Annotated in this window: 97 protein-coding genes and 2 tRNA genes (2 of these 99 running past the window's edge); 53 read left to right on the top strand and 46 right to left on the bottom strand. The window is 60.3% G+C overall.

The window, feature by feature from the left end; all coding sequences use genetic code 11:
* Positions 1-899, bottom strand: the 5' portion of a protein-coding gene (locus C1725_RS18670) for an extracellular solute-binding protein (RefSeq protein ID WP_102413182.1). The gene continues 397 nt to the left of window position 1, outside the view; 899 of the gene's 1296 nt are visible here — the first part of the coding sequence; it begins with the start codon at positions 897-899; its stop codon lies off the left edge, out of view.
* 126 nt (positions 900-1025) lie between these two features.
* Between C1725_RS18670 and C1725_RS18665 the strand changes: the two genes are divergently transcribed.
* From C1725_RS18665 to C1725_RS18645, 5 genes are all read left to right on the top strand, one after another.
* Positions 1026-2000 carry an alpha/beta hydrolase gene (locus C1725_RS18665; protein WP_346026858.1) on the top strand — a complete coding sequence of 325 codons (975 nt, stop codon included), beginning with the start codon at positions 1026-1028 and terminating at the stop codon, positions 1998-2000.
* Between the two features lie 245 nt (positions 2001-2245).
* A complete protein-coding gene (locus C1725_RS18660; RefSeq protein ID WP_346026857.1) occupies positions 2246-2758 on the top strand; it encodes an RNA polymerase sigma factor in 513 nt (170 codons plus the stop codon).
* Positions 2755-3720, top strand: a complete 966-nt coding sequence (locus C1725_RS18655) for a type 2 periplasmic-binding domain-containing protein (RefSeq protein WP_102413179.1) — start codon at positions 2755-2757, stop codon at positions 3718-3720. The genes C1725_RS18660 and C1725_RS18655 overlap by 4 nt, the downstream gene beginning before the upstream one ends.
* A 73-nt stretch (positions 3721-3793) precedes the next feature.
* Positions 3794-5638 carry a polysaccharide deacetylase family protein gene (locus C1725_RS18650; RefSeq protein WP_102413178.1) on the top strand — a complete coding sequence of 615 codons (1845 nt, stop codon included), beginning with the start codon at positions 3794-3796 and terminating at the stop codon, positions 5636-5638.
* A 106-nt stretch (positions 5639-5744) separates the two neighbouring features.
* Positions 5745-7640: a diguanylate cyclase gene (locus tag C1725_RS18645; protein ID WP_102413177.1), complete on the top strand. Its 1896-nt coding sequence runs from the start codon at positions 5745-5747 to the stop codon at positions 7638-7640.
* A 43-nt stretch (positions 7641-7683) separates the two neighbouring features.
* Here C1725_RS18645 and C1725_RS18640 read toward each other — a convergent pair whose 3' ends face one another.
* The 3 genes from C1725_RS18640 to C1725_RS18630 are packed head-to-tail and all read right to left on the bottom strand — an operon-like array spanning position 7684 to position 9990.
* The gene (locus C1725_RS18640) at positions 7684-8481 is read right to left on the bottom strand and encodes an ABC transporter permease subunit (RefSeq protein ID WP_102413176.1); all 798 of its coding nucleotides are present in this window, start codon (positions 8479-8481) and stop codon (positions 7684-7686) included.
* Positions 8478-9374: an ATP-binding cassette domain-containing protein gene (locus C1725_RS18635; protein WP_102413175.1), complete on the bottom strand. Its 897-nt coding sequence runs from the start codon at positions 9372-9374 to the stop codon at positions 8478-8480. The genes C1725_RS18640 and C1725_RS18635 overlap by 4 nt, the downstream gene beginning before the upstream one ends.
* Positions 9361-9990, bottom strand: a complete 630-nt coding sequence (locus tag C1725_RS18630; RefSeq protein ID WP_102413174.1) for a TetR family transcriptional regulator — start codon at positions 9988-9990, stop codon at positions 9361-9363. Before C1725_RS18630 ends, C1725_RS18635 begins: the two co-directional genes overlap by 14 nt.
* Positions 9991-10374: 384 nt before the next feature.
* Between C1725_RS18630 and tsaA the strand changes: the two genes are divergently transcribed.
* The 3 genes from tsaA to C1725_RS18615 all read left to right on the top strand — a co-directional run bounded on the left by tsaA (position 10375) and on the right by C1725_RS18615 (position 13288).
* Positions 10375-11064 (top strand): tRNA (N6-threonylcarbamoyladenosine(37)-N6)-methyltransferase TrmO, encoded by a 690-nt coding sequence (tsaA, locus tag C1725_RS18625; RefSeq protein ID WP_102413173.1) that lies wholly within the window; start codon positions 10375-10377, stop codon positions 11062-11064.
* Positions 11065-11239: 175 nt separating this feature from the next.
* Positions 11240-12637, top strand: a complete 1398-nt coding sequence (locus C1725_RS18620; protein WP_346026856.1) for a hypothetical protein — start codon at positions 11240-11242, stop codon at positions 12635-12637.
* A gap of 24 nt (positions 12638-12661) precedes the next feature.
* Positions 12662-13288 carry a carbohydrate-binding family 9-like protein gene (locus tag C1725_RS18615; RefSeq protein ID WP_346026855.1) on the top strand — a complete coding sequence of 209 codons (627 nt, stop codon included), beginning with the start codon at positions 12662-12664 and terminating at the stop codon, positions 13286-13288.
* Positions 13289-13835: 547 nt separating this feature from the next.
* Here the strand turns inward: C1725_RS18615 and C1725_RS18610 are convergent.
* Together C1725_RS18610 and C1725_RS19580 are read right to left on the bottom strand one after the other, a co-directional pair.
* The gene (locus C1725_RS18610; RefSeq protein ID WP_102413170.1) at positions 13836-14939 is read right to left on the bottom strand and encodes a DNA alkylation repair protein; all 1104 of its coding nucleotides are present in this window, start codon (positions 14937-14939) and stop codon (positions 13836-13838) included.
* A 141-nt stretch (positions 14940-15080) separates the two neighbouring features.
* The gene (locus tag C1725_RS19580) at positions 15081-15290 is read right to left on the bottom strand and encodes a hypothetical protein (RefSeq protein ID WP_346026854.1); all 210 of its coding nucleotides are present in this window, start codon (positions 15288-15290) and stop codon (positions 15081-15083) included.
* Between the two features lie 41 nt (positions 15291-15331).
* Here C1725_RS19580 and C1725_RS18605 point away from each other — a divergent pair, with 41 nt between their 5' ends.
* Positions 15332-16552, top strand: coding sequence for an SH3 domain-containing protein (locus C1725_RS18605; protein WP_346026853.1), 1221 nt, complete (start codon positions 15332-15334; stop codon positions 16550-16552).
* Between the two features lie 60 nt (positions 16553-16612).
* On the opposite strand, the gene C1725_RS18600 is transcribed toward C1725_RS18605, so the two are convergent.
* Entirely contained in the window at positions 16613-18226 is a 1614-nt protein-coding gene (locus C1725_RS18600; RefSeq protein ID WP_102413168.1) for a 5'-nucleotidase C-terminal domain-containing protein, read from the bottom strand.
* Between the two features lie 228 nt (positions 18227-18454).
* Between C1725_RS18600 and C1725_RS18595 the strand changes: the two genes are divergently transcribed.
* The 8 genes from C1725_RS18595 (at position 18455) to C1725_RS18560 (ending at position 30440) form a co-directional block, all read left to right on the top strand.
* Positions 18455-20125, top strand: a complete 1671-nt coding sequence (locus C1725_RS18595; RefSeq protein ID WP_102413167.1) for a leucine-rich repeat protein — start codon at positions 18455-18457, stop codon at positions 20123-20125.
* Between the two features lie 184 nt (positions 20126-20309).
* Positions 20310-22091, top strand: coding sequence for a beta-L-arabinofuranosidase domain-containing protein (locus C1725_RS18590; RefSeq protein WP_102413166.1), 1782 nt, complete (start codon positions 20310-20312; stop codon positions 22089-22091).
* A gap of 31 nt (positions 22092-22122) precedes the next feature.
* Positions 22123-23628: a response regulator gene (locus C1725_RS18585; protein ID WP_102413165.1), complete on the top strand. Its 1506-nt coding sequence runs from the start codon at positions 22123-22125 to the stop codon at positions 23626-23628.
* A complete protein-coding gene (locus tag C1725_RS18580) occupies positions 23625-25466 on the top strand; it encodes a histidine kinase (RefSeq protein ID WP_102413164.1) in 1842 nt (613 codons plus the stop codon). Before C1725_RS18585 ends, C1725_RS18580 begins: the two co-directional genes overlap by 4 nt.
* 217 nt (positions 25467-25683) lie before the next feature.
* On the top strand, positions 25684-27033 hold the full coding sequence (locus C1725_RS18575) for an extracellular solute-binding protein (protein WP_102413163.1): 1350 nt from the start codon (positions 25684-25686) through the stop codon (positions 27031-27033).
* Between the two features lie 168 nt (positions 27034-27201).
* On the top strand, positions 27202-28551 hold the full coding sequence (locus C1725_RS18570) for an ABC transporter substrate-binding protein (protein WP_346026852.1): 1350 nt from the start codon (positions 27202-27204) through the stop codon (positions 28549-28551).
* 125 nt (positions 28552-28676) lie between these two features.
* The gene (locus C1725_RS18565; protein ID WP_102413161.1) at positions 28677-29594 is read left to right on the top strand and encodes an ABC transporter permease subunit; all 918 of its coding nucleotides are present in this window, start codon (positions 28677-28679) and stop codon (positions 29592-29594) included.
* 3 nt (positions 29595-29597) lie between these two features.
* Positions 29598-30440 carry an ABC transporter permease subunit gene (locus C1725_RS18560; protein WP_102413160.1) on the top strand — a complete coding sequence of 281 codons (843 nt, stop codon included), beginning with the start codon at positions 29598-29600 and terminating at the stop codon, positions 30438-30440.
* Between the two features lie 51 nt (positions 30441-30491).
* On the opposite strand, the gene C1725_RS18555 is transcribed toward C1725_RS18560, so the two are convergent.
* Together C1725_RS18555 and C1725_RS18550 are read right to left on the bottom strand one after the other, a co-directional pair.
* The gene (locus tag C1725_RS18555) at positions 30492-31340 is read right to left on the bottom strand and encodes a glycyl-radical enzyme activating protein (RefSeq protein ID WP_102413159.1); all 849 of its coding nucleotides are present in this window, start codon (positions 31338-31340) and stop codon (positions 30492-30494) included.
* Positions 31341-31350: 10 nt separating this feature from the next.
* Complete coding sequence (locus C1725_RS18550) at positions 31351-33372, bottom strand: pyruvate formate lyase family protein (protein WP_102413158.1); 2022 nt, start codon at positions 33370-33372, stop codon at positions 31351-31353.
* A gap of 143 nt (positions 33373-33515) precedes the next feature.
* Between C1725_RS18550 and C1725_RS18545 the strand changes: the two genes are divergently transcribed.
* Positions 33516-34301 (top strand): helix-turn-helix domain-containing protein, encoded by a 786-nt coding sequence (locus C1725_RS18545; protein ID WP_102413157.1) that lies wholly within the window; start codon positions 33516-33518, stop codon positions 34299-34301.
* Positions 34302-34359: 58 nt separating this feature from the next.
* Here the strand turns inward: C1725_RS18545 and C1725_RS18540 are convergent, their stop codons facing one another.
* Together C1725_RS18540 and C1725_RS18535 are read right to left on the bottom strand one after the other, a co-directional pair.
* The gene (locus tag C1725_RS18540) at positions 34360-35694 is read right to left on the bottom strand and encodes a metallopeptidase TldD-related protein (RefSeq protein WP_102413156.1); all 1335 of its coding nucleotides are present in this window, start codon (positions 35692-35694) and stop codon (positions 34360-34362) included.
* Positions 35695-35736: 42 nt separating this feature from the next.
* The gene (locus C1725_RS18535) at positions 35737-37125 is read right to left on the bottom strand and encodes a metallopeptidase TldD-related protein (RefSeq protein WP_102413155.1); all 1389 of its coding nucleotides are present in this window, start codon (positions 37123-37125) and stop codon (positions 35737-35739) included.
* A 176-nt stretch (positions 37126-37301) separates the two neighbouring features.
* Between C1725_RS18535 and C1725_RS18530 the strand changes: the two genes are divergently transcribed.
* The 6 genes from C1725_RS18530 (at position 37302) to C1725_RS18505 (ending at position 42605) form a co-directional block, all read left to right on the top strand.
* Positions 37302-37796, top strand: coding sequence for a hypothetical protein (locus tag C1725_RS18530; protein ID WP_102413154.1), 495 nt, complete (start codon positions 37302-37304; stop codon positions 37794-37796).
* Between the two features lie 102 nt (positions 37797-37898).
* Positions 37899-38675 carry an AAA family ATPase gene (locus C1725_RS18525; RefSeq protein WP_102413153.1) on the top strand — a complete coding sequence of 259 codons (777 nt, stop codon included), beginning with the start codon at positions 37899-37901 and terminating at the stop codon, positions 38673-38675.
* Positions 38672-39523 carry a ParB/RepB/Spo0J family partition protein gene (locus C1725_RS18520; RefSeq protein WP_102413152.1) on the top strand — a complete coding sequence of 284 codons (852 nt, stop codon included), beginning with the start codon at positions 38672-38674 and terminating at the stop codon, positions 39521-39523. The genes C1725_RS18525 and C1725_RS18520 overlap by 4 nt, the downstream gene beginning before the upstream one ends.
* Entirely contained in the window at positions 39520-41148 is a 1629-nt protein-coding gene (locus tag C1725_RS18515) for a CotH kinase family protein (protein WP_102413151.1), read from the top strand. The genes C1725_RS18520 and C1725_RS18515 overlap by 4 nt, the downstream gene beginning before the upstream one ends.
* Before the next feature lie 32 nt (positions 41149-41180).
* Positions 41181-41888 carry a VTC domain-containing protein gene (locus tag C1725_RS18510; protein ID WP_102413150.1) on the top strand — a complete coding sequence of 236 codons (708 nt, stop codon included), beginning with the start codon at positions 41181-41183 and terminating at the stop codon, positions 41886-41888.
* 51 nt (positions 41889-41939) lie between these two features.
* A complete protein-coding gene (locus C1725_RS18505; protein ID WP_102413149.1) occupies positions 41940-42605 on the top strand; it encodes a DUF4956 domain-containing protein in 666 nt (221 codons plus the stop codon).
* Between the two features lie 50 nt (positions 42606-42655).
* On the opposite strand, the gene C1725_RS18500 is transcribed toward C1725_RS18505, so the two are convergent.
* Both C1725_RS18500 and C1725_RS18495 read right to left on the bottom strand, forming a co-directional pair.
* A complete protein-coding gene (locus C1725_RS18500) occupies positions 42656-44125 on the bottom strand; it encodes a response regulator (RefSeq protein WP_102413148.1) in 1470 nt (489 codons plus the stop codon).
* Positions 44122-45936, bottom strand: a complete 1815-nt coding sequence (locus C1725_RS18495; RefSeq protein WP_102413147.1) for a histidine kinase — start codon at positions 45934-45936, stop codon at positions 44122-44124. The genes C1725_RS18500 and C1725_RS18495 overlap by 4 nt, the downstream gene beginning before the upstream one ends.
* A 219-nt stretch (positions 45937-46155) precedes the next feature.
* Here C1725_RS18495 and C1725_RS18490 point away from each other — a divergent pair, with 219 nt between their 5' ends.
* From C1725_RS18490 to C1725_RS18475, 4 genes are all read left to right on the top strand, one after another.
* The gene (locus C1725_RS18490) at positions 46156-47769 is read left to right on the top strand and encodes an extracellular solute-binding protein (RefSeq protein WP_346026851.1); all 1614 of its coding nucleotides are present in this window, start codon (positions 46156-46158) and stop codon (positions 47767-47769) included.
* Between the two features lie 108 nt (positions 47770-47877).
* The gene (locus C1725_RS18485) at positions 47878-48807 is read left to right on the top strand and encodes an ABC transporter permease subunit (RefSeq protein WP_102413145.1); all 930 of its coding nucleotides are present in this window, start codon (positions 47878-47880) and stop codon (positions 48805-48807) included.
* Positions 48808-48821: 14 nt separating this feature from the next.
* Positions 48822-49709: an ABC transporter permease subunit gene (locus C1725_RS18480; protein ID WP_102413144.1), complete on the top strand. Its 888-nt coding sequence runs from the start codon at positions 48822-48824 to the stop codon at positions 49707-49709.
* 34 nt (positions 49710-49743) lie between these two features.
* Positions 49744-50877, top strand: a complete 1134-nt coding sequence (locus tag C1725_RS18475; RefSeq protein ID WP_346026850.1) for an enolase C-terminal domain-like protein — start codon at positions 49744-49746, stop codon at positions 50875-50877.
* A 98-nt stretch (positions 50878-50975) separates the two neighbouring features.
* Here the strand turns inward: C1725_RS18475 and C1725_RS18470 are convergent, their stop codons facing one another.
* The 14 genes from C1725_RS18470 to C1725_RS18405 form a co-directional block, all read right to left on the bottom strand.
* Positions 50976-52649 carry a hypothetical protein gene (locus tag C1725_RS18470; protein WP_102413142.1) on the bottom strand — a complete coding sequence of 558 codons (1674 nt, stop codon included), beginning with the start codon at positions 52647-52649 and terminating at the stop codon, positions 50976-50978.
* Between the two features lie 290 nt (positions 52650-52939).
* A complete protein-coding gene (locus C1725_RS18465; protein WP_346026849.1) occupies positions 52940-53944 on the bottom strand; it encodes a Gfo/Idh/MocA family protein in 1005 nt (334 codons plus the stop codon).
* 13 nt (positions 53945-53957) lie between these two features.
* A complete protein-coding gene (locus tag C1725_RS18460; protein WP_102413141.1) occupies positions 53958-54947 on the bottom strand; it encodes a Gfo/Idh/MocA family oxidoreductase in 990 nt (329 codons plus the stop codon).
* A 1-nt stretch (position 54948) separates the two neighbouring features.
* A complete protein-coding gene (locus C1725_RS18455) occupies positions 54949-55758 on the bottom strand; it encodes a PHP domain-containing protein (protein ID WP_346026848.1) in 810 nt (269 codons plus the stop codon).
* Positions 55759-55772: 14 nt separating this feature from the next.
* Positions 55773-56615, bottom strand: coding sequence for an ABC transporter permease subunit (locus C1725_RS18450; protein WP_102413139.1), 843 nt, complete (start codon positions 56613-56615; stop codon positions 55773-55775).
* 18 nt (positions 56616-56633) lie between these two features.
* Positions 56634-57530, bottom strand: coding sequence for an ABC transporter permease subunit (locus C1725_RS18445; protein ID WP_102413138.1), 897 nt, complete (start codon positions 57528-57530; stop codon positions 56634-56636).
* 339 nt (positions 57531-57869) lie between these two features.
* Positions 57870-59108, bottom strand: coding sequence for an extracellular solute-binding protein (locus C1725_RS18440; protein WP_102413137.1), 1239 nt, complete (start codon positions 59106-59108; stop codon positions 57870-57872).
* A 68-nt stretch (positions 59109-59176) separates the two neighbouring features.
* Positions 59177-60367 carry an ROK family protein gene (locus C1725_RS18435; RefSeq protein ID WP_102413136.1) on the bottom strand — a complete coding sequence of 397 codons (1191 nt, stop codon included), beginning with the start codon at positions 60365-60367 and terminating at the stop codon, positions 59177-59179.
* Positions 60368-60395: 28 nt separating this feature from the next.
* Positions 60396-61610: an alkaline phosphatase family protein gene (locus C1725_RS18430; protein WP_102413135.1), complete on the bottom strand. Its 1215-nt coding sequence runs from the start codon at positions 61608-61610 to the stop codon at positions 60396-60398.
* A 210-nt stretch (positions 61611-61820) separates the two neighbouring features.
* Positions 61821-63170, bottom strand: coding sequence for an amidohydrolase family protein (locus C1725_RS18425; protein ID WP_346026847.1), 1350 nt, complete (start codon positions 63168-63170; stop codon positions 61821-61823).
* A 152-nt stretch (positions 63171-63322) separates the two neighbouring features.
* A complete protein-coding gene (locus C1725_RS18420) occupies positions 63323-64366 on the bottom strand; it encodes an extracellular solute-binding protein (protein ID WP_102413134.1) in 1044 nt (347 codons plus the stop codon).
* Positions 64367-64392: 26 nt separating this feature from the next.
* A complete protein-coding gene (locus C1725_RS18415) occupies positions 64393-65211 on the bottom strand; it encodes an ABC transporter permease (RefSeq protein ID WP_346026846.1) in 819 nt (272 codons plus the stop codon).
* A complete protein-coding gene (locus tag C1725_RS18410; protein WP_102413133.1) occupies positions 65212-66069 on the bottom strand; it encodes an ABC transporter permease subunit in 858 nt (285 codons plus the stop codon).
* A complete protein-coding gene (locus tag C1725_RS18405; protein ID WP_102413132.1) occupies positions 66056-67147 on the bottom strand; it encodes a polyamine ABC transporter ATP-binding protein in 1092 nt (363 codons plus the stop codon). The genes C1725_RS18410 and C1725_RS18405 overlap by 14 nt, the downstream gene beginning before the upstream one ends.
* A 267-nt stretch (positions 67148-67414) precedes the next feature.
* Here C1725_RS18405 and C1725_RS18400 point away from each other — a divergent pair, with 267 nt between their 5' ends.
* From C1725_RS18400 to abc-f, 8 genes are all read left to right on the top strand, one after another.
* On the top strand, positions 67415-68530 hold the full coding sequence (locus C1725_RS18400) for a hypothetical protein (RefSeq protein WP_102413131.1): 1116 nt from the start codon (positions 67415-67417) through the stop codon (positions 68528-68530).
* Between the two features lie 85 nt (positions 68531-68615).
* Positions 68616-69524: a UDP-N-acetylmuramate dehydrogenase gene (murB, locus tag C1725_RS18395; protein WP_102413130.1), complete on the top strand. Its 909-nt coding sequence runs from the start codon at positions 68616-68618 to the stop codon at positions 69522-69524.
* Positions 69525-69531: 7 nt separating this feature from the next.
* A complete protein-coding gene (gene rapZ, locus C1725_RS18390) occupies positions 69532-70422 on the top strand; it encodes an RNase adapter RapZ (protein ID WP_102413129.1) in 891 nt (296 codons plus the stop codon).
* Between the two features lie 38 nt (positions 70423-70460).
* Complete coding sequence (gene whiA / locus C1725_RS18385) at positions 70461-71429, top strand: DNA-binding protein WhiA (RefSeq protein ID WP_102413128.1); 969 nt, start codon at positions 70461-70463, stop codon at positions 71427-71429.
* Positions 71426-71692, top strand: a complete 267-nt coding sequence (locus C1725_RS18380) for an HPr family phosphocarrier protein (protein ID WP_102413127.1) — start codon at positions 71426-71428, stop codon at positions 71690-71692. Before whiA ends, C1725_RS18380 begins: the two co-directional genes overlap by 4 nt.
* A 41-nt stretch (positions 71693-71733) precedes the next feature.
* Positions 71734-72357: a pentapeptide repeat-containing protein gene (locus tag C1725_RS18375; protein ID WP_102413126.1), complete on the top strand. Its 624-nt coding sequence runs from the start codon at positions 71734-71736 to the stop codon at positions 72355-72357.
* A gap of 403 nt (positions 72358-72760) precedes the next feature.
* A complete protein-coding gene (proS, locus tag C1725_RS18370; RefSeq protein WP_102413125.1) occupies positions 72761-74203 on the top strand; it encodes a proline--tRNA ligase in 1443 nt (480 codons plus the stop codon).
* Positions 74204-74538: 335 nt separating this feature from the next.
* The gene (gene abc-f, locus C1725_RS18365; RefSeq protein ID WP_102413124.1) at positions 74539-75999 is read left to right on the top strand and encodes a ribosomal protection-like ABC-F family protein; all 1461 of its coding nucleotides are present in this window, start codon (positions 74539-74541) and stop codon (positions 75997-75999) included.
* Between the two features lie 278 nt (positions 76000-76277).
* Here the strand turns inward: abc-f and C1725_RS18360 are convergent, their stop codons facing one another.
* Positions 76278-78590: a helix-turn-helix domain-containing protein gene (locus C1725_RS18360; protein WP_346026845.1), complete on the bottom strand. Its 2313-nt coding sequence runs from the start codon at positions 78588-78590 to the stop codon at positions 76278-76280.
* 361 nt (positions 78591-78951) lie between these two features.
* On the opposite strand from C1725_RS18360, the gene C1725_RS18355 reads away from it, so the two are divergent.
* The 6 genes from C1725_RS18355 (at position 78952) to C1725_RS18330 (ending at position 84427) form a co-directional block, all read left to right on the top strand.
* Positions 78952-79899: an ABC transporter permease gene (locus tag C1725_RS18355; protein WP_346026844.1), complete on the top strand. Its 948-nt coding sequence runs from the start codon at positions 78952-78954 to the stop codon at positions 79897-79899.
* 13 nt (positions 79900-79912) lie between these two features.
* On the top strand, positions 79913-80827 hold the full coding sequence (locus C1725_RS18350) for an ABC transporter permease subunit (RefSeq protein ID WP_102413122.1): 915 nt from the start codon (positions 79913-79915) through the stop codon (positions 80825-80827).
* A gap of 87 nt (positions 80828-80914) precedes the next feature.
* Positions 80915-82366: a type 2 periplasmic-binding domain-containing protein gene (locus C1725_RS18345; RefSeq protein ID WP_102413121.1), complete on the top strand. Its 1452-nt coding sequence runs from the start codon at positions 80915-80917 to the stop codon at positions 82364-82366.
* Positions 82367-82401: 35 nt separating this feature from the next.
* Positions 82402-83463 (top strand): ADP-ribosylglycohydrolase family protein, encoded by a 1062-nt coding sequence (locus tag C1725_RS18340; protein WP_102413120.1) that lies wholly within the window; start codon positions 82402-82404, stop codon positions 83461-83463.
* 70 nt (positions 83464-83533) lie between these two features.
* Complete coding sequence (locus C1725_RS18335) at positions 83534-83962, top strand: PPC domain-containing DNA-binding protein (RefSeq protein WP_346026843.1); 429 nt, start codon at positions 83534-83536, stop codon at positions 83960-83962.
* 15 nt (positions 83963-83977) lie between these two features.
* Positions 83978-84427: an RpiB/LacA/LacB family sugar-phosphate isomerase gene (locus C1725_RS18330; RefSeq protein WP_102413118.1), complete on the top strand. Its 450-nt coding sequence runs from the start codon at positions 83978-83980 to the stop codon at positions 84425-84427.
* Positions 84428-84439: 12 nt separating this feature from the next.
* On the opposite strand, the gene C1725_RS19575 is transcribed toward C1725_RS18330, so the two are convergent.
* The 3 genes from C1725_RS19575 to C1725_RS18315 form a co-directional block, all read right to left on the bottom strand.
* Entirely contained in the window at positions 84440-84682 is a 243-nt protein-coding gene (locus C1725_RS19575; RefSeq protein WP_346026842.1) for a hypothetical protein, read from the bottom strand.
* A 115-nt stretch (positions 84683-84797) separates the two neighbouring features.
* Positions 84798-85457, bottom strand: coding sequence for an NUDIX hydrolase (locus tag C1725_RS18320; RefSeq protein ID WP_346026841.1), 660 nt, complete (start codon positions 85455-85457; stop codon positions 84798-84800).
* Positions 85445-86419, bottom strand: coding sequence for a DHH family phosphoesterase (locus C1725_RS18315; protein ID WP_346026840.1), 975 nt, complete (start codon positions 86417-86419; stop codon positions 85445-85447). Before C1725_RS18315 ends, C1725_RS18320 begins: the two co-directional genes overlap by 13 nt.
* 60 nt (positions 86420-86479) lie before the next feature.
* Here C1725_RS18315 and C1725_RS19570 point away from each other — a divergent pair, with 60 nt between their 5' ends.
* A complete protein-coding gene (locus C1725_RS19570; RefSeq protein WP_346026839.1) occupies positions 86480-86647 on the top strand; it encodes a hypothetical protein in 168 nt (55 codons plus the stop codon).
* A 265-nt stretch (positions 86648-86912) separates the two neighbouring features.
* Here C1725_RS19570 and C1725_RS18310 read toward each other — a convergent pair.
* Positions 86913-86988: transfer RNA gene (locus C1725_RS18310), tRNA-Ala, on the bottom strand.
* Between the two features lie 155 nt (positions 86989-87143).
* Between C1725_RS18310 and C1725_RS18305 the strand changes: the two genes are divergently transcribed.
* Complete coding sequence (locus C1725_RS18305; protein WP_102413116.1) at positions 87144-88082, top strand: HD domain-containing protein; 939 nt, start codon at positions 87144-87146, stop codon at positions 88080-88082.
* A 41-nt stretch (positions 88083-88123) separates the two neighbouring features.
* Here the strand turns inward: C1725_RS18305 and C1725_RS18300 are convergent, their stop codons facing one another.
* The 5 genes from C1725_RS18300 to C1725_RS18280 form a co-directional block, all read right to left on the bottom strand.
* Positions 88124-89227: a glycoside hydrolase family 172 protein gene (locus tag C1725_RS18300; RefSeq protein ID WP_346026838.1), complete on the bottom strand. Its 1104-nt coding sequence runs from the start codon at positions 89225-89227 to the stop codon at positions 88124-88126.
* Positions 89228-89232: 5 nt separating this feature from the next.
* Positions 89233-90393, bottom strand: a complete 1161-nt coding sequence (locus C1725_RS18295; RefSeq protein WP_102413114.1) for a DUF2961 domain-containing protein — start codon at positions 90391-90393, stop codon at positions 89233-89235.
* A 5-nt stretch (positions 90394-90398) separates the two neighbouring features.
* Positions 90399-91256, bottom strand: coding sequence for an ABC transporter permease subunit (locus C1725_RS18290; protein ID WP_102413113.1), 858 nt, complete (start codon positions 91254-91256; stop codon positions 90399-90401).
* A gap of 1 nt (position 91257) precedes the next feature.
* Entirely contained in the window at positions 91258-92175 is a 918-nt protein-coding gene (locus C1725_RS18285; protein WP_346026837.1) for a carbohydrate ABC transporter permease, read from the bottom strand.
* A gap of 112 nt (positions 92176-92287) precedes the next feature.
* Entirely contained in the window at positions 92288-93556 is a 1269-nt protein-coding gene (locus tag C1725_RS18280) for an extracellular solute-binding protein (RefSeq protein ID WP_102413112.1), read from the bottom strand.
* Positions 93557-93938: 382 nt separating this feature from the next.
* On the opposite strand from C1725_RS18280, the gene C1725_RS18275 reads away from it, so the two are divergent.
* A complete protein-coding gene (locus C1725_RS18275) occupies positions 93939-94985 on the top strand; it encodes a substrate-binding domain-containing protein (RefSeq protein ID WP_102413111.1) in 1047 nt (348 codons plus the stop codon).
* A 126-nt stretch (positions 94986-95111) separates the two neighbouring features.
* Here the strand turns inward: C1725_RS18275 and C1725_RS18270 are convergent, their stop codons facing one another.
* On the bottom strand, positions 95112-96422 hold the full coding sequence (locus C1725_RS18270; RefSeq protein WP_102413110.1) for a DUF3048 C-terminal domain-containing protein: 1311 nt from the start codon (positions 96420-96422) through the stop codon (positions 95112-95114).
* Positions 96423-96845: 423 nt separating this feature from the next.
* On the opposite strand from C1725_RS18270, the gene C1725_RS18265 reads away from it, so the two are divergent.
* Entirely contained in the window at positions 96846-98042 is a 1197-nt protein-coding gene (locus C1725_RS18265; protein ID WP_346026908.1) for a pyridoxal phosphate-dependent aminotransferase, read from the top strand.
* Positions 98043-98183: 141 nt separating this feature from the next.
* Here C1725_RS18265 and C1725_RS19565 read toward each other — a convergent pair whose 3' ends face one another.
* Positions 98184-99236, bottom strand: a complete 1053-nt coding sequence (locus tag C1725_RS19565) for a hypothetical protein (protein WP_346026836.1) — start codon at positions 99234-99236, stop codon at positions 98184-98186.
* Positions 99237-99268: 32 nt separating this feature from the next.
* Positions 99269-100051 carry a hypothetical protein gene (locus tag C1725_RS19560; RefSeq protein ID WP_346026835.1) on the bottom strand — a complete coding sequence of 261 codons (783 nt, stop codon included), beginning with the start codon at positions 100049-100051 and terminating at the stop codon, positions 99269-99271.
* A gap of 250 nt (positions 100052-100301) precedes the next feature.
* Between C1725_RS19560 and C1725_RS18255 the strand changes: the two genes are divergently transcribed.
* From C1725_RS18255 to C1725_RS18240, 4 genes are all read left to right on the top strand, one after another.
* Positions 100302-100721 carry a Cdc6/Cdc18 family protein gene (locus C1725_RS18255; RefSeq protein WP_102413108.1) on the top strand — a complete coding sequence of 140 codons (420 nt, stop codon included), beginning with the start codon at positions 100302-100304 and terminating at the stop codon, positions 100719-100721.
* Between the two features lie 117 nt (positions 100722-100838).
* Complete coding sequence (gene thrC / locus C1725_RS18250) at positions 100839-102350, top strand: threonine synthase (protein ID WP_102413107.1); 1512 nt, start codon at positions 100839-100841, stop codon at positions 102348-102350.
* Positions 102351-102401: 51 nt separating this feature from the next.
* Positions 102402-103385, top strand: a complete 984-nt coding sequence (locus C1725_RS18245; protein WP_102413106.1) for a lysylphosphatidylglycerol synthase domain-containing protein — start codon at positions 102402-102404, stop codon at positions 103383-103385.
* A gap of 100 nt (positions 103386-103485) precedes the next feature.
* Positions 103486-104880 (top strand): hypothetical protein, encoded by a 1395-nt coding sequence (locus C1725_RS18240; RefSeq protein ID WP_102413105.1) that lies wholly within the window; start codon positions 103486-103488, stop codon positions 104878-104880.
* A gap of 56 nt (positions 104881-104936) precedes the next feature.
* Here the strand turns inward: C1725_RS18240 and C1725_RS18235 are convergent, their stop codons facing one another.
* Together C1725_RS18235 and C1725_RS18230 are read right to left on the bottom strand one after the other, a co-directional pair.
* Positions 104937-106862 carry a polysaccharide biosynthesis protein gene (locus C1725_RS18235; protein ID WP_102413104.1) on the bottom strand — a complete coding sequence of 642 codons (1926 nt, stop codon included), beginning with the start codon at positions 106860-106862 and terminating at the stop codon, positions 104937-104939.
* 3 nt (positions 106863-106865) lie between these two features.
* Entirely contained in the window at positions 106866-107393 is a 528-nt protein-coding gene (locus tag C1725_RS18230) for a prolyl-tRNA synthetase associated domain-containing protein (RefSeq protein WP_346026834.1), read from the bottom strand.
* A 243-nt stretch (positions 107394-107636) separates the two neighbouring features.
* Between C1725_RS18230 and C1725_RS18225 the strand changes: the two genes are divergently transcribed.
* The 3 genes from C1725_RS18225 to C1725_RS18215 all read left to right on the top strand — a co-directional run bounded on the left by C1725_RS18225 (position 107637) and on the right by C1725_RS18215 (position 109916).
* Positions 107637-108575, top strand: coding sequence for a DDE-type integrase/transposase/recombinase (locus C1725_RS18225; protein WP_102413103.1), 939 nt, complete (start codon positions 107637-107639; stop codon positions 108573-108575).
* A gap of 95 nt (positions 108576-108670) precedes the next feature.
* The gene (locus C1725_RS18220; RefSeq protein WP_102413102.1) at positions 108671-109744 is read left to right on the top strand and encodes an ATP-dependent 6-phosphofructokinase; all 1074 of its coding nucleotides are present in this window, start codon (positions 108671-108673) and stop codon (positions 109742-109744) included.
* Between the two features lie 95 nt (positions 109745-109839).
* Positions 109840-109916 (top strand) — tRNA-Arg (locus C1725_RS18215).
* A gap of 92 nt (positions 109917-110008) precedes the next feature.
* Here C1725_RS18215 and C1725_RS19555 read toward each other — a convergent pair.
* The 4 genes from C1725_RS19555 to C1725_RS18200 all read right to left on the bottom strand — a co-directional run.
* On the bottom strand, positions 110009-110140 hold the full coding sequence (locus C1725_RS19555; protein ID WP_346026833.1) for a hypothetical protein: 132 nt from the start codon (positions 110138-110140) through the stop codon (positions 110009-110011).
* Between the two features lie 25 nt (positions 110141-110165).
* Complete coding sequence (locus tag C1725_RS18210; RefSeq protein ID WP_102413101.1) at positions 110166-112634, bottom strand: glycoside hydrolase family 3 N-terminal domain-containing protein; 2469 nt, start codon at positions 112632-112634, stop codon at positions 110166-110168.
* Between the two features lie 584 nt (positions 112635-113218).
* Positions 113219-114283 (bottom strand): ABC transporter ATP-binding protein, encoded by a 1065-nt coding sequence (locus C1725_RS18205; protein WP_346026832.1) that lies wholly within the window; start codon positions 114281-114283, stop codon positions 113219-113221.
* A gap of 96 nt (positions 114284-114379) precedes the next feature.
* Positions 114380-115343: the 3' portion of a glycoside hydrolase family 3 N-terminal domain-containing protein gene (locus C1725_RS18200; protein ID WP_102413099.1), read on the bottom strand. The gene runs 926 nt beyond the window's last position; the window shows 964 of its 1890 coding nt (coding positions 927-1890); the start codon falls outside the window, past its right edge — the gene reads right to left on this strand; it ends in the stop codon at positions 114380-114382.

Below are 115343 nucleotides of genomic sequence, written 5' to 3'. Positions count from 1 at the left end.
TCCGGGCACGCGGGCAGCACCGCCACGTCCCACTTGCCGTGCATGGAGGGATAGTCCTCCATCTTCGAGCGGAGCCCCCAGCTTCCTTCGAAGTACATCGCCGCTTCGCCCGAGAAGAAGGAGGTCGACGGCTCCGTCTCGGCAAAGTAGGTCTGGTCCGGGCACCAGTCGGTGTCCTGGAGGCCCACGTAGAAGGCGATGGCTTTCTTGGTGGCGGGCTGCGTATAGCCCGCCGTCTTCTTGTCGGGGGAAAGGATGTAGCCGCCCGCCTGATAGACGTAGGACCAGTAGCCTAAGTGCTCGTCGTTGTTGGCGAGGTAGCCGTACTTGCCCGTCGCGTCGTGAATCGCCTGCGAGGCGCTGACGAGGTCGTTCCAGGTCCAGCCCTCGTCCGGATAGGAGACGCCCGCCGCGTCGAAGAGCTCGCGGCTGTAAATCAGGCAGATCGTGTCCTTGTCCTTGGGCACGCCATAGATCTTGCCGTCCGAGCCGCGCGCGTTTTGCAGCAGGCCCTCCGGAAAGTGCTTTTCGTAAAAGCCCGTCTCCTCATCCACGTACAGGTCGGTCAGGTCCGCGAGGATGCCGCCGTCCGCGTACTTGAGGATCTCGTCCGTGTGCATCCAGAAGATGTCCGGGAGCGAACCACCGGTCGCGGCGGCCTCGAGCTTCGTCCAGTATTCCGCCCAGCTGGTGACCTGCACGTCGATCTGCACGTTGGGGTTCTTCTGCGTGTAGGCAGCGGCCATGGCCTCCATCGCGGACTTCTGCGTGTTGTCCCAGATCTGGAACGTCAGCTTCGTCTGCCCTGCATTCCCCGCGTTGTTGGAGGCGCAGCCGGTAACCACCCAGCAAAGCGCGAGCGCAAAAAGGGCGCATGCCGCCCGTTTGACCGTCTTCATCTTCGTATCCTCCTCGCTTTTGTCGAAGACAGTTTTCCAAGGCGCGCGGGATTGTATGCATTGACAACGCGCGGGGAAGAGAATATAATGATTCGGTTTGAAATTCAAAATAGTGGAGGCAACGATATGAAGCGAAAGAGCAGGCGCATTTTGACGGGCGCGGCGGCGCTGGCGGCGGCGCTGATCGCCGCGCTTTTCTTCGTGGGTAATTACTTTGTGAATTACGCGCTCTCCCCGGCAGGCGACGGCGGCAACAGAGAGGCGGCGCTGGAGGTCGCGCCCGCACCGGGCAGCGTAGAGGAGACGATCGCGCGGAACGACGCTTCGCAGGAGGCGCTTACAGATGCGTGGCTCGCGCAGGCACCGTCGGAGCGCGTGCAGGTGACGAGCGAGGACGGCCTCACGCTCGTGGGCACGCTGTACCCGCAGGAGGGGCACCGCTACGCGATCCTTACGCACGGCTACAGGGGCGGTTGGGAGGGCATGCTGCCCTACGCGCAGCGCTACGCCGCCGCGGGCTACCAGCCGCTTCTTCCCAGCATGCGCGCGCACGGCGAGAGCGAGGGCGACTTCATCGGCATGGGCTGGCCGGACAGGCGGGACGTGCTGCGCTGGATCGACCTGATCCTCGCGCGCGATCCGCAGGCGCAGATCGTGCTGCACGGCGTTTCGATGGGTGCGGCGACGGTCATGATGACCTCGGGCGAGCAGCTGCCGGGGAACGTGCGCGCGATCGTGGAGGACTGCGGCTACACCTCGGTGTGGGACATTTTTGCCTCCGAGCTCAAGGTGCGTTTTTCGCTTCCGACCTTCCCGGCGCTGGACGCTGCGAACCTCGTCGCGCGCATGCGCGCGGGATACGACTTTAAGGAAGCGTCCGCGCTCCGCCAGGTGGCGGCCTCGAAGACGCCCATGCTCTTCATCCACGGCGACCGCGACGACTTCGTGCCGGTGAGCATGGTCTACCCGCTGTACGAGGCCTGCAATGCGGAAAAGGAGCTGTTCATCGTGGAGGGCGCGGGGCACGGCGGCGCACGCAGCGTTTCGGGCGATGCGTATTGGGAAAAGGTTTTCTCCTTTATTTCCCGCTACGTGGAATGACGGGCTGCCCTTGCGGCGGATACGAAAATAAGGTATAATAAACGGCGAGTGAAACCGCCGTTTTTTTCATCTTTCAGGATTGCAGGCTCGGCCGCGCGCGATGCCGCCCAGTGCGGAAGCGGCTGCTTCGAGAAGGTGCGGGCACTGCCCGTTTTTTCATACATTTGTAATACCTTTTTCATGAAAGGATTGGATGAAACCGGGGGCATTTTCCGTCTTATGAATGAGCAAAGGAGTTGGGGCTCTTGAGCGAGAGCGCGCAGACGTTTGACCGCGTCGAGCAGCTGGAACGCCTTTACTCGCTGTACGCAGATGACGTGCTCCGGGTTTGTTATTTTTACCTGGGGGACCGCCAGCGCGCGGAGGACGTCTGTCAGGACGTATTCGTGCGCTTGCTTACGAAAGGGCCGGACATCCAGGAGGGCCACGAAAAAGCCTGGCTGCTCAAGGTCGCGCTCAATCGATGCCGTGATCTGTGGCGCGCCGCGTGGGTAAAAAGGGTCGTACTCGGCTCGCCAATGGAGTGTATTCCCGGGCCGGATTCCATCGCGGAAAGCGAGCAGAAATCGGAGCTGATGGAGGCTATACATAAGCTTTCACCGGCGTTCAGAGAGGTCATTCTGCTGCACTACTATCAGGGCTTTGGCATTGCGGAGATTTCCGCGATGCTCGATTTGCCGGAGGGGACGATTTCCAGCCGGCTGAGCCGCGCAAGAAAGAAACTTGAAACCCTTTTGAAAGGAGGCGACCCCCGGTGAATAGGCTGGAACAATTACCGGATATAGCGAACGAAATGCTAGGCGGCCTGCATGCCGGGAACGCGCTGAAAGAGCGCGTCTACATCGCCGCAAAAGAACAAACCACCCGTCGTGCATGGTGGATGCGGCCGGCTATCCGCATCGGCGTACCGGCTATGGCCTGCGCGCTGGTGCTGGCGGTGGGGGCGGCGCGCCTGCTCGGCGGGACGAACGGCATACGCACCGGTCTGCCGGCTCAGGTGAACACCGGCAAGATGGGCGCGAGCCTGCCCGATGGCGTAGGGGAAAGCTATCTCGTGGGCAACGCGGACCTGCCCGCGGGCAGCATTCAGCTCAGCAACGCGGACGCGCCGAAGTACAAGTCCATCCTCGCCAGCGGCGAGGGCGGCAATTTCCCGCTCGTAGGCGTGAGCGGCCGTGCCTACCGCATGGTCTCGACGCCGAAGAGCCTGAAGGAATCGCGGTTGGGCGAGCAGGTCGGTACCGTCGGCCTGAACACCAGTGAACCGTCCATGGCCTCCGGGTCCGACTGGTCTGCGGCGTTGTCCAACGCGGCGGACGAGGGCGCGGCGGTGTACGCGATCTCCGGCGTTTCGCAGAAGACCGCGGTAGCGGCCGAGGTGGACGGTCAAATGCGCGTGTTCCAGCGCGTATCCTATGCCGGCTATGGCGTCGGCGGGGATTCTCTGGAGAGCACGCTGGACGTGCGCGGCAAGGTTTCGAGCCTGACGCTCTCGGGCGTGGGCAAGATCGAGGACAGCGGCAAGGCGAACGACCTTGTCGCCGTGCTGCTGGACAATGCGACCTCCTACAGCGACGATTTCTCCAGCTCCAAGCAGAGCCTGCTGATCGCCTTGGACAACGGGCTGACGCTTCAGATGAACGTTTCCGGCGAGGTGCTTTATGGATGCGGCGGCTGGAGCTGCCCGGAATTCTTTGAAGCGTTCCAGGAAGCGCTGTAACACAGAACAGAGAGAGCCGCTTTCGCGACAACTGCGAAGGCGGCCTTTCGTTTAAGCTTTATGGAGGGAAACCATGTACAAAAGAAGTATTTTGACGGTGGCGCTGGCATTTGTGATCTTCTTGTCCGGGAGCTTAAACGCGCTGGCGGAAGCGTATGGCGTCGTCACGTCGAAGGGGCTTAGCCTGCGCGCACTGCCCACGACCGATTCTCAGCAGCTGGGCACATACAGTACAGGCACGGCGGTGGAGCTGCGCGGGTATGTAGACGGCTGGTACTGGGTGCGCGTCGGGGACGGTACGGGCTACATGAGTGCGCAGTACGTAAGCCGCGCGACGCCGGGCTACGTGGACAACCGAGGTAAGTACGTCAACCTGCGCGCGGAACCATCGTATCGCGCCCCGGTGCTGATGCAGGCGCAAAGCTTTACGCCGTTGGCGGTGCTTGGACGATCCGGCGCGTTTTACCGCGTCGTGGTCTCCGGGCATATCGGGTATATGGATGCAAAACTCGTTCAGACGGAGGATGCCGAACTTGAGACGGATGCCGAACTGTATCAATGGATCGTCGGTTCGGATGCCGTCGTGCAGCAGGTGGGAAGGACGGAGGCGGACGTCGAATACGACGAGCATCTTTCTTTGAACGTTCAATATCCGCGCACAGATTGCGCCGTTCTGGACGACGCGCTGAAGCGGTTTGTGCGGGAAAAGGAACGCGAGGCGCGGGATATGCTTGGCGCTGTCGGCGTGGACGGGGACGAGGCGGAGGTCGAATTATCGCTCAGCTACGATGCTTACCGTATCGGCGAGCGGTATGCCACCGTGATGGAGAACGGCTTTTTGATGAGCAGCTTTATGGCGCATCAGGAGGATTTGGCGCTTGTTGTGACCGCGGATTTGCAGACGGGAAAGCTGTTGACGGCCGACGACATCCTGACCGAAGCGGGGAAGGATGTTGCGCTGAAGCTCTTGACGGACCGTCTTTCCCAGGTATACGGGGCGATGGACGACGCGCAGGCGGACGAAAGCTGGCTGTCAAACTGCGCGCTTTTGCCCAGCGGCGTGGCGGTGGTTTTCGTACGGGGAGATCTTCTGCCCAGCGCGCTGGGGACGTTGCGCGTGATTCTTCCGTACGCGGAGCTCGGCGCGGCAGGCGCACTTTCGCCGGAGCTTGATATTGCCCAGGTGCAGGAAATCAAATCGGATGTGAGCGATTACGACGTTACGCAGGAGCAGACGCGGCCCGTCCAAACGCAGGCGCCGGCGGAAACGGCAGTGCGCCGGATCGATCCTGACAAGCCCATGATCGCCCTCACCTTTGACGACGGGCCGAGCGAGGTGACGCCGCGTATCCTCGCGGCGCTCGACGAGGTGGACGGCAGGGCGACATTCTGCGTCGTCGGCAATCGCGTAGCCAATTATGAGGACGTCGTTCTTCAGGTCGCGCAGCAGGGGAGTGAAATCGCCTGCCATACCTGGAGCCATAAAAAGCTGACGACGCTGTCACAGGAGGGGATTGCCCGCGAGCTGGAGCGAACCATCGCGGCGGTAGGCAAGGTTGCGAACGCGCCTGTCCGCGTGTTGCGTCCGCCGTATGGTTCCGTCAACAAGGACGTGCGCGCAGTCACGCGTTCGATGAACATGCTCATCGCTTCATGGTCGGTCGATACGCTCGATTGGTCGACGCGAAACGAGGAAAAAACCTATCGGGCGATCATGAAAGGGGCGAAAAACGGATCGATCATCCTCTGCCACGACGTGTACGAGACGACGGCTGCTGCCGTGGAGCGGGCGATTCCGGAGCTGAGCGCGCAGGGATACCAGTTCGTGACGTTCTCCGAGCTCATGTCCTTTCATAAGAATGGCGTAAAGGCGGGATCGGTGTACAGCCATCTGGCGCCGGAAAATATCGAACGGTAAGGATGACCAAAAAACGCGTTGCTTTTAGCGGAAAATTCCATTACAATGGGAGAATGAGGGAAGAAGGACTGCGTCAGCGCGGACACGCTGAGCAGAAGGGAGAACTATGAAGCGGAAGATCAGAAGCAGGCTGAGTGCAATCATCCTGGCGGCAATGGTGGTTTCGCTCGTGCTCAATTACTTCCTTCAAATCGGCGGGGCCCGGCGGGGAATGCGCTCGACTTCGAACGAGCTTTTCTGGCAGATCGGACAAATTCTCAGGCAGAACGAGGAAGATGCGGCGAAGACGCAGGAGGAGTTTATGCAAAACTGCCTCATTCGCGCGAAGGCAGCCGCTTACATCGTGCAGCATCGGCCAGAAATCATCGGAGATCTGCCGGAGATGCAGAAGGTCGCGGACCTTTTGCAGATCGACGAATTCCATCTCTTCGATGCAGAGGGAAACCTGTATGCGGGTTCGCAGCCCAAGTACTACGGCATGAATTTCAACTCCGGCGAACAGATGCAGTTCTTTTTGCCCATGCTTGAGGACAGGTCGCTTGAGCTGTGCCAGGAAATCACGCCCAATACAGCGGAGCAGAAGCTGATGCAGTACGCCGCCGTCTGGCGAGAGGACGGCAAGGAAATCGTGCAGATCGGCATGGAGCCCAGACGCGTGCTGGAATCCATGAGCCGCAACGAGCTTTCCTATATCTTTTCCCTCCTTACGGCGGACAAGGGCGCGGTAATCTTTGCAGTCGATCCGGCAAGTTTTGAGGTGCTCGGCTCGACGAACCCGGACTTCATCCATAAGACCGTGCGCGAAATCGGGCTGAGCGAGGAAAAGGTAACTTCGGGCGAGGAAGGCCTGCGCGCGGTGGTGATGGGGGACAAGAGCTATTGCGTGTTCGCCCCGATGGGCTCGGTCATCCTGGGCCGTATCTGCTCGGAGGAAAGCCTCTATCAGGACGTCTATAAGAACAGCCTGATGCTGGGGCTCTATCTCCTGCTTATCGCCCTCGTCATGATCGGTTCCATTTCCACCTTTCTCGATCATTACATCGTAAGCGGCATCTCCGCGGTCAACGAAAAGCTGCAGGTCATCACGGAGGGCGACCTGGATACGCGCATAGACGTGCAGACGACGCCTGAATTTGCGAAGCTGAGCACGCAGATCAATCGGATGATTGGAAGCCTGCTCGATACGACCAACAAGATGTCTACGGTTCTTGAAATTGCGAGCATCCCCGTAGGCGTGTACGAGTACAGGCCGGGCATGAGGCGCGTGATGGCGACCCGCAGAAGCGCCGAAATCCTCGGGCTTTACGGCGAGGAAGCGGAGCGCGTGCTGAGCGATCAGGAACGCTTTGAGCGGATGCTGCAGGAGATACGCAGGCATCCTGTGGAGCCGGAGCGTGGAATCTATCGGCTGCCGGGCGATCAGGAGCGCTTCATCCGAATGGAATCCATCCCGTACGAACACTATGTTCTGGGGATCGTCATGGACGTGACGGACGATATGCTGGAGCGCCGGCGCATTGAACGTGAGCGGGACATCGACTTGCTGACCGACCTGTACAACCGCCGCGCGCTATGCCGCTTTATGGAAGAGCGCCTCGGGCCGGAAAACTACCTGGAGCAGGCGGTCTTTGTGATTGCGGACGCGGACCGGTTGAAGCAAGTAAACGATCGCTACGGACATGAAAATGGAGATCGGTATCTGCGGGGGCTTGCGGATATTCTCCGCGAGCAGAAGGCATCGCACAAGGTGGCGGCACGCCTGGGCGGCGACGAATTCGCGCTGCTGATCTACGGCTGCGAATCCCGAATCGAGCTGGAAGCGTACATTCGCGGGCTTGGCGAGGCCTCCGGTGTGCACGAGGTGGAATTGAGCAACGGGGAGCGCATCCCGGTTTGCTTCTCCATCGGTTATGCTTTTTACCCCGAGGAAGGGGCAAACTACGACGAGCTGCTGCAAACCGCGGACCGGCGCATGTACGAAAATAAAAAGGCGAAGCAATAAAAAAGGCCGCCGCGATTTCGCGGCGGCCAAACCTTTGCCGCGCTTAAAGAGGCAGGTCGCGCTTTTGAAACAGGACGGCGGCCGCGGCGTACAGCGCGGCCGCGATGAGCGCGAGGACGAGGCTGCCGCCCATTGCGGGCAGTCCGCGCGCGACGATGGCGCGCGGATCGAAGAGCGAGAAGACGGTGAAGTAGCGCAGGAATTTTGCGCCGCCGCCCATGTTGGCGACCATTTGCAGCACGAACATGGCCACCGGGACGCCCGCGCCGAAGGCGACGGAAAGCCGCGTCTCGTCAAACGCGCAGGAAGCGAGAAAGCACATGGAACCAAGACAGAGGTGCAGGCAGAGCGCGCCCAGGTTGAGCAGCAGAAAGGCTTTCACGTTCAGCTCGCCGGGGAAGACGGCGGCGGAGACGCCTACGCCCAGAGCCGCCGCATAGGCGATCAGGAAGACGATGGATGTAAGCAGGACGCATAGCTGCGTGCGCACGACGCATCCGCGCGCGTGGGGCGCGGCCAGCAGATAGGCCATGGAGCCGCGGTCCACCAGCCGCGAGACGAGACGCACGGCGATGAGGATGGAGGAAATCATCGGAAAGATGGGGATCACGAACCCGTACAGGTAGGAAGCCATGAAGCCGGCGAGCGACCCGCCCGCGGCGGTCATGCCGACCATTGCCATCAGCTGCGGCATGGCGGTGGAGAGCAGATCGAGCGCGGCGCCAAACTTGGGATCGAACATGGTGATGATGACGGTCACGTACAGCGTGAGCACGGCCATGACGACGAGGACGATCTTGTAACACGAGCGCAGCCCCTGCCGGTAAAGCGGTAAGCTCATCCCTTGACGCCTCCCTTCATTTCCTCTCCATAGTAGTGCAGAAATACGTCCTCCAGACTTTGCCGGACGGAATCGAGGCCGGTCACCGTATGGCGGGACAGCGCCAGGGTGAAGGGGCGCAGGTCCTCCCCGACGGAGACGGTGACGTGCGCGCCGTCGCGGCGCAGCACGGTAATCGGCTCCTTACAGAAGGCTTCAGCCTCTGCCGCGCCGGACAGGCGCACGACGTATTGACGGCGGCGCCTGCTCTTGATGGCGTCGATGCCGTCGACCGCGGCGAGCCGTCCCGCGCGCAGAATGCCGACGCGTGAACAGGTGCGCTCTACCTCTTCAAACATGTGAGAGGACATCAGGATCGTCTTGCCGCGGGCGCGCTCCTCTTCGATCAGATCGATAAAGCGGCCCTGCATCAGCGGATCCAGGCCGCTCGTCGGTTCGTCGAGCAGCAGGACGTCCGGATCGTGCATGAAGGCGCAGACGATGCCGACCTTCTGCTTCATGCCCTTGCTCATCTTGCGGATGCGGCCGCTGGGATCGAGGTCGAAGCGGTCGAGCAGCGCGTCGATGCGCCCCTTCGGCACGCCGCCGCGATATGCGGCGAGGAAGCGAATGAATTCCAGGCCGCGCATTTCGTCCATTAAGGCGATTTCGCCGGGGATGTAGCCCAGTGTACGCTGAATTTTTGCTGCATCCCGCGAGCAGTCCAGACCGCCGATTCGGCAAAGTCCCTGTCCGGGGCGAATGAAGCCCATCAGCATGCGGAGCGTCGTCGTCTTGCCCGCGCCGTTGGGCCCCAGGAAGCCGAATGCCTCGCCCTCGGGAATGACCAGAGAGAGGTCAAAGACGCCCTTGCCGCCGCCGTAATCCTTTGTCAGATGCTCAAGAGAGATCATGATATTCCTCCTTATAAAAGCTGCGCTTCAGCAGCCTGAGCGTCTCGTCGAACCCTTCCACCAGATGGTCTGGGTCAGCGAGGGCGCCCTCGCGCCGCCGCATCAGCAAAAACCCCTCCGCGCAGTAGACGAGCGTACGCAGGGCCTGCGCCGGGTCGACGCCCTCGCGGAATTTCGTCTCGTCGATGCGGGGAAGCAGCGCGTCTACGCTGCGGGTGGTCCACGACAGGCGCAAGGGCTGCACTACATCCGCCACGTCCTCGTCCTCTTCGTAGTAGGCGCGCATGATAAAGGCGTACACGTGCGGATAGCGCTTCATGATGCCGACCTTCGCATGCTCGCATTGCAGCGTGATGGCGAAAAAGTCCATCTTTCCTTCGGGAATAGCGCGATTTGCGGCCTGAGCGATAAAACGCAGGCAGTAATCGAACGCGTACTGGTAGAGGCCTCGCTTATTTCCGAAGTAATGAAAGAGCAGCCCCTTGGAAATCCCCGCGTAAGCGGCGATGTCGTCCGTGACCGCGTGGCGGTAATCCGCCCCGCCGAACACACGGATGGCGGCGTTCACGATCCGGGATTGCTTCTCCTGCGGCAGTGAAAAAAATTTTGGATTCATGGAAGCCTCCCTTGCGCCCCATTGACCTGCCGGTCGTTATCTGTTATTATAGCGCGTTGACCGAATGCGACAAGGGGTTTTTGAAAAAGAGGGGGAAAGTGCTCCTTTGCCCGGACGGACCCCTCGCCCTGATCGGCTTCGGCGGTGCCTGCGACGCGCGGCCTGGTATGACCATGCGGCGGCCTTGGCGCGGAACGGATGCTCGACCGGTTCGGGACGGTCCCCCCGCTTGCGCGGCTGCGGACGCTGATTGCGCAAGCGTCAGCAAGCGGAGGATGCGCTGAAAAGGGCAAAGGGCTGGAAAGGGGTTGTCAGGAATCGAGCGCTATGATAAGATGCAATTATCAGATGATCGACAAAGTCGCGTCATGTAAAAGGGGATGTATGGGGGCCATGAAGACGATCGCGACCATCCACACGGACTTCCCGGAGAAATTCGGCATTCCGCGCCAAAGCGGCCTGGTTGGAGCGCTCCGGGGGGAGATCGTCTTTGAACCGGAATACCGTAATTTGGAGGCGGTGCGAGGGCTCGAGGGATTTTCGCACATTTGGCTGATTTGGCGCTTTTCGCGCGCTCAGCGGGACGGATGGTCCGCGACGGTGCGCCCGCCCAGGCTCGGCGGCAACGTGCGCGTGGGCGTGTTCGCGACGCGCTCGCCCTTTCGTCCTAACGCCATCGGGCTTTCCTCTGTGCGCCTGGAGCAGGTCGAGGCCGACCCGGTACGCGGGCCGGTTCTGGTTGTGGCGGGGGCGGACCTCATGGACGGTACGCCGATCCTGGACATCAAGCCGTACCTGCCGTACACCGACAGCCACCCGGAAGCCTCGTCCGGCTTTGCCGCGCAGGCCGAAGGCTACGCGCTGGAGGTGGATTTCCCGCGGGCGCTACTCGACCGGATTCCCGCGGCGCAGCGCGACGCGCTGATGGGCGTGCTCTCGCAGGACCCGAGGCCGTCGTATCAGGACGATCCGGGGAGGATTTACGGCGTCGCCTTTGCGGGCTTCAACGTGCGCTTTACCGTGTCAGGGCGGTGTCTGAGCGTGTGCGGGGTAGAAGGTCTGGACGGGCGGTAGGATAGCGATGTCTTTCATGTAAGCAGCGGGGAGTGGAAACGGGATCATGACGGAAAATAAGAGGGAGACCTTTTTTAAGAGAGCTTCATTTGCATTCATCGTACTTTTTTCTTTCTTTGCGATGGTCTACGCGCTTCTTACGCCGACAGGGCCGGTTGGCGAGAGCGAAGACTACATGATCACGACAATAGCGCTTCAAAATCGCATGTCTATCTTCATTACGCAGGAAGACATCGAGCAGTCGTGGACGGATTATCCGGAATACGCGGGATATTTTTATCAGGACCGTACGCTCTTCACGACGAAGGACGGCCAGATGATATCCGCTTACTTCCCGACGTATTCCCTCGCGGCGCTGCCGATGAAGATCGCCTTAAAGCGGCTGTATCTGAACCAGAGCTACGCATTCGCCCTCACAAACGTCCTATGTTATATCATCGCGATGGCGGTGGTTTATAAGTGCCTGAGGCGTCCTGCCTGGCAAGTTTTTGTGACGCTGCTCTTCGTGGCGCTGAACCCGGCGTTTTACTATCTGACCTGGCCGGAGAGCGAAGTATTCATCTATGCCTTTGTCGTCATGTCGCTCGTGTTCTTTTCAAACCGGCAATATAAACGGGCGGCGCTTTTTGTCTCCATCGCGGGAACGCTGAACGTCTGCATCATGGGCTACGGCGCGGTCATCATACTCGCCTATGCAATGGACAAGTACGAGCGCCCAACCCGGTCGTTGGGAAGAAACCTGCTCTTTTCAATTCGTAAAAATGCAGGTGACTGCGCGCTGCTGGTGCTTTGCTTTATCCCTTCGGTCGTGCCCGTGGCGCTCAATTACGCGCTCTTTGGCGGCCCGGTATCCATGATGTATACCGTGGACATGCGGGACTACTGGGGGCGTTTTGCAGCGTATCTGTTTGATCTGAATTTGGGACTCGCGGGCTACTTCCCGGTTCTCCTGCTGCTCATGGCGCTGCTTACGATCTGGGCGGCCCTCAAGCGGCAGGCGCAGACGCCCCTGCTATTTGCGGGCTTTTTGCTGACGGTGGCGTGGTATTCGATTACCTACCATATCAACTGCGGAATGATCGCCATCTCGCGATATGGAGCCTGGACCTCACCCCTCGTCTTTTTCTGCATACTGGCCGCCCTTCCGCTGTTGAGCAGCCGCAGGGCGCGAACGGCGATTTCCTGCGCGCTTGTCTTGAGCACGTGCGTGACGGCCGTGCTTACGGCGGCGAATCGCTCTACGGGGTGGCTCACCATGGGCCGGCCCGCGAGCGCGGTTTTGACGAAGGCGCCAGCGCTGTACAACCCGCTTTACACGACGTTCATCACCCGCGTTTCGGGGGAATTTTGTACCTACACGTATGAGCGGCCGACCGCATTCGTGACGAATCGCGGTTACGTAACCAAGGTGCTCGCCAACGCGGACACGGCGCAAGAGGCCGAACGAATGCTTGCGAGCGCTACCCAGGAGGGGCAACAAAAGCTTGACGGAGCGATAGAACGCTTGAAGTCCTCGGAAGGACTCATCTACTTGAACTTTTCTGAGGCGGATCAGGTGACCCTGGTTCCCTAAGGGAACCCTGTATAGGAGGATATGATGGAAAAGGAATACTCCTGCCTGCCGCGCAGCGCGGCGAGGTTTCCGGCGGCGGACGATGCGGTCTGGGAGGGACTGCCGGAGATGCGGCTTGTGGAGACGGCGTCGGGCCGCGTGCCCGCGATGGAGACGCGCGTGCGTGCGTTTTACGACCCGGCGATGGGAAAGCTCTACTTCCGCTTTTTGTGCGCGGACGACGAAGCGCATTCGGATTACACGAAACGGGATGAGCCGGTCTACAATCAGGACGTGCTGGAGGTCTTCCTGTGCGACGCGGGCGACCTGCACCGGTATAAGGAGTTTGAGGTAAGCCCGTTTAACGTGCAGTTCGACGCGGACATCACCTACCATGCTCCGCACCGGACGACGATCGGGCTTGCGTGGGATCTGTCGGGCTGGCGCAGCGAGACGTCAAGCAGCCCGGCACACGGCGTACTCACCTCCGTTTGGGAAATGCCGCTTTCCGGGTTTGACCACGTCCCGAAGGCGGGGGAAAGATGGCGCATGAACGTGTACCGCATCGACCACAGCGCGCGGGGGATGGAGCTGTCGGCCTGGTCGCCGACGGGCGAGCCGAACTTCCACGTACCGGATCGCTTTGGCAGCCTCGTGTTTTGCGCGTGCTGAGCCCTATAAAAGAGCCGGCTTGAACCGTCTGGCCATCGACAAAGCATTCCTGCTTCCTTTGCGATACTTTGCCGATCCCCCAGGCCGTCCCTTTTATTTTTTATTGCCTGTATATCCACTTAAACTGTCATAAAGTGGGAACTTGTTCCATGGTCAGTCCCGACAAACCCGCATGAAATGGGCGTTTTCTTTAATTTTACGAATAAAGCGGCATAACCTGTAACAGCATGGTTTTGTAAAGTTGGGCACCACGAAATACAAAATCAGCAAGCCCTTGTCCGGCCTGCTGATGTGCATGGTATACCATACTTTCTCTGAAACCGCAAGAGGCAGAATGGCCTTTACGGGTGGGGCTATCAGGAAGGCATGCGCAGATAAGGACCGCTGGAAGGAAGCTCCGTCAAAAGGTGCGGCATCACACTTTAGGCCCTAAAACCCCCTGCAGAATGTCGCAAGTGCATATGCACTTGCCCCTGCTTGCCGCTATTGAACTGCCGATACAAACAACTTTGCCTTAACCCGATAAGGTGCTCATGTTATTTGTAGATTAAAGAGTCGACAGCTTAAAATTCAATGTCCCCCACTCGACTCCGTTCACAATCAGCGTAACCGAATGAATGCCAGGATAATGCTTCCTTGAACTTGCATCTATAAAGGAATGCGTTTTCCTATAAGACTTTTTTTCGTTTTCCCTTAATAAAGGCTCGGATATTTTAAATATCTTACGGGAGCGCTTGCCGTTCGCCTTCACATAATCAATGCCATATTCTAGCCGTACCTTAGTTTCCTTTTTTGTCTCAATCTCAAAAGAAAAGGTCATATCCTCCCCAACGCAAACAGACGCGGCATCCAACGAGAAGTTATCAATATTCACGCAATCGACATCTGAAAACCCGAAAATGTCCAGTACATCCCTGTTGCCCCTTTTTAGAAGTGTCCTGCATCCGTGCTTTACAATCCAATCGGTATGCTCGTTTTTACCGTACCAAGCCCTTGCAAGTTCTGCTATCCAATCGGGATGGGTTTTTGAAATATCGTTTAGGTTGTTAGCCACACTTTTTCGGACATACAGCGATGGGTCAGCTTTCAGCCTTTCTAAAATTTGAAGAACTGGCGACGGGTCTTTTTTGAAACTGGTTAATGCCTGTCCCCAGGGCAATGCCGGACGGCAACCCTCGCTGGCGAGACGCCGCACATGCTCGTTGTCATGCTCCGTCCAAGCAGTCATCTGTGCCATCATTCTGGCTTCATGCTTGATAATAAATGGCCTTACAGCAAATTCAGCCGTTGAATACCTCGTATAACGCTCCAACGCAGCCATTGATAAATCCCAATGGCGCTCATCTTGACCATACACCTCAACGAAGTCGGGGAAGTAAAGCAGGCCAGAATCCACAATCCCAACAGGATAATCCGCAATAGCCTTGTCTAGAATATCGAGAGCATATTCATAATCGTGAGGAAGATACTTTCCTAAATTGATAGTAATACGCCGCATACGGGCTTTCAATTCCAACGCATCCCATGTTTCGTCCATAATGTTGGCAATAAAATCATCAGCCGGAAAAGCTGGATATACGGCGTTTATGCACATAGCAAGTTCATGAATTGTATTGTAATTATAATATCTATATTTCATTAGTTCGGGCATGCAGTTCCTCTTTTCTAAGGGGGATTGTCTAAGGTCAGCCACTTGCGATAGGAGGCCTTCTCCGCCAAAGGCGACCAAACCGAACTTGGCTTTTTCCATTCTAATATTTGCGTGCGGAAATGTCAAACAACTCATTTCATATCATAACTTCATGTTACTGTCCATAACTCCTTTTGTTCGTTGGGCACCATTTTGCCACTTTACAGATAGACTCATTCCATAAGAAACCCAGTAACCATGCCTTTTCAGCTTATAGAAACGCCGCAACGAGCTGGAAAAACAACTGTTTTTTATATCTTTTCCGAGGAATGGCAACGAAGCGCCGCCGTCAAACGTCTTGTATGCAGACATGTCTATTTCTTCTAAGGAATAAGATGGAAAGGAGTGTTTGTGTGAAGAGCTTGAAAAGGGCCGCGGCTGCGGCGCTGGCCGCCGGGTTGATCCTATGCGCGGCCGTGGGGTCGGCGGAGATAAGGTCGTGGCGGGAGGATATCACCGTCGTTACGGGGACAAACCTGTATACGGCCTTTGACGGAGAGCTGCCCGCGGACATGGAGAAGGCATTCCTTAAGAGCAAATGGAACGGATATGCCTGCGTGAGCGGCATCATGTGCCAGCGGGAGGGCGACGAATGGCGCCGGGCGCTGGTGGTCATGGAGAAGGACGATGAGACTTGCTTGGTGGGCCTGACCGGACTGGACGGCGGTTCCTGGCAGATCGTCGCGGCCAACCCGCGCGCGATGCTGCAGGGAAGGACATTTGCGCTTGCCGGCAGCGATCGCAGCCAGATGGCGGTCGTCTATCCCTGCGAGGATGGCGGGGAGGAGCGCTTCTCCTTTTCCGTACAGCAGCTTTCGGACGGAATCGGCGGACGGTTCATGATGGAAGCGTACGTCAGAAGCTACCCGGACGGGAGACAGGTGAGCGTCTCCGGCGGAAGCCAGGGCGCCGGCTTCTTTGAAGTGACGACGGCGGCGGCTGACGGCGAGGAACGGATCGATAAGCTTCCGTGCATTACGTCTACCTTCCTGGAAGACTTCGACGCGGAGGCATTCCCCAAGACGCTTTCAGAGGTGCGCTCGTACCAGGAGGCTGCGCCGAAGTTCTTGCAGCAGGATAAGATCGCCGCGATTTTGGTTGCGGATACGGGATTGAACCTGCGATATGGGCCCGGAACGAGCACGGAATCCATGGGCAAGTATTACAACGGCACGCTGGTGCGCCTGCTCAGGCGAATGCCCGATGCTGCCGGCGACACCGGCTGGTGGCGCGTGCAGGTCGGCCAGATGGAGGGGTACATGAGCGAGATTTACCTCTCGGAGCCGACCACTGAGTCGATCGCGGCGACGCTGCAGCGGGCGCACCTACCCGTGGCGCAGGCGAAAAAGGACATCGAACTGATGGCGGGCATGACCGCAAGGCCCTGCGAGTACACGAAAATCAAAAAGGGAACGTTGATGCACGTCTTGGGCATAAATGGCCCCTGGCTGCACGTCTCCGTTCCGCAGGGGGAGTTCAGCTGGATGATGGATCTGGAAGCGCCGTCGGGGTATGTACGGGCGACCGACGTATCGCAGGGCGCAACGCCGTATCTGGCGCAGCAGAATCAATGAACAAAAAGGAAGAGGCATCGCGCCTCTTCCTTTTTTGCCCTGTGATTGTCTTTTCTGGCATTACTTGATCGTAATGCGTCCCTGCGGCTCAGCATACTGTTCGCCGATGGTCCCGCCCAGCACCTCGGCTACGTAGTTCACCAGGGCGTCCTCCAGAGCCAAGCCGGTCTTGTAGCCGGTGGTCTGGTTCGCATAGCGGAAGGCGTAGTAGGTGTCGCCGCCCGCCGCGGTGAAGTCGTTGGTCGCGATGGTGTACAGCTTTTCCGCGTCGAAGGGCTCGCCGCCGACCGTTTGGATCGTGACGCGGGCGCCGGGCTTCGCGGGCGCATAGTAGGTGGAATCGGGGTACATTTCGCCGTTTTCATACGGCACGGAGGTGTCCACGGTGAACTCAATGCCCGCGACCTGCGGGAAGGCGCCGATGGCGTCCGGCGTGGTGCAGGTGGCGGCTTCAAGCGCCTCGAGCAGCTCGGAGCCCTTCACCGTCAGGGTGGCGACTTCATTGCCGAACGGGAACACGGTCTTCATGTCGTTCATCGAGATGTCGCCCGCCTTGATGGAGGCACGGATGCCGCCGCCATTGGTCACGGCCGCGACGACCTGATCGCCCATAGCCTGCTGCGCCGCCCAAAGGATCGCGTCACAGGCGAAGTCGCCCAGGTTGGTTTCCATCGTGCGCACACCGGGGTCGCGCTCGCCGTTGAGATCGACGGACGTGGTGGCAAACACGGCGGAGAGCTGCTCCGTAACCTCGGCGTTGACGCCGTTTACGAGGTCGGCAACCTCCGCCTTGAGGCCCGTGTACAGTCCAGCCTTGAACGCTTCCCCGTCGTAAACGACCACGCCCAGGTTGTGACAGTATTCGCCGGTGGAAACCAGCAGCGTCTCACCGATCACCTGGCCGCCGTCGATTTCGGTGTGGCTGTGGCCGTCGATGAAAAGGTCGATGCCGGTGGTATGCTCGATCACGTCGATGGAGCGGTTCGGCGCGCTCTCGTCGCTCACGCCCAGGTGGCCCAGGCAGACGATCAGGTCACAGCCCTCCGCCTTCAGCGCGTCTACCTGCGCCTGCGCGCAGGCATAGAGCTCTTCGTCCATCGCGAACGTTATGCCTTTGACCTTGTCAGGATGGGCCTTCGTGAGCGCTTCCGGCGTATCCAGGCCGAACACGCCGACCTTCATGCCGTTTTCCATTTCAAAGATCTTATTTGCCTCAAAGACGGGATCGCCGCTCGTCTTGTCTACGATGTTCGCCGCGAGTATCGGGAAATCGGCGGCTTCCTTCAGCGTCAGCAGGTTGTCCAGACCCCAGTCAAATTCGTGGTTGCCGGGGGCCATGGCATCGTATCCGACCGCGTTCATGAACTCGATGGCGGTCTTGCCCTGGCTGAGGTTGACGACGGACATGCCCTGCGTGGCGTCGCCTGCGTCCAGCAGCAGCACGGATGCGCCCGCCGCCTCAAAGTCGTCCTTCTTTTGGGCGACAAAGGCATAACCCAGCGCGCCGGTTGAGGAATCGGTTACGGCACGGCCGTGAACGTCGTTGGTGTGCAGAATGACGAGCTTGCCCGCAAGGTCAAGGGTCTCCTTGCCCTCCTCCGCGATGGCCGGCACCATGAGGCCAAAGACCATGCAGAGCACGAGCACGAGGGAGAGCAGACTTCTCTTTGTCATTGAGAATTACCTTCCTTCTCCTGTCCTTTTTGCCGGGGCATACAAATATCCCCATATGCTTATGATAACAAACGGATATGCGGGCGTCAAGAGAGGGCGGTAAAGAGAAGCGAAAATCGCGATAAAGTTTAACGGCCGAAGACGGACGCCGGCGCACGGGCGGCAGGGGACAAGGGGAAACATCCCGAATTATTCAGACAGCGACGGACGGAGAGGGATATTAAAAAAATGAGGAATTTGAAGACATGCTTTGTTCTCATCCTGGCACTGTGCTGGGGCGTAAACGCGCGGGGCGAAGGCTGGATGCCCTCCTTGGGCGAAGCGCAGATGGGAACCCCGGGCGTCGAATGCGGTTTTGGATGCATTCATCAGGGGGACGCGGCGCTGGGGGATTTGAGCGGCGCGGAGGAGGATTCCTCTTGGAGGAACGTAAAGGACGTGCGCTACTCGCAGGACGGTTCGACCCTCGTGTCGTTTCCACACGACTTGACGATCGAATCCTTCACCGTGCCGGAAGGGGTGACAGCCATCGGCAAGTCGGCTTTTGCGGGAAGCCTTTTGAAAGAAGTCAACCTTCCGGCCTCCCTGAAGCACATCGGCATGTACGCGTTTTACGGCTGCGAGCAGCTTGAAAAGGTCCTCCTGCCGGAAGGGCTTGAATGCATCGACGCCGGTGCGTTCGAGGCATGCAGTCGGCTCACCGGCGTTCAATTTCCGCATTCGCTGAAATTCATAGGCGCCAGCGCGTTTGGACAGTGCGATTCGCTGCGCGAGGTACACTTTGTGGAAGGGCTTGAAGAGCTGGACTATTGCGCGCTTTGGGGAACGCCGGTGCGCATCCTGGTGCTGCCGGATAGCCTGAAGTACATATACGACTACGTCGTCGGATGGGATTATGGGAAAGAAGACGAATGTACGGTCTACGTAAAGACGGACAGCTACGCAGAGGCCTATGCGCGCGAGCACCTGCCGGACTGGAAGCTCGTTTATTTTGTCGGGCAAATGTCCACATCGGAAGCACCCGTTGAGGCGGGCCATACCTGCGCACGAAAGGATGGCGTATTGTTTCGGGATACGACGCTGTACGCTTATCCGGCTGATAAGAGGGCGGCGGTTTACCGCATACCCGAGGGGACGACGGGGATCGACGACGACGCGTTTCTCGACGCAGAGCCCTGCTTACAGGCGATCTACATTCCCTCTACCTGCACGGATATTTCATCGGATGCCTTGAGACGAAGGGGGCTTTCAGGGCTTGAGCGATATGAGGTCGCGGACGGCAACCCTGCGTTCAGGAGCGTGGACGGCGTGCTCTATTCGAAGGATGGGAAGAGGCTTCTCGCGTATCCGCGAAGCGCATCCAGAACCGCCTTTCAGGTGCCGGAAGGGGTGAAGGCGATCGGGAAAACCGCCTTCATCAGATGCCGGCTCGAAAGCGTTGAATGTCCATCGTCGTTGGAGGTGATAGAAGACCGGGCTTTTGCCGAGTGCAGGCAGCTCCTGGAGATTCATTTGGCCGAGGGGCTGACGCGAATTGGAGCGCAGGCGTTTGAACTGTGCGGCGCGCTTTCACAAGTACGGTGCCCCGGCACGCTCAAAACCATCGGCGCCGAGGCGTTTTTTCGCTGCGGCGCGTTGAAGAAAGTATATCTTTCAGAAGGGCTGGAAGAGCTGGGGAACTACGCATTTTCGGAAGCGCCGGTGCACAGCCTGGTGCTGCCGGAAAGCCTATCGTTTATCGACGAGACGATCGTCGGCTGGGACTATGAGGAGGGCGAGCCGACGGTCTACGTAAAGGCGGGCAGCTACGCGGAGGCCTATGCGCGCGATTACCTGTGGAACTGGCGGATCGTCTGCCTGGAAGCGCAAAAACAGGAGCGCGATAAGGGCGCAGGATGACGGAGGGGGCGTTCCGCGGGGCTCCTTCGATGCGGTGTTTTCCTGAGATTTCGTAGAGAAGACGCGAATGTAGACAAAACTACAAATCATCCATATTTCTATCTACCTTTGAACCGCCGCTTGCCAGCGCGAAAAGCCTTCCTCTATAATAAAGTGACCCAGGATTACACGAGGAGGCGGCGACATGCATTTTACCGATTTGACCCCGATTCCCTTTTCGAACGTTGAAATCACGGGGGGCCTGTGGAAAGAGCGCATCGACACGGTTCGTCGTGTCACCACGCGCGACTGCATTCGCAAGTGCGAACACAACATCGAAAACTTCCGACGCTCCGCTGGTTTGAGTGAGGGCGGCTTTGAGGGTGTATTTTTCGACGACGCGGACATCTACAAGGTGCTGGAGGGCGTCGCTTACGTGCTGATGGGCGGCGCGGACGCCGAACTGGAGAAGACGGCGGACGAGATCATCGACGTCATCTGCGCAGCGCAGCAGGCGGACGGCTACCTCTTTAATTTCTTTATCCTGAACGACCTTGCCAAGCGCTGGACGGACATGGATCACCACGAGGACTTCTGTGTCAGTCAGCTGGTGGAGGCGGGCATCGCTTACAAGCAGGCGACGGGCAAGGACAAGCTGTATCAAACCGCGCTGTGCGCGGTGGACCAGATGATGCGCACGATCGGGCCGGAGGGGGAAACCTGGATCAGCGGCCACGAGGGCATCGAGATGGCGCTCGTGCGCCTGTACCGCCACACGGGCGACGAACGCTACCTGAAGGATGCGGAGTGGTTCGTCGAGCAGCGCGGGCATACGAAGCTGCGCCTGCCCATCTCCCATTACAAGACGTTCTTTACCGATGAATACTGCCAAAACACCGTGCCCGCGCGCGAATTGAGCAAGGTGACCGGCCACGCGGTGCGCGCGATGTACTACTACTCGGGCCTGGCGGATATCGCCGCAATCCGCGGGGACGAGGCCTTGCAGCAGGCCCTGCGCAGGCTTTATGACAACGTGGTGCCCGCCAACCTATACGTGACGGGCGGCATCGGTCAGTCGGCCTACAACGAGGGGTTCACGAAGGACTGGAGCCTGCCGAACCTGACGGCCTACTGCGAGACCTGCGCCTCCATCGGCATGGCCTTTTGGAATCACCGCATGGAGCTTTCCCGCGGCGAGGCCAAGTACGCCGACCTGGTGGAGCGGGAGATCTACAACGGCATCCTTTCCGGCCTGTCGCTCAAGGGCGACCGCTACTTCTACGAAAACCCGCTCGCCTCCGTTGGCACGATGCACCGCCGCGAATGGTTCCACGTGCCCTGCTGCCCGACCAACCTGGTGCGCTTCCTGCCGTCGATCGGGGGTTATATGTACGCGACGGCGCCCGGGACGGTCTTCGTGCGCCAGTACATCGAATCGCGCGCGCACATCCCGCTGGACGGCGGCGAGGTAGCGCTCGACGTGAAGACCCGTTATCCCTGGGAGGGCTGCGTGCGGATCCGCGTCGAGGCCTGCGAGGGCGAAAAGAACCTGATGCTGAGGGTGCCCGGCTGGTGCGAAGCCTGGCGGCTTTGCCGGAACGGCGAGGAGCTCGCGCTGGAGCCGGACGGGGGTTACCTCTGCGTGCGGGTGTATGAGGGCGATACGGTGGAGTTTGACATGGACATGCCCGTGCGCCGCGTCTATGCCGACGCGCGCGTCAGGGAGGACGCGGGGCGCGTCGCCGTCATGCGCGGGCCGGTGGTTTACTGCGCGGAGGAGGCCGACAACCCCGGCATCCCGACCGAGTACCTGCACGCGGACCTCGCGCTCAGCCGGTCGGCGGAGCTTGAGGCGGTCTACGAGCCGCAGCTGCTGGGCGGCGTGACGACCGTGCGCGCGGCCGGGATAAAGCTGATTCCCTATTACGCCTGGGACAACCGGGAGAGCGGCGGCATGGCCGTCTGGCTGCGCGAACGGCCGCAATGAAAGAAGCGCTGAGGATAGGAGGACAGGGCGAATGCTGCACATTCTGGTGGCGGACGACATGCCGCTGCAGGTGCATATGCTGGAGGACAGCATTCACCAGATGCGCCCGCAGGACGAGGTCGTAACGGCCCAAAACGGCGAGGAAATCCTAAAAATCGTCGGAGAGCAGAGCATCGACCTCGTCCTCTCGGACATCCGCATGCCCTGTATGGACGGGCTTGAGATGCTTCAGAGGCTCGGCCGCGTATCGCCGGGTTCCAAGGTGATCTTCATCACGGGCTACGCGCTCTTCGAATACGCGCAGCAGGCGCTGCGCCAGGGCGCTGTCGACTTTCTGGTCAAGCCGGTGGAGGCTTCGGAGCTGAAAAAGAAGCTCGACTATTGGGACGACCGCTTTGCGAAGGACCGTCAGGCCCAGCGCGCGCAGGAGAGCGAGAAGCTGGCGCTGCTGATGCAGCAGTGGCTGTTGACGCCGGTCGAGCAGCTGCCGCCTTCGAGCGCGCAGGCGCTGGAGCGGCGGCTGTCGGGCGGGTGGATCGCCGCCGTGTACTTCACGGAGGCGGGCGGCATCGAACAGGTGAAGCAGGGCATCGGCGCGATGCTGGAATGCGGCATCGACCTGGGGAGCAAGCCCTGCATTCTCTCTCTGCCGGCGGAAAAGCACCTCCTGTTCATCGTGGCCGAGGGAAGCGCGCGTCAGCAGGATGCCCTGACGGCGCTGCTGCTGCGCGTCGCGGAAAAGTACGACATGCGCATCGGCTTGTGCGCATATCAGGAGAACCTCGCGCGCGCGGGATACGCCGCGTGCGGCGCGGCCCGGCGCGGGCTGGACAGCGCCTTTTATGACGGCGCGCTCGTCGGCTTTGAAGGACCGCAGGCGCGCCCGGGCAGTCCGGAGCTCGCCCGCCCGGACGAACTGTACCGGCTGCTGCTGGCGGACGAACAGGACCGTGCGCGCAGTCTCGAGGCCATGCTGACGCGGATCGAGGACCAGCGCCCCAGCGCGTCCCGGCTGATGGAGGCCACGGTGTTCAGCATCGCCCGATGCGTCGAAAAGCTGGAGCCCGCGGCGAACTATCGTCAGATCGTGAGCGATTTCGCGGCGCGCATGCGCAGGGTGCTGTTCTGGGACGAGTACCGCACGCTGGTGGGCGACTGCCTGCGGGCGCTTGCCGGGGAGGCGGAACGCACGATCGAGAGCACGGGCGATCCCATCGGCCAGTGCATCCTGTACCTGCAGCGAAACTACGCCCAGCAGATTTCGCTGGAGGACATGGCGCGGCGCTACTTCTTGACGCCGAATTACTTCTCCGCGCTGTTCAAGAAGCGGACGAACCAGCGCTTTGTCGAATACCTCACCCAGCTGCGGCTGGAGCGCGCTGCGGAGCAGCTTCGAACCACGGACGATTACGTCTATACGATTACGGCGCGGTGCGGATACCTGGATGAACGATACTTCATCCGGCAGTTTCAAAAGTACTACCACATGTCGCCGGTCGCGTACAGAAGGCTGTACAGAAGGGAGACGCCTGATTGAAAAAGGGCTTCTTTTCCAAGAGCTTTTCCTCGCGCATCCTGCGCAGTATGCTCCTGGTCAGCCTGCTGATCCTGATCCTGCTCAGCGGGATCTTCTTTTACCAGCAGGTCGAGCTTTCGCTCTCCTACACGCGCACGGACATCCGGCAGACGATGTCGCGCGCCAGCGAAAAGCTGAACCAGACGTTTCAGACGATCGAGGACATCTACGGCGACCTGATGCGCGATGCCGGGCTGTTTCGCTTTTTCAGCGCCTACGACGCCACAAAGGTCAGTCCCGCGGCGGCGAACCGGGCGATCAGCGAAGTGATGAACACCTATCTCCTGCACGCGGACGAGGTATATCAGGTGCAGTTCTGGCGCTCGGACATCGTGCTCTACAGCAGGAACGCGACGTACACGTCCATTTACAACATCAAGAACGCCGATTTCTACCAAAAAGCGCGCGAGGGCGGAAAGTACCCTGCCTGGGTGCCTACCTACGATTTTACGCAGGCGCTGGGCCACTGGCGGCTCATGGACGTCCCGCTGAGCAACCGCTATCTCATCTCCCTCGTGGGGGAGCTCAACCTGTACGAGCTGCGGGACGGCAGGCTGAATTACCTGCCCGCTGGGGTTGAAAAGCCGGTGCTGGTCATCAGCGTGCTGGAAAGCTATCTGCGCGACACGCTGGCCGACTCCACCCCCTACGCGGACGCGCAGTACCTGATCGTCGATGAAGACGGCTATGTGATCTCGCACGTGGACGAGAGCAGGCGCATGTCGACGCTCGGCGAGCGGGAGATGGCGCTGCTGAGGGCGGAGGAAGGCGAGGTGCTCACGACCTACGAGGGAGGGCTCTGCCTCGTTTCCTACAAGACGCTGCTGCCGGGCTGGCGGATCGTGTCGGTCGTCCCCGAGAGCAGTATTTTAAGCGCGGCGCTGGGGAACATCGCCGCGACGTTTGCGGGGGTCTTCCTCCTGGTGCTGCTGCTCTGCGTGCTGCTCAGCGTCTCCGTCTCGCGCGCCATGGCGCGTCCGATTCAGCGGCTGATGGTGGCCATCGACCAGACAGGGCAGGGAGACTTTAACGTTCGCCTGCCCGCCACGCACGACGAGTTCAACGTGCTGATGAGCGCCTTTAACGAGATGGCCTGCAAGATCGACACGCTGATCGAGGAAAACTACAACGTACGCCTGCGCGAGAAGGAAAACGAGCTGATGGCGCTGCGCTATCAGACGAACCCGCACTTTCTTTATAACGCCCTGAACATCCTGCACATGAGCGCCCTGTGCGAGCGGGATGAAAAGACAGCGGACCTCATCATCCTGCTCTCCAAGATGCTGCGCTATGTGCTGCGCGACGGCCGAGACGTGGTGCCGCTGGACGAGGAGCTGGAGAACGTGCGCCAGTACTTTCGGTTGATGCAGGTGGCGTATGAGGACAATATCCGGCTTGAAATCGACGCGCCGGAGGACGTGCTGCTCGCGCAGATTCCCAAGCTCAGCCTGCAGCCCCTGGTGGAAAACGCGGTGCAGCACGGTCTGGCGGGCCGAAAGGACGGCCTGGTTCGCATCAAGGCAAGGCGCGAAGACGGCCTGGTTCGCATCACGATCTTCGACAACGGGCGCGGCGTGCCGGAAGATTACGAGATCCCCACGCGCGAAAACAGAAACGGTTCCATCGGCGTTGCAAACGTGCAAAAGCGCCTGAGCCTCCTGTTTGGGGAGATGGGCCGGATGGAGATCAGCCGTTCAGATGGGTCGGGGGGGGGGGGGGGACAGAAGTGCCACTGTAGGGTACAAATGTTCTCATTATACTCCCCTACAGGCGATATGTGTCGGAAGAAACCAATATAAAGATATAGGCGCTCTGCGGGTGAAGCGCTCTCCTCCTTGTAAAAACAGACGCGTCTTAAGGGAACACCGGCCGTGAAAGTGCACAGCCGCGGTTCCCTTTTTTGTGGGGTTCCGCTCTCAAATCGTAGTTTTATACACAGAGTGGAGAAATTTATCGTGGAACTGTTCTAAAAGCACTGATAGACTTCAAGTATAATAAAGAAAGGAGAGATACAGCATGAAAAAATGTATCTCGCTGCTTCTCGCGCTCGTGCTTTGCCTGTCCATGATGAGCATGAGCCTCGCGGAGGACAAGACGTTCGCCGGCCATTCGCTCGTCTTTACGACCTGGGGCGACAGCGCCGAGCAGGCGGCCACGCAGGCGATCTGCGACAAGTTCACGGCGGACACGGGCTGCGAAGTAAACCTGATCTGCATCAACGAAAACTACGATACGAAGGTCACCGCCATGATCGCGGCGGGCGAGACCATCGACCTGGCACAGATGGAGTCCGGCACCATCGGCTACAAGCTGGTGGAGGAGGGGCAATTCGCCACGCTGGATGATTACGTGGCGCAGTCCGGCTACGACATGAGCGACTACGTCGGCGCGAGCTGCTACTACGACGATGCGGGCAACCTGATCGCCTACAGCGGCTGCATCGAGCTGATGACGATGTTCTACAGCAAAGACGTGTTCGACGAAGCGGGCCTGCCCTATCCGCCGAGCGATCCGGATCAGGCGTGGACGTGGGACGAGTTCGTGGACGTGGCGATGAAGCTGACGCTGGACGCGAACGGCAAGACGCCCTACGACGAGGGCTTTGACCCGGAGAACATCGTGCGCTACGGCATGAACATGGGCATCTGGTGGCCGATCTGGGGCTCCTTCATCCTTTCCAACGGCGGAACGCTGGTGGACGCGGAGGGCAACTTCGCGATGAACCAGCCCGCGAGCGTCGAGGCGCTGCAGGCGATTGCGGATCTCGCGCTGGTGAAGCACTGCATGCCGACCCCGACCGCGCGCGAGGGCATGCCGGGTACGGACGTGGCGCTGCTGACCGGCGCGTACGCGATGGTCGTGGACGGCCAGTGGCTGGCGCTGACGCTCGCCGACACGGGCGTGAACTTCGGCATGGCGAGCCTGCCCAAGATGGGCGAGAAAGTCGTCTCCGTGTGCACCAACGGCATGATGGTCATCATGGAGGACAGCAAGGAAAAGGAAGCGGCTTGGGCGCTGCTGCAGTACATTCAGGATCCGGGCAAGGAAATCACCCTCTTCAAGAACGGCAACCGCATGCCCTCCGAGCGGAAGTGGCTGACGGAGAAGGAATACCTCGACCAGTGGGCCGAGGAAGGCAACCCCGCCCGTCCCGAGGGCTATGAGGGCATCATCAAAATGCTGCTGAACAACTCCGTCGCGCCGTTCACCGGCACAATCCGGAATTTCAGCGACATGATCGACGTCGTCAACAAGGAAGTGGACGAGATCGTCTACGGCAACAAGACCGCCCAGGAGGGCATGGACTCCGCCGCGGAGCAGATCAAGACCGCGGGCATTGAGCTGGGCCTTCGCGCTGCGAAGTAAAAAGAAGGGATTCCTTGCATTGGGAGGGGGCGCGGGTATGCGCTCCCTTCTTTTGACTGTGCGGACGGCAAAATCGTAGTTTTGTACACATAGCAGAAAAATCTATCGTAGAGCTGACCCGCGCGGCGCTTTACAATGAATGCAGAGCTTTTGAAAGGGGTCAATCACATGAAGAAAATCGTATCCTTCGTTCTCGCGCTGACGCTTTGCCTGTCCCTGATGGGCACAAGTCTTGCGGAGGACAAAATTTTCGCAGGGCATTCCCTGGTCTACACGAGCTGGGGCGACAGCGCCACCCAGACGGCCAAGCAGGCGATTATCGACAAATTCATGGAAGATACGGGCTGCGAGGTCAACTACATCTGCATCAACGAAAACTACGACACGAAGATCACCGCTATGATCGCGGCGGGCGAGACCATCGACCTGGCGGAGATGGAATCCGGCACGATCGGCTTCAAGCTGGCGGAGGAAGGCCACTACGAGCTGCTCGATCCCTACATTGAGCGCGACGGCATCGACATGGACGACTACGTGGCCGCGAGCTGCTACTACGACGATAACGGCAACCTGATCTCCTACAGCGGCTGCATCGAGCTGATGACGATGTTCTACAGCAAAGACGTGTTCGACGAAGCGGGCCTGCCCTATCCGCCGAGCGATCCGGATCAGGCGTGGACGTGGGACGAGTTCGTGGACGCGGCGATGAAGCTGACGCTGGACGCGAACGGCAAGACGCCGTACGACGAGGGCTTTGACCCGGAGAACATCGTGCGCTACGGCGTGAACATGGGCATCTGGTGGCCGATCTGGGGCTCCTTCATCCTTTCCAACGGCGGAACGCTGGTGGACGCGGAGGGCAACTTCGCGATGAACCAGCCCGCGAGCGTCGAGGCGCTGCAGGCGATTGCGGATCTCGCGCTGGTGAAGCACTGCATGCCGACCCCGACCGCGCGCGAGGGCATGCCGGGTACGGACGTGGCGCTGCTGACCGGCGCGTACGCGATGGTCGTGGACGGCCAGTGGCTGGCGCTGACGCTCGCCGACACGGGCGTGAACTTCGGCGCGGGCACCCTGCCCCGGATGGGCGGGGAGGTTGTCTCCGTGTGCACCAACGGCATGTCGGTCATCATGAAGGACAGCAAGGAAAAGGAAGCGGCTTGGGCGCTGCAGCAGTACCTGCAGGACCCGGGCAAGGAAATCACCCTCTTCAAGAACGGCAACCTGATGCCCTCCGGCCTCAAGTGGCTGACGGAGAAGGAATACCTCGACCAGTGGGCCGAGGAAGGCAACCCCGCCCGTCCCGAGGGCTACGACGGCGTGATTAAGATGCTGCTGAACAACTCCGCTGCGCCGTTCACCGGCACGATCAAGAACTTCAGCGACATGATCGACATCGTCAACAAGGAAGTGGACGAGATCGTCTACGGCAACAAGACCGCCCAGGAGGGCATGGACTCCGCCGCGGAGCAGATCAAGACCGCGGGCATCGAGCTCGCCCTTCGCACCGCAAAGTAATGCATTGATCGCCCAAAACCGCCGCTGGGCGGGGACGCGAGGACGCGCTCCCGCCTGGCGGAGGTTTCAGTCCATCGGCCTGCCGCGATCGGGCCAGAGTTCACGGTGGAAAGGGGTTTATTGCAATGATCGCAGGGCAAAAGGCTGTCCGGCGCAGCAGCTGGCGCCGCAACGAGACGATGACCGGCTGGATGTTCGCGCTGCCCGCCATTCTCGGCTTTCTCATCCTGACGCTGATTCCAATGGTCGTATCGCTCTTTCTGAGCATGACGGACTACAGCGCGTTCAAATCGGAAATCCGGTTTATCGGCCTTGACAACTTTAAGACCATGTTCGGCAGCACGGAGCTGTATTTTTCCGATTCCCTGAAGGCCACGGCCTATTACGCGGTGCTCAACGTGCCGGCGTCGCTGCTGGTGGCGTTTTTGATCGCCCTGGCGCTCAACACGAATATCCGCGGCAGGGGGATCTTCCGGTCGATCTTTTACCTGCCCAGCATCGTCCCCGCGGTGGCGAGCTGCGTAGTGTGGATGTGGCTGCTCAACCAGCAGTACGGCCTGCTGACGACGCTCGTCAAGCAGCTCGGCATGGGCACCCCCGGCTGGCTGTGGGATAAGAAGACGGTCATCCCGACCATCGTGATGACCGGCCTTTGGAATACAGGCGGCACGATGGTCATCTTTCTGGCGGGGTTGCAGGGCATTCCCCAGGTGTATTACGAGGCGCTGAGCGTGGACGGAGGCAACGCCTGGCACAAGCTGTGGCACATCACCATCCCCATGCTGACGCCCACCATCTTCTTCAACGGCATCATGGCGGTCATCAATTCGCTGCAGGTCTTTACGCAGGGCTACATCATGACAAAGGGCGGCCCGAGCAACAGCTCGCTCTTTTACGTGCTGTACCTGTACCGGCAGGCCTTTGAAAAGGCGAACATGGGCTACGCCTGCGCGCTGGCCTGGTTCCTGTTTATCATCATCATGATTCTGACGGCAATCATCATGAAGTCCCAGAACAAATGGGTCTATTACGGAGGGGACTGAAGCATGAGCAAGAAAAAGTTTTACCATGTCGCAGGCTATGCGCTGCTGTACGCGCTGCTGATCGCGTTCGGGTTTGTGGCCGTCCTGCCGTTTTTGTGGATGGTGCGCTCCTCCTTCATGGGTATCAAGCAGATCTTCATCATGCCGCCGGAGTGGATTCCGAATCCCTTTACCCTGCAGAACTTCGTGGACGTGTTTACCAAGACGGACATCCCGAAGTACTTCGGCAACACCGTGTTTGTGGTGCTCATGAACCTCCTGGGCGTGTTGCTCACTTCCAGCATGGCGGCCTACGCCTTTTCCCGCGTGCGCTGGAAGGGGCGCGACGCGATCTTCACGCTGCTGCTGAGCGCGATGATGCTGCCCAGCGCCGTGACGCTGATTCCGGTGTACATCGGCTGGAGCCGTCTGGGCATGGTCGACTCCTACGCGCCGCTGATCATCCCCGCATTTCTCGGCGGCGGCGCCTACAACATCTTCCTGATGCGCCAGTTCTTCCTGACGATCCCGCGCGAGCTGGATGAGGCCGCGTTCGTGGACGGCGCGTCGCGCTTTCGCATCTACTGGAACATCGACATTCCGCTGGCCAAGTCCTCGATGATCGTGGTGGGCCTCTTCTGCTTCATGGCCACGTGGAACGACTTCTTCAACCCACTGATCTACCTGAACACGATGAGCAAGTACACCGTGGCCGTGGGCTTGCAGAGCCTCATGGGCAAGTACACGTCCAAGTGGAACCTGGTCATGACCGCGTCGGTCGTCGTGACGATGCCCTGCGTGCTGGTCTTTTTGTTCGGACAGAAGCACATCATGGGCGGCATCGCGCTGACGGGCATCAAGGGGTAAGTCGAGCCACAAAAAAGAGCCTTCCGGCTCTTTTTTTCGAATCAGCGGCGCCTACAGCACACAGACGGGAACGCCCAGGCGCGAAAACGCCTCTGTGTGCGGCGTCACCGGCCGCGCCGTGTCAAACTCCGGCCGATAGTCCATGCCCGCCATCTCGTACTTGGCGCCCGCCGTCTGGTGATAAGGCAGGAGCTCCACGCGAACCAGCTTTTTCCCGCCGGCCGCCAGCTCCGCCACGTTGGCGAGGTGTTCCTCGTCGTCGTTCACCCCCGGGATGAGCGGCACGCGCAGGATGTAGGGGGTGTCGCCCGTTTGCAGCATGCGCGCGTGGCGCAGGATGGGCGCGTTATCCACCCCGGTATAGTGGAGGTGGCGTGCAGGGTCGGTGAGCTTCACGTCCAGCATGACGAGGTCAAACGCGCGCATCGCCGCTTCGAACACGCTGTCCGGCGCGTAGCCGGAGGTTTCGACGGCGGTGTGGACGGCGCGCAGCCGGGCGAGCGTATCCGCTACAAAGGGCCACTGCATCAGCGGCTCGCCGCCGGAGAACGTGACGCCGCCGCCCGTCTGTGCGTACAGATCGGCGTCGCGAAGAAGGCGCTCCGCCAGCGCCTCGCTGGTCCAAGGGGTTCCTGCGATGCGGCGCAGGCCCAGGGGGCAGCGGGGGATGCACGCGCCGCAGGCGGTGCACACGTCCGGATGGGGGCAGGCAGCCCGGCACGCGCCGCAGTGCGTGCACGAAGCGCGGCTTACCATGAGCTGCGGTAGGGCGGAAAGCCCCTCCGGGTTATGGCACCACTGGCAGCGCAGCGGGCAGCCCTTCAGAAAGACCGTGGTGCGGATACCCGGTCCGTCGAAGACGGCGAATTCCTTGACGTCGAATACGATTCCGGTTTCCATCTTGCGCTCCTTAGGCGTTCAGCTCCGCGCGGCGGATGATGTGGTCCTGGTAGCACTTGTCCAGCTCCACGAAGTAACCGCTCCAGCCCCACACGCGCACGATCAGATTGCGGTGCAGCTCCGGGTGCTTCTGAGCGTCCAGCAGGCGCTCGCGGTTGACGGTGTTGAGCTGAATCTGGTGGCCGCCGCGCAGCACGAACAAGCGCACGAGCTGAGCGACCTTTTCAATCGCCTCGTCGTTTTGAAAGACCTTGTCGGAAAATTCGATGGTGAGCGGCCCGCCGTTCATCGCGCGCACGAGATCCGGCTTGGTGAACGAGCGGATCAGGGAGACGGGGCCATTCAGGCGCACGTTGAGTGAGGGCGCGTAGTTCGCGGGCAGGGGCACTCCCGCCTCCCGCCCGTCGGCCGTCGCGCCGAGGCCTTCCGCATGCTGAATGTAGAACATTGCCGAGCCCGTGCCGGCGCGCACGCACCCGCCGCGCTCGTTTTGAAGCCCCTCCACCGCGCGGGAGAACATGTCCAGCAGCCGCACGGCATATCCGTCCGCCGCGTCGTCGTCGTTGCCCATCTTGGGGCACGAGAACTTCAGGCGATTTTGCAGTTCCTCGGCTCCGAGAAAATTGGCGTCCAGCGCGCGAAGCAGCTCGTTCGGATCGAGCCCTTCTTCAAAGACCGTTTTCTGCACGGCGGAAAGCATGTCCGCCGCGGGTGCGAGGCCCGTACCGTGCAGGCCGTAGTTGTTGTAGCGGCAGCCCAGGGAGATGTCGCGTCCGTTTTCGAGGCAGCCCTCAAAGAAGAGCGAGAGGTAGGGCGAGGGGATGACGTACAGGTTCCGCAGTCCAGAAAGCGTTTGGCGCACGTCCGCGAAGACGCGCGCTTCGACGTCCCGCAGGATCGCCTCCATGTCCGGGGCGGTGCGCAGTCCCTCCCGCAGCGCCTGATCCACGACGCCCGCGAACGAGAGCGCGCCGATGTTGGGGATGTCCATGCCACGGCCGGGAATGATGAATTCCCAGCAGGCGGCCATCGCGTAGTTGCGCGCGTCCGCTTCTTCATAGCCCAGGCGCAGCAGGCCGGGAATGGCCACGTCGTCGTTCTCGTACTGCGGGAAGCCCAGGCCCAGCTTCGTGAGCTGCGTGCCGAGCTCAAAGACCGAGAGGGGCGTGTCCTTGCTCACGCGCAGATTGATCTTCGGGTCGATGAGCCTGAGCTCCGCGCTGGCGCGCAGACACATCTCGGAGAGCAGGTTGTAGCCGTCGCGGCCGTCCGGCGTCATGCCGCCCAGCACGACGCTCTGGCCGTTATCGCCCTGCTGCATGCCGGGGTAGAGGTCGCTGTCGCGGTTGCAGGAGAGGAAGAACGCTTCCAGCAGCTCGAAGGCCTCGTCCTGCGTGAGCGCGCCGCGGTCCAAATCGCGCTGCAGGTAGGGCATCAGCGTCTGGTCGAGACGGCCGAGCGTATTGTGGTAATCCCCCTCGCACCACATGCAAAAGTGCAGGATGCGCAGGCCTTGAAGCGCCTCGCGGAAAGTCGCCGCGCCATAGGCGGGCACACGCGCGAGCACCTGCGCGAGCGCCGCGTCGCCCGCGCGAAGCGCCTCCTCGCGGTAGCGGCGGGTCAGATCCAGCACGGCGTCGATGCTTTCGCGCATGGCCGCGTGATAGGGGCTGTCGGACAGGCGCGCGCGAAGCGCGAGCAGGCCGCTTTTCAGCACAGAGGCGTAGTCCGGCGAGAGGTTGCAGACGTTTCCCTTCTCGTGGATGAAGTGATTTTGCGTAATCCCGGCCCACTCCTCGTCCGTGTAGATGCCGGGCAGCGCGGGCACGGTGCGCGTGAAGGCGATGAGTTCGCCAGGCAGCAGCACGGGCGTTTCCAGCGCGAGGGCGGTTTTGAGCCTGCGTGCGGTGCGCGCAAAGTCGGGCATGCCCGGCGCGCGGTAAGGCGCGGGGTCTACCTGCGGACGCTGGCGGTACGCATGATGCCGGCGTTCCCATTGCGCGTTCTTTATGGCAAGGATTCTCTCCGTCATACGGGATCCTTCCTCTCGGTTTAGAGTCAGGCCGCCGCGCGAAAGCGCGGAAGGCTGATCCTATTATAGAAATTCCCGGCGGCGGAGGAAAGAAAAAAACGGCCTTCTGCCGGACAAAAAATGACCTTTGAGGGGATGGCAGGATGCTGCTCTATCAGCTGGACAATTCCCGCTCGCTGTGGCACGTGCAGATCGATTTGTACCGCGATTTTGCGTACGTGCCGCATCTGCACCGGGACTTTGAATTCGTCTACGTGCTCTCCGGCGAGCTGGAGGTATCGGTAGCCGAGCGGCGGGAACGCGCGCAGGCGGGGGATCTGGCGCTCGTGCTGCCCAATCAGGTGCACGCCTACCGCACGCCTGCCGCGTCGCAGGCGTTGGTGTGCGTGTTTTCGGGGGATTATGTCAGCGCCTTTCAAAGGGAGATGGAGGGCCGCGCCGGGGAACGGTCGGTATTCGCCTGTCCGGCCGCGCTGGACGGATACCTTCGGGAAGGCTTCCTGGGCGTGGACGGGCCGGACAAATTCACGCTCATGGCCGCGCTTTACGCCGTATGCGCGCAATACAAGCGCGCTGTGCCCGCCGCGCCCGCGACGCGGCGCAGCGACGAGCTGCTCGTCCGCCTCATGCGCTACGTGGAGGAAAACTATCGCGAGGACATCTCGATGAAGCAAGCGGCGCGGGCGCTCGGCTACAGCGAGAACTACCTTTCGCGCGCCTTTCACACGGCTGTGGGCATGAACTTCAGGCAGTACGTCAACCAATACCGGGTGCAGCTCGCCTGCCGGCTGATCGAGCAAAGGCGCGGCAGCATGACGCGCATCGCGATGGAGAGCGGCTTTCAAAACATCCGCAGCTTCAACCGCGCGTTCATGCGGGCGACGGGCAGGACGCCCTCGCACTACGGAAGCGGGGAATTTCGGGCATGAAGGACGGCGGCGAGGAAATTTCCCCGCCGCCGTCACTTTGCCGTGTCATTTCTGCTGCCTACTTGCCCGCGACGGACATGCTGCCCGCCCAGATGGACGTGCCGCCCGCGCCGCCGCTCAGGAACTTGAGGTCGTTTGCGACCGCACGGATGCCCTTTAGCAGCTGATAGAAGTTGCCCGCGACGGTGATCTGCTCGACCGGTTGGGCGCGCTTCCCCGCCTGAACGAGGTACCCCTTGGAGAGCAGCGAGAAGTCGCCGGAGAGCGGGTTCGCACCCGCGTGCAGGCCGCTGATTTCGGTGATCACCAGGCCGTCGCCCATCTCTTGAAGGAGCGCTTCCAGCGATTTTTCGCCGGGCTTCAGGAAGAAGTTTGTCGGGCTCACGCGCACGGGCGCGCTGTAGCTCGCCTTGGAAGCGTTGCCGGTGGAGGCGACGCCGTCCTTTCGCGCGGTGCTGCGGTTGTGCAGCAGGGTTTTGAGCACGCCGTCCTCGACTACGCTCTTGGTATAGGCGGCGACACCCTCCGCGTCGAACGGGCAGGATTCCGGTCCGCCGGGGAGCAGCGGGTCATCCACGAGCGTGACACAGGGCGAGGCGATCGTTTCGCCCACGCGTCCTTCCAGCAGGGAGAGATGGCGCTGCGTGTTTTCGGCGGAGAAGATGCCGCTGAACGTCTCCAGCAGGTCGGCGACGGCTTCGCGCCGGAAGATGACCTCGTATTCGCCGCTGGGGATGCTGCCCGCGTCCAGCATGAAGCGGGCGTCTTCCACCGCACGCCGGGCGACGGCCTGCGTGTCCAGGCGCTCGAGGTCCGACGCCCACTCCATGGCGTAGCCGTCCGATGTGCGCTCGCCGCGCCGGGCGACGAGCTCGGCCATCGCGTAGACCGCGCCGTCCGTGTGGCTCAGGCTGAGCCCATAGGTGTTGACGAGGCGAACCGTGCCGGAAGCGAGCTGCATGACGCTGCGATCCACCTGGATGCCCTCGCCCTCCATGGCCTGCTCCATGCTCATTGCGCGGTCGATAAGCGATTGTACGGGCACGCTCTCAGCAGAAGCGTTTGAGGCCGCGACCGCCTCATAGCTCGGGCTGCCGGGAAAGATGTCCTGCACGTCGTCCGAATCGATGAGCGCTGCGGTCTCCTTCACGCCCGCGACGAGCAGGTCGATGGCTGCCTCGTCCAGCGCCTCGGTGGAGGCGTACCCCATGCGGCCCGCCACGACGCCGCGAAACGACAGCCCTGCGCGGGCGGAGACGGTGTAATCCTCTATTTTCTGACCGCGCACGAAGACGCGCAGGGAGTCGCCGGAGGCGTAATATACCTCGGCGCTTTCGATGCCCGCCGCCCTGGCGCGCTCGAACAGGGCGCTTACAAATGCGTCGAATTCCATAAGCTCCTCCTTCTGGATGCTTTGTTCTTGACCTTCTTGCGCTTATTTTCCGCTTCCGCCTACCGTAATGCTCGAAACGCGGATCATCGGCTGGCCCACGTTTACGGGCACGCTGCCGCTGAGCGATCCGCACATGCCCTGTTCCATGCGCAGCTCGCGCCCGACGCGGTCGATCCGCATCAGCACCTCGCCGCCGCGCCCGATCAGGGAAGCGCCGCGCACGGGGTGCGCGATCTTGCCGTCCTTCACGAGGTAGCCCTCGTCCACCGCGAAGTTGAATTCGCCTGTCGCGGGGTTGACCGAGCCGCCGCCCATCCGGCGGGCGTAGAGGCCGTCGCCCATGGTGGCGATCATCTGCGCTTCGTCATCCGTTCCCGCGGCGATGTAGGTGTTGCGCATGCGGGATGTGGGCGCGTAGGCGTAGGACTGTCTGCGGCCGGAGCCCGTGGGCGCCATGCCCATGCGCAGGCCGTTCAGCTTGTCGATCATGTAGTTTTTCAGGATGCCGTTTTCGATGAGCACCAGGCGGCCCGTCTCCATGCCCTCGTCGTCGACGTTGGTGGAGCCCCACTCGCCGGGAATCGTGCCGTCGTCCACGGCGGTGACGCAGGTGGCGGCGATCTGCCTGCCCAGCTTGCCGCAAAATTCGGACATGTCGCGGGCGACGGACGTCGCTTCCAGCGAGTGGCCGCAGGCCTCGTGGAAGATGACGCCGCCAAACCCGCTGTCGATGACGACCGGCATCACGCCTGCCGGGCAGGCGGGCGCGTGCAGCATGGTCACCGCAGTCCTGGCGGCCTCGCGGCCTACGGCCTCCGGGTCCACGCGCCCGTCGAACAGCTCAAAGCCTGCCATCGCGCCCGGGGCGAGCGTGCCGCTCTGGTTTTCCACGCCGCTGGAGGCCACGGCCGAGCAGCGCAGGCGCGTGTATACGCGCCGGTCGCTGACGCAAAGCCCCTCGCTGTTGGCGATGGTGACGCGCTGGTCGCCGTCGGTGTAGTCGACGATGGCCTGCGCGATTTCGGGGGAATAAGCCTTCGCGGCCGCGTACGCGTCGCGTACCTTCTGCGCCTTGCGTGCGCTCTCGACGGTGCCCGGAAGCTGGGCGATTCGGTGCAGGTTGGCGGGAATGCGCTCCGTAAGGCGCACGTCGCATCCTTGCGCGCGCGCGTCCATCACCGCGGCGGCCGCGCGTTCGGCGCAGGCGAGCAGTTCCGCGCGGTTCGTGCCCGCCGTGTAGCAGTAAATGCACTTGAGCCCGTCGAACACGCGCACGCCGGCGCCGCAGATGCGCGAGCGCGCGGCGTTTTCGATCTTGCCCCCGCGCAGGGATATCAGGGCGTTTTCGCGGTCCTCCACAAAGACTTCCGCAAAGGTGCCGCCGCGCCGAAGCGCCGTGGCGAGCACCTCCTGAAGGAATAGACGATCCATAACGTACCTCCTGTCTACGGTCTGCTTACTAGTATACCCCTTTTGGACCGGTTTTCAAGGGGAGGGGGATAGGATGCCCGTACACGGGGAAAGATTTTAGCGGGGCAAGCAGACGCGGAGGAAACGGGCCTCCGGCGTAGAATAGATATAAGAAGGAGATATGAGGGGTGCGGTTTATGCGCAGGATTACGCGGGACGAGGTTTACCGGGTGCTGAGCCGGTATATGGGCCAAAGGGTGGCCGGGGCGCGCATGGATCTATGCGACCAGATCGCCATCCTGCTGGGCAATTACTTTTACGACACGATTACGCTGGACGCGCTGTACGACAGGCTGGAAGAGCTTGTGTTCAGCCAGCTTTACGAGATGACGCAGGGTACGATGGCCTTTGAAACGGACGACGGGCGCGTCGTCAAGGTGCGCAACGCGCAGCGCGCGGCGATGTGCGAGGAGCTGATGGCGCTGGTGCTCTCGCGCTTCCCGGTCTGTCGGGCAGCCTACTGGGATCTCAACGGCTACGCGATGCGCCATACGTCGCTGCCCGCGCTGAGAAGGCTGTATCTGGACTTCGGCGAATACGCGACCGACATGGACAGGGAGCTGATCCGCAGGCTGATCGTGGAGAATTTCGACAAGGAACAGTACGAGACCTGGCTTGGGGACGCGGGTTGAAAACCGCGTCCTTTGTTATTGCCCATTGGGGCGGTTTCCGGTATAATATAAGAATGCATTTTCAGGGACATGTGATCATATAAATATAGATCGAGGAAGCATATGGGTAAGATCATCGCCATCACAAATCAAAAGGGCGGCGTGGGCAAGACCACCACGAGCATCAACCTCAGCGCGTGCATGGCCGCACAGGGCCAGCGCGTGCTGGTCGTGGATTCTGACCCGCAGGGCAATGCGAGCAGCGGGCTGGGCGTGCGCGTGAAGGAAAAGACGAAGACCATCTACGAGGTGCTCGCGGGCGAATGCAGCGCCGGGGAGGCGCTCGTGGAGACGAAGGTCAAGCGGCTGACGCTGCTACCCGCGGACATCCGCCTCGCGGGCGCGGAGCTGGAGCTCACGGGGGCCGAGCACCGCGAGTACGCCCTGCGCGAGGCGCTTGTCAGCGTGCGCGATCGCTTTGACTACGTCTTCATCGACTGTCCGCCCTCGCTGGGTCTCATCACGGTGAACGCCCTGTGCGCGGCGGACAGCGTGCTGGTGCCGATTCAGTGCGAGTATTACGCGCTGGAGGGCGTCACGTCGCTCATGGGCACGGTGACGCGCGTGCAGAAGACGCTCAACCGGGGGCTTGAGATCGAGGGCGTCGTGCTGACGATGCTGGATGCGCGCACGAACCTGGGGCTGCAGGTCGTAGCGCAGGTGAAAAAGCACTTCAAGGGCAAGGTGTTCAGCGCGGTCATCCCGCGCAACGTGCGCTTGGGCGAGGCGCCCAGCCACGGCCTGCCCATCCACCTGTACGATCCGCGCTCGAGCGGGGCCGAGGCCTACATGGACCTGGCGGTGGAGCTGGTACAGAGAAACAAGGGGGCTAAACGATGAAGAAGACGGGACTGGGGCGCGGGCTGGACGCGCTGCTGCCGGAGATCGAGGAAGAGACAGTGCCTGAAAACGCGGTCGTGGAGATCGACATCGGGGATATCGACCCGAACCGCGAGCAGCCGCGCAAGCGCTTTGACGAGGAGGCGCTCCGCCAGCTCGCCGCGTCGATTCAGCACTCGGGCGTCATTCAGCCGATCATCGTCTACCCCAGGGAAGGGCGATACGTGATCGTCGCGGGCGAACGGCGCTACCGCGCGTCGCGCCTGGCGGGGCTTTCCACCATCCCGGCGATCGTGCGCAGCTACGACCGGGTGAAGCAGATGGAGGTCGCGCTGCTGGAAAACATTCAGCGCGAAGACCTCAACCCCGTGGAGGAGGCGCAGGCCATCCGCCGCCTGATGGACGAGTGCGGACTGACGCAGGAGGCGGTCTCCGCGCAGCTCGGGCGCAGCCGTCCGGCGGTCGCCAACCTGCTGCGCATCCTTTCGCTGCCCAAGGCCATGCAGGACAAGGTCATCACGGGCGAGCTGTCCGCGGGGCACGCGCGTGTGCTCGCGGGCGTGGAGGACGCGGCGCACCGCCAGAGGCTGTTTGAACAGACGCTGCTCAGCGGCTGGTCGGTTCGCCAATTGGAGCAGGCGGCGCAGAAAGCGCCGGAAAAGAAGAAGCGGGAAAGCGTGCTGGCGGTCGAATTGACGAAGCTGGAGGAGGATCTTCGCGAGACGCTGGGGGTGCGTGCGACGATCTCGGGCACGCCGAAGAAAGGGCGCATCGTGCTGCAGTACTATTCTCAGGACGAGCTGGAGACGCTGTACGAGGCGATTCAGCGCTTGGGGCCGCGGCCGTGAAGTCGCGTCTGGCGGCGCTGGCGTGCGCGGCGGCCGTCTTTGTGTGCGTGGCGGTGTGGCTGGTCCGCGCGGACGATGGGAAGCGCCCGGCGGAGATCTGCACCGAACCCATTGAAACGCTCTGGGACGTAGAGGACACGCTTCAATGGACGGAAGAACGGCTGGAAGGAGCGCTCGTGTTCGGCGAGGAGCGGCTCGCCTACGACGCATCCAGCCGCACGTATTACTGCCCGCTGCGTCTGGACGATGCGCAGTGGCCGGAGATTCCGCTGTGCGTCGCCGCGCCGGGTATGCGCGCGGCGTGGGTGGACGAGTACATGTTTGACGATAAGGCGGAGGCCGTCGCCGACGGTGTCCGCTATTCGTTTATGGTTTGGGACGGCGAACGTTATACCACGGCGGGCGTCGTGTTTACGGGCCTTCCGGTCGTGCAGCTATACGCGGGGCGCGAGCTGACGCGGGAGGACACGCTGGGCTCCGTGCGCATCAGCGATTCGGAAAACGGACTGTACGTTTCCATGCGGGCAAATCTGCGCACGCGCGGCTCCTCGGCAACCCAGGCGGAGAAGAAGTCCTACCGCATGAAGCTCATGAGCCAGGGACACTCGGGCCGGTTGAGCGGCGAAGCCCTGCCGGTTTTGGGCATGCCCGCAGGGGATACCTGGGTGCTGATCGCCGGGGCGCTCGAGGGAACGCGGGTGCGCGACAAGCTGGCGCTGGACATCTGGAACGGCTTTGCCCGGGAGGATGATCCCTACTATTACGGAACACAGGGCGAATTTGTCGAGCTTTTCCTGGACGACGCCTACATGGGTCTGTACGTGCTGGCACAGGCGGCGGATGCGGAGGCGATCGCGCGGGCTGGAAAAACGCGCGTGATCGAGCAGGACGTCATGTACCGTTCGATGTACCTGGGGTATACGACGGCCTTTGAACGGCCGGTTCAGGTGAACGAGTGGAACCGCTTTTATGGATACCAGTATCGCTATCCGGAAAAGACGGAGGCGCAGGAGGATGACTGGGCGCTGCTGAACGAATACGTCGCCCTCAGCGGCGGCATCGAAGAGATGGATGCGTTCAGAAAGGCGGCTGAAGGCCGCGTGGACGTCCGAAACGCGATCGACTATTGGCTGTTCGTGCAGGCCTGCGCCCTAAACGACAACGTGCGCAACAACCTCTTCATCTGGTGGCACGACGAACCGCAGGGCTACGTGCTTTCCTTCTTCCCGTGGGATTTGGACAAGAGCTTCGGCATCGAGGCCGACACAGGCTCCGAGGATCGGCTCACGGCCCTGGGCGGCATCAAGGCGTTTCCGATCGCCATGCGGCTCGTCGCCGCGGACGTGGACGGCGCGCGCGGCTATTGGCGCCCGCGCTGGCAGACGCTTCGCGAGGGCGTGCTCAGCGAGGCGTGGCTGGAGGAACGCATAGCCTGGTATGAGCATGTCCTCAACGATTCGGGAGCCTACCGGCGGGAGAGCGCCCGCTGGATGGACGAGGAGAAAAACGCGGATTTGTACGGACTGGTCAGCTTTATGTCGGAAAGGCTTGCGCTGCTGGACGACTGGATTTTGATGGTGGACGACGATTCGCTGTTCATCGTGGAAGAGAAACTGACGCAGTAGCCGCGCGGCGTGCAGAAGAGAGGATAGCGCTCATGAGCATTTGGAAACAGGAAGAGGCGGCGGGATACAGGCACGAAAACAAGTATCTGTTTTCCACGCGGCAGATGGAGGCGCTCGCCCTGCGCCTGCGGCAGGTCCTGCGGATGGATGAACACACGGATGGGGATGGGGTCTACCACATTTCCAGCCTGTACTTCGACGATTACGAAAACGCTGCGCTCCATCAGACCCAAACAGGGGTGCCGCAGCGCGACAAGTTCCGAATCAGGATGTATAACGGCAACAAAGAGGATATGCATCTGGAAAAAAAGAGCCGCAGGGGCGGCATGACGCTCAAGGCGAGCTGCCCTATCTCCCAGGAGGACTGCCGCGCGATTCTGCGGGGCGAGCTGCTCGACCTTTCGCCAGACCGGCCGGCGGTATGGCGGCAGTTCGCCGGGCTGCAGAGATCCCGGCTGCTGCGTCCGGCCTGCGTCGTGGATTACGACCGGGTGGCTTTCGTGTACGAACCGGGCAATGTGCGCGTGACGCTGGACTGCAACGTCTCGGCGGGGACGTGGACGGAGGACTTCTTGGAGGGCATGCCGATGATGCCGGTGCTGGAGCAGGATCGCCACATTCTGGAGGTCAAGTACGACGCGCTGCTGCCCTCCGTCGTGGACGGCCTGCTGCTTTCGGGCGCGATGCTGCCCAGTTCCTTTTCCAAGTACGCGCTGTCGCGTGAGGCGACGGGACGTTGATCGACAGGGAAAACCGCCCGGCGTGCGGCCCTTACAAAAGGAGGATATACAATGGATTCGATTGTTGAGGCAATACAATCCGCGTCTCTCGTTTCGCAGCTTCCGTGGAGCAAAGTCGTTTTGACCCTTCTCGTTGCGCTGGCGCTATGCGCGTATGTCAGCGTAATCTATCGCCTGGCGACCTCCGCGACGTTCTTTTCCCGCGATTTCTCCGTCACGGTGGGGGTCATCGGGTTGATGACGGCCGGAATCGTTCTGGCGATGCAGACCAGCCTTTTGGTCTCCATGGGCATGGTGGGCGCGCTTTCAATCGTGCGCTTCAGAACGGCGCTCAAGAGCCCGAAGGATCTGATGTTCCTCTTTTGGTCGATCGGGACCGGCATGGTCTGCGGCTGCGGGCTTTACGGTCTGGCGCTGCTCTGCGCGCTTGGCATGACGCTGGGCATCCTCTTCTGGCAGTGGGTGCCGCTCGTCCGCCAGCCTTATCTGGTGGTGGTCAATGCGCGCGCAGACGCTGAGCAGAAGGAAATTCTCGAATGCATACGCGCCTTTGCGCCGCGCTTTCGCGTAAAATCGCGCGTGCTCACGGCGAACCGGCTGGAACTGGTCGTGGAGCTGCGCGCCCGGGACGAGCAGGGGATGATGGAAAAGCTGCACGCGCTCGCGTCGATAGAATCGGTCAGCGTGCTTTCACACGACGGCGATCAGTGTCCATAAGGCCGTTTGAAAAAAGGGGAAGACGACGCGGAAGCGCTGCCTTCTCCTTTTTATTTTACTTGTCCCTGCGCGTCAGCCTCCGTCGGGCTGAAGGAAAGCAGCCAGCCCACCGCCGCTGGGCTTCTTTTAAATTCCGTGGGCGTCATGCCGGTGATCGTCTTGAAATTCTGCACGAAGTGGTTGTAGCCCTTGAACCCCGCCTGCTGGCAGGCGTCTGCGACGCTCGCTTCATCGAAGAGCAGCAGGTGCGCCGCATGATAGATGCGGATGCGGTTCAGGCAGCTGATGATGTTGTCGCCGGTCTCTTTTTTGAACAGGTAACTCAGGTGGTTGTAGCTCAAATGGCAGTGCTTTGCCACGTCGCCCAGATGGATGTCTTCGGCGTAATGGCGGCCCAAATAGTCGAGCGCATCCCGGATGGCGGGTGAATAGCGGCGCGCCCGAAGCGAGCTGTTCTGGTCGCAGAGCGCCGAGAACTGCTCGAAAAAGTACGCCTGAGCCTGCGCTAAGCCCGGGGGAACGACCGCGCGCTCCCCGGCGGGCAGCCCCAGCGTCTGGCGTGCGTGGCTGAGCAGGGAAAACAGGTTGTTGTACAGTTCATTGCAGCGCTCCTTGGCTGTGCTCAGAAACAGCGAACGGAGAGTCTGGTCGATGATCGTCTTTTGCCCGTTGATGACCGCCAGGGTGAGCACGGCGCTTTCGCGCGAGGCGAGGAAGGAACGGGGCTTTGCGGCCGGTTCATGCTCCCGTACGAACAGCTGATAGACGCCGGGAATTTGTCCCGCCCCCGCGCAGAAGTGAGGGGGCGCAAAGGCGTATCGCGCGTTGTGATACTTGAAGAGCGCCTTTTGCAGAAGGGATGCGCGCTGCTCCGCTGCGGCAAGGCCTTTGGCGCAATCCTTCTCATCGGCGGGCAGCAGCAGCGCGAGCTGACCGGCAGCCGGCGCGCAGACGGCCGTCCCCGCCACGTCGTTCAGGATGTGGCGGCAGGTTTGCAGGATGCTTCGCTGCTGCGCCTCAATCAGAGGGCGTTCGCCCTGATAGACGGCACAGACCAGGTAGCCGCGAAGGCCTTCTTCCACCCCGCCCAGCAGGGCGCGCTGCAGCCTCTGCTCCGGATCGTCCTCCTGCGCGTCCATGGGCAGGCACAGGCCATGCTGCGCGAGCAGGCGGATGACGCCGTCCGGGCTGATTTCGTGCTTGAGCAGGTAGTCCGCCGCACCCAGTTTCAGCGCTTCGCGCACGTAGGAATAGTCGGAATAACTGCTGAGCATGAAACACAGGACCGACGGGTAATCCTGCAAGAGCGCGCGCAGCAGCGCGATACCGTCCATGTCGGGCATGCACACGTCGATAAAGGCGGCGTCTGGCGGCTGAACGGCGTTTTCCAGGTAGGCGAGCGCCTCGCGCCCATTGTGCGCCTCATAGGCGATGCGCAGGCCGTAACGCCCCCAGTCCGCCAGCGCGTAGAAGGCGTTGAGCGACAAAAAGTCGTCGTCTACCAGCAGGATTTGCTTCATTCACAGGGCTCCTTTGAAAGAAAAGGCAGGGATAGCTGCACGGTCGTATATTTTCCGGGTTCCGCGAAGATATTCAGGCCAAACCGGCTTCCGAAGCGCATCTGGATTCGCTTTCGCACGTTTTGAATGCCGATGCCGGAGAAGCGGCGCTTGTCCGTGTTGCGCTCCTGCCCCAGCAGCTCGTCGATCTGTTCGCCGCTCATCCCCTGTCCGTTGTCCGTGACGGTCAAGAAGAGAACGTCGGCGTTTTTTTGCGCGTGGACGCGGATGACGCCGTCGCTGCGGAAGTCCGCGATGCCGTGGATGATCGCGTTTTCGACGATGGGTTGAAGCACCATCGGCGGCAGACGGCATTCCATGAGCGTCTCGTCGACCTCGATGTCGAGCGAAAAGTCGTTCAGGTATTGATACTGACAGATTTCGCAGTAGTTTCGCACGTACTCGATCTCCTGAGAGAGGGGGATCAGCGCCTCCGTATTGCTCAGCGCCGCGCGCAGCAGGCGGATGATCGCCCCGGTGAGCCGGTCAATGTGGTCCATGCCCTGCATGGAGGCGAGGTGGCGCACGCTGTTGAGCGCGTTGTAGAGGAAGTGCGGGCTGATCTGCGCGCGAAGCACCTGAATTTCAAGCTCATGCTGCGTGCGTTCCCGCTCCTGATTTTCGCGGATGAGCGCGTCGATGTGCGCGGCCATATGCGCGAACGTGCGGCTGAGCTGGCCGAATTCGTCCTGAGAAGGGATGACGGCTACCTCCCCATAGGCGCGGCTTTCGACCAGACGGATGTTGTTTTGCATGACCTGAAAGCCGCTCACCACCTTACGGGAAAGCCCGAAGCTGAGCAGGAACCCGGCGACGAGCGCGAAAAGCGCCGCGGGCAGCAGCCAAGGGATGATCTCGGACAGCTTTTCTGAAAAGCGCATTGCGGGGAAGACCATCGCGACGGTAAGGCCGGTCTGCGGCGACGTGCTCTGCGCACAATGCAGCCCGCCGGGCATGACGCTCTGCGCGCGTCCTGCGAGGTAGGCGTCGATTTGACCCGCCGCGTCCGCTCCGTCCTCGTAGCGGCGAAAGACGCTGCCCTCGGCGTCCAGCAGCACGAGGCCGCTGTCCGGCATCAGCAGCCCTCTGCACAGGCTGTCAAAGGCGCTGTTGTAGATTTGGGAGTACAGGTAGGCGTTGCTGCCGTCGCCCAGGGAGGTGGAGGAGACGTAGAAGGCAAAGCCGTCCCGCAGCAGCAGGCGGTTCAGCTCGTCCGGTTTGAGCGAGTAGGGGTCGATCAGCGCATTAAACCCGCCGTATTGCAGCTTTTCGGACGCGCTCTTTTGCAGCAGCATGCCGCTGATGAGGTTGTACTGGCTGCGTCCGCAGAAGCGCAGCATGTTCTGCGCGTCGTGATAGCCCTGAAACCACTCGTAGGAGGGCATGCTGACGCTGGTGTCGTACAAAAAAGGATAGACGTTTTCGCTGGAGAAGAGCAGCACGTGGGTTTGCGCAATGTTGTCGACGAACGTGTCGATCTGGCTGGCGATGGTATCTACCGCGCTTTGGCCGCTTAGCACGGACACCTGGGTCAGGTCATTCATTGCGTTCAGGGAGTATGCGCTGATGAGAAACGTGGAGATCAGCAGGACCGACAGGAAGATGGAGACGAAGACGTGCGCCGAGATGTGGCGGCGCACGTCGAAAAGCGAGCACAGCCTGTGCTGCGCGTCTTTTAAAACCTTTCGGGCGGCGGAAAAACGCCGGATGATTTCACCGTCGTTCTTCTCTGAACTGACGGAAATTATGCGCTTTTTTCGTAAGGGTGACATAAACGTACCTCGTTTTCGATTGCTTGGATGAAGGGATTCTAACACAATGGCATAAAAACCGCAAGAAATCAGCGGCGTGATGCCCAATGTCCGAAAAAAGGGATAGATAAATCGTAAATTACGTGGTGGTTTTGACGGGACCAAAAAGTTAACATGGAGCCATTACAGGAAGCCTGGTACGACGCGGACGGGCTTTCAAAAAAACAAGGAGGCCAAGACATGAAAAAGTTTCTGTGCTGCATGGTAGCGCTGGCGATGCTGCTGACGACGCTCGCGGCGACCGCCCTGGCGGAGGAGAAGGACCTCGTGGCCCTCTCCAAAGAGGACGCGAACTTCAACCCGACCGGCTACCCGATCGTGAAGGAGCCCGTCAAGAAGACGATCATGCTCCGAAAGCCCGCCAACATTTCGGACCCTGCCGAGATGGAAACGCTCAACTACATCGCGAAGCTCATGAACATCGAGATCGAATGGATCGTCGTGGGCGCTGATGGCTGGGAAGAGCGCGTCAACCTAATGTTCGCCTCCGGCGATCTGCCGGACATCATCATGAAGGGCAGCATCAAGAACCTGCCCCGCGTGGTGGAGGACGGCCAGCTGGTCGCGATCGACGGACTGATGGAGGAATACTCCACGGGCCTGAAGCCCCTGCTGGAGCAGTATCCCGGCGTGGAAGCGTCGGTTCGCTCCGCCGACGGCAAGCTGTACACGCTGCCCGGCGTCAACACCCTCAAGGCGAACCTGACGAGCCACCGCAACCTGTGGATCAACAAGACCTGGATGGACAACCTGGGTCTTGAGACCCCCACGACGACCGAGGAGCTGCTGAACGTGCTGCGTGCGTTCCGCGATCAGGACGCGGACGGCGACGGCAACACGGGCAACGAGATTCCCTACACCGTCGAGGACTCCGGCGCGATGCACAACGCCCGCCCCGACATCATCGCTGGCCTGTTCGGGCTGCACAGCAACTTCGGTGCGGACAGCTTGGGCAATGAAAACATCCAGCTCGTCGATGGAAAGGTCAGCTATCTGAAGACCGATGAAACCTGGAAGAAGGTTCTGGAGTACATGAACGTCATGTATAAGGAAGGCCTGCTGGACAACGAGGTCTTCACACAGACGAGCGACATGTCCATCGGCAAAATCTCCAGCGGCAACATCGGCGTGTTCGGCCTGAGCTCCGACGATCTGTTCACCACGGTGAGCGACAACTACGTGGCGCTCGCGCCGGTCAAGAGCGACAGCGGCCTGGAACCGGTTATCGCCCTGGGCTCCAATTCCATGGGCGCGAATACCTTCATTACCGCGGCCGACGAGTCGCCCTGGGTTTCCTTCCGCCTGCTCGACTACTTCTTCACCTACGAGGGCTCCATGACGGTCGGCTGCTTTAACGAGGATCTGATCGGCAAGACCTGCCAGAAGACGGCGGACGGCAGGTGGGATTACGCGGAAGAGATGCTGAACGACGAGCGCGGCGTCGCGGTCGCGGTCGGAGAGGCCTGCCCCCTGCCGGGCGGCGGTTTCGGCTACTGGCGCCATGAGGACAACTCCAACTACATCTACAGCAACAAGGTGCAGGAGAACGTGCCCGTCTGGGAGCCCTACTATCAGAAGGATGCCGTGTACGGCGCGCCGCAGTTCGCTTCAGAGACATCCGACCGGATTAACGAGATCATTTCGGACCTCGACGTCTACGTGAACGAATGCCAGGCGAAGTTCATCACCGGCGAAATGAGCTTTGACAAGTGGGACGAATACGTGAAGACTACGGTGAAGCTCGGCGCGGAGGAACTGGTTGGCTTCTACCAGAGCTATTACGACGCCCTGTAATGGCTTCCATGGGGCGGCGGGCTTGCCCGGCCGCCCCCTTTTTTCAAACACGTTTGCACAGGGCCCGAAGCCGCACAGGCGAAAGGGCGTAAGAAAAGGAGAGCCAATATGGTTTCACCAAAACCTAAACAGAGAAGAGTTCTGGGGCATAGAGTTTGGGCGGCAAGGGAGCTATACCTGCTTCTCCTGCTTCCGCTCATCTGGTACGTCATCTTCCGCTACATCCCGCTCTACGGCGTACAGATCGCCTTTCGCGATTACAGGCCTGTGCGCGGCTTCTTCGGCAGCGAGTGGGTCGGGCTGAAACACTTTGAGCGCTTTTTCAATTCCTTTTACTTTGAACGCGTGGTCGGCAACACCCTCGTCATCAACTTCGTGAGCCTGCTCGTCGGCTTTCCCATCCCCATCCTGTTTGCGCTGCTGCTCAACGAGATTCAGAACGTGCGATACAAAAAGGTGCTGCAAAACGTCACCTATATCCCGCACTTCCTCTCCGCGGTGGTGCTGGTAAGCATCCTTCAGCTCATGTTCAACCCCAACACGGGCGTTTACAACATGCTGCGCGCGCAGTTTGGCCTGGGCACCACGAATTATTTCGCCACCGAGGGCGCGTTCAAGCCGATGTACGTCCTCTCGGGCCTTTGGCAGAACATGGGATGGGATTCGATCCTCTACATCGCGGCGCTGGCGGGCATCGACCCCGCACTCTACGAAGCGGCGACGATCGACGGGGCGACGCGCATCCAGAAGATCCGCTACATCGCCATCCCCAGCATCATGGGCACCATTACCATCATGCTGCTGCTGCGCTGCGGGCAGATCATGAACATCGGCTATGAAAAGGTGCTGCTGATGCAAAACGACCTCAATCGCGCTTCCAGCGACGTGATCTCGACCTACGTGTACCGCGTCGGCATTCTGGAGGGCAACTATTCGTATTCGACGGCCATCAACCTGTTTAATTCGCTGTGCAACATCGTCCTGCTCTTCTTCGCCAACCTGCTGGCAAAGCGCATGGGCGGAACCAGCCTGTGGTGAGAGGAGGCGGCATCGTGAAAAAATCCACGGTCATCCGGGAGACAAAGCGCGACCGCATCTTTCTGGGCATTCTGCTCGCGGTTTCGCTGATAATCCTGGTCATCGAAATCTATCCGCTGATCTACGTGGTCAGCGCCTCGTTCAGCTCTTCGGACGCGATCTCCCTGGGCAGGGTTTACCTGCTGCCGGTGGAGCTCAATTTGAAGGGCTATGAGATGCTGATGGAGAACAAGGACATCCTGCTGGGCTTTAAAAACAGCTCGATTTACCTGGTCGTCGGAACCCTCATCAACATGCTGCTGACGACGCTGATCGCCTATCCCCTCTCGCGCAGGGAGCTGCCGGGGCGCAATATCCTGACGCTGTTCGTGGTGCTGACGATGTACGTGCAGGGCGGACTGATTCCGACCTACCTGCTGGTGAGCGATCTGAAAATGGTCGATACCCTGTGGGGGCTGATATTGCCCAACGCGATCGTGACGACGAACATGATCATCATGCGCACGTACTTTCAAAGCTCCATCCCCGAGACGCTGCACGAGGCGGCGGTGCTCGACGGATGCAACTACACGCGCTACCTGCTGCGCATCGTGCTGCCGCTCTCGATGCCCATCATCGCGGTCGTCGGCCTCTACTACGCCGTAGGCCACTGGAACAACTACTTTGACGCGCTGATCTACCTGCGTTCCAGCAGCAAGCAGAGCCTGCAGCTGGTGCTGCGCAACATCCTGCTCGCCAACCAGGTCAATGCGGGCGACGGCTCCTACGCGGAGAGCTCGAAGCTGGGCGTTACGATCAAGTACTCCGTCATCGTCGTCAGCTGCATCCCCATGATGATCGCGTATCCCTTCGTGCAGAAGTTCTTCGTCAAGGGCGTCATGATCGGCGCGCTCAAGGGCTGATCCCCCGGTAAACAGACAAATGAGGAGGAAAACCATGAACAGGGAAGAAAACTTCGACAAGGTCCTCTCGCAGCACAAGATCGACAAGGTGTCCTTCTATCGCTTCCGCGCGCGCTACCCGCGCCTGCACGGCAAGAACGCGCGGCTGAGCTACCACGGCTTTGGCGGCGAGGTGACGGTCGCCAAGGTCTGCACTGATCAGGGCGCCTGCGGCTGGGGCGAGCTGAGCGACAGCCTTCAGGATGCGAGGGCAACGGCGGAGCGCATAACGGGAAAGTGCCTGACGGATATTTTTTCCGCCGGCACGGGTATTCTGGATGATACGCTCAAGGCGCTGGACATTCCGCTGCACGACCTGGCGGGCATGATCCTCGGATTGCCGGTCAGCCGCATGATTTCCGAGAGCGCCAGCCCGAAGATTCGCGTCTACGACGGCGCGATCTACATGAACGACATCATCCCCGAGGATCGTCCGCAGGGGGTGGAGCAGGTTCTGGCCGATTGCGCGTACGACTACGCGCTGGGCCATCGCACGCTCAAGATCAAGATCGGCCGCGGCAGCATCTGGATGGAGCATGACGCGGGGCTCGCGCGCGACATCGAGGTCGTGCGGCGCATCCACGAGGCGTTCCCGGACGCGGGCCTGATGGTGGACGCCAACGACGGCTACAGCGTCGAGGACGCCATCGCCTTTCTGGAGGGAATCGGGGACGCGCCGCTCGTCTGGTTCGAAGAGCCCTTCCGCGAGGAGGAAAAGGCCAACCGCGCCTTGCGCGAGTACCTCGACGTCCATCGTCCGCGCACGCTGATCGCGGACGGCGAATCCATGACGGACATCGACCTGCTGCACGATCTCGCCGCTAAAGGCCTGCTCGACGTGTGGCAGCCGGACGTGTGCGGCTACGGATTTACGGCCTGGCGGAAGCTGATGAAGGAGATCGAGGAGAAGGGCTACCTCGCCTCGCCGCACGCTTGGGGCAACGTGGTCAAGACGCACTACTGCGCGCACCTGGCCGCCGCGTATCCTCATCACATCCCCTGTATCGAGGCGGTGCTTGGCGAGTCCGAGGGCGTGGATTACGGCGGGTATGAACTGCATAACGGCATCATGACGCTGCCGGACCGTCCGGGCTTTGGCATGGACCTCATCTGGGCGCCGGAGGTGTAAAGAAGAACGGGGCATTCGCATGTGGGAAGGTGCGAATGCCCCGTTAATATACCAGGCTGCATGGATCAATAAAGATTCAGAAAGGCGCGGCTCCCGCGTCAGATCGGATTCTGAACGGCGTCCAGGGGCGGCACCCTGTCGGCCTCGCGCGTTTGCAGAAGGCCCGTGTAGTCCCCATCCCAGCGCGAAAGAGAGGATAGATCAGCCGCGATGCTGCTGCGCGGTCCGATACGGGTGGTCGTGCCGTGCTGCTCGTAGCAATAGTCGATTTTTTCGCCCGAAAACGAGGCGGTGATGTCGAGATTGCGCAGCGCATCCTCCAGTTCGTCTTCGGTGCGCCCCTCGATGGGCAGAAGGACGGTGAGGTCGACGGGAATCTGCAGCAGCTCCTGCCGGCCGCTGTGCGTGCCCGGCAGATCGAAGACGTCGATGGCGTCGCAGGTGCCGCAGCGTTCAAAGGCTTTGACGAACGCGCCCTCCGTCTGCGTCGTGAAGGTGACGTCGTAGACGCCGAAATCACCGGACGCCTTCGCGAGCGTGCCCTGGAGGCGGTAGAGTGCGTAGCGGTCGTTCGTGACGGATAGACCGGCTATGTCCTCGGGCAGGCGCAGCCATACTGGCTCGCCGCCGTCGTCGAACTCGTCAACCATGAGCTGTCCCAGGGTTTCGACAGGTACGGTCTGCCCCCACCGCTGCGTGTAGAGGCCCTCCTGCAGGCGGAAAAAACGGTCGAACGTGAAGCGTACGCTGCCCGCCGGCACTGCCTCTGCATAGGGTACGCCCTCCAACGGCAAAACAAGCGTTTCTTCCCGATAAAAAGGCAAACCGCTGTTCAGGCGCCGCCGGCAGCTCAGCGTATAGCCGCACAGATCTCCCTTCCCCTCAAGGGGCAGCGCGGCCAGCAACACCGCGTTTTCCCTGCCGCCTAGGCCGACCCAATGGCGAGCCAGGATGTCCGGCGGATCGACGTAATCAAAGTATCTCTCCGGCGCGGTTCGACAGGCGCCGCCCGCCAAACAAAAGTCGGTCAGCTCCTCGGCGGGTGTATCCGCGGTGAGCCGAAGCCAGACGTTGTAGACGGGCTCTCCCAGCGCACCGAAGACCTCGTCCGCCGTGAGCGAGGCGCGCCATTGCACCCAATCGACATCTTTCGGGCATTCGAGCGAGCCGGCCAATAGGGCCTCGTCGATAAAGTAACTCAAGAGCGCGCTGTCGTATTCCAAAATGCCATAGGAGGCTACAGAGACATCCGGGGCGGGCTCGTAGGGCCAACGCGACAGCGTCGCTGCGAGGTCGACCTTCCAGGTATCCCCGACAGGCCGGAGGACATAAGGGATGCTGAAAGCCCTGCGGGTATGCTCCAGCTCCTGCTGCATGGCATTTAAGCGCAGCGCGATTTCTTCCGCCGAATCCGGCTGATAGAGGTTTTCCAGCCCTTCTGTCTTGTTCACAAAGGCTTCCTCCTGCGTGAGGTCTAAAGCCGTCAGCGAAAGCGTAACGACGGCGCACGCGTCCGATCGCTCCACGCTGGCGAGCGCGGCGTCCTCGATGGAAGGGTAGACCGCGAAGCGCATGTGATCAGGCGGCGCCCAGTTGGCCAGCGCCTCGCCGTCGAGGCAGAGCGCTGCGGCCAGCGCCCGGTCGTTCGCCTTCAAGGCCGCCTGAAATCGCAGGGCGATTTCTCCGGGCGCGTCTTCGCCCTGCGCGGGGCAGACAGAGGCGATCAGCAGGCAAAGGATAAGACCAAGCCGCGCGCTCCATTTCCTGACCATCCAAATTCCTCCCCATCGTATCAAGGCATAAACAGGAATTACCCTCCATCCAAACGGCTGAACGGGTACGTTTCTTCCCCTGCAACCAATTTTGGGATTTTGCGAGCGGGTGCCTCCTGTTTTTTGCCTGTCACAATAAGCGTAAAGTAAAACGCGAGATTTGAAAATCCTTTCGGGCTTCAAACCTCGCATTTATTTTTTGATTCTGCGCCCATTCAGCGGCCGCTTTTCGGCAGCAGCGGCTTCACGGCTCTTCGTCTGCTTCCTGCGCAGGAGGGGAAGAGACAGGGTTAAAACGCCGTCTGTATGTGCTGCACGTCCACGCGCGCATGCGTCCGCGTGGACTCGTAGGCGGCGACGGCCACCTCCAACGCGCGCGCGCCGTCCGCGCCGGAGGCGTTCGGCTCCCTGCCCGTGCGGCATACGTCCACGAACTCGCGAACGAGGCCCGCGTCGCCGTCCTCGTTCCAGACGATGTCCTCCAGGAGGTCGCCCTCCGGATCGATCAGGTGATTGACCTGCGCAAACGCCTTGAGGTTCAGCGAACCCTTCGTGCCGATGATCTCCATATCCACCTGCGGCCAGATGGGATAGTTTTTGTGGTGCGCCCAGCTGCAATCGATGGTGGCGATCGCGCCGGATTCCATCTGCGCGGCGACGATGCCGCAGTCGTCTATGTGGCGGTTATGGATGAGGTCTCCGCTTTCGCAGTAGATGTTTTTGAATTCGCTGCCCGTGAAGTAGCGCATCAGGTCGGCCAGGTGTACGGTGTGATCCATCACGCCGCCGCCGCCGGAGAGCGCAGGGTCGATGAACCAGCCGCAGGGTATTTTGCCGTGATTGATGCCCGTGATGCTGACGATGCGGCCGATCTTTCCGGAATCGACGATCTGCTTGGCCTGCTTTACGTTTGGGTTAAAGCGGACGGGGAAGGCGTTCATGATGCGCACATCGTTGTCGTGCGCGGCCCGCAGCATGCGCTCTGCGCTGGCGGGATCGACCGCGAAGGGCTTTTCCACGAGGATGTGCTTGCCCGCCCTGGCGGCATCCACCGTGACCTCGCAGTGCATGCGGTTGTTGGTGCAGATCATCACCCCGTCGATATCCTGCGAGAGCAGCTCGTGATAATCCTGATAGTAGCGGGTGCCAAAGCGCGCGGCCATCTGCGTGCCGCGGTATTCGTCCGCGTCCGCGATGCCGACGAGCTGCGTGCCGGGTAGCTTCAGGAGGTTCGTCGTATAGCTGACGGCGTGCATGTGCTCGAAGCTGATGACGCCAATTTTGATGTTCTTCATATCGTAATCCCCCTTACAGCGTGACCGGCTTGCCGGCTTGGGACGACTCCAGCGCCGCTAGAGCGACGCGCAGCACCTTCAGCGCTTCCTCGCCCGTGACGGCCGGAGCGGTGCCATGATCCACGCAATCGATGAACTTTTGCAGCTCCAGCGTATAGGGCTCCATCGGCCCCAGCACGGGGGACAGGTAGTCGGTTTGGTGCGCGCCGCCCTCGGCGGTTTCCAGGGTGATGGGCGCGTCCTGAATGCTGTCGTATTCGAGCTGGGCCTTCGTGCCCACGATTTCAAACGCGGTATGGAATGCGGAGCCCTTGGGCAGCGCCCAGCTTCCCTCGACATGGCATATCGCGCCGTTTTGCAGCCGGAGGACGAGCATGCAGTGCTCCTGCCCCGGCACAGTGCCGCCCAGGCTCAGCGCATATACGCGCTGGACGTCGCCAAAGGAATGCATGATCCAGTCCAGGTCGTGAATCACCAGGTCGAGAATGGGGCCGCCGCTCTTTTCGTAATCCTGATACCAGCCCTCCCAGCTCCAGGCAGGAAAGGCCTGGTTGCGCATCGTGCGGATGAGCCGCGGCGTGCCCAGACGGCCGCTCGCGCACAGGGACGCGGCGTCCACATAGTTGGGAAAGAAGCGCAGCACATGGCCCACGGAAAACTTGACGCCGCATTCGCGCGCGACGGCGATCATGTCCTCCGCCTCCTCTGCGGTGCGCGCGACGGGCTTTTCGCAGAAAACGTGCTTGCCCGCGCGCATGCCTGCGACGGCGTAGTCGTGGTGCATGTAGGTCGGCAGGCACACGTCCAGCACGTCGAATTCGGCCTCCCGCAGCATGGTGTCAAAATCGGTGTAGACCTTCGCGCCGTGCGCGTCGGCAAGCGGCTGTGCCTTTTCGGCAAAGAGGTCGCAGAATGCGACGGGCCTTGCGTTTTCGATGGAAAGATATCCGTTTGAATGGGTGCGGCCCATCGTGCCGCAGCCGATCAGGGCGATGCGTACCATATCAGCAGTCTCCTTTGTCGGTCGATGAGGAAGCCCCAAAATCACGTCGGCGGGGCCTGTAAAGCCGCAGGCTCAGGCGCGCCGCGAGCGCCATGGCGCGGTCGTTTTGTCCCAGCAGGTTCATGGCGTGCGCGTCGCTGCCGGGGGAAAAGCGGACGCCGCGCGCTGCGAGCGCGCGCACGGTGCTCTCGCGCGGGGTGCCCGTCGCGCCGTGCAGCTCGCAGGACTTGCCGCTTTGGGCGAGTGCGTCCGCCAGCTGCGCGACGAACGCCGCGTCGAGATAACGCGCGCAGATGTCCGCGCAGATGCGCTTGCGGCCTTCGTAGGTAGTGCCCTTGCCCAGCATGGGGCCGATAGGCAGATAGCCCTCGGGATGGCCGAGCACGTCGCCCTCGCCACGCGCCTGGGCGAGCAGGAGGCGCTTATACGCCTCCCAATAGCCGTCTGCAAAGTAATCGCCGCGCCGCAGCTCGCCGTCATAGGCGACGTAGTGCGGGCTGGTGATGATCAGGTCGCACAGTTCTCGAACGCCCTCCGGCAGGCGAAGGCGTCCGTCCGGGCCGGTGCAGGTTTCGATGCCGCAGAAGACCTCAACCCCTTCGCGGGCTCCCGCGCGGCGGATGCGCTCAAAGTGCAGGGCGAGCGCATCCGCCGTATGCGTCACGTTTTTGAGGGAGGCGCCGGGATCGAACGGGTCGAAGTGATCGGTGATGGCGAGGCTGGTGATGCCGCGAAAGGCGGCAAGGCGCACGACGTTTTCGACGGATTCCTCGCCGTCGGAAAACGAGGTATGCACATGATAGTCGATCACGGGTAAGGGCCTCCTCACTTGATGCCGGAGAGGGAGATGCCCTCTACAAAGTAGCGCTGGAAGGCGATGTAGAGCGCCATCACGGGAATGATGGCGACGGTCGCCGCGGCCAGCTTGAGGTTATACGAATCGTAGTACTGGCTGGAAAGCTTGGCGATGGCGATGGGCAGGGTGCGCAATCTGTCGCTGTTGACGACGAGCAGCGGCCACTGGAAAGCGTTCCAGCTCCCGATCATTTTCTGAATGGCGATGACGGCGATGAGCGGCTTGACGTTGGGCAGCACGACGCGGAAGAACGTCTTCGTCTCGCCCGCGCCGTCGATGCGCGCCGCCTCGAGCAGCGGCGTGGGGATGCTCGTCATGAAATTGCGCGCAAGGAAGATGCTGAACGCGTCGCACATGCCGGGAATCATGAGCCCTGCAAATGTATCGACCAGGCCCAGAGAGGAGGCCATGATGAAGAGCGGAATGATCGTCGCCACCCAGGGAATCATCGTAGAGGAGAGAATCAGCATGAACAGCGCATTTTTGCCCTTGAAATCGAACTTGGCGAAGCCATAGCCCGCGAAGAGCACGATGACGACGTTAGAAACCACCTGTACGGCGGTGACGATCAGGCTGTTGGCGTAGTAGGCGCTGAAATTCCACTTTTGAAAAAGCTCGGTAAAGTTTTCGATGCGCCAGGACTTGGGAAGGAGCGTGGGCTTGAGCTGGTAAAACTCCGCAGGCTCCTTGAAGGCGGAGAGGATCATCCATAAAAAGGGAAAGGCGACGACGACCGTGATGGCGATCATGGCGGCGTAAAGGCCCGTCCTCTTCATCGCCGTGCGGGTCCTGATGCTGGCGGTATTTTGCATGAGCTGTACCCTCCTCGCTTACATGACGTCCATCTTGGTGACCTTGTACTGGATGACGGTGATGACCATGACGATCAGGAACAGCACGAAGGACATCGCGCAGGCGTAGCCCATCTTGAAGCTCTGAAAGCCCTTTTCGTATATATAGTTTACGATCGTCTGCGTGCTGTTGAGCGGACCTTCCAGCATGTAGGTTTCCTGGAAGATCATGAACACGCCGATGACGTTTGTGAGCAGCAGGTAGGTGTGCGCGGGCTTGAGCATGGGGAACGTGATGTGGCGGAACGTCTGCCAGCCGTTTGCGCCGTCGATGGACGCGGCCTCCTTGATTTCGCCGCTGATGTCCTGCAGGCCGGCGAGGTAGATGAGCATCGCCGCGCCGAAGCCCTTCCAGATTTTGAAGAGAATGACGGACATGACCGCAGTGGAGGCGTTGGATATCCAGCCGATGCCGGGCAGGCCGACCGCGTTCAGGATGGCGTTGAACAGGCCGAAGGTGGGCTGATAAAACCAGTCGAACAGAATGGCGGCCGCGACGGTGGAGGTCACCACGGGCGAATAAAAGACCACGCGGAAGAACTTAAGTCCGCGTATCCGGGTATTCAGCAGCATTGCGGCGCCGAGGCCGACGGCCATGACGAGCGGCACGTAAATGAAAAATTTGGCCATCGTGAGGCTGGAGGACCAGAAGTACTTGTCGTTGAAGAGCTTGACGTAGTTGTCCACCCCCACGAAGGTCTTTTTGGGGCTCAGCGCCGACCAATTCGTGAAGCTGATGGGCAGCGCCATCAGGACAGGAATCAGCGTGACTGCGCAGATGTAGAGCACGGCGGGCGCGACGAACAGGTAAGGGGAAAGCTGGTGCGCGGACAGCCGCTGTCTTCTGACCGCATGGGGCGCGCTGGATGCCTTCATGAGGACGCCTCCTTGGAGAAAGGTTTATTTATTGACTGAAAAAAGTAAGGAAGGAAAGCACCCGGCCGCGCCGGGCGCTCGGATGTTTGACCAGGTATCGTCAGGTAAGAAGGGATGCATGAAGGGGAAACTTCCCCTTCATGTGAAATCGTATCGACCGGCTTTGCCGGTCGGGCGGGGGGTTTTCCGGAGTCAGATGCGAAGCATTTGCGGAGGAAAACATCTCCCGAAACCTTCGCGCAAAATGAATCTTCATTTTGCGCGAGGCCATCGACAAAGTCGATGACCGGTGCACCCGGCCCCGCCGGGCGCTGAAACAGCATGTAGGGAAACCGTGCGTCAGATGCCGTCCGCGAGCTCCTCGTTGAGCGCGGCCTGCATTTCGTGCAGGATGGTATCGACATCCTCGTCCGTCTTAAGAATGCGCTCATAGCCGTCGGACCAGGCGGTATTCAGCGCGGAGGTCTGCAGCGTGCCGACGAAGGAATCCTTCAGGGAGTCGATCGCGACGGCGACCTTCGGATTTTCCTTGAGCCCGGCGTCTTCCAGCAGCGCCTTGCGGGCGGGCAGCTCGCCGGTCTTGAGCGTCCACTGCTTTTCGACCTCTTCGCTGGAAAGGAACTGAATGAAACGGGTCGCCGCGTCGGAGGGCGCCTTGGCGCTGAGCACATAGGCCCAGGAGGTGACGCAGGTAGCACGGCTGTCGCCGCTCTGCGGGATCAGGCCCACGCCGTAGTTGAGATCCGGCGCGGTGGTGACGAGATTGCCGATCATGGCCGGATGACCCAGCATCAGGGCGACAAGGCCCTGACGGAAGCCCGCCCAGTTCTTGGTGAATTCGGTGTTGTAAACCTTGTCCTCCTTGTAGAGGGCGGCCATCTCCTTGATCGCGTTGACGGCGGCTTCGTCGTCCGCGAAGACGAATTCGTTCTTTTCGGCGTCGTAGAACTTGCCGCCCTTTTGCTCGATGTAGGACAGCACCTCGGGATAGTAGCCCTTGCCGCCCCAGCCGGACTGGGTCATGGAGCCGCTTTCGTCGCGAAGGGTAAGCTTGCGCGCCCAGTCGAAGAACTCATCCCAGGTCTGTGGGCCCGCTTCGGCGTCAAGACCGGCGGCGGCAACCAGATCCTTGTTCCACAGGCAGATGATGGTTTGCGTATCGGTCGGCATGCCGTAATATTGACCGTCAAACTTGAGGCCGTCGACCGTCGCGGCGACGAAGTCTTCGGCGATGGATTCAGTGGACATGACGCTTTCGTCGAGCGGCTGGATGGAGCCGGCATCCGCCAGCTTGGCGACCATGCCGGACTGTACCTGGAACACGTCGGGCGCGGAGGCCGTAGCCAGAGAGGGGATCAGCTTTTCCGTGTAATCGCCTTCCGGGATGAATTCTACGTTGATTTTGATGTCGGGGTTGGCGGCCTCGAACTGTTTGACCAGCTCGGTCATCATTTCGTCGCGCGCAGCGCTGGAATGCTGCCAGTACGTCAGGGTGACGGGTTCCTCCGCAGTTGCGGGCGTCAGCAGGGTCAGGCACATCGCAAGCGCGAGCAGAGCGAGAGAGATACGCTTTTTCATGGTGCTTCCTCCTAAGATTTACTGGGTTGCCTATGCATAAACCGACGGGCCCATCGGTTTATAAACGCTTAAACCTTGACCGATTTAAAGAATTTTTTGTCCAGCACGTAATGGGCCATGCCCTTGATGGACGCGTCGGTTCCCTGACGGGAGGCGATGACGGAGAGGCTGCCCGCAAAGGGCTTGAGCGCGCGGGCCTTCAGGCGTTCGGCAAAATCGGATTCGATGCTGGGCAGCCTGGCGAGGGGGCCGCCCAGCACGAGCATTTCAGGGTTGAAGAGGTTGATCACGTTGACCAGCGTGACGCTCAGCACGTCGAGCTGCTCGCTTATGACCTGCAGGGCGGGTTCCTCGCCCGCCAGGTATTGATCGACGAGGTCGTCGTAGTTCAGGCGGGAGACGTCCGGCATGCTGACGCCTTGCCGCTGCTCACACAGGCGCGCGTAGCGGCGAAGCGCGGGCTGTTCGCCCAGCAGCGTGCCAACACAGCCGGAGGCCGAGCACTTGCAGCGCTCGCCGTGCAGATCGACAACCGTGTGGCCCAACTCCATGCCGCAGTTATCCACGCGGAAGAGCTTGCCGCGCGTGAGCAGCGAGAGGCCAACGCCATTGTCGCACAGTACATAAGCCATGCCCTTCGCGGATCGGATGCCCGCGAAGTACTCGCCCAGCAAGAGGGCGTCCGTATCCTTGAATACATACACCTCGGTGGCCCGGCCAAAGCAGGCGTCCGCAAGCGCTTGCAGGTCGATGTTTTCCACGTACAGCGCCGCGGAATAGGCGAGCGAGCGCCGCGTGTAATCGATGATGCCGGGCACGCTGAACGCGACCGCCGTGATTTTGCCGGCGAGCGCGGGGTCGTCATTTTGGAAGCAGCGGATAGCCTCCTGAATCCCCTCGGTCAGCGTCTGCGCGTCGTGCACCGGCATGGGCAACAGCCGCCGGTATACGATCTCGGCGCAGAGGTTGACGGCGCCGACCAAAATGCCCTTTGGCGTGACGCGCAGCGACAGCACATAGGCAAAGGCTCCGTTCAGGCTGTAGAGCATGGGCTTGCGCCCGCCGCTGGATTCTCCAAAGCACGTCTCGACGATCAGGCCCTCTTCGACGAGCTCGTGAATGAGGCTGGAAACCGTCGCGGCGCTCAGCTGGGTGGCATCGATCAGGTCCGCCTTGCAGCGCACATGTTCATCCCCGAACGAGCTGAGGATATTTTGCTTGTTGATGTATTTGATGGTTTCCTTGCCTGCCTTCACCATGAAAGTTCACCTGCCTGTCTTTCGTCTTTCAGCGCCAGATGTCGGGCAGCGGCGCGCATGCCGCATCCCGGAGGCTTCCCACGCCGAGGCGCTCGCACAGCGCGGGAAGAAAGTCGATATTCTGCACGCGCTGCGCCACGCGCAAACCGCTGCGCACGCCCGGCCCCTGAATGGCCGCGAAGATGTGCTGGCACTTTTCGTGCAGGCTGTCGTGGGTCGCGTGCAGCGTGGACAGATACGCGTGTTCCGTGGAAAAGTGCGCGCCTTCGACGGGGCTGACGACCATGTCGGCGTATTGCGGGCAGACGCCGCGCGCGCGGAGCTCTGCGGAGGTCAGCACCTGATCGACGAACGGAAGCGCGAGCAGGCGGTTTTTGAGCGCATCCTGCTGAACGCCTCCCCGGTCGAAAAATACCTGACATTGAATGTCATGCGAGGTGAGCAGCGCGTCGAAGTCCGCCTCGGGCAGCGGGCCCACCGTATGGACGGCGACCCGGCTCAAGCCGAACGCCCGCAGCGCTTGGACGAGCTCGGGAATGCGGCTCTCGCCCTGGCAGGAGATCATGCCGTGGTCGGTGCACAGGAGCAGCGTCCAGTCTCCCTGCGCCTGCAGGACATCCAGCACGCGCGCAAGCATGCGGTCGATCGCTTCCAGCCGCGCGCGCACGTTTTCAACGCGCGCCTCCTCGGTGGCGGCGAGCCCCGCGGGGTTGTGGCCGACGCTGTCCAGGTCGTCCGCGTAGAAGAATACAGCGCGCGGCGCTTCGTCGAAGCGCCAGGTTTTTTCCTTCAGCGTGAGCGTGCCCTGCGTAAGCAGCTCCAGCAGCAGCGCAAAGCGCACGGCGTAATCCCCACCCGGCTGCACGTACAGGGCGCGGGGGTCGTCCCGCTGTGCGCCCCTGCCTTCGAGCGCAAACTGCTGGATGGAAACAAAGGGAATGTTCTGCTCGCGCAGCAGTTCCCCGACGGTCTGCGCTCGATTGTAGCGGCGCAGCGGCACGATAGCGTTTTGCGCCCGATCGTAATACTTGTCGCAGTTGCCGGTGCCCGCGCTGTAACAGCCGCTCACGATGGCGCACTGCATGGGATACGTAATGGAGGGGATGCCGGTGTAGGCGTTTTCAAAGAAGACGCCCGAGCGCATCAGGCGGTGAAGCGCGGGAAAGCGCCTTTCGGCGTCGGGCGTTTGCAGATAGTACGCGCCCAAGCCGTCCAGATTGATGTAAAGGAGTCTGCCATTCATGCGCTCACCTTAATAATTTAGTCATTAAAAAAAGTTTGCGCCATTAGAATACGACACTTTACCTCTTGTGTCAATAGTTAACGGAAAATTTTGTGCAAAACGGGAAATCAAAAAATAAAAACGCCTTTTTAGATCCTTTGTTCCGGTCAACTTTTTTGCATGACTGGAAAAAGATCTAAAAAGGCGCAGAAGCCTTATGCGACGGAGCGATCAGAATCGCACCGTACGACCCGCTGTACGGCAAAGTATGCGGCCCTGGTCGAGCACGTGCACGCCGCCGACGAAGACGTGCTCGACGCCCTCCGGAGAGGCATTCGGCTGGCCCAGCCCCACAAACGTGGCTCGATCCTGCAGCGTCTGCGGATTCATCACGACGATATCGGCCGGAACGCCTGTCTCCATGCGGCCCAGGCCGCACAATCCGACGGTTTCGGCGGGAAGCAGCGTCGCGCGGGCGATAGCCTCCTCCCAGGTCAGATCCCCGCGCTCGATCACCATCTTGCGGAAGTAGCGGGGGAAGCTTCCGGCGATTTGCGGATGTCCCTCGCCGGGCTCATAGGCGCCCGCGTCGGTGGAGGGCATGGCCTGCGGGTGGCGCAGGATTCGGTAGATCGCCTCCTCGTCGCCGGCGAAGACGACGGCGGAGTCGCCGGCGTGCTCGCTGCGCACATGCGCATACAGTTCCTCGTCCAGCAGCTGCCCGCGGTGCTCGCCTGTCGCCATGCGGATGTGCCATAGTTCGATGTTGTTGGCTTCCATGATGTCGCGGTCGAAGAGCGCCGTGCCGATGCCGGTCGCCCAGTCGGTATACATGCCGCTGTCCAGTCGGATGTCCAGACCGCTGCGTCGCGCGCAGTCCACGAGCGCGAGCGCCTCGTCCTCCACACCGACGCCGTACTGGTACACGAAGTGCGAGATGAGCATCCGCGCGCCCGTCGCGCGCGCGATAGAGACGGCCTCCACGAGCGAGTAGAGGTCCGTCTGCGTGCGCATGTGCGTGTCGATGGAGACGATGCGCCCGCGCGCGGCCGCGATCTGACAGAGCGGCAGCACCTCGTCCATCGAGCTTCCGGGCGCGTAACCCAGGCCGAGGGAGAGCCCGCAGGCCCCCTCGTCGAACGCCTTTTCCAGCAGCGCGCACATGCGGTCGATCTGGCCGCCTGCCGCGGGCGTGCGCGTGTCGTGCAGGCCGACGGTTTCGCGCAGGGTGCAGGAATGCCCGATCATCTCCGCCTGGCGGATGATAAAGCCGCGCTCTTCCTGCTTTTGTAAAAAAGCGCCGATGTCGCAGGGGCTGAAGCCGCAGTTTCCGCCCACGGTGGTCGTAATGCCCTGGCGCAGCGAAAGCTCGCCTGCGTAGGCGTCGCCGTCCAGATGGCCGTGCACGTCGATGAACCCCGGGCAGACGATGCAGCCCGCGGCGTTTACGGTCTTTTCGCCGCACAGGGGATCGCGCGATATGCAGGCGATGCGACCGTCCTTGATGCCGACGTTCAGCAGATGATTTTGAAGCGTGCGGGGATTGACGACGAATCCACCCGTAATCACCGTATCAAACATGTTGCATCCCTCGATATGACGTAATGATGTGCGGGTGCTTTGCCGGAAGCAGGGCACGCCTGCGCCCGGCAAAACATCCCTGAAGCCCCTTGGCTTAAACCGGAGAGAAGGGAGGCCCGAAGGCCTCCCTTTAAGGCTGAAACAGGCAACCGTCAGAACATCAGCTTGAACTCGGTCCAGATGTCCTGGAATTTGCTCTCGTCCGCGCCCAGATCCTTCACGTATTCGGCGTCCTTTACGCGGTCAAAAATGCCGCTGAACACGGTGTTTTCCCTGTAGGCATCGGACAGGAAGTCCTGAGCGGCGGCATTGGGCGAGCAGTAATACTGCCACTCCGCGCAGGTCGCGGCGACCTGGCCGTCCAGCAGGTAGTTGATGAAGGTGTTGGCGTTCCCGGCATGCGGGGCGTTCGCCGGAATGAAGAGACCGTCGATGCCAAAGCCCAGGCCTTCCTTCGGCCAGACCACCTTGAGGTCGGGGTTCGCGTCCAGCGCCAGCGCCACAAAGGGCGTGAAGGTATAGGCCACGGCGATGTCGCCGGAGACGAGCGAGTTGTGCAGGTTTTCGTATTCGAGCATGTGAACGTTGTCGCGGATAGAGAAGAGCTTTTCCTTCGCCTCGGCGAGCACCGCGTCGTCCGTCGTGTTCATGGATTGGCCCATGGAGAGCAGCACCATGCCGATGGTCACGCGCGCGTCGTCGATCAGGCCGAGGGAGTCCTTGAGGGAGGGATCCCACAGGTCCTCAAACCCGTCGATTTCGATGTCCACCAGATCCGGATTGTAGATGATGAGCGGAATGCCGCTCATGTAGGGAGCGACGTACTCGTTGTCCGGGTCGAAGTACTGCGAGGTGAACTCGGGGTTCAGATTCTGGTAGTTGGGGATCAGATCCTTATTCAGCTTCTGCATCAGCCCTTCCTGGCGGGCGGTGTTGAGGATGTAGTCGCTGGCCAGCACCACGTCGTATTCCGAGGCGCCGTTTTCCTGCAGCTTCTTGAGCATTTCCTCATTGGTGGAGAACGGCGCATAGTTGACCTTAATGCCTGTTTCCTGCTCGAAGGGCTTGATGACGGTTTCATAGTCGATGTAGCCGTCCCAGGAAAAGATGTTGAGCACCTTTTCCTCTTCCGCCATGGACGCGAAGGGGATCGTCAGCATCGACAGGGCGAGCAGCAGAGATAGCAGCTTTTTCATGGGTTGCCTCCTTTAGTCCTTTATCATCAATCCCGGGTCTCGGGTTGATTTTGTTCGTGCTTTCTTTTTAGACGCTGGCGCGCCTGCCAGAGTTGCGCGATGGCGACAAACAGGAACACCGCGCCCAGCAGCAGCGTGCACAGGGCATTGATTTCGGGCGTTCCGCCGTTGCGCAGGCCCGTGTAGACCTTGAGGGGCAGCGTAGTCGTGGTCGCGCCCGTCACGAAGAAGGAGATGACCACGTCGTCCAGCGACATCGCCAGCGCCAGCAGCATGCCGGAGGCGACGGAGGGCGCGATAAGGGGCAGCGTGATATCCCGAAGGACGCGCCAGGGGCCTGCGCCCAGATCGCGCGCCGCCTCCTCGATGGCTGGATCCATGCCGACCAAGCGGCTGCGCACGTTGATGTACACGTAGGGAACGCAGAACGTCGTATGCGTGATGACGAGCGTAGGCATGCCCAGCGACAGGCCGATGCCGGAGAAGATCGCCAGGTACGCCATGCCCAGGATGATTTCCGGAATCATCATCGGCAGGGTGGAGAGCGTCTCCAGCACCGTCTGTCCGTGAAAATGGTTCTTCGCCATGCCGATGGCGCCCAACGTTCCGATGATACCGGACAGACACATCGACCACAGCGCCAGCACGAGGCTGTTCTTGAGTGCGTCGCCCATCAGGGTGTTGCCCAGAAGGCGGGAATACCAGGCGGTCGTAAAGCCCTGCCAGGCGCCGATCGTGCGCCCGGAGTTGAAGGAGTAGATGACGACCATCAGGATGGGCAGGTACATGACCAGCAGCACCAGCGTCAGATAGATGGGGGAAAAGATCTTGCGCTTCTTTTTCAATCAAAACACCCCCAGGTCCTTGCCGCCGGATTTGCGGTAGGAGACGAAGATCAGCGTCGTCACCGCCATCAGCAGCACCGACAGCGCCGCGCCGAAGGGCCAGTCGCGGCTTTTCAGCAGCTGGTCGCGGATGAGGTTGCCCACCAGCATGAGCGAGCCGCCCATCAGGTCGGAGACGAAGAAGAGCCCCATGGAGGGGACGAACACCAGCACACAGCCCGCCGAGATGCCCGGCAGCGTCAGGGGCAATGTCACCGTGAGGAAGGCGTACCAGGGCTTCGCGCCCAGATCGCGCGCAGCCTCCACGCACGCCCAGTCCATCTTGTCCACCGCGCTGTGGCAGGGCAGGATCATGAAGGGAATGAGGCAGTAGACCATCGCCAGCAGCACCGAACCGTAGCTGCCCAGCATTTTGAGCGGCTTGTCGATCAGTCCCAGCGCCTTGAGGAAGGCATTGATGGGGCCGTTCGCCTGAAGCAGAATCTTCCAGCCAAAAAGGCGGACCAGCGCGTTCGTCCAGAAGGGGACGATCACCAGCAGCATCAGCAGCGTGCGCCACTTGGCGCTCGCGCGCGCCATGCAGTAGCCGAAGGGATAGCCGATGAGGAGGGAGATGAGCGTGGTCCACAGGGAGAGCAGCAGCGAATTGGCGAACACCCGCACGTAGGTCGGATCGAGCAGACGGCGGTAGTTTTCCATCGTAAAGGCGGACTGCACGGTGGAATTGTCGCCCCGCGTCATGAAGGAGAGCACCAGCACGTAACACAGCGGGATCGCCACGAAGAGCACGGCGACCATCGTCAGCGGCACGAGGAACAGCCGCGTTCCGTGCCTGCCCGCGGTCTTAGCCCCGGCCATGAGACGCACCTCCTACCACGCTCGCCTGCGCCGCATCCCAGTACAGGTAGGCGCGCGAACCGACGGCAGGCGCTTCTTCCATGCGCCCGGAGCCCGTCGCCGCGACGTCGAGCCCCGAGGGAAGCGTCACGTGCGTCACCAGCGCGCCGCCCGTATAGCGGTTGAGGTTGACGGTGCCCACAAGGGAAAAACCCTCGACCGGCTTGACGCTCAGGTGCATGCGCTCGTTGCGGATGCACAGCGTCGCCGCTTCGCCCGGACGGAGCTGTCCGCGCGTGAGCGAGACGCGCACCCGGCCGTCGGGACAGGTTAGCTGCGCCATGCCGCCCTCGACGGATTCGACGTCCGCCTCCAGGATCGTGCTTTGGCCGATGAACTGCGCCACGTAGCGGGTTGCCGGGCGCTCGAAGATGTCCTCCGGCGTGCCCAGCTGTTCAAAGCGACCGCCTTGCATGACCGCGATGCGGTCCGACATCCCCAGCGCTTCTTCCTGGTCGTGGGTGATGTAAATGAACGTGATGCCCAGACGCTCCTGCAGGCGCTTGAGCTCCACCTGCATCTGGCGGCGCAGCTGCAGGTCCAGCGCGCCCAACGGTTCGTCCAATAGCAGCAGCGCCGGGTTGCAGCAGAGAGCGCGCGCGATGGCGATGCGCTGACGCTGGCCGCCGGAGAGCTGTGCGGGCATGCGCTTGGCGAAACCCTCCATCTGCACCAGGCGCAGCATCTGCCGGACGCGATCCTGCGTTTCGGCCTTGGAGACGCCTCGGACTCTGAGGCCATAGGCGACGTTCTTCTCCACGTTCATGTGCGGAAAGAGCGCGTAGTTCTGAAAGACGGTATTGACATTCCGCTGTTCCGGGGCAAGCGCCGTGACGTCCTGGCCGTTTAAGATGATGGCGCCCGAATCCGGCGTTTCAAGGCCCGCGATGATGCGCAGCGTCGTCGTCTTTCCGCAGCCGGAAGAGCCCAGCAGCGTGACGAACTCGCCTTTATAGACGTCAAGATCGATGCCGGCGAGCACGTCGCCCTCTCCGAACGATTTTTCGATTCCCTTCAGGGACAGGATGACTTCCTCCATGTCGGCTCCTTCGCGGGGAGAACATCCGTCCTGCCCGCCTTTTGCAATTTCGAGTAAAACCGTATGCTTTGATAAACGCGTTTAGTATAATCCATCTCAGGGTTTGCTGTCAATACAAAGTTTTGCGGGATTGTTTGCGGTGTTTAGAAATAATAAACTTTTTGCAAAACCGCGGGCTCTGTTCAAAAAACCGGCCTGAAAGGACAGGACTCTGCATAGGATGGGCGAGAGGCAGGCCGCCCGGCGGCCGGAAAACGGAGGGATTTTATGCGAAAAGGGATTGTCTGCGCGCTTTCGCTGGCCGTTACGGCGCTCCTGGCGCTGGGAGCGCAGCGGCTGCTGGCCGTGCCCTCCGCGCCGCCGCTGTACGAACAAACGCCCCGGCGCGTGCTCAGGGTCTGGCTGATCGAAGGCTGGACGGGCTCGGACGCCTGGGTGCTCAAGCAGGCGGCCCTGTTTGAAAAGGAAAACGCAGGGGTGAGCGTGCGGGTGCGCCGGGCGCAGCCGGAGGAACTGACGGCGGCGGAGGCGGTCCTGCCGGATCTTCTGCTGTACGAGCCCGGCGCGCTTTCAAACCCCGAGGAGCTGCTCACGCCCGTGGCGGGCGAGACCGGGGTTCGCCCGCAGATCGAGACGGCCGGACGCAGCCGGGACGTGCTCTACGGCGTGCCCGTATGCATGGGCGGCTACTGTGTGCTGGCCAACACGGCCTATGCCGACGGCTCATGGACGCAGGAGTCGATCGCGGGCGCCATGCGCAAGGCGGAGGGGAAAAAGCAGCACGCGGTCAGCGCGCTTCAGATTCCGGCGGACGGCACGCGCTGTTTTTCGGCGGCGGCGCTTTGCATGGGCGAGGCCAGTCAGGGACTGCTTTCCAAGCTTCCGGAGGGCGCGCTGCCGCAGGATGCGCTGGCCGCGACCGCGCAGAAGGCGTATCAGGACTTCACGCAGGGACGCGCCGCGATGCTCGTGTGCACGCAGCGCGAGGTGCGCAGGTTCGCCGCCCTGCGCGAGGCGGGCAAGGGCTTTGAGTTTTCCGTCGCAGCGCCGGAGCGGCCCTATACGGACATGCTGCTGCTGGGCAGCGTGCTGAAGGGAGCGCCGCAGGGCGATCTGGCGGTGTCGTTCCTGTCGGATTTATTATTGGAAGAAAACCAGAAGCTGCTGGGCGGGTACGGTCTGTTCCCGGTGCGGGAGGGTGTGAATCCCTTTTCACAGCGGGATACGCCGCTGCTGCTTCAGGTCTTTGAGCCCCTGCTGTCGGAGGAGCTGCTATGCGCCAACGCCTTTTCCTGGGAGGCGCAGGGCCCGGCGCTTTCGCAGGCCGCTCAGCTCGGTCTTCGCAGCGGCGGCGCGCAGATCGATGCGGTCGGGTTTTACTGAAAAACGTGGAAAATGTGTAGCGCGGGCTTGTAACCGTCGCGCCGACAGGATACAATAATGACATCAAGTTTTGAGGAGACGGCGGATGAACGGCATTTACGAGGCGCTTGCGCCCCTTATACCAAAGCAGCGGCTGATTCCCGACGCGCCCATGCGCGATTATACGACGTTTTGCGTGGGTGGACCGGCTGACCTGCTGGTGGACGCGGCCTCTTCGGCGGAGATTCGTGCGGTGCTTTCGGCCTGCCGGGAGCGGAGCGAGCGCCTGACCGTCATCGGCAACGGATCCAACCTGCTGGTGCGGGACGGCGGCATCCGCGGCGTGGTGCTGCGCATCGCGGACAGCATGGCGGCGATTCGGGTGGAGGGCACGCGGATGACCCTCGAGGCGGGGGCTACCTTGTCCGCGCTGTCGCAGGCGGCGGCGAGGGCGGGGCTGTCGGGCGCGGTGTTCTGCTGCGGCATCCCGGGCACGCTGGGCGGCGCGGCGGTGATGAACGCGGGCGCGTATGGCGGCGAGATGGCGCAGATCGTCTCCTGCGTGAGCGCGCTGGACGGGGAGGGAAACGCCGTACGCCTGTGCGGAGAGCAGCTCAAGTACGGCTATCGCACGAGCGCGCTCATGGAGCGTGGGCTGATCGTGACGGAGGTGACGGTGCAGCTTTCCCCGGGCGACCGCGAAGAACTCCTTTCGCAGATGACGGAGCTCAACCGCCGGCGGCGCGAAAAGCAGCCGCTGACCGTGCCCAGCGCGGGCTCTACCTTTAAACGGCCGAAAAACGGCTATGCCTCGCAGATGATCGACGAGGCGGGCCTTCGCGGCGTGCGTGTCGGCGGCGCGCAGGTTTCTGAAAAACATACGGGCTTTGTGGTCAATGCGGGCGGGGCCACGGCGAGGGACGTCCTTGCGCTGATGGCTTACGTTCAGGATACGGTGGAGGCGCGGTTCGGCGTGCGCCTGGAGCCGGAGGTTCGGATTTTAGGCGAGGAGTAAGCTACAAATGAGATATATGATCGTGACGGGGCTTTCGGGCGCGGGTAAGACGGGCATGCTGCGCCATCTGGAGGACAGCGGCTTTCTTTGCGTGGACAACCTGCCGCCGATGATGATCCCCAAGTTCCTGGAGCTGTGCACGGCTTCCTCTACGCAGGTGAAGGCGGTCGCCATGGCGGTGGACATTCGCGGCGGCGCGTTTTTCGATGCGCGCGCGGTCTGCCGCATCATCGAAGAGGCGAGGGAAGCGGGCTATCCCGTGGAGACGCTCTTTTTGGAGGCAGCGGACGACGCGCTCATCACGCGCTACAAGGAGACGCGCCGCGATCACCCGCTGGCCGGACCCGACGTGTCGCTGACCGAGGCGATCCTGCGCGAGCGCGAGCTCCTTCAGCCTCTGCGCGAGGTCGCGACCTACGTGCTGGACACCTCTGGCCTGCGTCCGCGGCAGGCGGCGGCGCGCGCGGACAAGATGATCTTCGAGGTCGGCACCGATGGACCGCGAATGCTGATCGAGATCCTCTCCTTCGGATTTAAGCGGGGCATACCGAGAGAGAGCGACCTGGTATGGGACGTGCGTTTTCTGCCCAACCCGTTTTACATCCCGGACATCTGCATGTACACGGGGCTGGAGGCGCCCGTGCGCGATTTCGTGCTCCAGAGCCCTGTGACGCAGGAATTCCTGACGCGCGTGGAGGGACTGCTGGACTACCTGCTGCCCCACTACCGCGAGGAGGGCAAGCATCGGCTGATGATCGCGATCGGCTGCACGGGCGGCGCGCACCGTTCCGTCGCTATCGCGGAGGCGCTGGGCGCGTACCTGCGTGGGCAAGGGCTCGCGGTGGACGTGAACCACCGGGATATCGAGCTGGAAAAGCTGCTCTGGCAGACGAAGTAACCGTCTGTGCCGGGGCGCGAAAGCACTTTGGAGGCACTATGTCATTTTCTTCAGATACAAAGGACGAGCTGGCCCGCATTGAGCCGGAGAGCGTATGCTGCATGCTCGCGGAGTTGGCGGCCATCGTCTCCGTCAGCGGCACCATCGGGCTCATGAGCGCGGGGCGCATGCGCCTTACGGTGGAAAGCGAAAACGCAGCGACAGCCCGGCGCGTCTACACGCTCTTCAAGCGCCTGTTCGACGTGCAGCCGGAGCTGACCACGCTGCGCCATACGCGCCTGGGCGGGCGCAACACCTATCGTCTGACGCTGCATGACGACGAGGCGGCCTTCGCGCTGGAGGGCTGTGGTATCCTCAGGCGCAGCGAGCAGGGGCACATCGGCATCAGGCGCACGATTCCCAAGGACATCGTCAGCCGCAAGTGCTGCCGCAGGGCGTTCGTGCGCGGCGCGTTCCTCGCGGGCGGGTCCATCGCCAACCCGGAGCGGGAATATCATCTGGAATTCGTGGTGTCGGACGAGAACTTTGCCGCCTCGCTCATGAAATTCATCGGTAAATACGATCTGAATGTGAAAGTCGTTCACCGAAAAGGCTCGTATGTGATATACTTAAAAGAAGGGGAGCAGATCGTGACGCTGCTGTCCCTCATCGGGGCGCACGCCGCGCTGTGCGAGCTGGAAAACATCCGCATTCAGAAGGACATCCGCAACAACGTCAATCGCATGGTCAACTGCGACAGCGCCAACCTGCAAAAGACGCTGGACGCCTCGACCCGGCAGGTGGAAGCGATCGAGTATATCCGCGACCATTACGGCCTTGAAAACCTGCCGCCGCTGCTGTGCGAGGTGGCGAAGCTGCGGCTCGACTACCGCGAGGTATCGCTTCAGGAACTGGGTGAAATGTTAGACCCGCCCGTGGGAAAGTCGGGCGTGAACCATCGCCTGCGCAGGCTGTACGACTTTGCGCAGGAATTAAGGCAAAAGAGCGAAGGAGGAACCCCAACATGATTCGTAAAGAAGTGAGCATTCAGAACGCCGAGGGCCTCCAGTCCAAGCCCGCCGCGCTGCTGGTACAGACGGCATGCCGCTACACATCGCGCATTCTCATCGAGCAGGGCCCCAAGACCATCAACGCGAAATCCATGATGGGCGTGCTTTCGCTGGGCGTGGGCCCCGGCGACGCCATCCTGCTGCGTATCGACGGCGAGGACGAACAGAGCGCGATGGAAGCGATGTCAGCGCTGATCGCCTCCGGTTTTAAGGCCCAGTGAAGGGGCTGCTGCGTCCGCGGTTGCCAAGGCAGCCGCGGGTTTTGGAGGAGCTGGACGCGCAGACGCTCGCCCTGCTCGCAGAGGGGGAGGACGTTCAGGACGTCCGCTTCGTGGGCGTGATGTTTGAGGGCCTGACGGGGACGCGGGCGGAATTTCGCGCCTGCATCTTTGAGCGCTGCACGTTTCTTGCCTGCGAAGGGGTGCGCTTTGGCTTCATGGACGCGGCGTTCCTCCGCTGCGAGCTGTCGGGCGCGGACTTTTCAGGCGGCGCGTTTCAGCGCGTGCTCTTTGAGGACTGCCGCTGTCTGGGCGTGCGGCTACAGGAGAGCCTGCTGATGCACGCGGCGCTAAGCCGCTGCCAGATGCAGTACGCGAACCTCGCGATGGGAAGGTTTAAATTCGCAGACTTCGAGGATTGCAAGCTGTCGCAGGCCTGCATGGCGGAGTCGGAGATGAAAAATGTGCGGTTCGTGCGCTGCGAACTTACGGGAGCGGAATTTGTCGGTACAAAGTTGAAGGGCATGGATCTTCGGACGAACGAGATCTCCGGCATCGTGCTGGGCGGCCGGGACGAGCTGATGGGGGCGACGGTTTCGCCGTTGCAGGCGTGCGACCTGGCGCGGCTGCTGGGGGTTACGATCCGGTCGGAAGACGAGCCGGTTTAGGCAGGGGCTTAGAGGGCAATCGGGTTCCTGCTTTTTTCTTTGTCCGGCGCAGGGTTTTTGCCTGTGCGATCCAATTTGCACGTGAAAAGCGGGGAACCCCCTTGCAATTTTTCCTGCATGCGGGTATAATAAGCCCACATACCGGCGACGACGGAGAAAGACGAAGTCAGGCGGCAAAAAGAGAGCGCGGCCCATCGGCTGAAAGGCAGCGCGTGCAGGCGGTTTTGTCTCCGGTCTCCATCATGCCCCGGCGCCAAGAACGTCGGCGTTTTCCCCGCGTTAGGGGGATTGAGCGGGCGCGCATGCGCCAAGCCGGGTGGTACCGCGAAGAAGACCTTCCTTCGTCCCTGCATGGGGCGAAGGTTTTTTCTATCCTAATGGACTTTTTAGGAGGACAATCGAAATGGCCAAGAAGAACGATCAGGAGTTTGTCAAGCACATCACCCCCCGAAGCGAGAACTTTTCGCAGTGGTACACCGACGTCGTGCTGCAGGCCGACCTCATGGATTACACGCCCGTGCGCGGCTGTATGGCGATCAAGCCCTACGGCTACGGCATCTGGGAGCTCATTCAGAAGGAGCTGGACGCGCGGTTTAAGGCCACGGGGCACGAAAACGTCTCCATGCCCATGCTGATCCCCGAGAGCCTGCTGCTCAAGGAGGCAGACCACGTGGAGGGATTCGCGCCCGAGGTGGCATGGGTCACACAGGGCGGCACCGAGCCCCTGCAGGAGCGCATGGCTGTGCGCCCCACGAGCGAGACGATCTTCTGCACGATGTACTCCAAGTGGGTGCAGTCCTGGCGCGACCTGCCGCTCAAGTACAACCAGTGGTGCTCGGTCATGCGCTGGGAGAAGACAACGCGCCCTTTCCTGCGCACCGCGGAATTCCTGTGGCAGGAGGGCCATACCGTGCACGCCACGGCCGAGGAGGCGCAGGAGGAGACGATGCAGATGCTGCGCGTCTATCACGAATTCTGCGAAAACGTGCTGGCCGTGCCCGTCTATTCCGGCCAGAAGAGCGAAAAGGAAAAGTTCGCGGGCGCGCGCGCGACCTACAGCGTGGAAGCCATGATGCAGGACGGCAAGGCCTTGCAGAGCGGCACCAGCCACAATTTCGGCACCAACTTTGCGGAGCCCTTTGACATCACGTACCTGTCCAAGGACGGCAAGCTGGAATACTGCCACGAGACGAGCTGGGGCGTGTCCACTCGCTTAATCGGCGCGATCATCATGACGCACGGCGACGAACGCGGGCTCAAGCTGCCCCCCAGGGTCGCTCCTGTTCAGGTCGTCATCCTGCCCATCGCCGCGCACAAGGGCGGCGTGATGGAGAAGTGCCAGGAGATTCGGGATGAGCTCGCGGCCGCGGGAATCCGTGTGAAGCTGGACGACCGCGACAACGTCTCCGCGGGCTGGAAGTTCAACGAATGGGAGCTCAAGGGCGTGCCCGTGCGTCTGGAGGTCGGCCCCCGCGACATCGAGGCGGGCCAGGTGCTCTCCGTCCGGCGTGATACGTTCGAGAAGAAGCCCCTCGCGCTGAGCGGCCTTGCGGGCGAGGTGGGCGCGCTGCTGGAGGACGTGCATCAGAACATGTTCGAGATTGCCCGCGCCTTCCGCGACGAGCACACGAAGGTCGTGCAGGACATGGACGAACTGACCGCGCAGGTGAACGGCGGCTACGCAAAGGCCATGTGGTGCGGCGAGCAGGCCTGCGAGGACAAGATCAAGGAGCTCACCGGCGCGACGAGCCGCAACATGCCTTTTGACCAGACGCCCGTGGGCGGCACCTGCGTCTGCTGCGGCAAGAAGGCCGAAAAGGTCATGTACTTTGCAAAGGCCTACTGATCCAGACGGGCTGCGCAAGCTTCGCACACGTGGGGAGGCATCGACTGGATGGCGGCGCCTGCGCCCCTCTTGACAAGTACATGGGCGTGCGCTATACTTTCGGTATTAAGACGAGATGGGAGCTGGGAAGATGCGGAAGACTTCTTGCTGATGTGTGTTGGGCAGCGGAGCACGGCGTATGCCGTCGCTTGTGCTGCCCGCCGGCAGGAAGCAGACCGCATGTTCCCGGCTTTTTTTGCACCCTTTTGGGGATGGCGCACTGTTTGCGCGCAAAAAACAGGCCGTGGAAAGCGCTGCTTTCTGCGGCCTGTTTGTATTGGAAAGGGTGATGCCATATGGCACTGATCGACGTATCCCATCTCACATTCGGCTATGACGGCAGCTTTGAGGACGTGTTCGAGGACGTATCCTTTCAGATCGACACGAGCTGGCGTTTGGGCTTTACGGGCCGCAACGGGCGCGGCAAGACGACGTTTTTAAAGCTGCTGATGGGGGCTTATCCCTACGAAGGCACGATAACCGCGCCCGTGCAGTTTGAGTACTTCCCCCTGGAGGTGCCGGACGGAAGCCTCACGACGCTGGAAGCCGCGCAGCAGCTCAACCCTGGCATGGAGCAGTGGCGCTTTGAGCGCGAGCTCGGCCTGCTCTTCGTGGACGAGGGGGCGCTCTGGCGTCCCTTTGACACCCTGTCCGGCGGCGAGCGCACCAAGGTGCTGCTGGCGCTGCTGTTTTTGCGCGACCACCGCTTTTTGCTGATCGACGAGCCGACGAATCACCTGGACATGCGCGCCCGAGAGCAGGTGGCTGCCTACCTTCGCCGCAAGAGCGGCTTTATCCTCGTGTCGCACGACCGCGCCTTTCTGGACGCGTGCGTAGATCACGTGCTTTCGCTCAACAAGACGGGCATTGAGGTGGTATCCTGCGACTTTTCCACCTTCATGCACAATAAAGCGCTGCGCGAGCAGTACGAGCAGGGCGAAAACGAGCGCCTGAAACGAGACATCGGGCGGCTGGCAACGGCGGCGCGGGCGACCGCAGGCTGGTCGGACGCGGTAGAAAAGACGAAGAAAGGGGCAGCGGACAGCGGCTACGTCGGCCATAAGTCCGCCAAGATGATGAAGCGCGCCAAGAACGCCGAGACGCGCAGGCTGCGGGCGGTGGAGGAGAAGCGGGGACTGCTGCGGGACGTGGAGACAGTGGAGCCGCTGACGATGCACCCGCTCGAATTCCGCCAAAGCAAGCTGGCGGAGGCATTGGACTTGTCCATCCGCTTTGACGGGCGCGAGGTGACGCGGGGCGTGCGCTTCACGGTGCAGGGCGGCGAGCGCATCGCGCTTTCTGGGCCCAATGGATGCGGAAAGTCGAGCATCCTCAAGCTCATCGCGGGGGAGGAAATTCCCCACGGCGGGACGCTCCGCGTCGCTAACGGCCTCGCCATTTCCTACGTACCGCAGGATATGCATTTCCTGGAGGGCTCGCTGTACGATTACGCGCGCACCTGCGGCGTGGACGCCACGCTGCTCTTGACGACGCTGCGCACGCTGGATTTTTCGCGCGCGCAGTTTGAAAAGGACATGCGCGACTTCAGCGCTGGCCAGAAGAAGAAGGTGCTGCTCGCCCGCAGCCTGTGCGAAGAGGCGCACCTCTTCCTCTGGGACGAGCCCCTCAACTACATCGACCTGTATTCGCGCATGCAGCTGGAGGCGCTCATTCAAAAAAAGCGCCCCACTATGCTCTTCGTCGAGCACGACCGCGCGTTTGTGGATGCGGTCGCCACGCAGCGGATCGAGCTGTGAGCCGGGCAGAGGAGAGCCGATGCAATTTTACCTGCGTCTGTGCCTGCGGACAGCCTTTAGACCGTCCTCCGTCGCGCGGCGACGTGTGGTTGGTGAACTATGTGAAAAGAGGAGGAGCCATTAGAGGCTGAGCGCGGTCCTTTACATCGCTACATTCATAATGATGAGAACCGTTCTGTGATTCACGCAGGACGGTTCTGCTTTTTAATGCCGATGTATGTGCCGTAAAATGCGCTCATTTGAAAGGATACCGGGCGCCGCCCGCGTGCTTTATGGGATTATGGAGATTTGGACAGGTTTTCCCTGTATTTGCCGGGCGTCACCCCGACTACCCGCTTGAACATGCGGATGAAGCTCTGCACGTTGAAATACCCGACCTTTTCCCCGACCTCGCTGACCTGATAGGGGGTCGAGGCGAGCAGCTCCTTGGCCTTGTCGATCCGCACCTCCGTGAGCAGGTCGTAAAACGTCTTCTGTGTGGTGGCTTTGAGTACGTTGTTGAGATGCGTGGTCGTATAAAGAAAGGTGTTGGACAGGTCGGTCAGGCTGATGTCCTTGTAATAATTCTGATGGATGAAGCGGAGGATGTCGTCGGCGGTTCGCCGCGTCTTGTCGAAGCTGCTCTGCTGAAACCGATTGGCGACCTGTATGTAGGCGTCCAGCACGAGCGCGTAGATTTCGTCGAACGATTCGGACTGTAAGATGCGCTGCATGAGCGCGGGCACGTCCAGTCCGCCGTCCTCCCTGGCGGGCAGCTCCTGAGAGGCTAAAAGCGCGATGTTCATGATGCCGTAGAAGATGTGCTTCGTATAGGAGAGCGGGTACATGCCCGTACATACGAGGCTGCGCAGCTGTGCGAGGATGAGGCGGATTTCTTCCTTGTTGCCCGACTTGACCGCGCTGAGTAGCGGGCGTTCGTAGGTGAGCGGGTTGATGTATTGCAGCGAGGTCTGTTGGGTGGATGCGTAAAAGATGATCGGATTCTTTTCGTAGGCGTAGGCGTAATTCAGCGCCTCAAACGCCTGGTCGTGCGAACGGCCAATCTCCAGCAGGCCGTCTACCGGTTCACCGATGCCGATGGCGGTCGAAAGCGACAGCTTGGCGTCGACGTAAGCGGATACTTCGCTGCACAGGGTGAAGACCGCAAGGGGGACGTTTTCTGTATTCTGCATGCCGACCGTGACCACGATCTGGCCGGAGGCCATTTGCACCGCATAGCAGAAGTAGCCTGCCTGCTGGGCCTGTGTCCGCGCAAAATCCCGAATCGATATCCGATAGAGCGCTTGCTGCTCCAGGCTTGTCGAGTCCATGACCTCCGGGCTGAGCACGATGACGTAGACGGCAAACTGGCTGGCATGCAGCGTATCGATCCCGAGAAAATCGATGTATTGCGCCGTAGCGGCGCTTTTTTGCACGTTGCCGTGCAAAAGACTGATGAAAAAACGGGCGGTCAGCGTGGGCTTAAAGCTGTCGAGCATCTCGCTTAGCTGATTCTTGTCCTCGATGATGCCGCGCATGCTGCTCCTGATCTGGGAAAACTCCGTATAGCGGTCGAGCGCCGCGGTTTCCGGCTCGTCGTCCGGCGTGGCGGCGCAGTGCAGCAGCTCCTCCACCGGCTGATACAGTCTGCCGCTGAAGCGCCGGATGATCAGGGAGGAGAGCGCGATCAGCACGATCGAAATCGCCACGACCATGACGACGATGGAAAGCGTTCCGCGCATGAGGTCCTGAAACGGCGTGTACGTGACGAAGAGCCAGTCGTTGATCTGCGAGCGCTGAAGCGTCGTCATGCTGGTCCAGCGGCCCAGGGAGGCCGTCTCGCTGAGCCTTGCGAGGTCCTGCGTCTTGAGGACATCCAACGCCTTTTGATAATCGATGGATGTGGCGGGGTCCGCGCTGGCGCTTACGACGCTCCCGCACGGATCCATGAGGAGCATGATCCCGAACAACCCGGGACGCGTGCGGCCGAGCAGGTCGGCGATGTAGCTTTCCCGGATGTTGTACACGACGTACCCGCGGCTTTCCTTTCCATAAAAAGGGACCCGGCAAACCAGGGTAATGACGTCCGCTGTGACGCGCGTGAGCTTGTCCTTGAGGATCGTGTGCTTGCCGAGCCAGATCACGCTGCGCTCGCTCGCGTCGGCGCTTTCCTGCCAGGTTCGGTCGTGAAACGTCTGGTACGCGTAAAAACCGTAGGAGCTGACGACACGATCCCGCTCCGGGCAGACGATGTAGATAGAATCGGTATAGTCGTTGGCCATGCACATGTCCGCGAGCAGGGATTGCAGGCGCGTCAGCTCGTCGTAATCTACAGGGATCTGGCCGTTCATGTACTTTAAGGCTGTCTGATTGATGCTGAGCTGGAGCACGTTGCCGTTGACGTGCTCGAGCATCTGGTCGATCAGCGCCCTGGAATTGCCGAGAAGCTCCGTGTTGTAGTTGATCGTCACTTGATGCAGCATGTCGAAGAAGAAAGCGCCCAGCGAAAGGCAGGCGAGGACGATGACGCAGGCGCAGATCGACGCAAAGCCGATCAGCATCCTGAAGTAATAGCTGTTGCTGCGCGACATAAGGGCGTTCCATTTCTTCACGGCGGGCGCCTCCTCAGTTTTCTTCCGCATAAAATGCGTGTTATCCTTATAAAACGTGTGCCTTACAGTGAAGCAGGTATGCGGCCCCATGTCAACGGATTCAGGGGGTCTCCTTACAGGAATGAACCATTTTCAAAGTGCTTTCATCGTATAGTGTAATTTCTGAAGGCGCAAAGTTCGATATACAATTCCGAAAAAAGAGTATACAAATAGCAAAACATGCCCAAACGTTCGCGCTTCAATTATAAAAAATGCTGCAAAATGCCGATGTGAACATTGAAGAACAGGCGCTTTTTCGATTATGCTGAGTGCACCGAAGCGCCAGAGTCAGGGCGTAAAATCAGCGGGAGGCGACAAAAGAATGGTACGTGCGATGAAGAGAACGGACAGGGACCTGCACAAAAAGCCCTCCCTATGGGCTACGCTCCTCCGGTACAAGTACCTCTATCTGATGCTCATACCGGGCCTTGCTTACGTGATCCTGTTCAAGTACCTGCCCATCGCGGGCAACGTGATCGCGTTCAAGGATTACAAGATCTTTAAGGGGATCTGGGGCAGCCCCTGGTGCGGGCTGGACAACTTTGTCCGCCTGTTCCAGTCCGACAACTTTTATCAGATCATGGGCAACACGCTTATCATCAGCTTCTATAAGATCCTGATCGGCTTTCCCATTCCCATCCTGCTCGCGCTGCTCATCAACGAGGTGAACAGCGCCGCCTTTAAAAAGACCGTGCAGACGGTGGCCTATCTGCCGCACTTCATCTCCTGGGTCGTCATCGCCTCGCTCGCCTCGACGCTGCTTTCGCCAAATGACGGCGCGATCAACATGGTGCGCGAGCAGATGGGCCTGAACTCCATCTTTTTCATGGGCGACAGCCGCTACTTCCGCGGCGTGCTCGTCGTATCCGACATCTGGAAGGAGATGGGCTGGTCGGCGATCATCTACCTGGCCGCACTGGCGGGCATCCCGCTGGACATGTACGAGGCGGCGACGATCGACGGCGCCTCGAAGCTGCAAAAGCTCGTCTACATCACGCTGCCCAGCATCGTCCCCACGATCATCATCATGCTGCTGCTGCGCGTGGGCGGCATCCTCAACGCGGGCTTTGAACAGGTATTCACGATGTACAATCCCTCCGTTTACGACGTGGCGGACATCATCGATACCTACGTCTACCGCGTGGGCATCGTGCAGACGAAGTACGGCTTTTCCGCGGCGGTAGGCCTGTTTAAGTCGGTGATCGCCTGCGTGATGGTCGTCTCTTGCAACTGGCTGTCCGGCAAGGCCGAACAGGAAACGCTGTTTTAAGGAGGAACCGTACATGACAAGCGCTTTACACAAGGCGGGACGGCGCATCAAGTCCCGCCCAGGGGACCGCGTCTTCTCCTGCGTCAACTACGTCATCCTGACGCTGGTCGCGTTCGTGACGCTGTTTCCGTTTCTGGACGTGGTCTTTACATCTGTCACCCCGACGGAGGAAATCGTGCTCAACGCGAAGGCGATCATCGCCGTGCCGCAGCACCCGACGCTCTCGCACTATCGGTACATCCTCAGCGGCAACCGCCAGATGATCGACGCCATGGGCGTCACGGTGTTTCGCACGGTCGTGGGTACGCTGTTGAGCCTTGCGCTCACGGCACTCACCGCCTACCCGCTCTCCAAGCGGTACTTGCCGGGCGTGGGCGGCATCATGAAGGTCTTCTTCTTCACGATGATCTTCTACGGCGGCATGATTCCCACGTTTCTGGTCGTCAAGTCCTACAACATGGTCGATACGATCTGGGCGCTCATCGTGCCTGAAATGCTCAGCGTATACAACATGATCATCATGCGCACCTTTTTTCGCTCGATTCCGGAGGAGCTGGAGGAAGCCGCGCGCATCGACGGCTGCTCGGAGATGAAGATTCTGCTCAAGATCGTGCTGCCGCTCTCTATGCCGGTGCTGGCCTCCATCGGACTGTTTTATGCGGTGTGGCACTGGAACGCTTTCTTCGACGCGGTGCTCTACATTACCGACCGCAAGCTGTGGCCTTTGCAGACGCTGCTGCGGGAAATCCTGCTCTCCACCAGCATCAGTGAATTACAACAGGGCAACCTGCTGGCCGACAGCATGCCGCCTTCCACCGCGGTTATCGCGGCTTCCATCATGATTTCCACCATCCCGATCGTTTGCGTCTACCCGTTTTTGCAGAAGCATTTTGTCAAGGGCGTCATGGTCGGCTCTGTCAAGGGCTGACAATTCAAAATGAAGACGAGGAGGTGAAGCGCCGCTTTTTTCCCGGAGACCCCGCGTACCCATCATCAATAGAGGAGGATTTGAAGTATGAAGAAGTTGCTGTCCCTTTTACTGGCGTTTTGCCTGTCCCTGAGCCTCGTCTCCGCGTTCGCGGAGGACAACGCGGTGACGTTTGTGTTTACCAAGGGCGGATTCGAGGGCATTCCGGAGGACGACGCGATCAAACAGAAGATCGAAGAAGCCTGCGACGTGACGCTCAATCATATCGCCCCGCCCGCGGCCAACTACGACGAAAAGGTGAACATCATCCTCTCGTCCAACGACCTGCCGGACATGATCAAGCTGTCGCAGACGCATTTCAACGACATGTTCGACTATGCAGATCAGGGCGCGTTGATGGATTTGACCGACCTGGTCGCGGAGAAGTGCCCGAATATTTTGAAAAACGTTCCCGAAGCGGCGCTCGAACGCTGCAAGGTGGACGGCCGTCTCTACGGCATCCCGGTCTGGTGCAGCCCGCAGCGCATGAACTTCGTGGTGCGCCAGGACTGGCTGGATAAGCTGGGCCTCGCCGTCCCCACGACGCTGGAGGAGCTGCACGACGTGATGAAGGCGTTCGTGGAGCAGGACCCGGACGGCAACGGGGCGAACGATACCTATGGATACACGGGCTGCGGTGTGGAGAGTCTGGAGCCGTTCTTCGGGGCGTATGGATTCACAGGAGTCGCCTTTTCTTACTGGTATGAGGACGAAAGCGGCGCGCTGAAGCCGTCGGCGCTGCATCCCAACGCCCCGAAGGCGCTTGCGCTGATTAAGGACTGGTACGACGAGGGCCTGATCGATCCCGAGTTCGTCATCCTCAAGAACGACTCCGAGTTAAACGACAAGGCGATGAAGAACCAGTGGGGATTCGTCTATCGTTGGTGGACGTACGAGCCCAAGATCGAGATGGAGATGCAGAAGGTCGACCCGAACGTGAAGTTCACCCGCATTGCGCCGCCCATCGGCCCGGACGGACAGTCCGGACTGCGCGGTGTCAACCTGACGAACGGTGTCGTCGTCATGCTCAAGAACGCCAAGAACGTCGACGCCTGTCTGCGCCTGCTCGACTGGTACCATACCGAGGAGGGCATGATGACCACCTATACCGGCGTGGAAGGCACGCATTGGGAGAAGAAGGACGACGGCACCTACGTCACCCTACCGCAGTACGAGGCCGACCAGAAGTGGATTCAGTGGTATTCTGCGTTTGAAAGCGAGTGGCCGCTGCTGATGGTGGAAACGCCCCTGGTGCAGTCCCGCCGTGACGCGCTGCAATGGCCGGCGATTACAAATGCCGCCGACGGCATGCTGACGGACGCGGAGCTGCGCTACAAGACCGATCTGCAGGACTTTGTGAATACCTCCTACTGCAACTTTATCACCGGCAAGGCCGATCTGAAGGAATGGGATAAGTTTGTGGAGGACTTCTACGCCAAGGGCGGCTCCGCGTGGGAGCAGGAGCTCAACGAACTGAAGGCACAGAAGGACGCGCAATAGTACCGCGTGAATACAGGGAAGGAGATTGGGCTGACATGGCTATCACGCTGAGGGATAAATTCCGCGGCTGCATCATGGGCGCGCACATCGGTTCCGCGATGGGTGCGCAGGTAGAAGGATGGACCTGGCAGAAGATCGAGGAACAGTGCGGTTTCGTAGAGGACTTCACTCCCTATGAGCACTACAATAACGGATGGGTACGAGAGCCGGGCACCACAGAGGACGGCATCGAGCGTCAGAAGCTGATGATTACCGCGATCATGGAGAAGGGCGACCGCGTGACGGCGGAGGACGTGCGCGCCGCCTGGATCGAGCACGCGAATCCGAACGCAGGCGGGCTGGTTTCGGAGCCGTTCGAGGGAATCCTGTTGGCGATGGCCAAGACGGGCATCCCCGCACGCGATCTGGGCAAGTACTGCGACTACGCCGGGCTCAACAGCTTTTCCCGCGCTTGCCACGCCATCGGGCTGATTAATGCGGGCAACGTGGAGACGGCCAAGCAGGACATCCTGGAGGTCGGGCAGCTCTATCAGACCTCTAACAGCCGCGGTCTGCAATGGGCGTGCGTCACGGGCGTGTCCATCGCGGCGGCGACCCGCCCGGACGCGACGGTGGACGGCGTGCTGGGCGCGGTGTACGACAACTGCGATCCGGATCAGGTCGTGCGCGAACTGGACGCGCAGCTCAAGGCGACGGCGGGGATGAAGGACATCCGCGAGATGCGGGCGTACTTCGACGGCGTGTACAACGGCTTTGGCATGCCCTATCCCTTCAGCTACGCCAACGAGGTCGTCACCAAGGGCCTTTGCATCTTCCAGATGGTGAAGGGCAATACGCGGGATGCGATCCTTGCGGGCGTCAACATGGGCCGCGATACGGACTGCGTGGCTGCGGTAGCCGCGGGCATCACGGGCGCTTTGGGCGGAACAGCGTCTATCCCGCAGGGATGGATCGACCAGCTGGAGAAGGCGACACGTCTTAACCCGCACACCAACAGCCAGCGCACGATGGTGGAACACGCGGACGGGCTGTATGACGCCTTCAAGAATCGCCTGCGCAAGGAGCGCGAATACGCGGAGTTTATGGACATCGAATAAAGGCTCAAAGGCGCAGGCATTCAACTGCCTGCGCCTTTGGACGCTGGATCGTATCGAAAAGGAGACGACGATGAATACCTTTTATGCGAAGCCAAATGGACGGTTTGTGATCTTAAATCTGCATAAGGGGGAGGATGTGCTGGAATGCATTCAGCGAGAAACACGGAAACTGGATATTCGCTATGGCGTCGTGGTCAGCGGAATCGGCGCGTTGCGCAGGGCGGTCTATCATCGGATCACGACGCTGGAGGATGAACCCGCAAATGAGTTTCTCACGGTCGAGGCGCCGATCGAGATGAGTGCACTGCAAGGGCTGATTATTGACGGAGAGGCGCATCTTCATATCACATGCTGCTCCGGGGACGGCGCATTCGCGGGGCATCTGGAAAAAGGATGTGAGGTTCAATATTTGGCGGAAATATGCGTTGCAGAAATGACGGCGGAAGACATAACGAGAAGGACCGGACCTTTTGGCGTTCGGTTTATAGAGAAAAAGTAGCTGGAGGCGTCTGTAATGAAAATCGCTGTCGGTTCGGATCATGCCGGTTATGAGCTGAAACAAAAGGTGCTGGGGCCCCTAGGAGAGAAGGGACATGAGGTCACAGACTTCGGAAGCTACGATCCGCAGCCTGTAGACTTCCCGGATATCGCGCGCAAAATATGCGGCGCGGTGCTGGCGGGGACGTGCGAGCGGGGCATCATGTTCTGCGGCACCGGCGTAGGGGCCGCGATCGCCTGCAACAAGATGCCGGGTATCCGCGCCAGCGTATGCCATGACCTCTACACCGCACACCAATGTGTGGAGCACGACGACGTTCAGGTCATCACCCTGGGCGGGCAGATCGTCGGTCACACCGTCGCGCTGGAGCTGATCGACCTGTTTCTTAACGCCCATTTTTCGCAAAGCGAGGAGTTCCGCCGCCGCGTGCAGAAGCTGGCTGACATGGACGGGGGCATGCCGTAAGATTGAGTTAGCTTAACATATGCCTGTGAAGTATATTGAAAGCCCTGGTCGCTGTGGAACTGCAACTCCGCAGCGACTCTCTTTTTCTCTTTCTTCATCGCTGACCTTATTGTGTCCAGTACTACCTGCGGTAGCCATAGGTCTTGCCCCTTTTAAGCCGAGGGCGCTTGTTGCCTCTTTTTGCGTCATTCCTTCTGACAGCATCTGCTGAATTTCCGGAAATAATCCCTGTACTCTTTGATTCCTTCGCGCCATATGCGAGTACCCCCTGATGCAGTTATTCTCCTACATCAGGGGGTACTTTGCCTATTCTCCGTTTTTTGCGGTTCGGTTCAAGCGCTCCGCAGGTCCTCTGTCTTTGCTTTTCGTCTTACGGCAGCTTACGTCCGCTTGCGATCAGGCGGCGATACACAGGCAGCATTTCGGGTTCTGAGACGAACTGCTCCAGTTGGTCGATCTCGATCCAACGTACCCCTTCGTTTTCGTCGGGGCGCACGTAAAGCGCCTGATCCTCCGACGCGACAAGCGCATAGGAAACGTTAAGGTGCAGATGTGTGGAGACATAGGCGCCCCGTTTTACGTGCCCCCAGACGGGCAGCACGTCGAGCGTCAGGATGTCCGGGGAAAGCGGACGAACCGAGACGATGCCCGTCTCCTCCTGCGCTTCGCGCAGCGCTACGGCGAGCAAATCCCCGTCCCCGTCTGCGTGGCCGCCCGTCCAGGCCCAGGATTGATAGAGCTTGTGAAACGCCAGGAGCACGCGATCCCGGGAGGGGTTGAAGATCATGGAGGAGGCCGTCATGTGAGCGGCCGCACTCCCGCGCGTAAGGGCGAGCGCCGGGTCTTTCTGAACGAGGGAGAGGACGAGCGCGCGGTCGCACCTCTCCTGCTCGCAGGAGGGCTGAAAGGCTTCAATCTGTTGTACGTACTTCATGCCGTCATTATAGCGGATGGAGGAAAAAAGAGCAAGGGGCGGGCGGCCGATTTTGTCCGTCATGACGACCGCGCGAGCGTCGTCTATCGATCGCACCTGAGGCGCTGCAGCGCATCCAGAAACAGATCGCGGATGATTTCGTCGGGATAGACGCCCAATTCCGATTCGTGCTCCGTGGTTATCACGCCGCCGGCCATGTAGGAGTGCCCGCCTCCGCTGCCGAGGCCTCGCAGGGCAAGATCGGTCAGCTTGCCCGCGTCTACCGTGTCCTGCTTGGAGCGAACGGAGAACTTGATGCCGTCTGCGCGGCGGTTAAAGACGACGGACAGGTTGATTCCGTCGAGCGACAGAAAAAAGTCGGAAATCATGGCGATCAGGTCGTCCGAGCAGGGATATTCGACCTCCGAAAAGCCTACGTCTGCGTAAACGCGGAACGTGTCGATCGCGCTCACATACGCCTTCAGGTCGGAAAAGGCCATGGTGCTGGAGGTGAGGGCGCGCAGTTCCGCGGCATTGCTGAGCCGGTTTAAGTAGCCGAACATGTCGATATCGAGACTGCTCACCCCGCGCGAGAACTGCCGCGTATCGTTTTGAATGCCGAACAGCAGGCAGGCAGCGGTCGAGGCGTCGGGAGAGACGCCGGCTTCTCGAAAATAGCTCGCCACGAGCGTTGCGCACGCCCCAACGGTTCGGATGTCCTGATAGACGTAGTCAGAAGCGACAAAGATGGGGTGATGATCGATACAGGCCTGGATGCCGACGGAGAGCGGTGTAATATTCCCATTTCCCTTCTGGCTGTCCACGCAGAGGACGAACGCGTCCGCCTCCAACGAGCCCAGCTCGTGAACGGGGACGGCCTTGATGCCAAAGACCTCCACCATCTTGCGGCCCGCGCGCTTGTCAAGCTGGCCGTCGTAGCATGCGATGGCCTTTATACCTGACGCCTCGAGCAACCTGCAAAGGCCGTGTGCCGACGCGAGTGCGTCCGGATCGGGGAAATTGTGCGTCTGTACGTAGACCGGCCGGTCCCTGCACAGGGCGAGCAAAGTGTCAAACATGTAGTCACGTCCTTCCTGCGCAAAGGCGCGCCGTTTAAGGACAGTATAGTACGATAGAGCGTGGAAGACAAGCCGGCGGAACTCAAGGCGGACGAGGGCTGCGAGAGCCGGGAAGATATCCTCAAGTGCATCTACGAGGGGCATGGGATGCCCGGCACGGCAAAGCGGGGGCTGGAGCAATTCAGGCAGTACCCTGCGCCGTTTGTGGCGGTACCGCCCGGGGAATGAAAACGCAGTTTGGTTTGCGTATATGCCTATTGCGCGTCGTGTACAGGGGGCAAACGGGCGACGGCGGGATGTGCCAGCCGCGGCTTAAAGGCTTTGAGGAATAGGCGCATATATGAATGGCGGTTTATCGAAACGGATGGATGAGCTGCTGGCACTAATTTATTTCCATTTGACGTGATGGGCCCGATTTTGTGCCTGTTGTCACGAACACATTCTGTGCCCAATTTGAACAAAAAAGAAAAACCGTTGATTTACAACGGTTTTTTGGTGGAGCATAGGAGATTCGAACTCCTGACCCCAACACTGCCAGTGTTGTGCGCTACCAACTGCGCTAATGCCCCGTGAACGAATAATATTATAGCATACGGATGCGGCGATGTAAAGAGAAATCTTCCGGGCAATGTCAAAAAAATTTGCGCTGGATGGTTGAAAAGCGGCGTTAAATCCCGTATGATGAAGAAAAGCACGGCGGGCAGCCGATCGATGGAGGCAGAGGATGGCAAACACCATAGCGCAGATTCGCAAGGACGAAAAATTTGAGGGGTATCTTCTGGTGCGCTCCGCGGAACAGCGGACGGCATCCAGCGGAAAGCTCTATCTGGATATGACGTTGGGCGACCGGACGGGAACCATCAACGCCAAGATGTGGGATGGCACGGTCGCGCCGCCGCCTCAGGGAAGCATCGTGCAGGTGCGCGGCACGGGCAACGAGTTCATGGGGCGCATGCAGCTTCGCGTGGAGCGCGTGAAGGTTACGGGCCCGGAGGAAACGGTGGACATGGCCCTGCTCGTCCCCTGCGCGCCCGAATTACCGGAGACGATGATGGGCGAGGTGCGCTCGACGGCGGAATCCATCGTGGACAGCAGCCTGCGCGCGTTGGTATTGGAACTGCTCGATCAGGCAGGCGAGCGCCTTCTCACGTTCCCGGCGGCGAAACAGATGCATCACGCGGAGCGCAGCGGCCTTTTGCATCACATGACGGGCATGCTGCGCTGCGCTAAGGCGATCGCGGCCGTCTATCCTTGGCTGAACGGGGACCTCCTCGCGGCGGGGGTCATCGTTCACGACCTGGCAAAGCTGAGCGAGATGGACGCCGATACGTTGGGCGTGGTTTCCGACTATACGGCGCAGGGCAAGCTCATCGGGCACATCGTGCGCGGCGTGGTGGACATCGAGAAGGCGGGAGATAAGGTCGGCGCGCGCAAGGACGTCGTGCTGCTGCTGCAGCATATGGTGCTTTCTCACCATGGAATCCCGGAATTTGGAAGCCCGGTGGCGCCTAAATTTCCGGAGGCAGAGGTGCTCAACACCATCGATACGCTGGACGCGCGCTTGTTTGAAATGCAGGAGGCGCTGGCGCGCACCTCGCCCGGCGGTTTTTCGGAGAAGGTCTGGGCAATGGACAACCGCCAGCTTTATAGGATTCAGGATTGAAAATTTGAAGCTGCCGAAATATGCGTCGGCAGCTTCTTTTTTTATTTGGCGTCGCTGTTTCTGCGGGGCAGACGCGCATCTACGGACGGCAGGCGATACGCAGGGTCGTGCGGCTCCTGCTGGTACCAGTAGGCGGTGCTGGAATAATCGTTGGAGAGTTTGTTGGCGTGCCCGTGTTCGATCGTCACGCGGATAGAGCGATCAAAGCGAATGGGGTCCTTGATGTGAAAGCGATACATGCTGTTCGCCCCCATCCAGGGACGGCCGAGTTCGTTGCCGGAGTAGACGGTCAGGCCGTGCCAGGGGGCGCTGTACTCCTGACGGGGGCAATAGGCAGTGTTAAAGTAATCCTCCGTGCCCGTGCCCTGAAGGGTAGGATGCGGGTCCCCATCGATGAAGATCATGTCGTCTCCCTCGCCGTACCAGTCGTTGACCTGCTTTTCAAAGTTAAAGATATTCAGGTTGCAGCCCACGTAATGCCCGCGCCCGGTCGCCTCTAAAAGGGTGTAATTGCCCACGCCGTCGGGGTTTTCAATGTCCCAGCCCGCGGGCCAGTCTTCCGGGCGGTCGATCCCTGCGCGCGCGCTGCGCTCACGCAGGGCGGAGCCAAGCTTTCGGGCGATACCGTCCGTGTCCGGCTCGCGTCGCCATTGCGCGTGAAAGCGCGCGTAGTCGGATTCGACGGGCGTGAGTTCATAATCCACGTAGTAGAAGAAGTTCATTGGCATGGGCGACTCGTTGTGCAGGGTGATTCGGGCGTTCTTTTCAAAAGGCATGGGGAAGTAGCAGTTGAACCCGCGTCCATCCTGCGGACACATCGAGAGGGGCTCGGATACAAAGTTGCGCGTCAGCCCCATGCCGATGCCGAAGAAATCCCCGACCGGCACTTCGACGCTGGGGGTCTCCTCGCCGTCCCAATACATCCGCAGAACCGCGCGGCTCAGGATGTCTTCGTCCTTGCTGCTCAGTGTGCACCAGATGTGGCGGATGATGCCGCTTCCCTCGATCTGCGCGACGGTATACGTCTCGCCCGCGGCGATGTGCGCGGCATCGTCGTTGCTGCCTTTGGGGTCTCCGCTGGAGATTCTCCGGGTTTTGCTGTCGCGGAGGAGAAAGAGCGTGTCCAGAGCGTTTCCTTCCGGCAAAATGATCATCCTTTCTGTTCTTGTGTTTCCATTCCCAGCTGCCGGACGGAGACGGACGGAAGTTCGGGAAGGCCGTTTTCCGGTCGGTCGAGGTAGAAATAAGCGGTCGAGGCGTAATCGTCCTCCCGGTAAAAGTTGTACCAGGCATCCCATATGGCGTTTTGTTCGCTGAGCTTGTAGCCGGGAACCTCAAAGAGCTTTTTGAAACCGCTGCGGCTGGAATCCGCGCTCACGATTTGGAGTTTCACGCCCGCATGCAGGAGGGCCAGAACCTGTGAACAGGGAGCGCCGCCGATTTGCTGCACGCTTACGCGGATATTTTCCTTAAAGTACACGGGATCAACGGTGTGCTGCCTGTAAAAGGCGAAGCGGCCGGATTGCGGATCGGATTCCAGACTGCCCTGCGTGCGGTGCGCGTAAACGCCCTGTCCCCATGCGGTGCCGATGTAGTCTTCGATGCCTGTGCCAGCAAGCGTCGGCAATGCGCCGTCGCCGTCGACGTACATCTTTACCTCACCCTCGCCGAACCAGGTCTGCTGGTATTTTTCGTCGAGCAGCACGCCCAGGCTGACGCCGAGGAGGCGCCCGTGCCCGTAAACACAGGGCAGCACCGTGTAGTCACGCAGCAGGCGCGTCGGCGCTTCGCGGTTCCAAAATGCGTGGAAGTAGAGCGCTTCGTCGGGCTTTAGCGGTTCGAGCGTGAAATCGACGTCGTAAAACAGGCGCTTGATGGGTACGGCGGATTCGTTCTTGAGCAAGATGCGCGCGCCGGTAAAGAAGGGCATGGGCACAAAGCAATTAAAGGATCGTCCCTCCGGCGAGGAAAACAATTCGGATTCAAAGGGGTGCGGCAGGGCGAGCCCATGGCCGAAAAAGTCGGCGAGCGGGCAGCAGACAGCGGGCGTCCTGGCGCCGTCCCAGTACATGGAAAGCGTCAGGGCACGCAGCGTGTGCGGCGAACGGTCGGAAAGCGTCATCCAGATGCGGCGAATGACCCCGCTTCCAGAGGCATTTAGAAGCGTCACGGTCTGGCCCGGCGCGAGGGATTCAAACGCGTGCCCTTTGGCGCAGCCGTTTTCGTGCGCCCCGGCTCCGGGCTGCGCAGAGGGATTTTCAAAGTCCGCCCAGCGTGAAACCGCCTGCCGGTTGGGACGAAAGTAATCCATAGATCTCATCCTTTCACGCCGGACGTTACGACGCCCTGTACGAAATATTTCTGGCAAAACAGGTAGAGCGAGAGCACGGGCAGCACGGTCAGCAGCGACATGGCCATGAGCGGCCCCAGATCCTGCGCGCCGCCGTACTGGCTTTTGAATGTGTTCAAACCGATCGCAAGGGTGAATTTCTTGGGATTGACCAGATAGATCATCGGAGCGAAGTAGTCGTTCCAAGCGCCCACGAACGTGAACATGGTCACGACGAGCAGGGAAGGCTTCGCGTTGGGCAGGTAGATGCGCGCGAAGATGCCCGGCCAGGTGGAACCGTCGATCATGGCAGACTCCGCCAGCTCCTTGGGAATGGAGGCAAAAAACTGCCGCAGCAGAAAGATGTTGAATGCGCCGCCGCCTAAAAAGGCGGGGAGAATCAACGGCAGGTAAGTGTCTACCCATTTGAGGTTGGAATAGAGCACGAACATGGGAATCAGCGTGACCGTTCCGGGAATCATCATCGTGGCGAGCAGGATTGTGAAGAGCAGGCCTTTGCCGCGCGCGTGAAGACGCGCAAAACCGAACGCCACCATGGAGCTGGAAAGCAGCGTGCCGACGATGGTCATGGTGGTGATGAACGCCGTGTTGACAAAATAGCGGTCAAAGCCCGAGACAGCCAGCCCCTCTTGAAAGGAGCGGAGGGTAAACGGGTTTGGAATCCATTCGGGCGGATAAGCGACGATCTGCCGGGGCGTCATGAAGGCGGTTTTGATCATCCAAACGAAGGGGAGCAGAAAGAGAATGCTGCACAGCGCGAGCACGCATTCCCACAACAGGGTGGAAAACACCTTTTTGCGCTTGGCGCCTTGAACGATCGCCATGTCAGTCCACCTCCTCGCGATAATGAACCCAGAATTTAGAGGAACGGAAGATGAAGAGGCTGAGCAGAAGGATCAGCACGAAGAGTCCCCAGGCGAGCGTGCAGGCGTAGCCAAAGTCCATGTATACGAATGCCGTCTTGTAGATGTGCAGGCCGTACACATAGGTCGCATACATCGGGCCGCCCTCGGTCATGATCTGCGGCTGTGCGAAAATCTGAAGGGAATTGATGATTCCCATGATGAGATTAAAGAAGATCACGGGCGTAAGCAGCGGCAGCGTGATTTTAAAGTAGACCTGTCTGGAAGAAGCGCCGTCGAGCGCGGCGGCCTCGTAGTATTCATCGGAAATATCCTGAAGCCCGGCGAGCAGGATGAGCATCTGCCCGCCGCAGGTAAAGATGTTCATGATGATCAGCGAGGGCATGGCCCAATGCTCGTCGATGAGCCAGCCGGGGCCCTGAATGCCCACGAGGCTGAGCAGGTCGTTGAAGATGCCCGTAAAGGGATTGTAAAGCTGGCTCCATACGATGTAGACGGCGACGCCTGCGACGACGGAGGGCAGATAAAAGATCGAGCGGAAGAAGTTGCTCAGCGGCATGCGCCGGTTGAGAAGCTGCGCGAGAAAGAGCGCGACGACCATATTGAGCGGGACGGTGACGAGCGCATAGAAGAACGTATTGCCGACGCTCTTCCAGAAGAGGCTGTCCTGAAACAACATGGTTTGGATGTTTTTGAGGCCTGTAAAATTTGGCGCGCTGACGCCGTTCCACTTGCTGAACGCTGCGTAGAGCGAATAGAGCATTGGTCCTGCGGTGAAGCAGATAAAGCCGATCAGCCAAGGGCTGATGAAGAGGTAGAACATGCGGGATGTGTCCATCGCGGAGCGCCTGCGCCGGCGCGAAGGGATGCGTGCGGTCATGGGACTTCCCTCCTTATGACGGGATACGGCGCGGCGCGCCGTCGATGAAAGGGCCGGCAGGCACGCCGTGCGGGTTTACCGCACGGCGATGCCCACGCCTAAAAATCCGGGCTTACTGCGCCAGCAGCGCCTCACAGTTCTTCTGGATGTTTACGACGGCCGTATCGAGATCCTGCTTGCCGTTAATCACCAGCTTGTACTGGTTTTGAATCTCGTCGTTGAGCTTGCCCCAGACGCCGCTGGTTTCCCAACCGGTAGCGTAGTCGAGCATTTCGACGAAGGCCATCTTGTTATAGGGCTCATTTCCGTAAAAGTCATTGAGGTACGCCTCGCTCGTGGCGTAGCTGGTCAGCATCGGCACGCCGATAGGCGCGGAGTGCGCCTGCGCTTCTTCGGTGGCGGTCATGAATTTGATGAAATCCCATGCCTCCTCGGGGTGCTTGGTGCTCGCGGACATCGTCCATCCATCGGCAAACAGGTTGCCTTGCCAGTGGCCGTACTGCTCGCTGCGCGGCAGCGGCACGACGTCCCACTCAAAGGCGTCGCCGATGGTCTTGGAGAAGGCGGCCATTTCCCAGGGGGCGGTGATCGCCATGGCAAACTTTCCGGTTTCAAAGCCGCCGCCGATCGCGTCCGCGACCACGTCGTCAGGAGATACCTTCAGCTCGCCTACCATTTTTGCGAAGAGGCCCAGCGCATGCTTGAAGGATTCGTTGTCCTGCGCGTTTACGGTGCGCGTCTGCGTGTCGTAGACAGGCTGGCCGTACAGGTTGCGATAGAGGTTATAAGGCCAGCCGCTCAGGTTCATGCCGTAAATCTGGCTGCGGCCCGAGCCGGAGGTCAGCTGCTTGGCGATGTCGATCATCTCTTCCTCCGTCCAATCGGAGGCAGGATAGGCGATACCGGCCGCATCCAGCATGGTCTTGTTGTAGACTACCGCGGGGATTTTGTAGATATACGGCGCTGCGTAGACGTGTCCCTCACCGTCGGAAAGCACGTCCAGCGCGCGCTGGTTCCAGATTCCTTCAAGCAGTCCGTCGCGTTCCATGTAAGGCGCCAGATCGGCGAAGACTCCCTCGTCGCGGAACGGGGCGAGAATGTCGTTGGCGATGCCCATCACGTCGGGCGCCGTGCCCGAGGCGAACCAGGTCTGCAGCTTGGTCGGGTATTGGCCGCCATCGGTGTAGGTGCATTCAATTTTAACGTTCGGGTGCGCGTCCATGTACATTTGGGCGAGCTTTTCTTTGATGGGGATTTCGTCGTTGTTCCCCCAGAAGGCAAAGGTCAGCGTGATCGGTTCCTCTGCCTGGCAGAACGCCGGGACGAACAGTGTGCACAGCAACGAGACGAGCGCGAAGATGGAAAGCAGCCGAGTTTTCATGGGATCCCTCCTAAGTAATAAGATTTGTTCTTACCAATTTGGTGTAACACCAAATCAATAGATAACAAAATCGTTTTTATTAAGCGCATTATAGCACACGCATGTATTCGCGTCAATGAAATATAGAACAAAAACGTTATTTATTTTGTAAAAATGGGTGATTATAGACAGAACAAAAAGGCGGAATGCTCCCGATACGGGTATATATTAGGTTAGATATCTGCTTACAATGGCGTTATTGTGTGCCGAAAATAGATAAATGCATTTTTTATGCACGAAAAGCGTGTGTTTAAAGCTATGGAAAACAAAAACGATTTTTCTTGAAATCGTGAAAACTTCATGATACAATAATCTGTAAATAAATTGGGTCGGGGGAATCTGATTGAACGACACGAGAAAAAAGCGCGTCACGATTAAGGACGTTGCCCAGCTTGCCGGGGTTGCGCCGTCTACGGTTTCCTTTGTGCTCAACGGGACAAAGGGTCAGACGATTTCGCTGGAGACGCGGGAACGCATTTTTCGCTGCGTGGAGCAGCTTGGATACCGGCCCAACTATTCCGCCAGCAGAATCCGCAGCGGCAGCGCAAAGACGATAGGGGTTGTTGCGACCTATAAGGTAAACAGCCTGTATTTCCTCGATCTCATCAATGGCATCATGGAAGAGGCCAATCGAGCGGGATACGCCGTGATGATCTGTCCGCCGTCCGGGAAGGAGAGCGAGTCTCCCTGTCTGAACTACTATCTGGAAGGGCGAATTGATGGAATTGTCTTTATTTCCTCGGCACACAGCGAAGAGAAGTCCCGCGAGTGCGATTATATCGCTCTTTTTTGCAAGCACCATATTCCATTTACCGTCCTTTATGGCTATACGGACTTTCCGGGTGTCGGCTACGCAAACACCCATTTTTACGAGGACGGCCGACGCGCGTGCAGCCTGCTTATCGAGCGGGGCTGCCGTCGTATCTGCTATATAGGTCCGCTGGATAAGGACAACCGTTCGCTGTACATGCCGCAGACGGAACGGGATCGTATTGACGGGTACGCCGACGCGATGAATGCGGCAGGGCTGCCCGCGCGGGTGCTCCACTTCCCTCGCGACTTCCATGCGGGTGACTACGGCGCGCTCGTCCAGACCGTCCGGGATGCCGGGGCAGACGGCTTCGTGACCTGCTGGGCGACGTACGGCCTTCAAATGCTCTCTCTGCTGCGGGATGCAGGGCTGGGCGTGCCGGGAGATGTGCGCGTGATTGCGCTCGATTCCCTGCCGTACCTTCAGCACACCTCTCCGCCGTTGTCGGCGATGCGCATGCCCTTTCGCGAGATGGCGCAATATGGAACCCAAGTCCTGCTAAAGCTGCTCGCAGATGGAACGTATGAGCCGGTCAGCAAGCGGTTTGACGCCATCCTTGAGATACGGGGATCGGTATAAAAAAGCCCGCCTTCTTGGCGGAAGCGGAAGAAAAAGGGCGGCAAAGCTTGCCGCGTCAAGGGGAAAGCGAAGAAACGGCGGTATGCCCATCGGGCATACCGCCGTTTTAATTGGATGCGGGGTCACTTACGCGCCGAAGGACTCGTCGCTGTCGTCGCCGGCTTCGATGGATTCCATGTTGCCGTTGGCGTCGGGCTTAGGCGTGCGGGTCGGCTTCGGGGTACGGGTGGGTTTGGGCGTCTTGGTGGGCTTGGGCGCTTCCAGCGTCTTCGCACCCTCGACGGAGTCACCCTCGGAGGAGTCGTTGACCAGCGTGATCGGCTGGGTATTTTCCACGACCTGAACGAACGTCTTGCCGGGCATCAGCTCCAGCTCGTTGCCTTCTTCGTCGAAGAACACCATGCGCTGCGCGAGCGTCTCCATGTCGTTGCTGTTGGTCTTCTTGTTGTCCTTCGCGCGCACCCAGGTGCCGCGGATGTAGCGGCCGTTCTGGAAGACTTCCAGCGTGCCCTGGCCGGTCAGCGCGACGACCGGGCGAGACGGATTGTTCTTGTACCAGGAGATGTCCGTGCGAATGACCAGAACGTTCGCGTAGGAGCACTGCACGTCGTTGTTCAGATCGATGTACGGCTCGCCGTTGTAAAAACGGTCGTAGGTGCGGGTCGCCTCGTTGTACGTATAGGAGGCGATGTAGTTGTTCTTGTACTCGATGGTCAGGCCCAGCGCGCTGGCGCCGCGGTCGAGGCCCTCCTCGTTGAAGAGGAAGGGATGCATCTTGCTCGTAGAGCCGTCGCCTGCGGCCAGAACGCCGGCGACATCGCCCTTGACGTTATGCGGATTGAAGTGTCCGCCTTCCTTTTCGCGGGGGAAGAGGGCGGCGTAACGGTTGGGCATGCCGTCGACGAAGGGATAGACGAAAGCGCCCTTCGACCACTTGTCCTTGTGGTGTTCCTTCCAGAAGTCCTGCACGGAGGTACCCTTGGCGAGCTGCATGCCGTAGTACATGATCGGGCAATCCCACATCTCGCGCAGGTCTGCGAAGGACAGACGGGCGGAACGGATCGGGCCGGAGCCGGTCGGGATCTCGCTCATGTAGATCGCCAGGCCGCGGGTCGAGCCGTCCTTCTGGATCGGAATCTCGTACATCAGGTCGGCGGAAGAGACGCCCCAGTGCGGCAGCGCGTCGGGATGCGTGTCGATGGTGGACATGATCGGCTGATAGGTGCCGACCCAGCCCTCGCCGGTGATCGGGTTGATGCCGTCTTCTACAGGGTTGTCCGGGAAACCGCCGTTCGGCACTTCGACCAGAGCCTTTTCGGAATAGGACTTGTCTGTATCCGTGAGCTCAAGGTACTGTAGGTCCGCAAACGCGAGGCTGGGAACCGCGAGCAGAGCAGCCACCAGCATCAGGGATGCGATCCGGGTGAACTTACGCAAGAAAGAGCACCTCCAATATAATTGTTTCAGACATGCGTATGATGAGAGACATCTCTATTATCATAACGTAAAAGGGCAAAAGATGCAAGAGTGAACAGGGAATTACCAGCCATTTTACGTATAGATCGCACAGAGGTCTCCCCTCGCCGGGTGTCGTATATTAGACGCCATAAAGTGCCAAAACGTTGCAGGGGAACAAAAAAAATTATCGCATACGGGAAGAAAGCACAAATATGCAGGAATGCTTTGGGAAGATTCAATTTTTGAACCGGAATTTCTTTTTGTGGCAGGAAAACACCGGACTGCGTAGAATATAGTAAAACTGAATGCAAGAAAGAAATGGCCGCGATTCGTTTTCCTCCTGCCTTGCGGCACTGGGCAGGGATAGACGGTCGGCCTTAAGGGAGGATTTCTGCGATGTCGCTGACGCTTTCCAAGGTTTGCTGCCAGGTTTCTCCTTCTCCGACGCTCTCCATTGACGCGCGGGCGAAGGAAATGAAGGCCCAGGGGCTTGACGTCGTGGGGTTCGGCGCAGGCGAGCCCGATTTTGACACCCCCGAGTACATCCGCGACGCGGCGAAATACGCGCTCGACCATGGTTACACCCGCTACACCCCCGCGGCGGGCATGATGGAGCTGCGCAAGGTCATCTGCAAAAAGCTCGCGCGCGACAACGGTCTACATTACGAGCCCAGCCAGATCATCGTCGGCAACGGCGCGAAACACTCGCTGTTTTCGACGTTTACGGCGATCCTGAACCCCGGGGACGAGGTCATCATCCCGGCGCCATACTGGGTCAGCTACCCTGAAATCGTCCGCATGGCGGGCGGCGTGCCGGTCTACGTGCCGATGAACCCGGACAAGGAATTCGCCTTTTCTGCGGAGGACATCGCTCCTTACGTGACCGAGCGCACGAAGGCGTTGATTCTGAACAGCCCGAGCAACCCGAGCGGCGCCGTGCTGAGCGAGCGGGCGCTCGAGAGCATCGCCCGTCTCGCCGTCGAAAGGCAGTTTTACGTCGTCTCCGACGAGATTTACGAAAAGCTGATTTACGATGGATGCCGCCATATCTCCATTGCCTCGCTTGGAGAGGACATTTACAACCAGACGATCGTCATCAACGGCATGTCCAAGGCCTACGCCATGACAGGCTGGCGCATCGGGTACGCGGCGGGGCCGCGCGAAATCATTCGTGCGATGAGCAACTACCAGAGCCACGCGACCAGCAACCCCAACGCGGTCGCGCAGTTCGCCTCCATCACGGCGTTGGAGGGCGGCGAGGAGCTGATGCAGGCGATGGTGCGCGAATTCGACGCGCGCCGCAAGTTCATCGTGCAGGCGATCAACGACGTGGAAGGGCTGTCGTGCCCAACCCCCAAGGGCGCTTTTTACGTGATGATGAACGTGAGCGCGCTCATCGGCAAGCGCTATCGGGGCGAGACGATCAAGGGCTCGATGGATTTCGCGGCGATGCTGCTCGACGCGCAAAAGGTGGCCGTCGTGCCGGGCGCGCCGTTCGGCGCGGAGGGCTACTGCCGCTTGTCCTATGCGACCAGCCTGTCGAACATCGAGAAGGGCATTTCTCGCATCGCGGCGTTCACCCGCATGCTCATGGACTGATGGAGTTTACCTTGCCGCCGCCGGCCGTATGGCCGGCGGCCTTTTGTTTTGGGGAGGAGCCTGTCCGGCGCTTGCCGCCGCACGAAAGAGAGGGCTTCGCTCTTGCTTTCAAGCGAAGCCCTCTGGAAGGGATGGATTTTATTACTTCTTTTTCTTCACGCCGATGAAGACCGCCGCACCGATGGCGACGAGAACGAGCACGACCAGGATGATCCACCAGGGGAAGGGGGCCTTTTGCACCGGTGAAGGCTCCGCCGTTGCGGGTGCGTCGGTCGCGGGCATCGGCGTCGCGGTGGGGATAGGCGTAGGCGCGATCGTCGGCGTTGCCGTAGGAATTGCGGTAGGCTGAGCCGTCGGCACCGCAGTGGGGATGGGCGTAGGCGCGACCGTCGGCGTCGCGGTGGGAATGGCCGTCGGCGCAGGCGTCGCAGTAGGAGCGACCGTGGGCTCTGCCGTCGGCCTTTCGGTGGGCAGCGGCGTTTCATCGATTCTCGCAATGGCCGGAATGGCAGGCGGCTCTTCCTGCGTGCCTAGGGACGCAGCGTCGGAGGGCGTGGCCGTCATCGCCGCCCGATCGTCCGCCGGATCGACGAATGCAAAGGATAGTGGCTTGCCATCTGCGTCCACCGCCAGGAAACCGTATGTTTCGCCGTCCGTCGTGGCATAAGCGCGGGTGTGCGTCTGCCCGTCCGGCGTTTCAAAGGCGTACAGGCCCGGCTTTCCCTCGACGGGCGTATAGCCTTCGGGAAGGGTGTCCGATGCGGGCAGCGCGTCCTGCGGGGCGAGCGCATAGCCCATCGTCGCGAGGGCCTCTTCGTCCGCCGGATCGACTGGCGTGAAGCGGAGCGCGTTCCCTTCCGCATCTGCGGGCAGGAAGACGCCGCGTTCCGCGTCGTAAACCCGGTAAAGCATGTCTCCGCCGGGGGTTTTCAGCTCATACAGGCTCTGCGCGCCATCGACCGCTACGTAATAGAAGGGAGCGTCTTCCGGCACGCCGGGCACATAGCCGAGCGCAGCGATCTGGGCGTCACGCGAGGAATCGGCGGGGATGGCATCTTCTGTGACCCGGCCTTGGGCGTCCGAGGGGACGAAAGCTGGTTCGCCGCCATCCAACCTGCCGAACACACGGTATTCCGTCTCTCCGTCAGGCCGGTCGAATCGGTAGACCGTATTCCCGCCGGAGATTTCCGGCACATAATACGCGGGAACGTCCGACTCGTCGGGCGTCAGCGCAGCAAAGTGCGGAACCGCCGTCGGGGTGGGCGAGTAGGTGTCGGGGTGGGCGTGGGTGTCGGAGTAGGCGTGGGTGTCGGGGTGGGCGTCGGAGTAGGCGTGGGCGTCACAGTAGGCGTAGGCGTCGGTTTGACGCTGCCGCTGTGCGCCGTGAAATAATAGAAGACCTGTCCTCGGATTGCCCCGTTCATGTCCCGCGCGGTGAAAGAGAGGCGAATCTTTGCACCATCACGGGCACGTTCCGGCAGGGTAAAGCTGATCTCCCTGAAAGCGGGCGTATCGTTCTTGCTGTCCGCCGCGATTCGGCAAAGGCGTTCCCCGGCCAGATTGACCTCCAGGTAGGTGTCGATTCGGCTGTCCTCGGAGACGAGGACGTCAGAGGACAGAGACAGATGAACCTCGTCCCCCTTCACGTAGACGGGCAGGCCCGTCCAGTGATAGACGTGCTTCACCTGGGCGTCGGTCGCCAGGCGGGTGATGTCGAGCGTTATGGACGCATCGTCCGCAAGGCGTTGCTCCATCTCGTAGCCGGGCAGTACTTCGCCCTCGACGGTGGAGGCGACGCCTTCCGCCGTAGAAGAGGCGCTGAACGCTTTGTGTGCGGAAACCTCCGGCGTGTTGACCGCGATGTGATCCACCTGCCAGTATACCTCCTGCACGGCAGAGGCGCGTTCCGGCTCAAAGATGGTGCCGTCGGCCAGCGCCCCGACGCACGTGCAGCACAGCAGGCACGCGCAAAGGAATATCGTGAGTACCCTTCTGCTTTCGTAAAACAACGCAGCAGCCCCCTTAATAATTGAAACTAAACCCAGGACAGGCATAGTTGCCCATCCAAATGCATACAATAATCTATCTTCAATTTATACCATAAAGGGACGGGAAAATCAATCGAAGTCCGGTGAAATACCAAAATAATGCGGGAACGACCGACCGCATGGAAATGGGCAGGTTCCACAGAAAATTGGTACTAGCAAAATGTGTCCTGTTGGGTTATAATGAAAAAAAGAACAAAAGGAGGGATTGACCATGATCCAGATTATCTTTGGCAAAAGGGGATCGGGCAAGACCAAACGCATTATAGATATGGCGAACGCGTCCGTCGGCGAGCAGAAGGGCAGCGTTCTCTTTATCGACGACGACAGCCGCTATATGTATGACCTCAAGCATCAGATTCGCTTCATCGATGCGAGCGAATATGGCATTAAGGGCGAAACGCTGTTCACCGGCTTCCTGAATGGCATCCTCGCCAGCAACTTCGACGTGAGCCTCATCTTTATCGACGCGTTCCTGCACCTGGTCGATACGGCTAAACCCGACATTTCCAAGCTCGAGGGCTTCTTCAAGATGCTCGAGGAGCTTTCCGCGCGCTCCAACGCGAATTTCGTCATCAGCCTGAGCGAAGATCCCGCGCTGGTGCCGGAGTGCATCCGCAAATATCAGATTTGACAGCAAGCGGCCGCAGGCGGCTGCATGCCCCCTTCCCGAAACGGGGAGGGGGTTTTCGGTATCCCAACCGGCGCAGGCGCCCCTGAACCCTTTGAGCGTACACGAGGAGGAGTATCCATGCAGTTTGTTGGTACAAGAACCGGCGCGGCCGGCGCGGTCAGCGCGTCCCGGGCGATCCTGCGCGGCTTGGCGGAGTCGGGCGGCCTGTACGTGCCCGAACGCTTTCCGTCCTTCTCCCTTTCGGACATCGATGGAATGCGGGAGATGACCTATGCCCAGCGGGCTGTGAGGGTGCTCCGCTCGTTTCTCGAGGACTTTTCGGAGGAGGAGCTGCAGGCAGCGGTGAGCGCGGCCTACGGTTCGTTCGACGATCCGCGCGTCGCGCCGCTGCGTCCTGTACGGGAGGGCGTCTCGGCGCTGGAGCTCTATCATGGCCCGACGCTTGCGTTCAAGGACATGGCGCTGCAGCTGCTTCCGCACCTGATGACGCTGTCCATGAAAAAGAACGCGGAGGCGCGCGAGGTGTTCATCCTCGTGGCGACGTCCGGCGACACGGGCAAGGCGGCGCTGGCGGGCTTTGCGGACGTACCAGGCACGCGCTGCGCGGTGTTCTACCCGCAGGCAGGCGTGAGCGAGGCGCAGCGCCTGCAAATGGTGACCCAGCACGGGGACAATACCCACGTCATCGCCGTGCGCGGAAATTTCGACGACGCGCAGACCGGCGTGAAACGCATCTTCGCGGACGCGGACTTTGCCGCCGCCATGGACGCGCAGGGGCGCGTGCTTTCCTCTGCCAATTCGATCAATTTCGGTCGGCTTGTACCGCAGGTCGTCTACTATTTTTCGGCCTACGCGGATTTGCTCCGCGCGGGGACGATCCTTCTCGGCGATCCGGTCAACTTCTGCGTGCCCACAGGCAACTTCGGCAACATCCTCGCCGCCGAATACGCACGGCGCTGCGGTCTTCCCATCGGGCGCCTCCTCTGCGCCTCCAACGGCAACAACGTGCTTGCGGACTTCATGGAAACGGGACGTTACGATATTTCAGGGCGCGCGTTTTACCGGACGATTTCCCCCTCGATGGATATCCTGATCTCTTCCAACCTGGAGCGGCTGCTCTTCGAGCTGTGTGGGCGCGATCCTAAGCAGGTGCGCGGATGGATGGAGGCACTCAGGACGGGAAGCCGCTATGACATCGGCAACGAAAACCTGTGCGCGATGCGGGCGGTCTTCGCGGGCGGATTTACGGACGACGCGGGGACGCGCGAAGAGATCCGCCGCACCTATGCGGAGGACGGCTATCTGATGGACCCGCACACGGCCGTCGCCTCGCACGTGCTTCGCGCGTATCAGGAACAAACGGGCGACAGGACGCCCTCGGTCATCGTATCCACCGCAAGCCCGTACAAGTTCGGGCGCCCGGTGCTGGAAGCGATCGCGGGAACGCTGGCGGCGGAAGGGCTTGACGACTTCGGCTGCTGCGGTGTACTCGCCGCGCGAACCGGCACGCGCGTGCCTACGCAGATTGCGGAGCTGCCCACGATGCCCGTGCGCCATAAGCGGGTCTGCGAGAAAGACCGAATGGAAGAGGCGCTGCTGGAAGCGCTTTCGGGGAAAAACGGGATGTAAACGCGCGGGGCGCGGACGGTTTCGTCCGCGCCCCGCAAGGCTGGAGGTTCTATGCGCAATCAAAAGAAGAGCGCGGGCACCTGGCTGCGCCAGGTGCTGTCGGTCGTGGTCAGCGTGGCGCTGCTCGCATACGTGCTCGCCCAAGCGGACTTTGCAAAGCTTATGGAGACGCTGCGCGCCGTGAAAGCGCAGGACCTGCTCCTCGCGTCGGCGCTGCTCGTGCTCGCCGACCTGTTCATGGCGGCGAAGTGCTGGGTGCTCAGGCCGAGTATGCCGGTGCGGGGCACCCTCATGAGCTATTTTAAGCTGCGTTTTTTTGCGCTGCTTCCCGGCGGCAACGTCACGGGCGAGGCGGCCAGGCTCATGGCGCTGCGCGAGATGACGGACGGCTACGTCGCGACCTCGATCATGATCGTCGACAAGCAAACACAGATGATCCCGCAGCAGGTGCTGTGCCTGATCGGCCTTGCGCTGGCCGCCGTGCCGGTTCATGGAATCTTTTTCTTCCTGTCCGGCTTTACCCTTGCGTGGGCGTTGCTGGTGCCGGGCACGCTGCTCCTTTCGCCCGTACGCGTCCTCGCGCTGCGTTTTGCGAAGTGGGTGCGGGGCGTCCGCTTTCGCTTTAGCCGCGTCGTTGCGGAGGAAATCGAAAGCCTGTGCCGGGCCTGCGGCGAGCTTGCGCAGCGCCCCGCGGCCATCGCCGTGCATCTGCTGCTGGGCCTTGGCAGCGATCTTTTGATCATCGGCGCGCAGATGCTGATCGCAAGGGCGCTCGGCTTTACCATCTCTCCGCTCGATTGGCTCTGGCTGAATGGAATTGTGAGCATTGCCATGTGTCTGCCCTTTTCTGTGGGCGGCATCGGGCTGCGGGAAGGCGCGATGACTTCCATGCTTGGACTCTTCGGCGTGGAACCCTCCGTGGGCATGCTGCTGCCGCTTACGGTTTCTTCGCTCACGCTGCTCAAGGGCATTGCGGAGGGCGTGATCCAAATGGGAGCGGGCCGGCTTGATCGGAGCAAAGTAACAAATTCGTAAAAAAATTAAAAAATATGCAACCTTTTCCTCTCTTTTTTCATCTTATAGATATAGATGCTGTTGAAAGACGGCGAAAGCTGAAAAAAGGGGAGGAAAAACGATGGCTTATTTCTTGAAGCGCGCACTGACGCTGCTGATGGCGCTGGCACTCCTGTTTAGCCTGCCTGCGGCGACGCAGGCGGAGGACATCGAATACCAGAACTTTACGATCCAGTATAAGGACGGACAGTTGATCGTCGCACAGGGAAACGCCGCGTATTACGTGGACGAGCTGCCTACGGCGCCGGAGAGCTTTGCGCTCTTTACCCTGCCGGACGACTACGAGACGCTGGTGCTCACCTACGAAAAGGACGGACAGCGGGTGTTTGCCCGTCTGCCCAATGCGGGCGACGTGGTGCTCGACGGCGTGTTTCCCGACGTGATTTTTGCGGCTGAAATCACGGATGTCCGGCTCGATCTGGAGACGGGTGCGAGCGTGAAGAACCTGACCGCAGCGGCGCCGCTGATGCTGGAAGTACGCGGCAGCGTAGGCGCGCTGAATCTTTCCCAGGACGTGGAACTGACCCTCGTGGGCAAGGCGTCCTCGCAGGGTACGGTGGATCTTTCGGACATCCCCCTGGATGCCTGGACCGAACAGCTGCAGGGGAACGCAGCAGGCACGACGACCGTAACGGTCGACTGGACGAAGCCCGTGCAGGTGCAGACAAGCGCGTACACCGTGACCTCTGCCGCCAAGCCGGAGCGCGAAGCCGTGACCAAATGCAGGATCTGCGGCAGCACGAAGCATACCCGGCCGACGAAGCTCAGCTGCGGGCACTATAAGTGTAAAGTCAAAAGCGGGGACAAGTCCCATGAGACGAAGCTGACGTGCGGCGAATACGAGTGTCAGGTGAAGGACAAGGACGATCCCATCCATACGCAGAAGCAGCCCTGCGGGCATTACCTCTGCGTCGTGAAGGGACACGAAAAGGATCATGCCCTGTATGCCTGCGGCAAACACTACATCTGCGGGGACAGCAAGGCTGAAAGCCACATGAATTGCCCGGCCTGCGGCAAGCCGCTGTGCGAAGGGGAACATGCGCACAAGACGCTGGGCTGCGGGCACGCGGAGGGGCTGGTCGAGGGCGACCACAGCCAGCTTCCCTGCGGCAAGCACTACGCCTGCTCTGTGACGAACGTAAAGGAGCACGCGCTCTGCGCGGCCTGCGGCAAGGGGCTTTGCGAGGGCAACCACAGCGCGCTGTCCTGCGGCCTGCACTATGCCTGCGCCACGAGCGACGGGCCGGGGCACAAGGCCTGCGAGCGCTGCGGCAAGCCCCTTTGCAACGGGGACGACCACAGTAAGTGTCAGGCGCCGACGCCCAAGCCGGTAGAAACGCCGACGCCGGAACCGGAGGAAAAGCCGTCGGACGAGCCGGTAGAAACGCCGACGCCAAAGCCGGAATCGACCCCGTCGGAGAAGCCGGGCGAGCCCGCGACCCCGTCGGAGGCCTGAGCATATAAAGCCGCCCCTGCGAATTTTGCGGTTCGCAGGGGCGGTATTTTGCGCTTTTACGCACGCTTCCGTTCCATTTCCTCCGCTTCGCTCTCCAGCTCCGGCAGGGTATCCAGGTATTCCTCCGGCAGGTTTTGCGGACGGTAGGTGGGAATCACGCGCTGCAGGCAGTTGCGGATGTGGTGGGGATCTTGGGTGATGGCACCCCGCAGAATGTCCATGCGCTCGCAGACATCCGCGTAGGACAACTCGAGCGGACGGCCGATCTTGATGCCCTTGCGTCCCGACTCGCGCAGGCCCTCCTCGTCCATGAGCACTTCCTCGTAGAGCTTTTCGCCGGGGCGAAGGCCTGTGTAGACGATGGGAATGTCCACGTCCGGCTCGTAGCCCGAAAGGCGGATCATGTCGCGCGCCAGGTCGTCAATGCGCACGGGCTGCCCCATGTCTAAGATAAAGATTTCGCCGCCCTCGGAAAGCGAGGCCGATTGCAGGACCAGGGAAACCGCCTCGGGAATCGTCATGAAGAAGCGCGTGATATCCCGGTGCGTGACGGTGACGGGGCCGCCCTGCGCGATTTGCCGCTGGAACTTGGGCACCACGCTGCCGTTCGTGCCCAGAACGTTGCCAAAGCGTACCGCGGAAAAATGTGTCTCGCTCTCGTGCTCGTAGCTTTGCACGATCATCTCCGCCATGCGCTTGGTAGCGCCCATCACGCTGGTGGGATTGACCGCCTTGTCGGTGGAGATCATTACAAAGCGCTTGACGTGGAATTCGTTGGATATGCGCGCCACGTTGTTCGTGCCGAAGATGTTGTTCTTGACGGCTTCGCAGGGGCTGTGCTCCATGAGCGGGACGTGCTTGTGCGCTGCCGCGTGAAAGACGACCGCCGGGCGCTCCAGCGCAAAGACCTCGCGCAAGCGGTCCACGTCCTGCACCGAGCCGATGTGTACCCGCAGGCGTTCAGCATTTTCCGGGGTCTCAAGCAGCTCCTGCTCGATGGCGTAGGCGTTGTTTTCGTAGAAGTCGAAGACGACGAGGCGTTTGGGTCCGTAATGCATGATCTGCCTGCACAGCTCCGAACCGATGGAGCCGCCGCCGCCGGTCACGAGGACGACCTCGCCCTTGAGTATGGAGGAAACCTCGCTGTTGTCCAGGCGCACGGGCTCGCGGCCCAGCAGATCCGCGACGTCGACCGGGCGAACGTTTTCCACCCGGCAGTCCACGGTCTCCTCTACGCTGAGCAGCCTGCGCATTTCACAGCCGGTAGACTTGCAAAGGGTGAGGATGCCGCGCATCTGCTCGCCCGTCGCGGTGGGAATGGCGATGATGATCGTATCGATGGACTTGCGCGATACGATGTCGATCAGCTGACTGCCCGTCCCCAGCACGGGTACGCCGCGGACGCTGCGCCCGACTTTGGCCGGGTCGTCGTCGATGAGACAGACGATGCGGTCCGCGTTGTCCGGCGCGAGGCGGATGGAGTCGATCAGCGCCGCACCGGCGATGCCCGCGCCGTAGATCAACAGGCGGCGCGATTCCTTGCCGTCCCTGCGCCCGTTCCTGCGTTCCTCGCGGTGCTTTTTTTTCTTGCGGGCCAGCAGCATGTAGCGGTACATGAAGCGGCTCATGGAGGTGGTGCCCGCGATGCACAGGAACGCGAGCAGGAAGATCTTCGCGGAGCGGACGGGGAGCTGGAACAGGTAGACGATCAGCATGACCAGCCCGAATCCGATGAAACAGCCCAGAATATGGGCGATGCGGTCGGTCGGATCGGCATAGAGCCAGAGCTTGTTATAGGAGCGCATGAAAAAACAGGAGACCAGCGTACAGACGATCTGCAGCGGCAGCAGCTGTTTAAATTCCGACATATAGCGCGCGGGGATGTTGCCTTCAAAACGCATCCAGTAGGCAAAATAGAAGCTCAGGGTGACGAGGCACGCGTCGAGCACCATGAGCATGTAATTCGGCCGGTAACGCTTCATCTTTTATGACACCTCATTGGAGAGAGATTCCTCCGCGGGCAGGGATACCATCGTCGGAATATGACCCGTGTGCGGGAGGTAGATGTTCAGAAAATCCTGTGTGGAAAGGATAAGGGTCGCCGTGTTGACACACGGGTGAAACGCGACGCGCTTGCTGCGCGGCAGGTCGCTGTCGACGAGCAGCCGCACCCGTCCCTGCGGATCGTTTAGGAGGCCCATCGGGCTGACTGCGCCCGCATAGAGGCCGAGGTATTCGGGCAGCAGCTCCTCCGGGGCGAAACTGAGCCGGGAAACGCCGAGCTGCCCAGAGACGGAGGCGGTATGAAATACCTTATCCGGAAGCGCCAGCAGCAAATAAAACTGCGACTTTTGCCGGTTGCACAAAAACAGGTTTTTGCAGTAGACGACATCCGGCTCCGGGACGAGCGCCGTGCAGTCGTCCATGGTGCGCACGGCCTCGTGCTGCGTTACAGTAAACGGAATATCCAGGGCGCGCAGCGCATCGTATGTTTTTTGTTCCCGATCCGTCACGAAACCCCTTCTTTCTCGCCTTTTAGCGCGGCGGCGTCCCGCCGCGCGGATAGCATACGGTCAATCGTTTATTATACACATAAAGTCATGTTTTGGCAAGCATAGGCAGATTTTTGCAAGCGGCTTGTTGTAGGCGTACAATACATATTGGACAGTAGAAGAAAAAAAGGATGAAGGATATGGCCTCATCGGTTATAGTTGGAGTTGCGGACAACAACTATACGAGAGGGGGCCACATCCTTCATGAGCAAGAGTATAACACAGGACATGGCATATCGGCAATCCCTGATGAAGTATGCGGTGAAATACGGCGTGAGCCGGGCCAGCCGGAAATACAACAAGAGCCGGTCGTATATCTACTTCTGGAAAGCTCGCTGGGATGGGAGCATGGCCTCCCTGGCCTGCCAGTCCCGACGTCCCCACAGTCATCCCAACCAGCATACCGAAGCAGAGCTGAAGCTGATCCGGGATATGCGCCGCAGAGATCCCAAACTAGGTATGGTGGAACTGTGGCACCGCTTACGTCGGCGGGGATATACCCGCCGCCCGGAGAGCCTCTTCCGCGTAATGCGGAAACTAGGGTTATTCCCACAAGTAGAGAAGAAGCCGGCTTATAGGCCCAAGCCTTATGAGCAGATGACCTATCCTGGACAGCGCGTTCAGGTGGATGTGAAGGTGGTGCCCCGCCGCTGTATCGCGGACCCGGAGCTGCGCCTGTTTCAGTACACTGCCATGGATGAGTTTACCCGACTGCGCTTCCTGGCCGCTTACCCTGAGCAGTCCACCTATTCTTCCGCTGACTTTCTCAAAAGGCTGTTCAAGTGGTATGCCCGCCGGGGTATCCGGGTAGAGTGTGTCCAGACCGACAACGGCTTTGAATTCACCAACCGCTTTTCCAACAGCAAACGCAATCAGGTGACTCTGTTTGAGAAAACGGCTGCTGATCTGGGAATTCGGCATAAGCTCATAAAACCATACACACCTCGCCACAACGGTAAGGTTGAACGCAGTCACAGAGAAGACCAAAAGCTATTCTACAATACCTACTCTTTCTTCTCGCTCGATGACTTTGGTGGGCAGCTAGCTGCCCACCAAGCTCGCACCAACAACAGACCGATGCGCCCTCTCAATTGGGTTTCGCCTAGGGAGTTCCTCCTTGCTTTCACTGTCCAAGATGTTTGACAAACCTACAAGGCAGATTTTTGCAAGCGGCTTGTGCGAGGCATCCAAACGTGTTAAAATGAGGAAAAGCAAAGAAACGGCAGGAGATGAATACGATGAAAAGAAGAATCGGCATCCTGACCAGCGGCGGCGACTGTCCGGGCCTGAATGCGGCCATTCGGGGCGTCGCCCGCGCATCCTATTCGATGTTCGACACCGAGATCATCGGCATTCAGGACGGGTACAGCGGCCTGATCGAGGGGGATTACAGGCCGATGCGCCGGGAAGAGTTTTCCGGCATCCTGACGCTGGGCGGTACGATCCTGGGCACGAAGCGCACGCCGTACCGCAACATGCGCGTGATCGGCGACGACAACGTGGACAAGGTCAAGGCCATGAAGGAAAACTACAAGAAGATGAAGCTCGACTGCCTGGTCTGTCTGGGCGGAAACGGCACGCACAAGACGGCCAACCTGCTCGCGGAAGAGGGGCTGAACGTCATCGGCCTGCCCAAGACGATCGACAACGACATCTGGATGACGGATGTGACGTTCGGCTTCCATACTGCGGTGGACATCGCGACGGACGTGATCGACCGTATCCATACGACGGCGGCCAGCCATGGGCGCTGCATGGTCATTGAGATCATGGGCAACAAGGCGGGCTGGCTCACGCTGTACGCGGGGCTGGCGGGTGGCGCGGACATCCTGCTGCTTCCCGAAATCCCCTATGACATCGACAAGGTCGCCGCGGCGGTCGAAGCCCGCGCGAAAAATGGCAAGGACTTTTCCATCATCGCGGTTGCGGAGGGCGCGATGACGCAAAAGGAAGCCGAGATGAAGAAGAAGGACCGCCTGCAGGCGCGCGCGGATCAGAACTTCAGCGGCATCGCGGCGCGCATCGCCAAGGAACTGGAAGCGATGGCCAGCGTCGAGGCGCGCGCGGTGGTGCCCGGGCACATTCAGCGAGGCGGCTCGCCCAGCGCTTATGACCGCGTGCTGGCCACCCGCTTTGGCGTGCACGCCGCAGAGCTTATTCGCGAAGAGAACTATGGACAGGCCGTCGGCATGCAGGGGGCCGAGGTTGGGCACAATCCTCTCTCAGAGGTGGCAGGCAAGACGAAGTTCGTGCCGCGCGACCACGAAATGGTGCGCATCGCCAAGAACATGGGCATCAGCTTTGGCGAATGAAATATCCGAAGGACAGGCATTGACCTGTCCTTCGGTTTCATTTGACATTGGGGCGGCGATGCCGTATAATATCTTCCGTTATGGATAGACCGTTTGCACCCGTAGCTCAGTAGGATAGAGCGTCCGCCTCCTAAGCGGAAGGCCGCGCGTTCGAATCGCGCCGGGTGCGCCAGAATGCCGGAGGCCGGGGCCTTCGGTTTTTTGATGCAGAAAAGGAGACGGAGGAAGCTTGCGCTTCTTCCGTCTCCTGTGCTATAGAGGGGATTATTCGGTCACAGTGATGGAGCTGACCTGGTCGCCCAGGGTGATGGTGTGCTCGCCAGCCTCGAGGGTGACGTCCATCTCGACCACGCGCCAGCTGCCGCCGGTGACGGTCATGACCTTTTCCGCGATCACGTTGTCGCCATCTGAAAATGATTTTTTACTCCACGACGATGGTCTCGGACAAATCGGAAATACTGATGGTATGCTCGCCTGCATCCAGCGTCAGCTCAATCGTCACAACGCGGAATTGGCCGCCAGCTATGGATACGAACTTGGAGGCAATCAGTTGATCGCCGTCGTAGACATCGGCGTTCAAGCAGGTATCATCCCCATTGTTTTTCACGATGAAGCTGATATCAAAAGGAACGCCTGCCTTTTGAGTAGCCTTTACTGCCTTGCGCACCGTGCGCATGCTGCCTCTGTTCTCTTCCTCAACGTCCTGAACTACAGTGGGTACGACAAGCGTGTTGATATCGACGTCCGGCACAGCGTTGTATTTCATGCCGAAGTTTGCCGTGTAAAGCACGTCGCCCAAATTGTCAGGAACCAGCAGGGATGGATTTTCGCGAATCGCTGCGGCCAGATACAGCCGCGTCGTATCGTCCAGCCCCATGTCATACTGCAGGTCACCCCAGGACAGCAGATACGCATCAGCGTCGCGGGCGATTTCATAGACCAGCTTGCCGCTGGGCTCACGAACGCCAAACAGCATATCCGCAGTTACAGACGGATAGCAATAGCGATAGAATCCAGGCAGCGCCGTGCCGTGGTCAGGCAGATTGTTGTAGGTCTGCATCAGAATCGCCGCGCAATTTGCGGTCTCGTAAGAACCGGGTTCTACACCGATGACGCCGCGCCCGCCCGCAGCTTCTCCTTCCACAACCAGCACGATGGGCTTTTGGGCATCCTGGGCGTCCTCGATGATCATCTCATAGGCGTCGTCCAGCGCTGTCATATGCAGCACAATCACGTCGGCTTCATCCATATTTTCAACGACTGTGGCATACGCGCCAATGGCAATGCTGTCCTTCTCCCTGGTCTCGGCCGCGTTGCTGTCGACAAACACCTTGCTGCCCTTCGCCAACGGCAATATGTCGCCGTCGTTCTTCATGAGCACGGTGGACTTCACCATGAGGCGCTCATCCAGTTCATTCATGTAATCTGTACGAGCGCGGATGATATCCTCAACTGTCGTCAGCTCAAACTGCTCCGCCTTATAGGCATCGCTTGCGCACAGCTCCAAAAGCTCTTCACGTGAATTATACGGATCCTCAAACAGGCCCAGGTTGAACTTTGCACGCAAAGCGCGAGAAATGGCCTTGTCGACGATCGCAACGTCCAGTTTACCCAGCTCGATCTGTTCCTTTACAGTATCAGGCCAGTAGATGGAGTCAAAGCTGTTGGAATTGTAGTAGTTTGAGGTGTCAAGGCCATGCTCAACGCGGAACACGCCAAACTGGTCGATACCGCATTCCAGCATACGGGCAAACAGCTCACCGGGGGTAAAGGTAGACAGATCCCGTCCGTCATTGGTAAGGCCTGTGGTGGCCACAGCGCCGTTGAACAACGGCCAGTCGGTTACCAATACGCCGTCAAATCCAAGCTCGTTGCGCAGATAGCCGATCGTTTCGGAGTCATACAGGATCGGGGTGTTGTTCAAGCCCATTCCGTTGTTCATCATGATGGTGGACGTCTTGCCTTCCTGTACGGCAGCTCTCCAGCCAACCATAAAGTTTTCCCACAATTGCGCTGCAGAACGGGCGCTTTCGAAGCTATTGCGACCGCCGCGGGCAATATAATGCTTGGTCATGGCGTTGACGCCATTTTCTTCATATGCTCTGGTCTCCGCCACGATCATCTTGGCGATGTTGTTTACCTCGTCGCCATACCAGCTTCCCATTTCCACACCGTAGCTATGGAAGATGGTGGTGTAACCCATAGCGTTCATTTCCTTGGAATACTGAGCGACCATTTCATACAAGAGCTCCGGATCATGCGCAACGCCAAAGGCATAATAAGGCATATTGATCATAGAGCCCCAAGTGTTGTAAGGGCGATCCGTTTCAAAAGAAATCGGGATGCCAAGGCTGGCGGACTCGCCGATCTCTTGAATCGCATTCAGCACATCAAGCTGCTCGATGGGCGTGCCCGTTGCGCTATAGGAATAGTGCGTTACATGGTTGTTCGTGATTTCATACCACATCGATCGATAGTTGATGCCATCGATCTCCACATGATCGTCCTTGCTGTACAACCACTCATCCTGCATAGGATAGATGGGAGAAAATGCACCGCCCGTGAAGCAGTTTGCCAGCATGCCCAGTTTCATGTCCATGGACATCTGTGACAACAGATCAGCCACCCGGTCTTCGACATCTGCGCGCCAATCTTCATAGACATCCAGTTTGCCGTTCCGATTCAGGTCTTTGAATGCGTAGCCATCTTCCTCCAGAATCTGCACGCCGGACTTTTCGCTATAACTTAATTGTGCGCCGTTTTCATTTATGATGCGTTTGAAGTCGGTATCCAGCGTGATCTCGCTCCACTTGGGGCTTTCTGCAAGCGTCGGAATGCTTAGCATAGAAGCCAGCATAGCGATTACCAGCAACCAAGACAGTTTCTTCATGGCTCAATCTCCTCATATTTAGTTTACTATATTTACGCTGCCGTAATAAAAGTAACCTAGACGATCTCATTCCGCGCCTACAAGCCTCCGCACGGCTAAGCGGTTTCCCGGCGTGGAACAGAAAATCCCTCTCACCTCCTTACCTCATGTTCCAATAAAGAACTCCTGGCAGCCGTCCTTTATTGGTCGCGATTGAGCTTGTACGCCGCTTGCAGCACTACCCGGTCTGCTTTTAGGGTGACCGTGTGATGCGGCGTCTAGGTGTACATAGCGCTCCGACACATATGGCGCTGCAATCAGGCCTGATCTAGATGCCTCCGCGCCGCATTATCACCAGCTCTTCGCAGTTGTGAAATCTGCTCAGGCTGCCTGTGCGATAAAAAATGCCCAAAGCAGCCCTTCTCCAAGGGGGCGACGGGAAAATACATTCCTGTTCTGCTCTGGGTTCCTCTGATAGCACCAGGAAGGCCGTCCTCCACGGGCGCGTTTTCAGAGGCAAAGTCTACCGCATCGTTTATATCCTGCCAAATGTTCTATCGACTCGTCCCATTCGTCCTTGACCGCAGCGCATACGGTGAGGCGCCTTACCCGTTGATCCTGCTTTCGCTGTCCTTTTCAAACAGGTGCAGCTTCGCCAGGTTGGGAACGATGGCGATGTCCTCGCCCTCGGGCGCGGTTTCGCCGGTGTACTTGAACACCATGAGCTGATCGCCCACGCTGATGTGGATCAGGAACGCGTCGCCCAAAGGCTCCACGCCGTCGATCCTGCCGGGAATCGCGTTGGGCTCCCCGGCGTTTGCGAGCACGAAGTCGGAGGGGCGAATGCCCAGGATGATTTCCTTGCCCGCGTATTTTTCCAGGCACGCCTTGTCCTTTTCAGGTACGGCGAGGGTGAATGTCTTCGCCGCGAGCACGAGGCCCGCACCCTGCTTTTTAACCGTACAGAGGAACGTGTTGATCTCCGGCGTGCCCAGAAAGCCCGCGACGAACAGACAGTTGGGATGATCGTACAGCTCAAAGGGCCCGCCCTCCTGCATGATGACGCCGTCGCGCATCAGCACGATGTGGTCGGCCATGGTCATGGCTTCGGTCTGGTCGTGGGTCACGTAGACCGTCGTCATGTGCAGGCGCTTTTGAATCTGCTTGAGCTCGTAGCGCACCTTGTCGCGCAGCTTGGCGTCCAGGTTGCCCAGCGGTTCGTCCAGCAGGAAGACGTTGGCGTCGCGCACCATGGCGCGGCCCAGCGCAACGCGCTGACGTTGGCCGCCGGAGAGATTGGCGATCTTGCGGTCGAGGTATTCCTCGATCTCGAGCATCTTGGCCATCTCGTTTACCTTGGCGTCGATTTGCTCCTTGGGCACCTTTTTGGTCTTCAGGGCGAAGGACATGTTTTCGCGCACGGTCATATTGGGATAGAGCGCGTATTCCTGAAACACCATGGCGATGTTGCGTTCCTGCGGCGGCACGAAGTCCGTCTCCTTTTTGCCCTCCATCCGGCTCATCAGCGTGTCGCCGAAGCGGATGGAACCCTGAACCGGATGCAGCAGCCCGGCGATGCACTGCATCGCCGTGGATTTACCGCAGCCGGAGGGACCCAGGAACACGCAAAATTCGCCGTCCTGAATGTCAAGGTTCATGCTTTGAAGCACATTGGTTCTTCCTTTATTATAGGAAACGTTCATATCTCGAATGGAAATGGAAGCCATACCATCACCTTCCTCGGCGCAATGCCGTTTTGCTCGTGCTCAGTTGCCGAAGGACGGAACGTCGATGCCGAAGCCGTAATCGAACAGCGAGTCGACGATGTCCTTGGCCAGGTCTTCGCGCTGCAGGAGCACCTGGCTCATGGACGCGGGGATCTGGAAGGGCGTCCTTCCGGTGACGGCATGCTCGCCGTACAGCGCGTCCGCGACGGCATCCGCGCCGCTGGACATGCCGGGGCGATAGGCCAGCAGCACGCAGTCGCTCAGGTCGACTATGTCGGTCATTACATACGCGCGGTTCATCAAACAGACCGTGACGACGGTCACGCCGGACTTTTGCAGGGCCGCGACCATGTCGGTCTGCTCGTCCGGGAACGTCAGCGTCGCGGTGCCCCAGGCGGGCTCGTGCGTGCCGGACGCCTCGCCGACGACCACGACGGCCACCGTGTCCTCAGGATAGCTTTCCTCCACCAGGGAGGTGTCGTCGCCGATGTAACGCACGTTTTCCTCGCCCGCCTTTTCGCGCAGGGCCGCAAGGATGCTCCTGGCCTGGTAGGATTCGACCGTCCATCCGCTGGAGAGCGCATGGCCGTCGTCAGCCAGGGAGCCGGCCACGACGAGCTTTTTACCCGCGAGCGGAACGGCGTCTTCATACTTCACCATCGTCAGCGCATTGGCCGCGGCTTCCCTGGCGAGCGCTTTGTGCTCGGGGTTCGACAGCGTGGCTACGGCGTTTTCGGCGTCCACATAGGGATTTTCAAAGATGCCCAGCTCAAACTTGACGGTCAGAAGGCGGAGCACCTTTTCGTTCAGCTGCTCTTCGCTGAGCTGGTCCACCAGCTTCTTTACCTCGCGGGTGCCTGCGCCGCCCAGGGCGTCGGCGCCTGCCAGCGCGGCGGGCGTGGGGCTCAGGCCCCAGTCGGTCTGGATGATGCCGTCGTAACCCAGCTCGCCGCGCAGCAGCTCGGTCATGACCGTGGAGGACTCGTGCGCGTAATTGTCCACG

This window comes from Beduinella massiliensis (assembly GCF_900199405.1).
GTDB lineage: Bacteria > Bacillota > Clostridia > Christensenellales > Aristaeellaceae > Beduinella > Beduinella massiliensis.
The sequence above is the reverse complement of the archived record's forward strand: the minus strand, read 5'-3'. Positions and strand labels throughout refer to the sequence as shown.

Coding starts and splice junctions, on each gene's coding strand:
- C1725_RS18665 (WP_346026858.1), top strand. CDS start 1,026: ATGAAGCGAAAGAGCAGGCGCATTTTGACGGGCGCGGCGGCGCTGGCG.
- C1725_RS18650 (WP_102413178.1), top strand. CDS start 3,794: ATGTACAAAAGAAGTATTTTGACGGTGGCGCTGGCATTTGTGATCTTC.
- C1725_RS18645 (WP_102413177.1), top strand. CDS start 5,745: ATGAAGCGGAAGATCAGAAGCAGGCTGAGTGCAATCATCCTGGCGGCA.
- C1725_RS18640 (WP_102413176.1), bottom strand. CDS start 8,481: ATGAGCTTACCGCTTTACCGGCAGGGGCTGCGCTCGTGTTACAAGATC.
- C1725_RS18635 (WP_102413175.1), bottom strand. CDS start 9,374: ATGATCTCTCTTGAGCATCTGACAAAGGATTACGGCGGCGGCAAGGGC.
- C1725_RS18630 (WP_102413174.1), bottom strand. CDS start 9,990: ATGAATCCAAAATTTTTTTCACTGCCGCAGGAGAAGCAATCCCGGATC.
- tsaA (WP_102413173.1), top strand. CDS start 10,375: ATGGGGGCCATGAAGACGATCGCGACCATCCACACGGACTTCCCGGAG.
- C1725_RS18620 (WP_346026856.1), top strand. CDS start 11,240: ATGATCACGACAATAGCGCTTCAAAATCGCATGTCTATCTTCATTACG.
- C1725_RS18615 (WP_346026855.1), top strand. CDS start 12,662: ATGGAAAAGGAATACTCCTGCCTGCCGCGCAGCGCGGCGAGGTTTCCG.
- C1725_RS18610 (WP_102413170.1), bottom strand. CDS start 14,939: ATGCCCGAACTAATGAAATATAGATATTATAATTACAATACAATTCAT.
- C1725_RS19580 (WP_346026854.1), bottom strand. CDS start 15,290: ATGTCTGCATACAAGACGTTTGACGGCGGCGCTTCGTTGCCATTCCTC.
- C1725_RS18600 (WP_102413168.1), bottom strand. CDS start 18,226: ATGACAAAGAGAAGTCTGCTCTCCCTCGTGCTCGTGCTCTGCATGGTC.
- C1725_RS18595 (WP_102413167.1), top strand. CDS start 18,455: ATGAGGAATTTGAAGACATGCTTTGTTCTCATCCTGGCACTGTGCTGG.
- C1725_RS18590 (WP_102413166.1), top strand. CDS start 20,310: ATGCATTTTACCGATTTGACCCCGATTCCCTTTTCGAACGTTGAAATC.
- C1725_RS18585 (WP_102413165.1), top strand. CDS start 22,123: ATGCTGCACATTCTGGTGGCGGACGACATGCCGCTGCAGGTGCATATG.
- C1725_RS18575 (WP_102413163.1), top strand. CDS start 25,684: ATGAAAAAATGTATCTCGCTGCTTCTCGCGCTCGTGCTTTGCCTGTCC.
- C1725_RS18570 (WP_346026852.1), top strand. CDS start 27,202: ATGAAGAAAATCGTATCCTTCGTTCTCGCGCTGACGCTTTGCCTGTCC.
- C1725_RS18565 (WP_102413161.1), top strand. CDS start 28,677: ATGATCGCAGGGCAAAAGGCTGTCCGGCGCAGCAGCTGGCGCCGCAAC.
- C1725_RS18560 (WP_102413160.1), top strand. CDS start 29,598: ATGAGCAAGAAAAAGTTTTACCATGTCGCAGGCTATGCGCTGCTGTAC.
- C1725_RS18555 (WP_102413159.1), bottom strand. CDS start 31,340: ATGGAAACCGGAATCGTATTCGACGTCAAGGAATTCGCCGTCTTCGAC.
- C1725_RS18550 (WP_102413158.1), bottom strand. CDS start 33,372: ATGACGGAGAGAATCCTTGCCATAAAGAACGCGCAATGGGAACGCCGG.
- C1725_RS18545 (WP_102413157.1), top strand. CDS start 33,516: ATGCTGCTCTATCAGCTGGACAATTCCCGCTCGCTGTGGCACGTGCAG.
- C1725_RS18540 (WP_102413156.1), bottom strand. CDS start 35,694: ATGGAATTCGACGCATTTGTAAGCGCCCTGTTCGAGCGCGCCAGGGCG.
- C1725_RS18535 (WP_102413155.1), bottom strand. CDS start 37,125: ATGGATCGTCTATTCCTTCAGGAGGTGCTCGCCACGGCGCTTCGGCGC.
- C1725_RS18530 (WP_102413154.1), top strand. CDS start 37,302: ATGCGCAGGATTACGCGGGACGAGGTTTACCGGGTGCTGAGCCGGTAT.
- C1725_RS18525 (WP_102413153.1), top strand. CDS start 37,899: ATGGGTAAGATCATCGCCATCACAAATCAAAAGGGCGGCGTGGGCAAG.
- C1725_RS18520 (WP_102413152.1), top strand. CDS start 38,672: ATGAAGAAGACGGGACTGGGGCGCGGGCTGGACGCGCTGCTGCCGGAG.
- C1725_RS18510 (WP_102413150.1), top strand. CDS start 41,181: ATGAGCATTTGGAAACAGGAAGAGGCGGCGGGATACAGGCACGAAAAC.
- C1725_RS18505 (WP_102413149.1), top strand. CDS start 41,940: ATGGATTCGATTGTTGAGGCAATACAATCCGCGTCTCTCGTTTCGCAG.
- C1725_RS18500 (WP_102413148.1), bottom strand. CDS start 44,125: ATGAAGCAAATCCTGCTGGTAGACGACGACTTTTTGTCGCTCAACGCC.
- C1725_RS18495 (WP_102413147.1), bottom strand. CDS start 45,936: ATGTCACCCTTACGAAAAAAGCGCATAATTTCCGTCAGTTCAGAGAAG.
- C1725_RS18490 (WP_346026851.1), top strand. CDS start 46,156: ATGAAAAAGTTTCTGTGCTGCATGGTAGCGCTGGCGATGCTGCTGACG.
- C1725_RS18485 (WP_102413145.1), top strand. CDS start 47,878: ATGGTTTCACCAAAACCTAAACAGAGAAGAGTTCTGGGGCATAGAGTT.
- C1725_RS18475 (WP_346026850.1), top strand. CDS start 49,744: ATGAACAGGGAAGAAAACTTCGACAAGGTCCTCTCGCAGCACAAGATC.
- C1725_RS18470 (WP_102413142.1), bottom strand. CDS start 52,649: ATGGTCAGGAAATGGAGCGCGCGGCTTGGTCTTATCCTTTGCCTGCTG.
- C1725_RS18465 (WP_346026849.1), bottom strand. CDS start 53,944: ATGAAGAACATCAAAATTGGCGTCATCAGCTTCGAGCACATGCACGCC.
- C1725_RS18460 (WP_102413141.1), bottom strand. CDS start 54,947: ATGGTACGCATCGCCCTGATCGGCTGCGGCACGATGGGCCGCACCCAT.
- C1725_RS18450 (WP_102413139.1), bottom strand. CDS start 56,615: ATGCAAAATACCGCCAGCATCAGGACCCGCACGGCGATGAAGAGGACG.
- C1725_RS18445 (WP_102413138.1), bottom strand. CDS start 57,530: ATGAAGGCATCCAGCGCGCCCCATGCGGTCAGAAGACAGCGGCTGTCC.
- C1725_RS18440 (WP_102413137.1), bottom strand. CDS start 59,108: ATGAAAAAGCGTATCTCTCTCGCTCTGCTCGCGCTTGCGATGTGCCTG.
- C1725_RS18435 (WP_102413136.1), bottom strand. CDS start 60,367: ATGGTGAAGGCAGGCAAGGAAACCATCAAATACATCAACAAGCAAAAT.
- C1725_RS18430 (WP_102413135.1), bottom strand. CDS start 61,610: ATGAATGGCAGACTCCTTTACATCAATCTGGACGGCTTGGGCGCGTAC.
- C1725_RS18425 (WP_346026847.1), bottom strand. CDS start 63,170: ATGTTTGATACGGTGATTACGGGTGGATTCGTCGTCAATCCCCGCACG.
- C1725_RS18420 (WP_102413134.1), bottom strand. CDS start 64,366: ATGAAAAAGCTGCTATCTCTGCTGCTCGCCCTGTCGATGCTGACGATC.
- C1725_RS18410 (WP_102413133.1), bottom strand. CDS start 66,069: ATGGCCGGGGCTAAGACCGCGGGCAGGCACGGAACGCGGCTGTTCCTC.
- C1725_RS18405 (WP_102413132.1), bottom strand. CDS start 67,147: ATGGAGGAAGTCATCCTGTCCCTGAAGGGAATCGAAAAATCGTTCGGA.
- C1725_RS18400 (WP_102413131.1), top strand. CDS start 67,415: ATGCGAAAAGGGATTGTCTGCGCGCTTTCGCTGGCCGTTACGGCGCTC.
- murB (WP_102413130.1), top strand. CDS start 68,616: ATGAACGGCATTTACGAGGCGCTTGCGCCCCTTATACCAAAGCAGCGG.
- rapZ (WP_102413129.1), top strand. CDS start 69,532: ATGAGATATATGATCGTGACGGGGCTTTCGGGCGCGGGTAAGACGGGC.
- whiA (WP_102413128.1), top strand. CDS start 70,461: ATGTCATTTTCTTCAGATACAAAGGACGAGCTGGCCCGCATTGAGCCG.
- C1725_RS18380 (WP_102413127.1), top strand. CDS start 71,426: ATGATTCGTAAAGAAGTGAGCATTCAGAACGCCGAGGGCCTCCAGTCC.
- proS (WP_102413125.1), top strand. CDS start 72,761: ATGGCCAAGAAGAACGATCAGGAGTTTGTCAAGCACATCACCCCCCGA.
- abc-f (WP_102413124.1), top strand. CDS start 74,539: ATGGCACTGATCGACGTATCCCATCTCACATTCGGCTATGACGGCAGC.
- C1725_RS18355 (WP_346026844.1), top strand. CDS start 78,952: ATGGTACGTGCGATGAAGAGAACGGACAGGGACCTGCACAAAAAGCCC.
- C1725_RS18350 (WP_102413122.1), top strand. CDS start 79,913: ATGACAAGCGCTTTACACAAGGCGGGACGGCGCATCAAGTCCCGCCCA.
- C1725_RS18345 (WP_102413121.1), top strand. CDS start 80,915: ATGAAGAAGTTGCTGTCCCTTTTACTGGCGTTTTGCCTGTCCCTGAGC.
- C1725_RS18340 (WP_102413120.1), top strand. CDS start 82,402: ATGGCTATCACGCTGAGGGATAAATTCCGCGGCTGCATCATGGGCGCG.
- C1725_RS18335 (WP_346026843.1), top strand. CDS start 83,534: ATGAATACCTTTTATGCGAAGCCAAATGGACGGTTTGTGATCTTAAAT.
- C1725_RS18330 (WP_102413118.1), top strand. CDS start 83,978: ATGAAAATCGCTGTCGGTTCGGATCATGCCGGTTATGAGCTGAAACAA.
- C1725_RS19575 (WP_346026842.1), bottom strand. CDS start 84,682: ATGGCGCGAAGGAATCAAAGAGTACAGGGATTATTTCCGGAAATTCAG.
- C1725_RS18315 (WP_346026840.1), bottom strand. CDS start 86,419: ATGTTTGACACTTTGCTCGCCCTGTGCAGGGACCGGCCGGTCTACGTA.
- C1725_RS18305 (WP_102413116.1), top strand. CDS start 87,144: ATGGCAAACACCATAGCGCAGATTCGCAAGGACGAAAAATTTGAGGGG.
- C1725_RS18295 (WP_102413114.1), bottom strand. CDS start 90,393: ATGGATTACTTTCGTCCCAACCGGCAGGCGGTTTCACGCTGGGCGGAC.
- C1725_RS18290 (WP_102413113.1), bottom strand. CDS start 91,256: ATGGCGATCGTTCAAGGCGCCAAGCGCAAAAAGGTGTTTTCCACCCTG.
- C1725_RS18285 (WP_346026837.1), bottom strand. CDS start 92,175: ATGACCGCACGCATCCCTTCGCGCCGGCGCAGGCGCTCCGCGATGGAC.
- C1725_RS18280 (WP_102413112.1), bottom strand. CDS start 93,556: ATGAAAACTCGGCTGCTTTCCATCTTCGCGCTCGTCTCGTTGCTGTGC.
- C1725_RS18255 (WP_102413108.1), top strand. CDS start 100,302: ATGATCCAGATTATCTTTGGCAAAAGGGGATCGGGCAAGACCAAACGC.
- thrC (WP_102413107.1), top strand. CDS start 100,839: ATGCAGTTTGTTGGTACAAGAACCGGCGCGGCCGGCGCGGTCAGCGCG.
- C1725_RS18245 (WP_102413106.1), top strand. CDS start 102,402: ATGCGCAATCAAAAGAAGAGCGCGGGCACCTGGCTGCGCCAGGTGCTG.
- C1725_RS18240 (WP_102413105.1), top strand. CDS start 103,486: ATGGCTTATTTCTTGAAGCGCGCACTGACGCTGCTGATGGCGCTGGCA.
- C1725_RS18235 (WP_102413104.1), bottom strand. CDS start 106,862: ATGAAGCGTTACCGGCCGAATTACATGCTCATGGTGCTCGACGCGTGC.
- C1725_RS18225 (WP_102413103.1), top strand. CDS start 107,637: ATGAGCAAGAGTATAACACAGGACATGGCATATCGGCAATCCCTGATG.
- C1725_RS18220 (WP_102413102.1), top strand. CDS start 108,671: ATGAAAAGAAGAATCGGCATCCTGACCAGCGGCGGCGACTGTCCGGGC.
- C1725_RS18210 (WP_102413101.1), bottom strand. CDS start 112,634: ATGAAGAAACTGTCTTGGTTGCTGGTAATCGCTATGCTGGCTTCTATG.